The sequence below is a fragment of the Lysobacter sp. F6437 genome (assembly GCF_052547215.1).
Genome location: NZ_JBQWRB010000001.1, coordinates 687,709 through 795,277, shown reverse-complemented (window position 1 = coordinate 795,277; position 107,569 = coordinate 687,709). Strand labels below are relative to the sequence as shown.

General features: G+C 67.0%; 124 protein-coding genes (2 of these 124 running past the window's edge). 68 read left to right on the top strand and 56 right to left on the bottom strand.

Translation table 11 applies throughout. The features are described 5' to 3' along the window. From ACT9F5_RS03685 to ACT9F5_RS03665, 5 genes are all read right to left on the bottom strand, one after another. Positions 1–684, bottom strand: the 5' end (the start) of a protein-coding gene (locus ACT9F5_RS03685) for a BCCT family transporter (protein ID WP_445118577.1). 1,290 nt of this gene lie to the left of the window's left edge; only the first 684 of its 1,974 coding nucleotides appear in the window; its start codon is at positions 682–684; its stop codon lies beyond the left edge, outside the window. A 33-nt stretch (positions 685–717) separates the two neighbouring features. Further along, a complete protein-coding gene (locus ACT9F5_RS03680; protein WP_445118576.1) occupies positions 718–2,328 on the bottom strand; it encodes a carboxyl transferase domain-containing protein in 1,611 nt (536 codons plus the stop codon). Positions 2,329–2,481: 153 nt separating this feature from the next. Then, positions 2,482–2,859, bottom strand: coding sequence for a hypothetical protein (locus ACT9F5_RS03675; protein WP_445118575.1), 378 nt, complete (start codon positions 2,857–2,859; stop codon positions 2,482–2,484). Between the two features lie 158 nt (positions 2,860–3,017). Beyond that, positions 3,018–3,395: a hypothetical protein gene (locus ACT9F5_RS03670; protein WP_445099411.1), complete on the bottom strand. Its 378-nt coding sequence runs from the start codon at positions 3,393–3,395 to the stop codon at positions 3,018–3,020. Positions 3,396–3,571: 176 nt separating this feature from the next. After that, a complete protein-coding gene (locus ACT9F5_RS03665; RefSeq protein ID WP_445118574.1) occupies positions 3,572–4,747 on the bottom strand; it encodes an acetyl-CoA C-acyltransferase in 1,176 nt (391 codons plus the stop codon). A gap of 237 nt (positions 4,748–4,984) precedes the next feature. Here ACT9F5_RS03665 and ACT9F5_RS03660 point away from each other — a divergent pair, with 237 nt between their 5' ends. Further along, a complete protein-coding gene (locus ACT9F5_RS03660) occupies positions 4,985–7,783 on the top strand; it encodes a S8 family serine peptidase (RefSeq protein WP_445118573.1) in 2,799 nt (932 codons plus the stop codon). 239 nt (positions 7,784–8,022) lie between these two features. Here ACT9F5_RS03660 and ACT9F5_RS03655 read toward each other — a convergent pair whose 3' ends face one another. From ACT9F5_RS03655 to ACT9F5_RS03645, 3 genes are all read right to left on the bottom strand, one after another. Beyond that, on the bottom strand, positions 8,023–9,180 hold the full coding sequence (locus tag ACT9F5_RS03655; RefSeq protein WP_445118572.1) for an acyl-CoA dehydrogenase family protein: 1,158 nt from the start codon (positions 9,178–9,180) through the stop codon (positions 8,023–8,025). 100 nt (positions 9,181–9,280) lie between these two features. Further along, positions 9,281–10,384, bottom strand: coding sequence for a Glu/Leu/Phe/Val dehydrogenase dimerization domain-containing protein (locus tag ACT9F5_RS03650; protein WP_445118571.1), 1,104 nt, complete (start codon positions 10,382–10,384; stop codon positions 9,281–9,283). A gap of 200 nt (positions 10,385–10,584) precedes the next feature. After that, the gene (locus tag ACT9F5_RS03645; protein ID WP_445118570.1) at positions 10,585–11,856 is read right to left on the bottom strand and encodes a 2OG-Fe(II) oxygenase; all 1,272 of its coding nucleotides are present in this window, start codon (positions 11,854–11,856) and stop codon (positions 10,585–10,587) included. A gap of 100 nt (positions 11,857–11,956) precedes the next feature. On the opposite strand from ACT9F5_RS03645, the gene ACT9F5_RS03640 reads away from it, so the two are divergent. From ACT9F5_RS03640 to ACT9F5_RS03625, 4 genes are all read left to right on the top strand, one after another. Beyond that, complete coding sequence (locus tag ACT9F5_RS03640; RefSeq protein WP_445118569.1) at positions 11,957–15,631, top strand: methylmalonyl-CoA mutase family protein; 3,675 nt, start codon at positions 11,957–11,959, stop codon at positions 15,629–15,631. Positions 15,632–15,911: 280 nt separating this feature from the next. Further along, positions 15,912–16,802, top strand: coding sequence for a hypothetical protein (locus ACT9F5_RS03635; RefSeq protein ID WP_445118568.1), 891 nt, complete (start codon positions 15,912–15,914; stop codon positions 16,800–16,802). Then, positions 16,799–17,122, top strand: coding sequence for an STAS-like domain-containing protein (locus ACT9F5_RS03630; protein ID WP_445118567.1), 324 nt, complete (start codon positions 16,799–16,801; stop codon positions 17,120–17,122). The genes ACT9F5_RS03635 and ACT9F5_RS03630 overlap by 4 nt, the downstream gene beginning before the upstream one ends. Beyond that, positions 17,119–17,553, top strand: coding sequence for a hypothetical protein (locus ACT9F5_RS03625; RefSeq protein ID WP_445118566.1), 435 nt, complete (start codon positions 17,119–17,121; stop codon positions 17,551–17,553). Before ACT9F5_RS03630 ends, ACT9F5_RS03625 begins: the two co-directional genes overlap by 4 nt. Positions 17,554–17,718: 165 nt before the next feature. On the opposite strand, the gene ACT9F5_RS03620 is transcribed toward ACT9F5_RS03625, so the two are convergent. From ACT9F5_RS03620 to ACT9F5_RS03610, 3 genes are read right to left on the bottom strand one after another with little or no spacing between them, the layout of a single operon-like run. Then, positions 17,719–18,498: an HNH endonuclease gene (locus ACT9F5_RS03620; RefSeq protein ID WP_445118565.1), complete on the bottom strand. Its 780-nt coding sequence runs from the start codon at positions 18,496–18,498 to the stop codon at positions 17,719–17,721. A 2-nt stretch (positions 18,499–18,500) separates the two neighbouring features. Further along, positions 18,501–19,403, bottom strand: coding sequence for an NERD domain-containing protein (locus tag ACT9F5_RS03615; RefSeq protein WP_445118564.1), 903 nt, complete (start codon positions 19,401–19,403; stop codon positions 18,501–18,503). A gap of 12 nt (positions 19,404–19,415) precedes the next feature. Continuing rightward, the gene (locus ACT9F5_RS03610) at positions 19,416–20,357 is read right to left on the bottom strand and encodes an HNH endonuclease (protein WP_445118563.1); all 942 of its coding nucleotides are present in this window, start codon (positions 20,355–20,357) and stop codon (positions 19,416–19,418) included. A gap of 122 nt (positions 20,358–20,479) precedes the next feature. Between ACT9F5_RS03610 and ACT9F5_RS03605 the strand changes: the two genes are divergently transcribed. From ACT9F5_RS03605 to ACT9F5_RS03585, 5 genes are all read left to right on the top strand, one after another. Further along, on the top strand, positions 20,480–20,863 hold the full coding sequence (locus ACT9F5_RS03605) for a hypothetical protein (protein WP_445118562.1): 384 nt from the start codon (positions 20,480–20,482) through the stop codon (positions 20,861–20,863). 184 nt (positions 20,864–21,047) lie between these two features. Next, positions 21,048–21,575: a hypothetical protein gene (locus ACT9F5_RS03600; RefSeq protein ID WP_445118561.1), complete on the top strand. Its 528-nt coding sequence runs from the start codon at positions 21,048–21,050 to the stop codon at positions 21,573–21,575. A 314-nt stretch (positions 21,576–21,889) separates the two neighbouring features. Next, entirely contained in the window at positions 21,890–22,504 is a 615-nt protein-coding gene (locus ACT9F5_RS03595; RefSeq protein WP_445118560.1) for a nucleotidyltransferase family protein, read from the top strand. Then, a complete protein-coding gene (locus ACT9F5_RS03590; protein ID WP_445118559.1) occupies positions 22,476–22,667 on the top strand; it encodes a hypothetical protein in 192 nt (63 codons plus the stop codon). Before ACT9F5_RS03595 ends, ACT9F5_RS03590 begins: the two co-directional genes overlap by 29 nt. Positions 22,668–22,714: 47 nt before the next feature. After that, a complete protein-coding gene (locus ACT9F5_RS03585; protein WP_445118558.1) occupies positions 22,715–23,821 on the top strand; it encodes a zinc-binding dehydrogenase in 1,107 nt (368 codons plus the stop codon). 161 nt (positions 23,822–23,982) lie between these two features. On the opposite strand, the gene ACT9F5_RS03580 is transcribed toward ACT9F5_RS03585, so the two are convergent. After that, positions 23,983–24,381 (bottom strand): hypothetical protein, encoded by a 399-nt coding sequence (locus ACT9F5_RS03580; RefSeq protein WP_445118557.1) that lies wholly within the window; start codon positions 24,379–24,381, stop codon positions 23,983–23,985. 267 nt (positions 24,382–24,648) lie between these two features. On the opposite strand from ACT9F5_RS03580, the gene ACT9F5_RS03575 reads away from it, so the two are divergent. The 6 genes from ACT9F5_RS03575 (at position 24,649) to ACT9F5_RS03550 (ending at position 28,754) form a co-directional block, all read left to right on the top strand. Next, positions 24,649–25,209, top strand: coding sequence for a DJ-1/PfpI/YhbO family deglycase/protease (locus ACT9F5_RS03575; protein WP_445118556.1), 561 nt, complete (start codon positions 24,649–24,651; stop codon positions 25,207–25,209). A gap of 31 nt (positions 25,210–25,240) precedes the next feature. Next, positions 25,241–25,726 carry a DUF4126 family protein gene (locus ACT9F5_RS03570; protein WP_445118555.1) on the top strand — a complete coding sequence of 162 codons (486 nt, stop codon included), beginning with the start codon at positions 25,241–25,243 and terminating at the stop codon, positions 25,724–25,726. Between the two features lie 101 nt (positions 25,727–25,827). Further along, positions 25,828–26,652: an alpha/beta fold hydrolase gene (locus ACT9F5_RS03565; protein WP_445118554.1), complete on the top strand. Its 825-nt coding sequence runs from the start codon at positions 25,828–25,830 to the stop codon at positions 26,650–26,652. Then, positions 26,639–27,775, top strand: coding sequence for an ATP-binding protein (locus ACT9F5_RS03560; RefSeq protein ID WP_445118553.1), 1,137 nt, complete (start codon positions 26,639–26,641; stop codon positions 27,773–27,775). The genes ACT9F5_RS03565 and ACT9F5_RS03560 overlap by 14 nt, the downstream gene beginning before the upstream one ends. An 89-nt stretch (positions 27,776–27,864) precedes the next feature. Continuing rightward, a complete protein-coding gene (locus ACT9F5_RS03555) occupies positions 27,865–28,362 on the top strand; it encodes a hypothetical protein (RefSeq protein WP_445118552.1) in 498 nt (165 codons plus the stop codon). Between the two features lie 113 nt (positions 28,363–28,475). Next, on the top strand, positions 28,476–28,754 hold the full coding sequence (locus tag ACT9F5_RS03550; RefSeq protein WP_445118551.1) for a hypothetical protein: 279 nt from the start codon (positions 28,476–28,478) through the stop codon (positions 28,752–28,754). A gap of 36 nt (positions 28,755–28,790) precedes the next feature. Here ACT9F5_RS03550 and ACT9F5_RS03545 read toward each other — a convergent pair whose 3' ends face one another. Together ACT9F5_RS03545 and ACT9F5_RS03540 are read right to left on the bottom strand one after the other, a co-directional pair. After that, positions 28,791–29,285 carry a lipocalin family protein gene (locus ACT9F5_RS03545; RefSeq protein WP_445118550.1) on the bottom strand — a complete coding sequence of 165 codons (495 nt, stop codon included), beginning with the start codon at positions 29,283–29,285 and terminating at the stop codon, positions 28,791–28,793. A gap of 97 nt (positions 29,286–29,382) precedes the next feature. Then, positions 29,383–29,922, bottom strand: a complete 540-nt coding sequence (locus tag ACT9F5_RS03540; RefSeq protein WP_445118549.1) for a hypothetical protein — start codon at positions 29,920–29,922, stop codon at positions 29,383–29,385. A gap of 141 nt (positions 29,923–30,063) precedes the next feature. Here ACT9F5_RS03540 and ACT9F5_RS03535 point away from each other — a divergent pair, with 141 nt between their 5' ends. From ACT9F5_RS03535 to ACT9F5_RS03515, 5 genes are read left to right on the top strand one after another with little or no spacing between them, the layout of a single operon-like run. Beyond that, on the top strand, positions 30,064–30,651 hold the full coding sequence (locus tag ACT9F5_RS03535) for a TetR family transcriptional regulator (protein WP_445118548.1): 588 nt from the start codon (positions 30,064–30,066) through the stop codon (positions 30,649–30,651). Positions 30,652–30,699: 48 nt separating this feature from the next. Beyond that, positions 30,700–31,077, top strand: a complete 378-nt coding sequence (locus ACT9F5_RS03530; protein ID WP_445118547.1) for a hypothetical protein — start codon at positions 30,700–30,702, stop codon at positions 31,075–31,077. A gap of 58 nt (positions 31,078–31,135) precedes the next feature. Next, positions 31,136–31,417 carry a type II toxin-antitoxin system RelE/ParE family toxin gene (locus tag ACT9F5_RS03525; RefSeq protein ID WP_445118546.1) on the top strand — a complete coding sequence of 94 codons (282 nt, stop codon included), beginning with the start codon at positions 31,136–31,138 and terminating at the stop codon, positions 31,415–31,417. A gap of 16 nt (positions 31,418–31,433) precedes the next feature. After that, complete coding sequence (locus ACT9F5_RS03520; protein ID WP_445118545.1) at positions 31,434–31,724, top strand: HigA family addiction module antitoxin; 291 nt, start codon at positions 31,434–31,436, stop codon at positions 31,722–31,724. A 16-nt stretch (positions 31,725–31,740) separates the two neighbouring features. Next, positions 31,741–33,042 (top strand): MFS transporter, encoded by a 1,302-nt coding sequence (locus ACT9F5_RS03515; protein WP_445118544.1) that lies wholly within the window; start codon positions 31,741–31,743, stop codon positions 33,040–33,042. 37 nt (positions 33,043–33,079) lie between these two features. Here the strand turns inward: ACT9F5_RS03515 and ACT9F5_RS03510 are convergent, their stop codons facing one another. After that, positions 33,080–33,553, bottom strand: coding sequence for a hypothetical protein (locus ACT9F5_RS03510; protein WP_445118543.1), 474 nt, complete (start codon positions 33,551–33,553; stop codon positions 33,080–33,082). A 198-nt stretch (positions 33,554–33,751) separates the two neighbouring features. Between ACT9F5_RS03510 and ACT9F5_RS03505 the strand changes: the two genes are divergently transcribed. Together ACT9F5_RS03505 and ACT9F5_RS03500 are read left to right on the top strand one after the other, a co-directional pair. Next, positions 33,752–35,062, top strand: coding sequence for a PQQ-dependent sugar dehydrogenase (locus ACT9F5_RS03505; RefSeq protein WP_445118542.1), 1,311 nt, complete (start codon positions 33,752–33,754; stop codon positions 35,060–35,062). A gap of 178 nt (positions 35,063–35,240) precedes the next feature. Continuing rightward, on the top strand, positions 35,241–36,347 hold the full coding sequence (locus ACT9F5_RS03500) for a peptidoglycan DD-metalloendopeptidase family protein (protein WP_445118541.1): 1,107 nt from the start codon (positions 35,241–35,243) through the stop codon (positions 36,345–36,347). A gap of 24 nt (positions 36,348–36,371) precedes the next feature. Here the strand turns inward: ACT9F5_RS03500 and ACT9F5_RS03495 are convergent, their stop codons facing one another. Continuing rightward, positions 36,372–37,310 carry a pyridoxal-phosphate dependent enzyme gene (locus tag ACT9F5_RS03495; protein ID WP_445118540.1) on the bottom strand — a complete coding sequence of 313 codons (939 nt, stop codon included), beginning with the start codon at positions 37,308–37,310 and terminating at the stop codon, positions 36,372–36,374. A gap of 2 nt (positions 37,311–37,312) precedes the next feature. After that, entirely contained in the window at positions 37,313–37,510 is a 198-nt protein-coding gene (locus ACT9F5_RS03490; RefSeq protein ID WP_445118539.1) for a hypothetical protein, read from the bottom strand. A 143-nt stretch (positions 37,511–37,653) separates the two neighbouring features. On the opposite strand from ACT9F5_RS03490, the gene ACT9F5_RS03485 reads away from it, so the two are divergent. Then, on the top strand, positions 37,654–38,493 hold the full coding sequence (locus ACT9F5_RS03485; RefSeq protein ID WP_445118538.1) for an arylamine N-acetyltransferase: 840 nt from the start codon (positions 37,654–37,656) through the stop codon (positions 38,491–38,493). A gap of 31 nt (positions 38,494–38,524) precedes the next feature. Here ACT9F5_RS03485 and trmY read toward each other — a convergent pair whose 3' ends face one another. The 3 genes from trmY to ACT9F5_RS03470 form a co-directional block, all read right to left on the bottom strand. Continuing rightward, positions 38,525–39,118, bottom strand: coding sequence for a tRNA (pseudouridine(54)-N(1))-methyltransferase TrmY (trmY, locus tag ACT9F5_RS03480; protein WP_445118537.1), 594 nt, complete (start codon positions 39,116–39,118; stop codon positions 38,525–38,527). A gap of 76 nt (positions 39,119–39,194) precedes the next feature. Then, complete coding sequence (locus ACT9F5_RS03475; protein WP_445118536.1) at positions 39,195–39,413, bottom strand: hypothetical protein; 219 nt, start codon at positions 39,411–39,413, stop codon at positions 39,195–39,197. After that, positions 39,410–40,810 (bottom strand): tetratricopeptide repeat protein, encoded by a 1,401-nt coding sequence (locus ACT9F5_RS03470; RefSeq protein ID WP_445118535.1) that lies wholly within the window; start codon positions 40,808–40,810, stop codon positions 39,410–39,412. Before ACT9F5_RS03470 ends, ACT9F5_RS03475 begins: the two co-directional genes overlap by 4 nt. Before the next feature lie 134 nt (positions 40,811–40,944). On the opposite strand from ACT9F5_RS03470, the gene ACT9F5_RS03465 reads away from it, so the two are divergent. Next, a complete protein-coding gene (locus ACT9F5_RS03465) occupies positions 40,945–41,904 on the top strand; it encodes a cupin domain-containing protein (RefSeq protein ID WP_445118534.1) in 960 nt (319 codons plus the stop codon). 4 nt (positions 41,905–41,908) lie between these two features. Here ACT9F5_RS03465 and ACT9F5_RS03460 read toward each other — a convergent pair whose 3' ends face one another. The 4 genes from ACT9F5_RS03460 to rph form a co-directional block, all read right to left on the bottom strand. After that, positions 41,909–42,388: a VOC family protein gene (locus ACT9F5_RS03460; protein WP_445118533.1), complete on the bottom strand. Its 480-nt coding sequence runs from the start codon at positions 42,386–42,388 to the stop codon at positions 41,909–41,911. Between the two features lie 68 nt (positions 42,389–42,456). Further along, positions 42,457–42,924 carry a hypothetical protein gene (locus ACT9F5_RS03455; RefSeq protein WP_445118532.1) on the bottom strand — a complete coding sequence of 156 codons (468 nt, stop codon included), beginning with the start codon at positions 42,922–42,924 and terminating at the stop codon, positions 42,457–42,459. 42 nt (positions 42,925–42,966) lie between these two features. Beyond that, positions 42,967–44,355, bottom strand: coding sequence for a M14 family zinc carboxypeptidase (locus ACT9F5_RS03450; protein WP_445118531.1), 1,389 nt, complete (start codon positions 44,353–44,355; stop codon positions 42,967–42,969). 59 nt (positions 44,356–44,414) lie between these two features. Further along, entirely contained in the window at positions 44,415–47,156 is a 2,742-nt protein-coding gene (rph, locus tag ACT9F5_RS03445) for a rifamycin-inactivating phosphotransferase (RefSeq protein ID WP_445118530.1), read from the bottom strand. On the opposite strand from rph, the gene ACT9F5_RS03440 reads away from it, so the two are divergent. The 3 genes from ACT9F5_RS03440 to ACT9F5_RS03430 all read left to right on the top strand — a co-directional run bounded on the left by ACT9F5_RS03440 (position 47,155) and on the right by ACT9F5_RS03430 (position 49,642). Next, positions 47,155–48,195, top strand: a complete 1,041-nt coding sequence (locus tag ACT9F5_RS03440; RefSeq protein ID WP_445118529.1) for an LD-carboxypeptidase — start codon at positions 47,155–47,157, stop codon at positions 48,193–48,195. The two genes, rph and ACT9F5_RS03440, sit on opposite strands and share 2 nt — an antisense overlap. 79 nt (positions 48,196–48,274) lie before the next feature. After that, the gene (locus ACT9F5_RS03435; protein ID WP_445118528.1) at positions 48,275–48,805 is read left to right on the top strand and encodes a hypothetical protein; all 531 of its coding nucleotides are present in this window, start codon (positions 48,275–48,277) and stop codon (positions 48,803–48,805) included. A 117-nt stretch (positions 48,806–48,922) separates the two neighbouring features. Further along, positions 48,923–49,642: an outer membrane beta-barrel protein gene (locus ACT9F5_RS03430; protein ID WP_445118527.1), complete on the top strand. Its 720-nt coding sequence runs from the start codon at positions 48,923–48,925 to the stop codon at positions 49,640–49,642. Between the two features lie 63 nt (positions 49,643–49,705). On the opposite strand, the gene ACT9F5_RS03425 is transcribed toward ACT9F5_RS03430, so the two are convergent. Next, complete coding sequence (locus tag ACT9F5_RS03425; RefSeq protein WP_445118526.1) at positions 49,706–50,188, bottom strand: pyridoxamine 5'-phosphate oxidase family protein; 483 nt, start codon at positions 50,186–50,188, stop codon at positions 49,706–49,708. A 174-nt stretch (positions 50,189–50,362) separates the two neighbouring features. Here ACT9F5_RS03425 and ACT9F5_RS03420 point away from each other — a divergent pair, with 174 nt between their 5' ends. Then, positions 50,363–51,322, top strand: coding sequence for an amidohydrolase family protein (locus tag ACT9F5_RS03420; protein ID WP_445118525.1), 960 nt, complete (start codon positions 50,363–50,365; stop codon positions 51,320–51,322). On the opposite strand, the gene ACT9F5_RS03415 is transcribed toward ACT9F5_RS03420, so the two are convergent. After that, entirely contained in the window at positions 51,280–51,942 is a 663-nt protein-coding gene (locus ACT9F5_RS03415) for a glutathione S-transferase N-terminal domain-containing protein (protein ID WP_445118524.1), read from the bottom strand. The two genes, ACT9F5_RS03420 and ACT9F5_RS03415, sit on opposite strands and share 43 nt — an antisense overlap. Positions 51,943–52,087: 145 nt before the next feature. On the opposite strand from ACT9F5_RS03415, the gene sigJ reads away from it, so the two are divergent. The 6 genes from sigJ (at position 52,088) to ACT9F5_RS03385 (ending at position 56,509) form a co-directional block, all read left to right on the top strand. Beyond that, positions 52,088–52,981, top strand: coding sequence for an RNA polymerase sigma factor SigJ (gene sigJ, locus ACT9F5_RS03410; protein WP_445118523.1), 894 nt, complete (start codon positions 52,088–52,090; stop codon positions 52,979–52,981). A 38-nt stretch (positions 52,982–53,019) separates the two neighbouring features. Further along, positions 53,020–53,478 carry a carboxymuconolactone decarboxylase family protein gene (locus ACT9F5_RS03405; protein WP_445118522.1) on the top strand — a complete coding sequence of 153 codons (459 nt, stop codon included), beginning with the start codon at positions 53,020–53,022 and terminating at the stop codon, positions 53,476–53,478. Between the two features lie 132 nt (positions 53,479–53,610). Continuing rightward, on the top strand, positions 53,611–54,222 hold the full coding sequence (locus ACT9F5_RS03400) for an N-acetylmuramoyl-L-alanine amidase (RefSeq protein WP_445118521.1): 612 nt from the start codon (positions 53,611–53,613) through the stop codon (positions 54,220–54,222). A gap of 14 nt (positions 54,223–54,236) precedes the next feature. Further along, positions 54,237–54,644, top strand: a complete 408-nt coding sequence (locus ACT9F5_RS03395) for a hypothetical protein (RefSeq protein WP_445118520.1) — start codon at positions 54,237–54,239, stop codon at positions 54,642–54,644. A gap of 74 nt (positions 54,645–54,718) precedes the next feature. Further along, positions 54,719–55,273 carry a DUF3228 family protein gene (locus ACT9F5_RS03390; RefSeq protein WP_445118519.1) on the top strand — a complete coding sequence of 185 codons (555 nt, stop codon included), beginning with the start codon at positions 54,719–54,721 and terminating at the stop codon, positions 55,271–55,273. A gap of 81 nt (positions 55,274–55,354) precedes the next feature. Further along, positions 55,355–56,509 (top strand): beta-eliminating lyase-related protein, encoded by a 1,155-nt coding sequence (locus ACT9F5_RS03385; RefSeq protein WP_445118518.1) that lies wholly within the window; start codon positions 55,355–55,357, stop codon positions 56,507–56,509. A 22-nt stretch (positions 56,510–56,531) separates the two neighbouring features. Here ACT9F5_RS03385 and ACT9F5_RS03380 read toward each other — a convergent pair whose 3' ends face one another. Beyond that, positions 56,532–57,671: a P1 family peptidase gene (locus ACT9F5_RS03380; protein ID WP_445118517.1), complete on the bottom strand. Its 1,140-nt coding sequence runs from the start codon at positions 57,669–57,671 to the stop codon at positions 56,532–56,534. A 121-nt stretch (positions 57,672–57,792) separates the two neighbouring features. On the opposite strand from ACT9F5_RS03380, the gene ACT9F5_RS03375 reads away from it, so the two are divergent. Further along, positions 57,793–58,389, top strand: coding sequence for a DUF6151 family protein (locus ACT9F5_RS03375; RefSeq protein ID WP_445118516.1), 597 nt, complete (start codon positions 57,793–57,795; stop codon positions 58,387–58,389). Positions 58,390–58,450: 61 nt separating this feature from the next. Here ACT9F5_RS03375 and ACT9F5_RS03370 read toward each other — a convergent pair whose 3' ends face one another. The 4 genes from ACT9F5_RS03370 to ACT9F5_RS03355 all read right to left on the bottom strand — a co-directional run bounded on the left by ACT9F5_RS03370 (position 58,451) and on the right by ACT9F5_RS03355 (position 63,342). Continuing rightward, on the bottom strand, positions 58,451–60,358 hold the full coding sequence (locus ACT9F5_RS03370) for a M56 family metallopeptidase (protein ID WP_445118515.1): 1,908 nt from the start codon (positions 60,356–60,358) through the stop codon (positions 58,451–58,453). Next, positions 60,351–60,737: a BlaI/MecI/CopY family transcriptional regulator gene (locus tag ACT9F5_RS03365; RefSeq protein ID WP_445118514.1), complete on the bottom strand. Its 387-nt coding sequence runs from the start codon at positions 60,735–60,737 to the stop codon at positions 60,351–60,353. Before ACT9F5_RS03365 ends, ACT9F5_RS03370 begins: the two co-directional genes overlap by 8 nt. A gap of 188 nt (positions 60,738–60,925) precedes the next feature. Continuing rightward, positions 60,926–62,026 carry an FAD-dependent oxidoreductase gene (locus ACT9F5_RS03360; RefSeq protein ID WP_445118513.1) on the bottom strand — a complete coding sequence of 367 codons (1,101 nt, stop codon included), beginning with the start codon at positions 62,024–62,026 and terminating at the stop codon, positions 60,926–60,928. Between the two features lie 104 nt (positions 62,027–62,130). Beyond that, the gene (locus ACT9F5_RS03355; RefSeq protein WP_445118512.1) at positions 62,131–63,342 is read right to left on the bottom strand and encodes a serine hydrolase; all 1,212 of its coding nucleotides are present in this window, start codon (positions 63,340–63,342) and stop codon (positions 62,131–62,133) included. A 175-nt stretch (positions 63,343–63,517) separates the two neighbouring features. Here ACT9F5_RS03355 and ACT9F5_RS03350 point away from each other — a divergent pair, with 175 nt between their 5' ends. After that, positions 63,518–63,967: an SRPBCC domain-containing protein gene (locus tag ACT9F5_RS03350; RefSeq protein WP_445118511.1), complete on the top strand. Its 450-nt coding sequence runs from the start codon at positions 63,518–63,520 to the stop codon at positions 63,965–63,967. 28 nt (positions 63,968–63,995) lie between these two features. Here ACT9F5_RS03350 and ACT9F5_RS03345 read toward each other — a convergent pair whose 3' ends face one another. From ACT9F5_RS03345 to ACT9F5_RS03335, 3 genes are all read right to left on the bottom strand, one after another. Beyond that, complete coding sequence (locus tag ACT9F5_RS03345; RefSeq protein WP_445118510.1) at positions 63,996–65,510, bottom strand: serine hydrolase; 1,515 nt, start codon at positions 65,508–65,510, stop codon at positions 63,996–63,998. Positions 65,511–65,593: 83 nt separating this feature from the next. Next, positions 65,594–66,691 (bottom strand): DUF5694 domain-containing protein, encoded by a 1,098-nt coding sequence (locus ACT9F5_RS03340; RefSeq protein WP_445118509.1) that lies wholly within the window; start codon positions 66,689–66,691, stop codon positions 65,594–65,596. Between the two features lie 13 nt (positions 66,692–66,704). Next, positions 66,705–67,244: a hypothetical protein gene (locus ACT9F5_RS03335; protein WP_445118508.1), complete on the bottom strand. Its 540-nt coding sequence runs from the start codon at positions 67,242–67,244 to the stop codon at positions 66,705–66,707. A 211-nt stretch (positions 67,245–67,455) separates the two neighbouring features. Between ACT9F5_RS03335 and yedA the strand changes: the two genes are divergently transcribed. From yedA to ACT9F5_RS03320, 3 genes are read left to right on the top strand one after another with little or no spacing between them, the layout of a single operon-like run. Beyond that, positions 67,456–68,376, top strand: a complete 921-nt coding sequence (gene yedA, locus ACT9F5_RS03330; RefSeq protein ID WP_445118507.1) for a drug/metabolite exporter YedA — start codon at positions 67,456–67,458, stop codon at positions 68,374–68,376. Further along, positions 68,373–68,618: a DUF72 domain-containing protein gene (locus tag ACT9F5_RS03325; protein WP_445118506.1), complete on the top strand. Its 246-nt coding sequence runs from the start codon at positions 68,373–68,375 to the stop codon at positions 68,616–68,618. Before yedA ends, ACT9F5_RS03325 begins: the two co-directional genes overlap by 4 nt. A gap of 33 nt (positions 68,619–68,651) precedes the next feature. Continuing rightward, positions 68,652–69,566, top strand: coding sequence for a M14 family zinc carboxypeptidase (locus tag ACT9F5_RS03320; RefSeq protein WP_445118505.1), 915 nt, complete (start codon positions 68,652–68,654; stop codon positions 69,564–69,566). 18 nt (positions 69,567–69,584) lie between these two features. On the opposite strand, the gene ACT9F5_RS03315 is transcribed toward ACT9F5_RS03320, so the two are convergent. Both ACT9F5_RS03315 and ACT9F5_RS03310 read right to left on the bottom strand, forming a co-directional pair. After that, positions 69,585–69,785, bottom strand: coding sequence for a helix-turn-helix domain-containing protein (locus tag ACT9F5_RS03315; protein WP_445099468.1), 201 nt, complete (start codon positions 69,783–69,785; stop codon positions 69,585–69,587). Between the two features lie 4 nt (positions 69,786–69,789). Continuing rightward, positions 69,790–70,218 carry a hypothetical protein gene (locus tag ACT9F5_RS03310; protein WP_445118504.1) on the bottom strand — a complete coding sequence of 143 codons (429 nt, stop codon included), beginning with the start codon at positions 70,216–70,218 and terminating at the stop codon, positions 69,790–69,792. A 188-nt stretch (positions 70,219–70,406) separates the two neighbouring features. Here ACT9F5_RS03310 and ACT9F5_RS03305 point away from each other — a divergent pair, with 188 nt between their 5' ends. Beyond that, positions 70,407–71,375: a glutaminase gene (locus tag ACT9F5_RS03305; protein WP_445118503.1), complete on the top strand. Its 969-nt coding sequence runs from the start codon at positions 70,407–70,409 to the stop codon at positions 71,373–71,375. Positions 71,376–71,389: 14 nt separating this feature from the next. After that, on the top strand, positions 71,390–72,484 hold the full coding sequence (locus tag ACT9F5_RS03300; protein WP_445118502.1) for a DUF1615 family protein: 1,095 nt from the start codon (positions 71,390–71,392) through the stop codon (positions 72,482–72,484). A gap of 21 nt (positions 72,485–72,505) precedes the next feature. Here the strand turns inward: ACT9F5_RS03300 and ACT9F5_RS03295 are convergent, their stop codons facing one another. Together ACT9F5_RS03295 and ACT9F5_RS03290 are read right to left on the bottom strand one after the other, a co-directional pair. After that, on the bottom strand, positions 72,506–73,528 hold the full coding sequence (locus ACT9F5_RS03295) for an alpha/beta hydrolase (protein WP_445118501.1): 1,023 nt from the start codon (positions 73,526–73,528) through the stop codon (positions 72,506–72,508). Positions 73,529–73,638: 110 nt separating this feature from the next. Then, positions 73,639–74,658, bottom strand: coding sequence for a WYL domain-containing protein (locus ACT9F5_RS03290; protein WP_445118500.1), 1,020 nt, complete (start codon positions 74,656–74,658; stop codon positions 73,639–73,641). A 112-nt stretch (positions 74,659–74,770) separates the two neighbouring features. Here ACT9F5_RS03290 and ACT9F5_RS03285 point away from each other — a divergent pair, with 112 nt between their 5' ends. Next, the gene (locus ACT9F5_RS03285) at positions 74,771–75,397 is read left to right on the top strand and encodes a glutathione S-transferase N-terminal domain-containing protein (protein ID WP_445118499.1); all 627 of its coding nucleotides are present in this window, start codon (positions 74,771–74,773) and stop codon (positions 75,395–75,397) included. 74 nt (positions 75,398–75,471) lie between these two features. On the opposite strand, the gene ACT9F5_RS03280 is transcribed toward ACT9F5_RS03285, so the two are convergent. Then, a complete protein-coding gene (locus ACT9F5_RS03280) occupies positions 75,472–76,059 on the bottom strand; it encodes a DUF1579 family protein (RefSeq protein ID WP_445118498.1) in 588 nt (195 codons plus the stop codon). A gap of 143 nt (positions 76,060–76,202) precedes the next feature. On the opposite strand from ACT9F5_RS03280, the gene ACT9F5_RS03275 reads away from it, so the two are divergent. Then, positions 76,203–76,688 (top strand): YciI family protein, encoded by a 486-nt coding sequence (locus ACT9F5_RS03275; RefSeq protein WP_445118497.1) that lies wholly within the window; start codon positions 76,203–76,205, stop codon positions 76,686–76,688. 143 nt (positions 76,689–76,831) lie between these two features. Here the strand turns inward: ACT9F5_RS03275 and ACT9F5_RS03270 are convergent, their stop codons facing one another. Continuing rightward, the gene (locus tag ACT9F5_RS03270; RefSeq protein WP_445118496.1) at positions 76,832–77,881 is read right to left on the bottom strand and encodes an ornithine cyclodeaminase; all 1,050 of its coding nucleotides are present in this window, start codon (positions 77,879–77,881) and stop codon (positions 76,832–76,834) included. A gap of 144 nt (positions 77,882–78,025) precedes the next feature. On the opposite strand from ACT9F5_RS03270, the gene ACT9F5_RS03265 reads away from it, so the two are divergent. After that, positions 78,026–78,445 (top strand): Lrp/AsnC ligand binding domain-containing protein, encoded by a 420-nt coding sequence (locus tag ACT9F5_RS03265; protein ID WP_445118495.1) that lies wholly within the window; start codon positions 78,026–78,028, stop codon positions 78,443–78,445. A 27-nt stretch (positions 78,446–78,472) separates the two neighbouring features. On the opposite strand, the gene ACT9F5_RS03260 is transcribed toward ACT9F5_RS03265, so the two are convergent. Then, on the bottom strand, positions 78,473–79,015 hold the full coding sequence (locus tag ACT9F5_RS03260) for a redoxin domain-containing protein (RefSeq protein WP_445118494.1): 543 nt from the start codon (positions 79,013–79,015) through the stop codon (positions 78,473–78,475). A gap of 135 nt (positions 79,016–79,150) precedes the next feature. Here ACT9F5_RS03260 and ACT9F5_RS03255 point away from each other — a divergent pair, with 135 nt between their 5' ends. From ACT9F5_RS03255 to ACT9F5_RS03245, 3 genes are all read left to right on the top strand, one after another. Next, positions 79,151–79,750: a YdeI/OmpD-associated family protein gene (locus tag ACT9F5_RS03255; RefSeq protein WP_445118493.1), complete on the top strand. Its 600-nt coding sequence runs from the start codon at positions 79,151–79,153 to the stop codon at positions 79,748–79,750. 107 nt (positions 79,751–79,857) lie between these two features. After that, positions 79,858–81,444, top strand: a complete 1,587-nt coding sequence (locus ACT9F5_RS03250) for an amidohydrolase family protein (RefSeq protein ID WP_445118492.1) — start codon at positions 79,858–79,860, stop codon at positions 81,442–81,444. Between the two features lie 149 nt (positions 81,445–81,593). Further along, positions 81,594–81,878 (top strand): hypothetical protein, encoded by a 285-nt coding sequence (locus tag ACT9F5_RS03245; protein WP_445118491.1) that lies wholly within the window; start codon positions 81,594–81,596, stop codon positions 81,876–81,878. A gap of 38 nt (positions 81,879–81,916) precedes the next feature. Here ACT9F5_RS03245 and ACT9F5_RS03240 read toward each other — a convergent pair whose 3' ends face one another. The 3 genes from ACT9F5_RS03240 to ACT9F5_RS03230 form a co-directional block, all read right to left on the bottom strand. Beyond that, the gene (locus ACT9F5_RS03240; protein WP_445118490.1) at positions 81,917–82,786 is read right to left on the bottom strand and encodes a GyrI-like domain-containing protein; all 870 of its coding nucleotides are present in this window, start codon (positions 82,784–82,786) and stop codon (positions 81,917–81,919) included. 80 nt (positions 82,787–82,866) lie between these two features. Continuing rightward, the gene (locus tag ACT9F5_RS03235; protein ID WP_445118489.1) at positions 82,867–83,214 is read right to left on the bottom strand and encodes a hypothetical protein; all 348 of its coding nucleotides are present in this window, start codon (positions 83,212–83,214) and stop codon (positions 82,867–82,869) included. Positions 83,215–83,351: 137 nt separating this feature from the next. Then, positions 83,352–83,636, bottom strand: coding sequence for a DUF2218 domain-containing protein (locus ACT9F5_RS03230; protein ID WP_445118488.1), 285 nt, complete (start codon positions 83,634–83,636; stop codon positions 83,352–83,354). 351 nt (positions 83,637–83,987) lie between these two features. On the opposite strand from ACT9F5_RS03230, the gene ACT9F5_RS03225 reads away from it, so the two are divergent. The 7 genes from ACT9F5_RS03225 to ACT9F5_RS03195 all read left to right on the top strand — a co-directional run bounded on the left by ACT9F5_RS03225 (position 83,988) and on the right by ACT9F5_RS03195 (position 87,261). Continuing rightward, the gene (locus tag ACT9F5_RS03225; RefSeq protein ID WP_445118487.1) at positions 83,988–84,146 is read left to right on the top strand and encodes a DUF6289 family protein; all 159 of its coding nucleotides are present in this window, start codon (positions 83,988–83,990) and stop codon (positions 84,144–84,146) included. A 214-nt stretch (positions 84,147–84,360) separates the two neighbouring features. After that, a complete protein-coding gene (locus tag ACT9F5_RS03220) occupies positions 84,361–84,885 on the top strand; it encodes a hypothetical protein (RefSeq protein ID WP_445118486.1) in 525 nt (174 codons plus the stop codon). Positions 84,886–85,130: 245 nt separating this feature from the next. After that, entirely contained in the window at positions 85,131–85,409 is a 279-nt protein-coding gene (locus ACT9F5_RS03215) for a BrnA antitoxin family protein (RefSeq protein WP_445118485.1), read from the top strand. A gap of 17 nt (positions 85,410–85,426) precedes the next feature. Beyond that, positions 85,427–85,777, top strand: coding sequence for a VOC family protein (locus ACT9F5_RS03210; RefSeq protein ID WP_445118484.1), 351 nt, complete (start codon positions 85,427–85,429; stop codon positions 85,775–85,777). Positions 85,778–85,827: 50 nt separating this feature from the next. Then, positions 85,828–86,247, top strand: a complete 420-nt coding sequence (locus ACT9F5_RS03205) for a DUF1801 domain-containing protein (RefSeq protein ID WP_445118483.1) — start codon at positions 85,828–85,830, stop codon at positions 86,245–86,247. A 28-nt stretch (positions 86,248–86,275) separates the two neighbouring features. Continuing rightward, positions 86,276–86,677, top strand: coding sequence for a VOC family protein (locus ACT9F5_RS03200; protein ID WP_445118482.1), 402 nt, complete (start codon positions 86,276–86,278; stop codon positions 86,675–86,677). Further along, positions 86,674–87,261 carry a phosphoesterase gene (locus tag ACT9F5_RS03195; RefSeq protein ID WP_445118481.1) on the top strand — a complete coding sequence of 196 codons (588 nt, stop codon included), beginning with the start codon at positions 86,674–86,676 and terminating at the stop codon, positions 87,259–87,261. The genes ACT9F5_RS03200 and ACT9F5_RS03195 overlap by 4 nt, the downstream gene beginning before the upstream one ends. A gap of 13 nt (positions 87,262–87,274) precedes the next feature. On the opposite strand, the gene ACT9F5_RS03190 is transcribed toward ACT9F5_RS03195, so the two are convergent. Both ACT9F5_RS03190 and ACT9F5_RS03185 read right to left on the bottom strand, forming a co-directional pair. Continuing rightward, positions 87,275–88,051, bottom strand: coding sequence for a lipoyl protein ligase domain-containing protein (locus ACT9F5_RS03190; protein WP_445118480.1), 777 nt, complete (start codon positions 88,049–88,051; stop codon positions 87,275–87,277). Beyond that, entirely contained in the window at positions 88,048–88,347 is a 300-nt protein-coding gene (locus tag ACT9F5_RS03185) for a biotin--protein ligase (RefSeq protein ID WP_445118479.1), read from the bottom strand. Before ACT9F5_RS03185 ends, ACT9F5_RS03190 begins: the two co-directional genes overlap by 4 nt. 174 nt (positions 88,348–88,521) lie before the next feature. Between ACT9F5_RS03185 and ACT9F5_RS03180 the strand changes: the two genes are divergently transcribed. Together ACT9F5_RS03180 and ACT9F5_RS03175 are read left to right on the top strand one after the other, a co-directional pair. Then, complete coding sequence (locus ACT9F5_RS03180; protein WP_445118478.1) at positions 88,522–90,642, top strand: M13-type metalloendopeptidase; 2,121 nt, start codon at positions 88,522–88,524, stop codon at positions 90,640–90,642. A 110-nt stretch (positions 90,643–90,752) separates the two neighbouring features. Continuing rightward, positions 90,753–90,917, top strand: coding sequence for a hypothetical protein (locus ACT9F5_RS03175; RefSeq protein WP_445118477.1), 165 nt, complete (start codon positions 90,753–90,755; stop codon positions 90,915–90,917). Positions 90,918–90,923: 6 nt separating this feature from the next. Here ACT9F5_RS03175 and ACT9F5_RS03170 read toward each other — a convergent pair whose 3' ends face one another. Then, on the bottom strand, positions 90,924–91,988 hold the full coding sequence (locus ACT9F5_RS03170) for a cation diffusion facilitator family transporter (RefSeq protein ID WP_445118476.1): 1,065 nt from the start codon (positions 91,986–91,988) through the stop codon (positions 90,924–90,926). An 85-nt stretch (positions 91,989–92,073) separates the two neighbouring features. On the opposite strand from ACT9F5_RS03170, the gene ACT9F5_RS03165 reads away from it, so the two are divergent. The 3 genes from ACT9F5_RS03165 to ACT9F5_RS03155 all read left to right on the top strand — a co-directional run bounded on the left by ACT9F5_RS03165 (position 92,074) and on the right by ACT9F5_RS03155 (position 93,683). Then, positions 92,074–92,517: a BON domain-containing protein gene (locus ACT9F5_RS03165; RefSeq protein ID WP_445118475.1), complete on the top strand. Its 444-nt coding sequence runs from the start codon at positions 92,074–92,076 to the stop codon at positions 92,515–92,517. 115 nt (positions 92,518–92,632) lie between these two features. Then, complete coding sequence (locus ACT9F5_RS03160; protein WP_445118474.1) at positions 92,633–93,142, top strand: GFA family protein; 510 nt, start codon at positions 92,633–92,635, stop codon at positions 93,140–93,142. A gap of 70 nt (positions 93,143–93,212) precedes the next feature. Continuing rightward, positions 93,213–93,683, top strand: coding sequence for a DUF1456 family protein (locus tag ACT9F5_RS03155; protein WP_445118473.1), 471 nt, complete (start codon positions 93,213–93,215; stop codon positions 93,681–93,683). On the opposite strand, the gene ACT9F5_RS03150 is transcribed toward ACT9F5_RS03155, so the two are convergent. Together ACT9F5_RS03150 and ACT9F5_RS03145 are read right to left on the bottom strand one after the other, a co-directional pair. Next, the gene (locus tag ACT9F5_RS03150; RefSeq protein ID WP_445118472.1) at positions 93,649–93,972 is read right to left on the bottom strand and encodes a nickel-binding protein; all 324 of its coding nucleotides are present in this window, start codon (positions 93,970–93,972) and stop codon (positions 93,649–93,651) included. The two genes, ACT9F5_RS03155 and ACT9F5_RS03150, sit on opposite strands and share 35 nt — an antisense overlap. A gap of 41 nt (positions 93,973–94,013) precedes the next feature. After that, positions 94,014–94,568, bottom strand: a complete 555-nt coding sequence (locus ACT9F5_RS03145) for a hypothetical protein (protein ID WP_445118471.1) — start codon at positions 94,566–94,568, stop codon at positions 94,014–94,016. Between the two features lie 167 nt (positions 94,569–94,735). Between ACT9F5_RS03145 and ACT9F5_RS03140 the strand changes: the two genes are divergently transcribed. Further along, positions 94,736–95,716, top strand: a complete 981-nt coding sequence (locus tag ACT9F5_RS03140) for a cupin domain-containing protein (protein WP_445118470.1) — start codon at positions 94,736–94,738, stop codon at positions 95,714–95,716. A gap of 9 nt (positions 95,717–95,725) precedes the next feature. Here ACT9F5_RS03140 and ACT9F5_RS03135 read toward each other — a convergent pair whose 3' ends face one another. Together ACT9F5_RS03135 and ACT9F5_RS03130 are read right to left on the bottom strand one after the other, a co-directional pair. Further along, positions 95,726–97,531 (bottom strand): ATP-binding cassette domain-containing protein, encoded by a 1,806-nt coding sequence (locus tag ACT9F5_RS03135; protein ID WP_445118469.1) that lies wholly within the window; start codon positions 97,529–97,531, stop codon positions 95,726–95,728. A 128-nt stretch (positions 97,532–97,659) separates the two neighbouring features. Then, the gene (locus ACT9F5_RS03130; RefSeq protein WP_445118468.1) at positions 97,660–98,115 is read right to left on the bottom strand and encodes a hypothetical protein; all 456 of its coding nucleotides are present in this window, start codon (positions 98,113–98,115) and stop codon (positions 97,660–97,662) included. A gap of 162 nt (positions 98,116–98,277) precedes the next feature. On the opposite strand from ACT9F5_RS03130, the gene ACT9F5_RS03125 reads away from it, so the two are divergent. Continuing rightward, a complete protein-coding gene (locus tag ACT9F5_RS03125) occupies positions 98,278–99,198 on the top strand; it encodes a dienelactone hydrolase family protein (protein WP_445118467.1) in 921 nt (306 codons plus the stop codon). Positions 99,199–99,205: 7 nt separating this feature from the next. On the opposite strand, the gene ACT9F5_RS03120 is transcribed toward ACT9F5_RS03125, so the two are convergent. Then, positions 99,206–100,300 carry a hypothetical protein gene (locus ACT9F5_RS03120; protein WP_445118466.1) on the bottom strand — a complete coding sequence of 365 codons (1,095 nt, stop codon included), beginning with the start codon at positions 100,298–100,300 and terminating at the stop codon, positions 99,206–99,208. A gap of 187 nt (positions 100,301–100,487) precedes the next feature. Here ACT9F5_RS03120 and ACT9F5_RS03115 point away from each other — a divergent pair, with 187 nt between their 5' ends. Further along, complete coding sequence (locus tag ACT9F5_RS03115) at positions 100,488–100,754, top strand: DksA/TraR family C4-type zinc finger protein (RefSeq protein ID WP_445118465.1); 267 nt, start codon at positions 100,488–100,490, stop codon at positions 100,752–100,754. A 6-nt stretch (positions 100,755–100,760) separates the two neighbouring features. Here the strand turns inward: ACT9F5_RS03115 and ACT9F5_RS03110 are convergent, their stop codons facing one another. Further along, positions 100,761–102,314 (bottom strand): phospholipase D-like domain-containing protein, encoded by a 1,554-nt coding sequence (locus ACT9F5_RS03110; protein WP_445118464.1) that lies wholly within the window; start codon positions 102,312–102,314, stop codon positions 100,761–100,763. 79 nt (positions 102,315–102,393) lie between these two features. After that, a complete protein-coding gene (locus ACT9F5_RS03105; RefSeq protein ID WP_445118463.1) occupies positions 102,394–102,996 on the bottom strand; it encodes a DUF4136 domain-containing protein in 603 nt (200 codons plus the stop codon). Between the two features lie 136 nt (positions 102,997–103,132). On the opposite strand from ACT9F5_RS03105, the gene ACT9F5_RS03100 reads away from it, so the two are divergent. After that, on the top strand, positions 103,133–103,474 hold the full coding sequence (locus ACT9F5_RS03100; RefSeq protein WP_445118462.1) for a zinc ribbon domain-containing protein YjdM: 342 nt from the start codon (positions 103,133–103,135) through the stop codon (positions 103,472–103,474). Between the two features lie 4 nt (positions 103,475–103,478). Next, positions 103,479–104,135, top strand: a complete 657-nt coding sequence (gene trhA, locus ACT9F5_RS03095) for a PAQR family membrane homeostasis protein TrhA (protein WP_445118461.1) — start codon at positions 103,479–103,481, stop codon at positions 104,133–104,135. Positions 104,136–104,197: 62 nt separating this feature from the next. Here trhA and ACT9F5_RS03090 read toward each other — a convergent pair whose 3' ends face one another. Then, positions 104,198–104,668, bottom strand: coding sequence for an FKBP-type peptidyl-prolyl cis-trans isomerase (locus ACT9F5_RS03090; RefSeq protein ID WP_445118460.1), 471 nt, complete (start codon positions 104,666–104,668; stop codon positions 104,198–104,200). Between the two features lie 188 nt (positions 104,669–104,856). Here ACT9F5_RS03090 and ACT9F5_RS03085 point away from each other — a divergent pair, with 188 nt between their 5' ends. Beyond that, on the top strand, positions 104,857–105,462 hold the full coding sequence (locus ACT9F5_RS03085; protein WP_445118459.1) for a tetratricopeptide repeat protein: 606 nt from the start codon (positions 104,857–104,859) through the stop codon (positions 105,460–105,462). Positions 105,463–105,471: 9 nt separating this feature from the next. Here ACT9F5_RS03085 and ACT9F5_RS03080 read toward each other — a convergent pair whose 3' ends face one another. Next, a complete protein-coding gene (locus ACT9F5_RS03080; protein ID WP_445118458.1) occupies positions 105,472–105,846 on the bottom strand; it encodes a YkgJ family cysteine cluster protein in 375 nt (124 codons plus the stop codon). A 209-nt stretch (positions 105,847–106,055) separates the two neighbouring features. Between ACT9F5_RS03080 and ACT9F5_RS03075 the strand changes: the two genes are divergently transcribed. Then, positions 106,056–106,883, top strand: a complete 828-nt coding sequence (locus ACT9F5_RS03075) for an N-formylglutamate amidohydrolase (RefSeq protein ID WP_445118457.1) — start codon at positions 106,056–106,058, stop codon at positions 106,881–106,883. Then, positions 106,874–107,569, top strand: the 5' portion of a protein-coding gene (locus tag ACT9F5_RS03070; RefSeq protein ID WP_445118456.1) for a tyrosine/phenylalanine carboxypeptidase domain-containing protein. It continues 525 nt past the right edge of the window; the window shows 696 of its 1,221 coding nt (coding positions 1–696); the start codon lies at positions 106,874–106,876; the stop codon falls past the right edge of the window. Before ACT9F5_RS03075 ends, ACT9F5_RS03070 begins: the two co-directional genes overlap by 10 nt.

Genomic DNA, 107,569 nt, shown 5'->3' with positions numbered 1-107,569 from the left:
GGTCGCCAGGTTCTGCGGCAGGCCGAACAGGTAGTTCATGCTGGCGTTGAGTTGCGACACGCCAAGGCCGAGCGACGTTGCAAGGCCGGCGAGCGTGCCGACCACGGCGAAGATGTCGATCAGGTCGCCGATCCACCCGTGGATGCGCTCGCCGAGGATCGGGTGGAACGCCGAGCGCAGCAGCAGCGGCTGGTTGCGGCGATAGCCGAAGTAGGCCAGCGCCAACCCCACCACCCCGTAGATCGCCCAGGCGTGCACGCCCCAGTGGAAGAAAGTCACTTCCATCGCGTCGCGCGCGGCTTGCGCCGAAAGGGGCGCGGCGTCTGGCGGGAACGAGAAATGGGTGATCGGCTCGGCTACGCCGTAGAACACGATGCCGATGCCCATGCCGGCACTGAACAGCATCGCGATCCAGGTGCCGTAACTGTAGTCGGGCGTCGATTCGTCGGGACCCAGCCTGATCCGGCCCAGCGGGCTCAGCGCCAACGCCAGCAGGAACACCACGAAGATGCCAACCGCGAGGAGGTAGAACCAGCCGGCCTCGGTCACGATCCAGGCATTGGCAGCGGTGAAGGTCGCGGCGGCCGACCGGGGTGACAGGCTCGCATACAGGATCAGGCAGAGGGCGATGATCGCCGAACCGAAGAAGGTGACCGGAGTGACCCGGTCGAGCAGTTTCCTCATGCGCGGTCTCCCGTGTGCGTTGCCCGGGTGCGGCTACATCCGGAACACCCCGAAGCGCGTGCGTTCCTCGATCGGAGCGTTGAGGCTGGCCGACAATCCCAATCCGAGCACACGGCGTGTGTCGGTCGGGTCGATGATGCCGTCGTCCCACAGCCGTGCGGTGGCGTAGTAGGGGTTGCCCTGGCTCTCGTACTGCTCGCGGATGGGTGTCTTGAACGACTCCTCCTCGTCCGGCGTCCACACGCCGCCACGCGCCTCGATACCGTCGCGCTTGACCGTCGCCAGTACGCTGGCCGCCTGCTCGCCGCCCATCACGCTGATCCGCGCATTCGGCCACATCCACAGGAAGCGCGCGCCGTATGCGCGGCCGCACATCGCGTAGTTGCCGGCGCCGAAGCTGCCGCCGATCACCACCGTGAACTTCGGCACGTGCGAGCACGCCACCGCGGTCACCATCTTGGCCCCGTCCTTGGCGATGCCGGCCTGCTCGTACTTCTTGCCGACCATGAAGCCGGTGATGTTCTGCAGGAACACCAGCGGGATGCCGCGCTGGTTGCACAGCTCGATGAAGTGCGCGCCCTTCAGCGCGGACTCGGCGAACAGGATACCGTTGTTGGCGACGATGCCGACCGGGTAGCCGTGCAGGTGGGCGAAGCCGGTGACCAGGGTCTTGCCGTAGCGCGCCTTGAATTCCTGGAACTCGCTGCCGTCGACCACGCGTGCGATGACTTCGCGGATGTCGAACGGACGGCGGGTGTCCCTGGGCACGATGCCGTACAGCTCCTCGGCCGCGAACAGCGGCTCGCGCGCGGGCTGCACCGCGACCGGCAGGGTCTTCTTGCGATTGAGCGTGCCGACGATCCCGCGGGCGATCTGCAATGCGTGGCGGTCGTCCTCGGCGAAGTGGTCGGCGACACCGGAGATCGACGTGTGGACGTCGGCGCCACCGAGGGTCTCGGCGTCGACCACTTCACCGGTCGCGGCCTTCACCAGCGGTGGACCGCCGAGGAAGATCGTGCCCTGTTCCTTGACGATGATGCTCTCGTCGCTCATCGCCGGGACGTAGGCGCCGCCTGCGGTGCACGAACCCATGACGACGGCGATCTGCGGGATGTTCTCGGCCGACATCCGCGCCTGATTGTAGAAGATCCGGCCGAAATGCTCCTTGTCCGGGAACACCTCGTCCTGCAATGGCAGGAAGGCGCCGCCGGAGTCGACCAGGTAGACGCAGGGCAGGTGGTTCTCGCGCGCGACTTCCTGCGCCCGCAGGTGTTTCTTGACCGTCATCGGGAAGTAGGTGCCGCCCTTGACCGTGGCGTCGTTGGCGACCACCACCACCTCCTGGCCCTGCACCCGGCCGATGCCGCAGACCATGCCGGCCGCGGGCGCGGCATCGTCGTACATGCCCTCCGCGGCAAGCGGGGCGATTTCGAGGAACGGCGAGCCCGGGTCGAGCAGGGCGGTGATGCGGTCGCGCACCAGCAGCTTGCCGCGCGCGACGTGCTTGTCGCGGGCCTTGTCGCCGCCGCCGGCGACGGCGCGCGCCAACCGGGCATCGAGTTCTTCGACCAACGCGCGGTGATAGGCGACGTTGTCCTGGAATTCCTGCGAGCGTGGGTCGAGGGCTGAGCTCAGTGCGGGCATGCGGTCACGGCCTTGTGGGGACGACACAGGATACCCGGAGCGGAAAACCATGGCCCGGCAAGAGCATCCGGCAAGCGGGCCCAAAAGATGGGCCAAAAAAAAACGGGGCCCGCATTGCGCGGGCCCCGTCGAACTACCGGATTGATCGGTAGATCAGTCCTGGACCTCGGCAGCGGCTTCAGCCTCGGCCTCGGCCTGCTCGTCGGCCATCGACGCCGACACGTCGTCGGCTGCCTCGCCGATGGCGCCGGCGGCGTTGGCCTTGCCTTCCTCGTACGCTTCCTGGACCGGATCGGCAGCAGCGTCGACGGCGGCAGCGGCCGAACCGGCAGCGGCGGCGGTCGCGGCGGCAGCGGCTTCGGTGCCAGCGGCGGCGGCGTCACCGGCGGATTCCGCGGCGGCGGCAGCCTGGTCGCCGGCGATCTCAGCCTGGGTAGCGGCTTCGCTGGCTTCCTGGTCGGCGGTCGGGGAGTTGCAGGCGGCCAGGGCAAAGACGCTGGCGGCGAGGAGAATCGAAAGCTTGTTGTTCATTGGCTTACTCCTGATGTCGGCAGTGGAACTGCGTTAAAGGCGCCGGTGCTGCCGGCGGCGAAACTATTAACGTCCTGCCCGTAAAGCAATGTGAAGACGCTACAAAAAAGCCGCCGGCAAATGCCGACGGCTTTCCAGATCAATCAACGCTGGCAGTATTACTGGCCGTCGTTGTTGGTCTCTGCGTCCGAACCGGCGGCAGCTTCTTCAGCGGCGTCCTGAGCCTGCTCGGCGGCGTCGGCTGCATTCTCGGCAGCGTCGGCAGCGTCGTCGGCGGCGGTCATGTCGGTTGCACCGGCAGCGGCGTCAGCCGAGGTCGCAGCGGCGTCCGCAGCGGCAGCGGCGGTGTCGGCAGCAGCCTGGGCAGCGTCGGTGGCCATCGCGTCGCCAGTGGCGGCAGCGTTGGCAGCAGCTTCGGAAGCCTCGCCAGCAGCCTCGGAGGCTTCGGCGGCGGCGTCTTCAGCCTGCTGCTGGTTCGAGCAGGCGACCAGGGCAAAGCCCATAGCCAGGGCGAGCAGCGCCTTGTTGAAAGTCATGGTTCATTCCTCGTCGATTAGTTGGACAACGCGCAATTGCGCGCCGATAACATGATGACAAGCCGGTGACGCCTGTCAAGCGGCGATGCGTATTTTTTTGGTTAACGAGGCGTTAACCGCAAAAGGGTATTCAGGCCTGCACATCCTTTTGCAGGAAGCTGTGTTAAAAGCGCCCGTCAAACCAGTTCGACGGCGATCGCAGTGGCTTCGCCACCGCCGATGCAGAGTGATGCAATACCGCGCTTTCCACCGCGTGCGCGCAGGGCGTTGAGCAGTGTTACCACCAGTCGCGCACCGCTGGCACCGATCGGATGACCCAGCGCAACAGCACCGCCATGCACGTTGATCTTCTCGTGAGGAATGCCCAGGTCCTTGATCGGAGCCATCGCGACGCAGGAGAACGCCTCGTTGATCTCGAACAGATCCACGTCATCGATTTTCCAGCCCGCCTTCTCCAGCACGTTTGAAATCGCCTTCACCGGCGCGGTGGTGAACCATTCCGGCGCCTGCGCATGGCTGGCGTGGGCGACGATGCGCGCCAACGGCGCCAGTCCACGCGCCTTCGCGTCATCGGCCGACATCAATACGGCTGCCGCGGCCCCGTCGGAGATCTTCGACGAAGACGCTGCGGTCAGCACGCCTTCCTTGCCGAACGCGGGGCGAAGGTTCGGGATCTTGCTGGTATCGATCTTGCCCGGCTCTTCATCGGTATCGACCACGACTTCGCCCTTGCGGGTCTTGACCGTGACCGGAACGATCTCGTCCTTGAACGAGCCGTCGGCCTGCGCCTTCTGCGCGCGCTTGACGCTCTCTTCGGAGAACGCATCGAGCGCGGCGCGATCGAATGCGTACTTCTCGCACGCCATGTCGCCGAACACGCCCATCGCCTTGCCGTCGTACGGATTGGTCAGGCCGTCGTACGCCATGTGGTCGAGGAACTCGGCGCTGCCATAGCGCACGCCGGTGCGCGACCCGTTGAGCAGGTGCGGCGCGTTGGTCATCGACTCCATGCCGCCGGCGACGACGACCTTGGCCGAGCCGGCCTTGATCAGGTCGTGGCCGAGCATGATCGCCTTCATGCCCGAACCGCAGACCTTGTTGATGGTGGTGCAACCGGTCGATGTCGGCAGCCCCGCGCCGAGCGCGGCCTGGCGCGCAGGAGCCTGGCCGAGGCCTGCGGGCAGCACGCAACCCATGATGACCTCTTCGACCTGGTCGGCGGCGAGCCCGGCGTGCTCGAGTGCACCCGTGATTGCAGCAGTACCCAGCGTCGGCGTGGGGACACCGGTGAACTGGCCGAGGAATGAACCGATGGCGGTGCGCTTGGCACCGACGATGACGACGTCGCTCATGGCGGACTCCTTTGGGGGGACCGGCCGCGGCCGGGATGCCCCGATTATGCGGCGGCTTGTTGCAGTGCCGCAAACCGGGGCAAATCACATCTAGGGTCGAATTGTGCGCCATGCACGACTTGCGATTGTGGTGCCCGTTGCTATGGCTCAGAATCGGATGGGCCAGCGCGACGGGGGTGGTATGCGCGCATTTCGACTGGACGCTTCGAACTGGGGGAAAGCTAGATGGATTTGCAGATGAATGAATTGGCGCGCGCGCTGCGGCTCGGACTGGGCGTTGCCGGTCTGTCGATGCTGGTTGCATGCGGTGGCGGTGGCGGTGGCGGATCGATTTTCGTCCCCGACGAGCCACCTCCGCCGGTCGACTCCGCCCCGGACGATCCGCAGCCGGAGATCGATGACCACCTGACGCTGACCAACACGATCGAGGCGCACGACCTGGGCTTTACCGGGGCCGGCGTGACGATTGGCCTGCTCGACAGCGGAATCCGCAGCGACCATCCCACCCTCCAGGGCAGGGTCAAGTCGCCGCAATTCATCTACGTCGATGACGTGACCAACGATCTCGACAAGGAAGATGTCGTCGGTCATGGCACCACGGTCGCGCAACTTGCCGGCGGCGCCGAATTCGGACTGTGGCCCGGAGGGATCGCGCCGGGCGTCGAGTTCGTTTCCCTCCGCATCATCGGCGACACCCCGCCAGAGGACGACGGCAGTGGCCAGGGCAACGAGGTCACCGACGGCTCCTTCCTGAAGGAGATGCACAAGGATCTGAGCGATTCCGGCGCCGTGATCTCCAACAACTCCTGGGGCGGCCTGTACTGGGAGGGCGACGCGGTCACCAAGACGTTCGTCGATGCGATGACGCCGTTCGTGATCGATTGGGGTGGCCTGGTCGTGTTCGCCACCGGCAATGAAGGCAATGCAAACCCGAGCGACACCGCATCGCTTCCCAGCCAGAGCGCGTACGCCGAAGTGCTCGAGCAGGGCTGGTTGGCGGTCGCGGCACTGGACACGCTCAACCCGACGGCGCTCGCCGAGTATTCCAACGCGTGCGGCATTGCCATGAACTACTGCCTGGTCGCGCCCGGCGACGTGGTGTTCACGGGATTGGATGACACCCCCGGCAATCCGACCTACTGGGTGGGTGGCGGAACCTCCTTTGCGGCGCCGCAGGTGTCCGGGGCGGCCGCACTGGTGTGGGAGGCATTCCCGTACTTCGACAACGACATGGTGCGCCAGACGCTGCTGGGCACCGCGACGGACCTCGGCGCCGAAGGAGTCGACTCCATCTTCGGCTACGGATTGCTCAATGTCGGCAAGGCAGTCAAGGGGCCGTCCAGGTTCGACTGGGGCGATGCCGATGTGACATTGGATATCGACTCCACCTGGAGCAATGACATTGCCGGTGAAGGTGGCTTGATCAAGCGCGGCACCGGCACTTTGACACTGACGGGCGGGCTTGGTTACGGCGGCACTACCCAGGTAATCGACGGCGAACTGATTGCCAGCGACCTTCCGGGCCACCTGTACATCAAGAACAACGCCAGCGCGTCAGGCGTACGAAGCGTGGGCGGCGATCTACGGAACGATGCGGTATTTACCGTTTCAGGAGGCGACGTCAGCGTTACCGGTGACTATGTCAATGCGCCGTTCGATGAATTCCCATCCAGCGCGACCCTCCAGTTGGAGCTCGGCTCGGTCCTGCGGGTCCAGGGCGAAGCATTGCTTGGCGGCGAACTCATCGTCATCGGCAAGCAGGATGGATACGTTGCCAGCGCGCATACCGAAGTGGTGACCGCCGAGGGCGGGCTCACCGGAACATTCGCATCGGTGGGTTCGGCGGCAAACGTCATGCTGGAGGCGACGCCGGGATATGACGCAAACAGTGCGTGGCTCGACGTTACCCGCGTCGAGGTCACCGCGATCGACGGCATGGACTACAGCGCCTCCACCTACAGCGCGGCCCAGCGCGTTGAAGGCGCGTTCGACAACATCGACAACCAGATCTACCGGGGGACCTTGGGCGGAAGCGGACTCGGGACGGATTTCGTCAAGGGTGCCGGAAGCCTGCAGCAGGCGGGTTCGATGAAAGCAGTTGAACGCTCGCTTGCCAGCCTGTCGGGGGAGTTGCACGGCGCCGACACCGCGTTCGCGATGATGGCGATCGAGGGCAGCCGGCACGCGCTGGAGTCGCGACTGGATGACCTCGGCAATGGTTCACTCGCGGGTGCGTGGGCCGACCGGCTGGATGGCCAGCGCTCCATGTGGTCGAACACCCGGCTCGACGCCAACGGCTGGATGCTCGGGCAGGACTATCGTTTCGGCCCGCAGCTGACGGTCGGCGCGGCGTTTGGCCAGACCGACGGTATCGCGGCGCATGACCTGCGTGGCGACCGCGAGCGTAACCGCCAGTTGGAAGCACAGGGCTACGCGGCCTGGAGCAACGGCGGCAACTACCTGATGGGCCGCGTCGCGATGGGCCGGATGGATCGCTGGATGCAGCGCGACATCCTGCTCGGCAGCGAGCGTTTCGGGGTCGACGCGCAATACGACAACCGTTACGCCACGGTCGGCCTGCAGGCCGGGCACCGTTTCAAGATCTCCGATGCCACGTTGACGCCATATGTCGGCACGCAGTCGCTGCAGCTTGATCGCGACGGGTTCTCGGAGCAGGGCGCCGCCGGCTTCGGCCTGAGCACCCACGAGTCCCGGCTCGACGCGACCCAGGCTTTGGCCGGTGCACGACTGGAGCGGCAGTGGTCGGTCGGCGCGACCCGCATAAGCCTGCAGGGCCGGATGGAGTGGCAGCGCACGCTGTCGCAGTCGGGGGATGCGATCGACGCGCGCTTCGCCGGCCTGGACGCGTGGTCGCCGATCACCGGTGCCGGGCTGGGCGAGGAGGCTGCGGTGTTCGGGTTCGGCGTGCATGCGTGGCTGCCGGTGGGCGGAAAGCTGGGCTTCGAACTCGACAGCCGCCGCGAAAACGGCCGCAGCTACACCGGCGCGTTCGCGAACTGGTCGATCGGGTTCTGAGTCGATCGCTATCGCAGCAGCAAGAGCGCCGCGGACTCCCGCGGCGTTCTTTTATGCGGACGCAAGCGTGGTTGCCCGTAGCTGCGCGGGCCCGAGCCGTTGTGCGCGGGCCTGAGCGTTTGTAGGAGCGGCTTCAGCCTCGATCTGAAGTCGGCGCGGGCGAACGATTCCACGATCGCGGCTGAAGCCGCTCCTACAGGGACACGAAAGTCAATCGGACGGTACACCCACCAATCCGGTCAGCTGCGCCCGTCGAACAGCTCCCGTCCGATCAACATCCGTCGGATCTCGTTGGTCCCCGCGCCGATCGCATACAACTTCGCGTCGCGCAGGATCCTCCCGGTCGGGAACTCGTTGATGTAGCCATTACCACCCAGGCTCTGGATCGCCTCCAGCGCGACCTGCACCGCCGCCTCGGACGCATGCAGCAGGCACGACGCCGCATCGACCCGGCTCTTGTGGCCGGCATCGAAGTCGCGGGCCACCTGGTAGGCGAATGCACGCGACGACTGCAGCGCGGTGTACATGTCGGCGATCTTGGCCTGCATGATCCCGAACGTGCCGATCGCCTGGTCGAACTGCTTACGCTCACGCACGTAGGGCAGGGTGATGTCGAGCGCGGCCTGCATCAGCCCCAGCGGCCCGCCGGTCAGCACCAGCCGCTCGGTGTTGAGGCCGGACATCAATACTTTGACGCCGCCGTTGACCTCGCCCAGCACGTTCTCCGCCGGGATCTCGCAGTCCTGGAACACCAGCTCGCAGGTGTTGGAGCCGCGCATGCCGAGCTTGTCGAGCTTCTGCGCGGTGCTGAAGCCCTTCATGCCCTTCTCGACGATGAAGGCGGTCATGCACTTGCTGCCCGCGTCCTTGCCGGCGGTGCGCATGTAGACGACCAGCACGTCGGCCTCGGGGCCGTTGGTGATCCACATCTTGTTGCCGTTGGCGACCCAGACGTCGCCCTTCAACTCGGCGCGGCAGGACATCGAGCCGACCACGTCCGAGCCCGCCCCCGGCTCGCTCATCGCCAGCGCGCCCTTCCACTCGCCGCTGCACAGCTTCGGCAGGTACTTCGCGCGCTGGTCCTCGTTGCCGTTGGCATAGAGGTTGTTGACGCACAGGTTGGAGTGCGCGCCATAGCTCAGCCCGACCGAGCCCGATGCGCGCGAGATCTCCTCCATCGCGACCAGGTGGGCGAGGTAGCCCATCTCGCTGCCGCCGTACTCGCCCGGCACGGTCAGGCCGAGCAGGCCGATCTCGCCGAGCTTCGGCCACAGGTCCTGCGGGAACACGTTGTCCTCGTCGATCGAGGCGGCGCGCGGGGCGATCTCCGCTTCGGCGAACCGGCGCACGGCGTCGCGCAGGGCGTCGAGTTCGTCACCAAGGGGGAAGGGGCGCATGACTACTCCTGGTTCGTCACTGGATGGCCGCCATCCGGGCGGCTCTGCAAACAACGACGGGGCACATAGGCCCCGTCGTCATGGTCACAACAGCACCGGCTTACGCGCCGCCGCGGATACGGCCCTGGAAGCGCGGGGTGGTGCGACCCAGCGGCAGCTTGAGCTTGCCCATCACGTCGATCCGCTCCTCGGCCATGCGGTCGGCAGCCTTGTAGGTCGGGATGCCGTCGCGCTCGGCGATCTCGAAGATGCGGGTCAGGTTGTGGTAGATGGTCCGCATCATGCGCATCGCACGCTCGCGGTTGTAGCCGGTGATCTCCAGCGCGACGTTCATCACGCCGCCGGCGTTCACCGCGTAGTCCGGCGCGTACAGGATGCCGGTCTTCTGCACTTCGTCGCCGATCGCGTTGTTGGCCAGCTGGTTGTTGGCCGAGCCGCAGATGACCTTGCACTTCAGGCGCGGCAGGGTCTGCTCGTTGACGGTGCCGCCCAGCGCGCACGGCGAGTACACGTCGGCGTCGACGTCGTAGATCTCGTCCAGGCCCACCGCCTCGGCGCCGTACTCGGACACGGCCTTGTCGACCAGGCCCTGGTTGATGTCGGTCACGAAGATCTTCGCGCCGCGCTCCTTCAGCAGCTTGACGTACTCCATGCCGACGTGGCCCAGGCCCTGCACGGCGTAGCTGTACTTGCCGACTTCCTCGTCACCGAAGCGCTTGTTGAGCGAGGCCATCAGGCCCTGCAGCGCGCCGTAGGCGGTGAACGGCGACGGGTCGCCCGAGCCGCCGTGGACCTGGTGCACGCCGGTCACGAACTCGGTCTCGCGGTACACGTATTCCATGTCGTTGACGTCGATGCCGACGTCCTCGGCGGTGATGTAGCGGCCGCCCAGCGACTGCACGAACTGGCCGAACGCGCGGAACAGCGCCTCGGACTTGTCGGTCGCCGGGTCGCCGATGATCACGGCCTTGCCGCCGCCGATGTCGAGGCCGGCCACCGCGTTCTTGTAGGTCATGCCGCGGCTCAGGCGGAGCACGTCGTTCAGCGCATCGGCCTCGGTCTTGTACGGCCACATGCGCGTACCGCCCAGGGCCGGGCCCAGCACGGTGTTGTGGATCGCGATAATGGCCTTCAGGCCCGCGTCCTTGTTGTGGCAGAACACGACCTGTTCATGGCCGAAGGTGTCCAGGGTCTCGAAAATCATCGGGTGCTCCGCGTCGGCGTGGGATTGCGCATCGCGCTTTACGCCAACTGTCGTTGATAAGTACTTGAATCTGTTGGATTCGCCTGTGCAGGCCGGGCATCGCGTTGCCTGCAGGGGCGGTAGTCTAATGCAATCGTCCAGTACGGCTAGGTATGGTCAGGGCCGCGTCAGCGTGCGACTCCGGTCTCAAAACGGCCCGGTCAAAACGGACGGTACCGGCGCTCGCGCAGCCACAGGGTCGCCTGCCATTGTTCGCCGCGTTCGACCGCGATGCTGGCGTGCATCGAATACGGGTCCGGGTGGCCGTCCGCCATCAGGTTGTCGACCACCACCGCGCTGCCCGCGATGGCCTGGGTTTCCAGCAGGCCGAACGGGAATTCATGGCCACCGCCAGCGTCCGGCTCGTGCAGGCAGACGCAGAGCGTGCGGCGGCGGTCACCGGCGTCGGGGTGGTCGCGGGCCAGGTCGTCCGGGGCGAGGTAGTCGCGGTGGCGCCAGTCGGGCGAGCCGGGGATCCGCCGCTCCACCTGGATCGCCTCTGCATGCGCCAGCTCGGCCTGCGCCGCCCGCGCCAGCCGCAATTGCAACACCCGCAACGCCAGGTCCTCCTGCGCCGGGTCGATGCGCAGGGTCGGGACCACGGCGCCACGGCTGGGGTCGTTCAATATCGCCATCGCGATCAGCAGCCGGCATTCGTCCGACGACAGCACGCCGTCGACCTGCGCCACCCGCGGCTCGGTGCTGAGCAGGCGCGCGGGTGGCGGATGCAATGCGTCCTCCAGCGCCAGCGGCGCCGGGTCGCGGTGCCCGGGCGGGAACCCCTCGAACCGCGGGGCTGGCGCGACCGTCGGCGGCAGCGGTTCCACCTGCCGGGCGCGCAGCCGTGCCCGCCAGGTCGCCGCCGCCTGCGGCTGGGCCGGGCAGCCCTCGCCACGTTGCAGGCGTTCGGCCAGCAGCAGCGCGGCAACCAGGTCGCCCCGGCTGGCGGCGCGGTCGAGCAGTTGGATGCAGGCCCTCTGGTCGGCCGCGCCCGGCCGCCGCCCGTAGTGCAACGCCGCCGCCCGCAACGCCGGCGGATGGTCGTGGTTCACCGCCACCCGCAGCCGCTGGTTCATGCGCTCGTCGCGCGGCAGCAGCACGCTGCCCATCGCCACCCACGCCAGCCAGTAGCTCGCCACCGGATGGTGCTGGCTCTCGGCCTGGGCCAGCCAGCCCAACGCCAGTTGCGGGTCCGGATCGCAGCCGATCCCGAACAGCAGCATTCGTCCGTATTCGACCTGCGCGCCGTCATGACCGGCCAGCGCCGAGCGCGCGTGCAGCAACAGCGATTCCTCCACCTTGCCTTCGGCCAACAGCGCGCCGGCCAGCTCGAACAACGGGCTGGGCGCGTCGTCGGCCGCCGCGGACCGCAGGGTGGCGATGCGGTCGACGCGCGGGTCGTGGCCGTAGGGGTCGGAATAAACGGGAATCATCCCAACAGGCAAACGTGGTCCCCATGGCAAGCGGGCCAAGGGCGCAAAGTCGCCCCGCGCTACAATCGAGGGATTCCCGTTTTCAGCAGTCGAGTGCGCCATGAGCACCCCCGCCAGCAACGTTTCCGACACCGCCACCGGCCCCGATACCGGTTCCGAACCAGCCAGCGCCCACCCGCTGCGGTTCGTCACCGCCGCCAGCCTGTTCGACGGCCACGACGCCGCGATCAACATCATGCGCCGGCTGATCCAGGGGCAGGGCGTCGAAGTCGTGCACCTGGGCCACAACCGCAGCGTCGAGGACGTGGTGCGCGCCGCGCTGCAGGAAGACGCCGACGGCATCGCGCTGTCGAGCTACCAGGGCGGCCACGTCGAGTACCTCAAGTACATGGTCGACATGCTCAAGGAGCGCGACGCCGGCCACATCAAGGTCTTCGCCGGCGGCGGCGGCACCATCACGCCCGAGGAGATCAAGGAGCTGCAGGCCTATGGCGTGGAGCGCATCTACCACCCCAACGACGGCATGCACATGGGGCTGGTGGCGATGATCGAGGACGTGGTGCGCCGTACCCAAGACGGCCGCGTCGAGGGCGAGGCCGACGAAACCGCCCCCGCGATCACCGACGAGATCGCGATCGGCAAGATGCTCAGCGCGATCGAGGAAGGCGACTTCGACGAGGCGCAGCTGGCCCACCTGCGCAAGGAATGGCAGCTGGCTGGCAGCAAGACCCCGGTCATCGGCATCACCGGCACCGGCGGCGCCGGCAAGTCCAGCGTCACCGACGAGTTGTTGAACCGCTTCCTCGCGCACTTCCCGGAGATGCGCATCGCGGTGATCTCGGTCGACCCGACCCGCCGCCGCACCGGTGGCGCGCTGCTGGGCGACCGCATCCGCATGAACTCGCTGCGCTCCGACCGCGTATACATGCGCTCGATGGCGACCCGCCGCCAGCACGCCGCCACCAACCTCGTGCTCAAGGACAGCATTGGCTTCCTCAAGGGCCGCGGCTACGACCTGGTGATCGTCGAGACCGCCGGCATCGGCCAGAGCGACTCGGAGATCGTCGACCTGGTCGACTTCCCGATGTACGTCATGACCAGCGACTTCGGCGCCCCGAGCCAGCTGGAGAAGATCGACATGCTCGACTTCGCCGAACTGGTGGTGCTCAACAAGTACGACAAGCGCGGCGCCGAGGATGCGTTGCGCGACATCCGCAAACAGTGGAAGCGCAACCGAGTCGCCTTCCAGACCAAGGACGAGGACGTCCCGGTCTACCCGACCATCGCCAGCCAGTTCAACGACCCCGGCATCAGCTGGATGTTCGCCAACCTGTGCCGGTTGATGCGCGAGAAGCTCGAACTGCCGGCCGAGCAATGGTCGCCCGACATCGACACCTCGCTGAAGGAGCCGCGCGCCACCGTGCTGATCCCCGGCAGCCGCATCCGCTACCTCGCCGAGATCGCCGAGCAGGGCAGGGCCATCAACAGCCGCATCGAAAGCCAGGCGGAGATCGCCGACCGCGCGCAGAGCTACTGGCAGAGCCTGCATGACCTCGAAGACCCGCAGTTGCCCAAGCAACTCGACCTCTACCAGGTCGACGACCTCCAGCATCCGTCGGCCTCCAACGGCCGAACCTCGCCCCCTGTAGGAGCGACGTCAGTCGCGAACGCCACACCGTCCAGTACCTCCGAGGAAATCGCGACTCACGTCGCTCCTACAACGGAGGGAACCCGCACACCCGAGACAGAGGGAAGCCGCGGCCCCGCACCCGAAGCCGCCCCCGACCGCACCCTCCTCACCCTCCGCCAGCGCTATAACGACGCCATCCAGTCCCTCGACTCCGAGGCGCTCAAGCTCCTGCGCCACTGGCCAGCGCGCCTCAAGTCGATCACCGACGAGGTCACCGAGTACGAAGTCCGCGGCAAGGCGATCAAGGTCGAGAACTACCGCGAGTCGCTCAGCCACCAGCAGATCCCCAAGATCGCCGCCCCCACCTACAAATCCTGGGGCGAGCTGCTCACCTTCCTGCAGAAGGAAAACCTCCCCGGCGCCTACCCCTACACCGGCGGCGTCTACCCGTACCGCCGCACCGGCGAGGACCCGATCCGCATGTTCGCCGGCGAGGGCACCCCGGAGCGCACCAACCGGCGCTTCCACTACCTCAGCGTCGGCCAGCCCGCCGCGCGCCTGTCGACCGCGTTCGACTCGGTCACCCTGTACGGCGAAGACCCGGCGCCGCGCCCGGACATCTACGGCAAGATCGGCAACTCCGGCGTCAACATCCCCACGCTGGACGACATGAAGAAGCTGTACTCCGGCTTCGACCTGTGCGCCCCGACCACCTCGGTGTCGATGACCATCAACGGCCCCGCGCCGATGATCCTGGCGATGTTCATGAACACCGCCATCGACCAGCAGGTCGAGAAGTACCTGCGCGAGGACCAGGCCCGCTGGGACGCCGCCCACGACAAGATCGAGAAGCTCTTCGAAGGCAAGCAACGTCCGCAATACGGCGGCATGCTGCCCGAGACCAACGACGGCCTCGGCCTCGGCCTGCTCGGCGTCACCGGCGACCAGGTCGTCGACGCCGAGACCTACGAGCGCATCAAGGCCTACACCCTCAAGACCGTGCGCGGCACCGTGCAGGCCGACATCCTCAAGGAGGACCAGGCCCAGAACACCTGCATCTTCAGCACCGAGTTCGCCCTGCGCATGATGGGCGACATCCAGCAGTACTTCGTCGACTTTGGGGTGCGCAACTTCTACTCGGTGTCGATCTCCGGGTACCACATCGCCGAGGCCGGGGCGAACCCGATCAGCCAGCTCGCCTTCACCCTGAGCAACGGCTTCACCATCGTCGAGTACTACCTCGCGCGCGGCATGAAGATCGACGACTTTGCGCCCAACCTGTCGTTCTTCTTCAGCAACGGCATGGACCCCGAGTACACCGTGATCGGCCGCGTCGCCCGCCGCATCTGGGCCCGCGCCATGCGCGAGCGTTACGGCGCCAGCAGCCGCAGCCAGATGATGAAGTACCACATCCAGACCAGCGGCCGCTCCCTGCACGCGCAGGAGATCCAGTTCAACGACATCCGCACCACGCTGCAGGCCCTGTACGCGCTGTTCGACAACTGCAACAGCCTGCACACCAACGCCTACGACGAAGCCATCACCACCCCGACCGAAGAGTCCGTGCGCCGCGCCGTCGCCATCCAGATGATCATCAACAAGGAGTTGGGGCTGAACTTCTGCGAGAACCCCTGGCAGGGCAGCTTCATCGTCGACAAGCTCACCGACATCGTCGAGGAAGCCGTCTACAAGGAGTTCGAAGCCATCAGCGAGCGCGGCGGCGTGCTCGGCGCCATGGACACCATGTACCAGCGCGGCAAGATCCAGGAAGAGAGCCTGTATTACGAGCACAAGAAGCACGACGGCAGCCTGCCGCTGGTCGGCGTCAACACCTTCCTGCCGAAGGAGCACGCCGGCGACATCGTCACCGAGATCGAACTGATCCGCTCGACCGAGGAAGAGAAGGGCCAGCAGATCGACAACGTCCGCAACTACCAGCAGCTCCGCAACGCTGCCGTTCTCCCTCTCCCGCCTGCGGGAGAGGGCCGGGGTGAGGGCAGCGAGCCGCTACGTCACCTCCAAAAAACCGCCCGCGACCGCCAGAACGTCTTCGCCGCGCTGATGGAGGCGGTGAAGACGCATAGCCTGGGGCAGATCAGCCATGCGTTGTATGACGTGGGTGGGGAGTATCGGCGGAATATGTGAGCCCGGCCGGGCCGCGGCGTATGTCTGAACAGCGCTAAGAACTCTTGGGGGGAGGATGAAGAAGAAGCGATGCTCAAAGGAGTTCCGACGACGGCGCAGTGAACGAAAGGGACGGCACAACGCGGGACGGCTGCGGAGACGCAGATTTCTAAAAGGGCTGCATCATGAGAAGCACTTTAGCCCGCAGATCAAAAATCAGCACCATGGCCGTAGAAGACGCTATGCGCGAACGGTGACCTGTCCTGAGGTCATGAATCTTTCACGTAATTACGACGAGACTATGAGCCTTATCTGGTCTCTGCGAGGAATGTCACGGGCAGGCTTGAGGATTCCAACAATCATTGACTTTAAGCCCATCCGGCATATTTCGCCGGCTGCGGCACTTTTACTCGCGGCAGAGTTGGATCGTTGGAATCAGCTGAATAAGCAACGAAAGTTAAAGGCCGTAGATGTTCACAGATGGGATGCGGATGTTCGCAAGTTGCTTAAGCAGATGGGTTTTTTTGAGCTGCTGGGCGTTAGTGAATCTGCTCTCCAGTGTAAGATTCCGGAAGCAACGCCTGATGATCCGCAGTTTTTGCGATTTTATGCTGGAGAAGGTTCCGGGGGTGGGGCGGCGGAGGAGCTTCGTGGCTTGATCGAAGCGCTCGCTGGGAAGATTAGTGCTAGATACGCTCTTTATGATGGGTTGGTCGAAGGTATGACCAATGTGCAACACCACGCGTATCCCAATGATCGTCGTATGCGCAGATGGTGGATTTCTGCCTCAGTAAACCCGGAGAGTGGAAAGCTTACAGTGTTATGTTTAGATCATGGCGTCGGAATTCCGCATACCCTTCCGAAGAAAAACAGTGAAGAGCTTCGTTCCTATGTAAAGCTCGTTGGAGATATTCTGAAGGATGATGCAAAGATGATTAAGGCTGCCGTAGAGCTTAGGCGGACAAGTACGAAAAAGCGCAATCGGGGTTACGGGCTTACGCGAGATATTCGAAGGTTGATTTCTTCAAGCAAGCATGGAGGCAGGCTTCGGATATTTAGCGGTAAGGGCATGTATTGCTACGAGAGAGGTATAGGTGGGGCGGAGGCAGTGCACCTATCTAATCTGTCCCGTCCGATTGGTGGAACGTTTATTGAGTGGGTCATTGATAATTATTCGGCGATCTCCATATGAAGACTATTAAAATAGCTGAGGATTTTTCCTCTGCACCAGCTGGGAGATTTCCTGAGGATGGGCCGTTTAACGGGACCACTTTTAGAGAGGAACTTCTTGTTCCCGCGCTATCCGAGTCGGATATAGTGGTTATTGTGCTGGACGGCGTCAGTGGCTTTGGATCCTCTTTTTTGGAGGAGGCTTTTGGAGGTTTGGTCAGGCTTCACGGCTACGATAGAGATGATTTAAAAAGGCGAATTGAGGTTAAATTTGAGGATCCCGCTTTAGTTTTTTATGCAGATTCTATTGTCGACTTTATAAATGAGGCTGAAGTTGAATGAGTTCCGAGCTTGAAGCTTCAATTCTCGGTGCCGTTCTTGGCGCGTTGCTTGGAGCCTTGGCAGGCGGAGTCGTCTCTCACCTGTCAGAGCGAATGCATGAATCGAGACGTCGGAAGCAGATGTTGCGCGATCAACTTAGCGATCTAGCAATCGAATTTGAGGCGGATGTAACGGCTTACTGGTCTTCTGAGGGGGCTGACGTCCTGATGCAGTCCAAAATTATCGGTAGCTTCAACAAGCTTCGGGTTAAAATAACTCAGTTGGGAATTGATGTTGTGGCTGATCGAGAGGTGCGTTTTTTAATTAAAGAGATATATCAGTTTGCGACCGGGGGTACATTTGCTACCAAGCAACGCGCGCCGGATATGAGGCGCGCTATGAATGTACAAAAGCGGCTTGGTTCGCTTAGTGAGATCCTCTCTAATAGATGACATCATTTCCCTTTTTTTAATAAAAGCTAGAATCTGATTATACGGCCGTGACACTAACGTCGGTCCAGATTCGGCAGAAAGGCACGGAGGGACTGTTGCCGCCCTCGACTTCAATGCGCTGTGGGCGCTATGCCGATCTTCGTGTGTCCGCCTTCCCCCCTGTTTTCACGCCCTTTGAAATTCCTCCCAATGTACTTCGAGCGCACGACGCGAAGGTCGGATGCGCGCTGCATTGATCCGGAGCTTTTGTCCCTCCAACTGCTTATAGCTCGGCTCGTCCCGAAGGCATGCGGAGAGTTTGACCGTCAGCGAATCCGGGTGAACGCCGAACATGAATCGGTCGAACAGATTGTGGAGATCTGCACGCAGCAGTAAGCCGTTTTGGAGGTGGTTCGATCGTTCTCCGCGGTAGGCACTTATGTGGGCCGCCTCGAGCGCTTCTACGACACTGGCCCCTGTGACGCAGCAACGCGCGCCGTAGGCTCGAATAAGTGCTTCACGAAACTGCGGCTGTTGAGGGCGGTGGTACGCCATCCGCAGCTCGCGCTCACGATGGTCGTCGTTGGGTGGATCAAAGTCGTCGAGCTCGCTAGAAACTGTCGAGTCATCCTCAGCTGCCGACTCCGAATTGTCGAAGCGCTTCCACGCGTAGCCGTATTTGGTCAGCCGGCGCTGGGCGATTTCGAGAAGATCTTCGTCGAAGAACTGGCGCCAGGATGTCTCGACAATGATTGCTTCGCAGGTTAGGTCGATACGATTAAATAGGACGAGCTTGTCAAATCCGTCTGATGGCGAACCGCTGGCGACGATATCTTTGACGGTCTGGAACGGACCCTTTGACTTAATCATCCCGACGAAGCGATTCGGGTGGTAGTCGTACTTTTTCGCCTGATCCACTGCTGCCAAAAGTACTTGTTCAAATTGCAGCTGCTGATGGTTGTCCAAATTTATCCTCCCGGTGAGTCCTCAACCTGCGGGTAGCGCAGCGCCACTGCTTGTGCGACTAACGCACGCATTCTGCTGTCCAGAATCTCTTCTCCGCTGCGCAAGAACTCGGCCCCGCGTCCCATCGGCGTGAACACGCGAACGTCGGAGCGGCGGCCGGCTTCGGTTTTGTCTATCCACCAACCCGGCAGAGCAACCGCAGGGATGACCGGAACGTCCTGATCTAGCGATCGTTTCAAGTACTGGGCGAGCCATTGAGCTTGCAGACGCGCTTGGTCGACTGGCCCTTGGCTCTGCCAGCCGGGGAACTTCAACGCTTGACCGTCGTAGGCGACTTTGTAGTGCGTGTCATCCTCGGAACCATGGGGTTTCCGGAATGACTTGGTTTCCACGGCGTAGACGGCGCGGGGGCCAATAACAACGTGGTCGATATTGAAGCCGTCGCAGGGCAGGTCGTGAGCAACGATGCAGTTCGGACCGATCAGTCGGTTGAGTAGTTGGCCGGTCATTTGCTCGGCGACCAGTCCATCGCGTGCGCGGTTCCGCGCATGCCAGTGCCGCACGAAGTCGCGCAGGCCCCATGCGAAGACACCAATGGCGGCGACTACAAATACCCAGTCAGCGGCGCCCACTCGTACTTCGTCCCAGTCCATTCGGCTGATCGCCCATGCAAAGAGCATCATCGGGAACGACAGATACATCACAAGCCCCGAGAGAAGCAGGTTGTCGCCATGCTCGTTGGCGCGGGCGATCAGTTGCTGGCCGGGGAGATTCGCCAGTTTTTTTCCTTGCAGTGGGGATCGTCGGGCATCACGCCGGCGCCAAAGCTTGAGGATCACTACGGCGATGAAAATCAGCAGCACAGACAGCGCGAAAGCGCCGAACATCACTAGGTTACCGATCATGAGTTGAATCTCTCAGGCGATCTTCTGTGCAAAGACAGAGCGGTGATGAGACAAGAAGGGAGACTGTTCTTGGCGAAAAGCTTCCACTCGGCGCTTCGGATCGATTGACCATCGCTCCAGTACATCGTCTGGAAGCGACAGGTGTACATGCATTTGTCCGTTGTCTTCGAAGGTGATCAAGTGGTCGTCGAACAGAGCATCAACGTGCGGGGATAGGAGTATCCCGTTGTGGCCACTAATCCGCTCGGCATTGCTTGAGTCTTTCCACGCCTTGATATGACTCGCGATCAGTACTCGCTTGTCGGTCACGCCGGTCACGCGGCACGCCTCATCTAACAGAATGACGCGTTTCCGGAACAAGCCTTGACCGACGCGAGCCTTGGCTAGTTGGACACGCTGAGTCACAGGAAGCTCTGGGTCGTCCTCGATGCGGTGCAGGTCTTCTAGAATCTCAGCATCCGGCTCAGGCTCCCGGACGAAGCGGCCTGTCGACCGCGGCAGCTCATCGGCTTGGGTCAGCGCCATTAGCAGGTGACCGAGTGCATCGGAGATGCCTGCCAGATAGCAGCCCTGATTGCCATGGCCGTTCTTCTGGATCGGCGAATAGCGGCTAGGGAGTAGAGGAGCGATAAGTTCGGTGTGCTCACTCGGCTTCAGTGCCTTTGGCACCTCGACGAAGTCCACTTCGACTAGCCAACCCTCGTCCGCCCAGTAGTCACCGACGCTCCCGAACTCCAGAGGCTTGGGTGAGGGCGTCGCAGCGGCGGTTACCCGACCGACCGCTCCAATGCGACCGTGAGCGAAGGAGAAGACGAGGTCTCCGACCTGCGCATGCCGCATGTTCTCGTAGGTCTGGTTGAACGCGCCGTTCGCATTTCGGTAGGGCGACCAGATGTAGCCGCCCCGCACCTCATGGTCGCGCGTCTGCTTGTGATTAACCCACCAGAAAGCCATTGGCGTTCCCCTTTCGCCGTCGCGCCAGGTTAGTACATCTGACGCCTTCTGAGCCGGCCCATCTCAAATAGAGCGACCGGGGCGGCCTAGCTTTGCGGGCAACTACTGCAATGGAGCTAGGCATGGCGGATCCGACAGCGAACGAGAGGCATACGGTTTTTGAGTACATCTACCGCGATGCGGGCAACTGGAAGACAGCAGGCGCATTGCTTCTTACCGGCGCGCCCGGCGACTCGGAGGCCACTATTCGAAGCTCGCTTGAGTGGGCGGACCAGTTCGTCGCCGAACAGGTCGGAGTGCCTTCGCTTTGCCCGCAGCATTTCGAAGCCACAGGAGACGGGCCGTCCGACCTCGACCACGCCTATCACGAGTTCGTCGGCCTCCGCGAAGCCACGCCGGACGACCTGCTGCAGTCACCCGCAGGTTCCGTGTCAGAACTTGTGGAACGCATGCGCGCTGCCGCCGGACGATGGGACGTGACGCTATCCTCCAACTGCTTTCTGTAGCCCAGCCATGCCGGCGACGCAGGCGCCGCGCCGCGACTTTGCACCATCGCCCGCGCGCTGCGACACTGCCCCCGCTCCGATCGCCCCGTACCCGCGATCACCACACGCCACACGGACCGCGGCGGAGCAAGGACGCATCCGGCACCCTGCCGGATCACACACATGGATCGACAAGGAGATCACCGTGTCCCAGGACTACATTTCCCTGACCCTTACTCCCGAGCAGGTCACCGGCGCCAGCGACGGGCTGGACCTGATGGCCGCTTCGCTGTCCGGCCTGAAGGCGACGCCGGAGCCGGAGCGCGGCAACCTGCTGTACATGGGCGCCAAGTCGGAGGTGTTCTGCCGCCGTGCGCTGCGCATCCTCGACGCCAATCCGCAGATCGTGCCCCCCAGCCTGGCCGCGGACCTGGCCGGTGCCAACGCCGACCTCGCCGCGCTCGACCAGTTGCGCCCGCTGCAGGAGCGCCTGCAGAAGCTGCTCTCGCTGATCGGCGACAGCATCGACCTGCTCGGCAGCGACGCGATGCACGTCGCGCTGGACGCCTACGCGCAGCTCAAGCTGTCCGGTGGCGACGCCGGCCTCGAGGAGCTGCGCAAGGAGCTGGGTTCGCGCTGGTCGCAGGGCGGCCGGGCGAGGGCGGAGTCCCCCACGCCGGCGCCGACCCCGACGCCCACCCCGGCCCCCACGCCGGTGCTCGATCCGGCCTGACCGCGGGTCGCCCGCAACACCGCAGAAGCCGCCTCCGGGTGGCTTTTGCACGTCTGGAGGGCGGTTCTGGGCCGTTTTGGGGCTTGAAAGACCTCCCGGAGGTCGTCAGCGACCTTGCGGAGGCCGCCGACAGGGTCCGCGAGGTCGTCGGCGATGTCGCGAAGGTCTCCCGCAGACCTCCGCGAGGTCATTCGACGACCTCGGCGAGGTCTCCGACAGACCTGTGGAAGGTCTCCGGGGATGTCCGCGAGGTCGCTGGCAGACCTCCGCGACATCCTCGAAAGACCTCCGGAAGGTCTCCCGACGATGTCGCAATGGTCCTTGGTGGATGTGTGGGAGGTCGCCAGTCCGGCGCGGCTGCCGGGCGCCGGTCCCACTCGTCGCGCTACGATGCGCGGATGGCCAGCCTGCTTGCCCAGATCAGGGAATCCCTCGTCGCCTTCACCCGGTTGCAGACCCCGCCGGCGCTGATCGGCGGGCTCGCGCTTGCCGCCCACAATGTCGTTCGCGCCACCCGTGATGTCGACTTTCTCGTCGACGCCGACGATGCCGACCGGTTGCACGAACTCCTGCTGGAACTGGGGTACCACTGCATCCATCGCAGTGCGGATGCGGCCAACTACCTGCGTGGCGAGGAAGGTCTCGACCTGTTGTACGCGCATCGTCCCATTGCCCGACAGCTGCTGGCGGCCGCCGATGAGCGGGACACGCCGATGGGGCGGTTGCGGGTGATCAGTGCCGAGGGGCTGGTTGCATTCAAGCTGCAGGGGTACGTCAATGACCCAACGCGCACCCGCGACCTGGACGATATCCGGGCCCTGCTGCGCGCGCACCGCGAGACCCTCGACCGGGAGCAGCTGAGGGAGTATTTCCGTCTGTTTGAACGGGAGGATCTGCTTGATGAGCTCATCGACGAAGTCCGCAACTGATCGTGATCGGGTCGTCCTGGTGAGCGAAGGTGGTGTGGAGCGCATGCCGGCGCCGGCCGACCCGATCAAGGCGTGGATCGATCTCATGGAGGTGGTGGAAATGCTGCGCCCCCGGGGTGCCCCGCGTCCTCCGGTGTCGACCGGCGGGGTATTCCTGCTGTAGCCGCGCACAACCCCGATGAGGTAGCAGAGATGGACAGGACGAGTGGATTGGAACTGCGGTCGCTGGCGACGTCCGATGGACAGCTTCGCCTGAGTCTGGAGACGGTCACCCTGGACGAACCCGGCGCGGATGAGCTGGTGGTGCGGGTCGAGGCCACGCCCATCAATCCATCGGACCTCGGGCTCCTGCTCGGTCCTGCCGATGTGTCGACCGTCAGGGCCGAAGGGACGCCGGAACGACCGGTGCTGGTCGCCGACATTCCGCAGCAGCGCCTGGCGGCCATCCGCACCCGGCTGGACCAGTCGCTGCCGGTCGGCAACGAAGGCGCGGGCACCGTCGTCAAGGCGGGCGGCAATGTGCAGCATTTCCTCGGGAAGAAGGTCGGGATGCTGGGCGGCGGGATGTACGCGCAACTGCGCAAGCTGCGGGCGCAGGACTGCATCGTGCTGCCCGATGACGTGGATGTCGCGGACGGGGCGTCGATGTTCGTCAATCCGCTGACCGCGCTTGGCTTCACCGAAACGATGAAGGCCGAGGGGCACCGCGCCATCGTGCATACCGCCGCCGCCTCGAACCTGGGCCAGATGCTCAACAGAATCTGCCTTGCGGACGGCATCGGGCTGGTCAATATCGTGCGCAGCAACGCGCAGGCGGCGATCCTCCTCGATATCGGCGCACGCCACATCGTCGACAGCACGTCGCCGGACTTCCAGGCCGAACTGACCGAAGCGATTGCCGACACCGGTGCAACCATCGGCTTCGACGCCATCGGTGGCGGCAAGCTGGCCGGGCAGATCCTGCAGGCGATGGAAACGGTCGCCAGCCGCGGCGTCACCACGTACAACCGCTACGGCTCGGACGCGTTCAAGCAGGTCTATATCTATGGCAGCCTGGACACGGGGCCGACCGTGATCAATCGGACGTTCGGTTTTGCCTGGAACGTCGGCGGATGGCTGCTCTTCCCCTTTCTGCAGAAGGCGGGCCAGGAAGTCGCGGCGCGGATGCGCCAACGTGTCGTGGACGAGCTCGGGACGACCTTCGCCAGCCACTACACGAAGACCATCAGCCTTGTGGATGCGCTGCAGCCGGAGATCCTGGCTGCGTACGAGCGCAAGTCGACCGGCGAGAAGTATCTGATCGACCCGTCCTTGTAGGCGGGGCTGTTCCTTGTCGATGTCCGGGGACGCCTCGCGACAACAGCCGTCGCACTAAGTCTCAAAAAAAAGGCCCCGCATTGCGGGGCTTTTTTTTGTACTCGAAGTATCGCGTGGCCTTTGGACTCAGTGTGTTATGGCCTGGCGCCGCGGCCGAGGGGTCACGGCTGGTAGCAGGCGCCGCTGGCGTCGTGCTCGATCTGGATCAGTTCTCCGCCGCCCACGCCCCAGGCATTGCCATCGGCAAAGATCAGGCAGCCTGCGCCCTTGTAGAGCACCTGCATGCGGCGCGCGTCATTGCCGAAGTAGAACGGGATCCAGCGCTTGCCGGATTCGTAGCTGTGCTGGCGGTCGGGGACGCGGTCCATGACCTGCTGCACGGCTTGGGTGTCCATGCCGATCGTGAGCTGGGCGAATTTGCTGCCGGGCGCCGGCTGGCCGACGATTGCTTCGGCCTGCACTTCCTGGTCGGCTGCGGTCTGCTCGGTGTTCGCTGCGCTGTTGGTGTTGCCGGTGGTGGCACAGGCGGCGCAGGCGCTGGCGAGGGCCACGATAGCCATATGGCGGAACGTACTCATTACTCATCTCCCTGAGATCGCCGGTGGTCGGGAAGGCCTCATGCCCCCCTGCCGGCGAAGTGCGCAGACTGCCGGCGGAGGCACGTTTCGTCAATCAGATACAGACCTGTCCGAGCTACCGCTTGAACACCTGATCCCGATGCCAGCTCAACTGACTGCCTCCGCGCCACAGTCACATGCTGCCAATGCCTCCGGAGGCATCCTGCGGACTTGCGGCACCTTGCCGCGTCCCGACCCGCAGGAGGTCCCATGAGCAGTGCACTCAAGAACAAGACCGTCGCCATCCTCGCCACCGATGGCTTTGAACAGGTCGAGCTGACCGAGCCGAAGAAGGCGGTGGAGGCGGCTGGCGCGACCACCAGGTTGCTGTCGATCAAGACCGGCGAGATCCAGGGCATGCACCACGACAAGCGTGGCGACACGTTCAAGGTCGATGGGCAGGTAGCGGACGCGAAGGTCGAGGATTTCGACGCGTTGATCCTGCCCGGCGGCGTGGCCAATCCCGATGCATTGCGGATGGATGAGGCGGCGGTGGGTTTCGTGCGCGACTTCTTCCAAAGCGGCAAGCCGATCGGCGTGATCTGCCACGGGCCGTGGCTGATGATCGAGGCCGACGTGGTACGTGGTCGCAAGATGACCGCGTGGCCGAGCGTGCGCACCGACCTGCGCAATGCCGGCGCCGAGGTGGTCGACGAGGAGGTGGTGACCGACAAGGGCATCGTCTCCAGCCGCAAGCCCGATGACCTGCCGGCGTTCTGCAAAAAGATCGTCGAGGAGTTCGCCGAAGGCCGCCACGCGCCGCGCACCTGACATGGCGTGCACCGACACAAGGAGATTGCATATGGCACTGGTCCATTCGGTTCTGATGGCCGCGATCGGCGGGATGCGCGCGGTGACGCCTCTGGCGGCCGTGGCCAACGCCGCGCGCGACGGCCTGCTTCCACGCGACAACGGCGCGCCGCGCTGGTTGTCCAGCCGCGCCGTCTCGGCCGCTACGGGCGCGCTGGCATTGGCGGAGATGGCCGGCGACAAGATGAAGAGCGCGCCGGATCGCATCGCGCTGCCGGGCCTGCTGGCACGTTGCGCGACGGGCGCGATCGCCGGTGTCGCGCTGGCGCCGGCGCGGCAACGCAACGCCGCCGCGTTGCTGGGCGCCGCCGCCGCGATCGGCTCCTCCTACGTCACCTTCCGCATGCGCAAGTACGCGCTGCAACGGTACGGGCAGACGCCGACCGGCGTGGTCGAGGACGGAATCTCCGCGGCCGGTGCGGCCTTGGTGGTCGCGGGCGTGGGAAGGGCGGCCCGGACCGGTGCGCGCTTGACCTGATCCGTCCTCATATCTGGCGGCCACCTTGACCCGGCGCGCCGGGCTGCCAACCACCATCCGCCATGCGATCCTAGGCGAACCTTGTCCCCGGATCCGTGCCCATGAGCCTGCGTGAGCGCCACCACGTCACCGTTGCCGGCGAAGGCCCGGCGAGCATGGTGTTCGCCCACGGCTTCGGCTGCGACCAGAACATGTGGCGGTTGATGGCGCCCGCGTACGAGGACCGCTACCGCACCATCCGCTACGACCTGGTCGGCAGTGGACGCTCGGACCTGTCGGCCTACGACCGCAACCGCTACGACACCCTGCAGGGCCACGCGGACGACCTGGTGGAGGTGGTGCGCGAGTTCGCCGAGGGTCCCGTCGTGTTCGTCGGGCATTCGGTGAGCGCGATGATCGGGCTGCTGGCCGGCATCAAGGCGCCGGAGCTGTTCCGGGCCCACGTGATGCTGGGGCCGTCGCCCTGTTACATCGACGACGGCGACTACGTTGGCGGCTTCAGCCGGGCGGACATCGACTCGTTGCTGGAGACGATGGAAGGCAACTACCTCGGGTGGTCGAGCAGCATGGCGCCGGCGATCATGGGTGCGCCCGATCGGCCCGAGTTGGCGGAGGAACTCACCAACAGCTTCTGCCGTACCGACCCGGAGATCGCCACGCACTTCGCGCGGGTGACCTTCCTGTCCGACAACCGTGCGGACCTGCCGAAGCTGCACGCCCCGGCGCTGGTCCTGCAGTCCAGCGACGACCTCATCGCCCCGCTGGCCGTGGGCGAGTACATGGCGCGCACGCTGCCGGACGCGACCCTGCGGGTGATCCGCAATGTCGGCCATTGCCCGCACCTGAGCGCGCCGTCCGAAAGCATGGCCGCGATGGACGCGTTCCTTGACGCGCTGGCCTCGCGCGGTGGGCGTGGCCACGACTGACCACGGCAGCGACGGCGGCGTGGGCGCGCTCTACGAGCACGCGCCCTGCGGCCTGCTGCTCACCGACGACGACGGCCTGGTGTTGCGGGCCAACGCCACGTTCTGCGGCTGGCTTGGCGTGGAGAGTGGCGCGCTGGTCGGCCGGCGCCGGTTCCAGGACCTGCTCACCATGGGCGGGCGAATCTTCCACCAAGCCCAGTGGATGCCGCTGTTGCGCATGCAGGGCTCGGTGGCCGAGGTCAAGCTCGACATGGCGCGCGAGGGCGCCAAGCCGCTGCCGATGGTGATGAATGCCATCCGCCGCGAGTGCGACGGTGCGATGGTCCACGAGATCGCGCTGTTCATCGCCAAGGACCGGCACGCCTACGAGCGCGAACTGCTGGCCTCGCGCAAGCGGGCCGAGGAGTTGGCGACGCAGCAGCGCGCGGCCCGCGAGTTCGCCGAACAGATGATGGCCATCGTCAGCCACGACCTGCGCACGCCGCTGGGCACCATCCGCACGGCCGGCGAGGTGCTGGGGATGATCGACCTGCCGGAGCGGTACCGGCCGCTGCTGGGCAATATCGACCGCTCCACCGACCGCGCCCTGGCGCTGATCAACGACCTGCTGGACCTGACCCGCTCGCGCCTGGGGCAGGGCATGGCGATCACGCGCCAGCCGATCGACCTGCACGACACGGTTGCCGCGCAGGTGGCGGAACTGTCGCAGGCCTACCCGGAGGCGCGCATCGAGCATCACCGCCGGGGCGACGGCCGCTGCGACGCCGACCCGGCGCGGCTGGGCCAGCTGGTCGGCAACCTGGTGTCCAACGCGGTGGCCTATGGCCGGCCCGGTGCGCCGGTGGTGGTGTGCACCTCGACCGACGGCGACGAATGCGCGGTCTCGATCCGCAACGAAGGCGAGCCGATTCCCGACGCGGTGCGGGGCTCGCTGTTCCAGCCGATGGTGCGCGGTACCGACGAGGGCGGAGCCACCCGCAGCGTGGGGCTGGGCCTGTACATCGTCGCCGAGGTGGCCCGCGCCCATGGCGGCGCCGCCCGCCTCGCGTCGAGTACCGCCGAGGGCACGGAGTTCGTCGCCGGCTTCGCGCGGTGGTCGGCACCGGGGCCTGCCACTGGGTAGGTGGACAGCGCCGAGCTGGGGCATGCCTCGACGGGGCGAGTACGTCGCGCGGCGTAGTCTCTGAACCCCAACCGCCGTGAGAACTGTCGATGACCCGTATCGCCCCCGCGCTTCCGCTCACGTTTGCGCTCGCCGTGGTGCTGGCCGCCGCGTCCTGCACCACCACTCCCACCACGCCTGACGTTGCCGGGCAGGCGGATGGCGGCGACGGCTCCGCGATCACGCTGACGCCGCTCACCGCGGCCGACATCGAGGGCGCTTCGCTCGCGGGTGAGCTTGCCTGCAGCTTTTCCGCCGAGTCGGGGGAGGCGCCGCTGTTGCTGGCGAAGGGCGACGTGGCCTCGGATGCGTCCAGCCGCGGCGTGGTGAAGGTCGGCAGTTATGTCGAACCGGTCGCCGCGCCGGGCGGCTTCGACGGGATGCTGCGTGGGGCGCGTTTCTCGGGCGCCGGCAAGGTGGTAGTGATCGAGCTCACCGGTCCTGCCACGGGCGGCGGCGAGTCGCCACCCAGCCCGGCCACGCTCACGTACCACCGCGCCGATGGCGCCCGGCGCACGTTCGCCGGCCAGTGGCAGTGCGGGCCGTAGGGTCCGGCACCTTCTTTTGACTGAACAGCGCACGGCCACGCGGAACCTCCATGCTCCGCAGCCATGCCAGCCGGGTTAGTCTTCCGCCCTTCCGAAGCAGAGTTTCCGAAGTGATGAATGCCACCGTTGTCGGTCTGGTGACGCCGCATCTGCTGCGCGTCGTGGACCTCGCCAATGAAGCGGAGAAGGGAGTCAACGTGGATTGGCACGTACGCGATGCCGTGGCCAAGACGATGGCCGAGCTGGGTGATCAGTACAACGCGGTGGACCTGGTGACGTCGTTTGTCGACGGGCTGGAGAACGCGGCCGCGCAGGCCCCGAAGGCCCGGATGCTTTATGCCGGCGCGCTGCGGTCCGCGGCCGAGGCGGCGCGCCGTCTCCGCCGCGACTGAGTTCCGGCGCGACCGCTTCCACCGGGCGTCTTCGCCCTACGGCGTGCCCTGCTGCGGGGTGTCGATCAGCCCGTCCAGCTCGTAGCCCAGCGCCTGCGCGGTGGCGAGGTAATCCATCCGTTCGGCCGGATCGATCCGCGGGGTGCGCGCCAGCAGCCACAGGTACTTGCGGTCCGGGCTGCCGACCAGCGCGATGCGATAGTCGGGGTCGATCCGCAGCACCCAGTAGTCGCCCTTGGTGAACGGCACCCAGCGCAGCCCCTCGGGCAGGAAGCTGACTTCGAGCTTGCTGTTGTTGCTGCCTTCCACCGGCGTGGCCTCGCCGACCGACTCCTGTGGCGTACCGTCGCCGTCGCGCGCGCGGTTCTCGACCCGCACCTTGCCGACGTCCTGCAGCGTGTAGGTGGCGGTGATGTCGGTGTAGTCCGGCGGCTCGTGGCGCATCGGCAGCCGCGCGACCTCGTACCAGGTGCCGAGGTAACGCTGCAGGTCGACGGCGGCGACGGTGGCGGGTTCGTCATGGTGGGTCATGTGGGGCTCCTGTGGGGGAGTCGCTGGTGTAGCCGATGCGCGATGAAGCGGGCGCAAACATGCCTTGACGGCGGTGCTGCCGTGCCGGTGTATGCGCTCAGGAGGTGCAGGGCGCCGCCATCGGCTTCCTGAAGGTCAACCACAAGGCCGAAAGCAGGAAGTACAGGCCACCGAACGCCGCGTAGGGCGCCAGTTGGGGAAGGCCCGGCGCCACGCCAAACGCCTGGACGACGAAGAAGCCGCCGGCGAGGGCCGACTGGCCGCCGCTGAGCATCATGAAGAACTGGCCGCCAAGCTTCCGTCGCCGGATGCCGACTGCGAGCTGGAAGAGTCCGGCCAGTAGCGCCCATGCACCGAAGACCAGTACGCCGCCTGCGTTCCCTTGCAAGGCGAACGCGCCGACGATGGCGACGGCGGTGACCACACTGACGACCGCGTTGAACTTCTGGCCGGGATTTGCGTGCAGGCCACCGCTTCGCCGGGCGTCGAAGACGTTGGCGATCGCATCCCACGCCGGGTAGATGAAGAGCAGCGTGGCCGCGAGAAGTATCGATGCGGGAGCGGACAGGACGACGACGGCGACCCAGGCGAAGGCGACGACTGCGCGCAGGAAATAGAAGTTTCGAAGGGAGTTCACGGGGTGCACTCTTGGGAAGGAGGTGCAACCCTACTAGTTGGTAGGTTTTGGTGTCAATGGAGAATCTTGACTGTGGTTACTCCTGCGACTGATCTCCGGGGCCGGCTGGAAGGCTACCTATCAAGTGGTAGAATCCGGCCCATGACCACGCAACAGAAACTCATAGATTCGGCCCGGTACCTCATCCAGACGCGGGGCTACAACGGCTTCAGCTATGCCGATGTCGCTGAGCAGGTGCAGGTGCGCAAGGCGAGCATCCACCACCACTTCCCGGCCAAGTCCGATCTCGCCCGGGCGGTGGTGGAGGAGTCCCGTACGGCGATCGTCACGCAGACGCGGACACTCGATGGCGCGTTCGACCCCGAAGAACAGCTGCGCTTCTATACCGGTTACTGGGAAAAATGCATCGCTGATGCGTCCGCGCCGTTCTGCGTCGCCGGCATGCTCGCCACCGAGCTGCCGACCCTGCCTGCCGACCTGGCCGATCACGTGCGTGCGCATTTCCGCGATCTGTCGAACTGGCTGGAAACGGTGCTGACCAAGGGCGCGCAACTCGGCCTGTTCGAGTTGCATGCGTCCGCGCGCCTGGAGGCGGAGTCGTTCATGTCGATGGTCTACGGCGCCATGCTCACTGCGCGCGCGCAGGGCGAGCCGAAGGTATTTGCGGACATCGTCGAGCACGGGCTGAAGCGACTGCTGCGTCACCCCGTGGCCACGAAGCGCCGGTAAGGCACGCTGGCCGTAATAATCCATTGATCCCGATATCGAGAACTGCCGATGACCCGTATCGCTCCCGCTCTTTCGTTGACCCTTGCGCTCGCCGTGGCACTGGCCACCGCGTCCTGCACTACCACCACCGCGCCTGATGTTGCCGGGCAGACGGATGGCCCGTTGCGCATCGAAGGCACGATCACAGCCATCGATCTGCAGCCGTGGACCTACGACGGCCATGCGGTCGTGCAGGTCGACGCGGAGGGTCGAGGCCCGGTGGAGGTCCAACTCCCGGCGCGCTGGAGCCTGTGCAAGGCGGAGCCGGTGGACGTCGAGAGTTTGGCCGTCGGCATGCACGTGCAGGCGGTAGGCGCCGCATCGGGCGAGGGTGGGCTGGTGGTGTGCGGGGACGCGGCCCACAAGCTGGTGCCGATGGGGAACTGAGCCGGATTTTCGACTATAACGAGTTGCGTTATATAACGGGTTACGTTATGGTTGCTGCGTGATCCGGAACTTTGCCGACAAGGAAGCGGAAAAGATCTGGGACGGCTCGCCGTCTCGACGGCTGCCTGCCAGTATCCAGCAGGTCGCCCGGCGCAAGCTACGCATGCTCAACAGTGCCTTCATCCTGGACGACCTGCGTATTCCGCCGGCCAACCGCCTGGAAGCATTGAAGGGCAGCCGGAGAGGGCAACACAGCATCCGGATCAACGACCAGTGGCGTGTGTGCTTCCGCTGGAAGGACGGTGACGCCCATGACGTGGAAATCGTCGATTACCACTGACGCAACGGAGTCGGCCATGAAGACCCTGCCCAACATCCACCCCGGCGAAGTCCTGCTGGAAGAGTTCCTCATTCCGCTGGGCATCAGCCAGAACGCCTTGGCGCGAGCCGCGGGTGTCCCGCCGCGCCGCATCAACGAGATCGTGCTGGGGAAGCGAGGCGTGAGCGCCGATACCGCAGTCCGTCTCGCAGCCGCACTTGGCACCAGCGAGCGGTTCTGGCTGGGGTTGCAGGCCGACTACGACCTCGAAGAAGCGCATCGCGCGCTGGGCAATGCGGTCGACCGGATCGAGCGTATCGCGGCGTGAGCCCCGACTCATCCGTTTGAGCACCATCTTCCAGTCCCTCCGCAGCTACAACTACCGGCTCTGGGCCGGTGGCGCGCTGGTGTCCAACGTGGGCACGTGGATGCAGCGCATCGGGCAGGACTGGCTGGTGCTGACGGTGCTGACCGACCACAACGCGACGGCGGTGGGCATCGTGATGGCGTTGCAGTTCGGCCCGCCGCTGCTGTTGTTGCCGCTGACCGGCTACGTGGCCGACCACTGGGACCGTCGCAAGCTGTTGCTCGCGACGCAGGCCGTCGCCGGTTTGCTGGCGTTGGGGCTGGGCCTTTTGACGCTCACCGGCATGGTGCAGCTGTGGCACGTGTACGGGTTTGCGTTGTTGCTCGGCTGCGTCACCGCGTTCGATGCGCCGGCACGGCAGGCGTTCGTGTCGGACCTGGTCAGCGATGACGACCTGGCCAACGCGGTGGCGTTGAATTCCGCGTCGTTCAACGCGGCACGCATGCTGGGCCCGGCGGTGGCGGGCGTGCTGATCGCGGCGATTGGCGAGGGCTGGCTGTTCGTGGTCAACGCGGGCTCGTATGCGGCGGTGCTGGTGTCGCTGTGGTTCTTGCGGGTGCACGAGCTGCATACCGAAGCCCGGCCGGAGCGCACGCGCGGCAGCCTGCTGGCGGGGTTCGGTTACGTGTGGCGGCGGCCGGACCTGATGGCGGTGCTGGTGATGCTGTTCCTGCTGGGGACGTTCGGTTTCAACTTCGCGATCTTCATTTCGACCATGTCGGTCACGGTGTTCGATGGCGACGCCAGCCAGTACGGCCTGCTGACCTCGGCGATGGCGGCCGGCACGATGTGCGGGGCGCTGCTGTCGGCGCGTCGGCCGGTGCCGGGCATGGTGCTGATGGCGGTGTCGGCGGCGGGTTTCGGCGTCAGCGTGGCGCTGGCGGCGGTGATGCCGGGGCCGGTGCTGTTCGGGGTGGTGCTGTTCTTCGTCGGGCTGGCGGCGCTGACCTTCATGACCGCGAGCAACTCGATGATGCAGCTGACCACCGAACGCGCGATGCGAGGCCGGGTGCTGGCATTGCGGATCGCGGTGGTCATGGGCGGCACGCCGCTGGGGGCGCCGCTGGTGGGTTGGGTGGTCGATCGGTTCGGCGCGCGCTGGGCGTTGGGGATCGGTGCGCTGTCGGGCGTTGCGGCGACCGCCGTGGCGGTGGGCTATCTGGTCAGGTATCGCGGGCTGCGTGTGTCGCGGGATGGCGGGCGGCTGCGGTTGGCTATCGAGGCGGCACCGACCGACGAGACGGGTGTCCGGGTAGCGGCGGGTGAGCGGGTGACGTAAGTGTGGTGGGCAGGCGCCGCCGATCGACAGTGACGACTCAGGGGTCCAACTGGTTGCTGCGCCACGGTTCCGGCAGTGCCGACTGTGGGCAGTGGCGGGCGGCGTACTGCCAGTCATAGGTGCGGTTGTCGGCGGAGAAGGCCTCGGGGCTCTCGATGGTGTACTCGACTTCGCTCGGTTCCGGGCCACCGCCACCCATGCCTCCGATCACCGTGCAGGTCTCGGCGGTGGCGTAGGTGTTGGGGCCGGTCTTTTCGATCCGGGTGAAGCGGCAGGCTTCACGCGAACTGTTGATGCCTTTGCCGTCGTGCAGCATCACGGTGGCGTTGGACGCGTCGCCGCAGGCCACGTCCGCGGCGACGAAATAGCCGGGCTTGAGCGGCAGGCGGTCGACGCCGGCTGCGGTGGAGGGCGCGGGGTCGGCACCCTGGCCGGCGTCCGCCGCGGCGGGTGACTGGCTGCCGCATGCGGCCAGCAGAATGAGGCAAAACACTGTCGGAGTCGGCTTCATGATGGGATCCCGGCGTGAGCGTCATCTGCTACAACGCAGCCGCGCGCCCGGGTCGGCCGGGCGGGTGCCGGGTACGGATCAAGGTCGCGGCGTGTACTCTCGCCTCCGTTTGACGCAAGGTGCCGCGAAGCGCACCGATTGGGGAGCGATGTCCGGGTGGCGACGGGAAGCGGTTGACGTGAACTCCAAGGGGAATCGATGACGATGCTGCGTGCCCTCGTCGTGGCTGCGACGTGCCTGCTGTCGGTGCTGCCCTGCGCGGCGCGTGAGCGCTATGCCGTGCAGGGCGAGTCCTGCGACGGTTATCCGCGCCTTGCCATCGAGACCATGCGGGGCATGTGTGCGGGGCTGGTGGTGGGCCCGACCGTGCAGGACCCCGCACGCGAACTGCGCCTGCCGCGTTCGCTGCTGCAACTGGACGCCGACACCTGGCTGGTGACCGACCTGGGGCGCTGGGACGGCTCGCGTGGTGCGGTGTGGAAGTTGCACACGCGGCCCGGGGAAAGCGCCACGCTCGAGCGGATCATCGACGGACTGCACCTGCCGCACGCCATCGTCCGTGGGCCCGATGGGCTGGTCTACATCAGCGAGATGAGCCGGATCGTTCGTTTCGACCCCGGCACGGCGACGCCCGCTGAAAGCATCGAGCCGGTCGTCACCGGACTACCCGACAACCGCCTGCATGCGCATCGCCATCCGCTGTCGAGCTTTGTGTTCCTGCCCAATGGCGACTTGCTGGCCAACGTCGGCGCGCCGAGCGACCAGTGCGCCGGCGACGGCACGCGCACCGACGCCGGCCTGTGCGCGGAGAGCGAGGGCGAGTCGGATGCGGCGTCGCTGCGGGTCTATCCGCGAAACGGGGATGGTGACGGTGGCTGGTCGCAGGACTACACGGTCATGGCGCGCGGGCTGCGTAACTCGGTGGCCCTCGCGGTGCATCCCTCGGGCACGGTGCTGCAGGCGGAGAACAGCTACGACTTCGAAAGCCGCTGGGTGCCATTCGAGGAACTCAACGTCATTGAGCCCGGGCTGCATTTCGGTTGGCCGTATTGCACGGCGACTTCAAACACCACGCCCGCATGGCCGGACAAGGCGGAGTGGTGCCGGTCCGACGCGCACGCCACCCCGGCGTTGCTGTTGCCACCGCATGCGGCGCCACTGGACATGCTCTGGTACGACGGCGCGATGTTCCCGGCGTTGCAAGGTCGGATGCTGATGAGCTGGCACGGCTACCGCTCGGTCGGCGGTCGAATCGCCAGCTTCGCGGTGGACGCGCGCGGGGTGCCGGTCCCCGATGCGCATCCACGCTTCCCCGTCTACGGCGCCGGCCACCGCGCCTACGGAGCAGCCCCGGCTGCCACGCCGGTGGTGCTGACGCCGGTTTGGGGCCGAAGTGCGGGATTGCGCCCACAAGGGTCGCCGGTGGGCATGGCCGTTGCCGACGACGGCGCCATCTGGGTCGCCGATGACCGCGCCGGCGTGATCATCCGGCTGGCGACCGACGAATGAACAGTCATCCGCTGGCCGCCTGCGCAGGGCGATCCGACGCCCTGTGCCTTCAGGCACAGGTTCCCGGTTGCCCAGTCGGCCACAATCGCCGTTGCCGTTCGGGCAAGTCCAAGGGTTGTGCGCGATGGGAGTGGCTCCAGTTCGTCCCTGGATGACATTGGCGGTGGGGCTTCTGGCGATGGCGGCCGTACCCGGCGCCCGCGCCGCGGAGGTGCGCAATACCGTCGACCTGCACGTGCCGGCCGCACCCGCGCCGGTCACCGTCGATGGAAGGGCGCAACTGGTCTACGAATTGCAGATCGGCAATGTCAGCGACTTCCCGATCACGCTTGCTGGCGTTGAAGTCCGTGCCGATGGGCAGGCGCTCACCACGTTGGCCCCCGCGCAACTCGATGCGCGGCTGGGCCGCCCCGGTATGGTGGCGGCTGGTGATGCGCCACGTACGCTGGCGCCGGGCATGCGCAGCACGCTGTATCTGGAAGTCGCGGTGCCGCCGCAGGTGCGCCCGCAGGCACTCAGCCACGGCATCGATTATGTGCTGCAGGGCAGCGAAGGCCCGGTCACCGGTACCGTCGAAGGCGGCCGCGTCACGGTCGACCCGACCCCGCCGCCAGTGCTGTCGCCGCCGCTGCGGGGCGGGCCGTGGGCGGCGGTCCACCATCCCGACTGGCCGCGCGGACATCGGCGGATGGTCTATGCGGTCAACGGCCGCGCGACCATCCCCGGCCGCTTCGCCATCGACTTCATCAAGCTCGATGCGCAGGGCCGGCAGGCCGACGGCGACGCCGACCGCATCCCGGCTTGGTTCGGCCACGGCGAAGAGGTGCTGGCCGTGGCCGACGGCGTGGTGGTTGCCGTGCGCGACGACATGCCCGAAAGCGCATCGCTGGCAGCGCATCCGGACAACGCGCTGGGGGATGCCACCGGCAACTACGTCGCCCTGCAGATCGCACCGGACCGCTACGCGTTCTACGAACACCTGCAGCCAGGCAGTGTGCGGGTCGCGGCCGGTCAGCGCGTGCACCGCGGTGAGGTGCTCGGTGCGCTCGGCTTCACCGGCGATTCCACTGGCCCACACCTGCATTTCCATTTGGCCGACGCCAACTCGCCGCTGGATGCCGAGGGCGTGCCGTTCGTGCTGGACCGCTTCCGCGTGCTGGGCGGCTACGAGTCGCTGGATAACCTGGGCAGTGCACCGTGGCAGCCGCTGGCACCCGGTGCCGAGGCCGACCGTACCGCCGAGCGGCCCGCGCCCAACCGCGTGCTGCAGTTCCGGGATCGCTGACGACCGCACGACGCGGCAACACCGCTAGTCGAATGCGCTCCGGACGACATCGCCGCCGGGCTGGGTGAAGTGGTCCTGCAGGTACTTCTCGCCCTCGTCGCAGAACAGCGTCACCACGGTGGCGAGCTCGGGATGCTGCTCACGCACGCGGCGTGCCGCCACCAGGTGGGCGCCTGAACTCGGGCCGCAGAGCAGGCCGTGCCCGCGCGCCAGTCGCCGCATCTCGGCGATGGCGTCCTCGCTGGCGACCGACAACGTCGAGTCCACCAGTTCCGAATGGCGCGCGAAGATGCCGGGTACGAAGCCATCGGAAATGCCCTCGATGTGGTGTGTGCTGACCTCGCCGCAGAGGATGGTCTGCGACTCCGACGGCTCCATCGCGAACAGCCGCACCTTCGGATTGACCGCACGGAATGCCTGGCCGACGCCGATCAGCGTGCCGCCAGTGCCGACGCCCATCACCAGCGCATCGGGCCTGCGTCCCTGCAGTTGCGCCAGGATTTCCGGGCCGAGGATCTCCCGGTTCTCCTCGACGTTGTATTCGGACTCGAACTGGCTCGGTGCGAAATATCCCGGCTGCGCCCCCAGGCGCTTCGCTTCATCGAGCGCACCGTTGACGTGGAAGTGGCCGACGAACTTCACCTCGGCGCCATAGGCGCGCGAGATCGCCACGCGTTCGTTGGACAGTCCCTCCGGCATCACCACCAGCATCCGGTAGCCCTTTACCGCTGCGACCATGGACAGTGCGTTGCCGGTGTTGCCACTGGTGGCTTCCACGATCGTGTCGCCGGGCTTCAGCAGGCCCTGCTGCTCGGCTTTCTCGACCATGTACCAGGCGATGCGCGCCTTGATCGAGCCGGACGGATTCATGAACTCCAGCTTGGCGAACACGCCGTCGATCTCGAGCAGCGGGGTGTCGCCGATGGCGTCGAGGATCGAGTTCGAAATGCCGGTGTGGCGCATGGTCAGTGCGCCCTGGTCGGGCCCAGTGTCCAGCCCGGGGCGTCGCTGGCGGGGAAGCTCTGGTCGCTCTCCATGTCGACCAGTTCGTCATCGTCGAGATGGCCACTGCCGTCGTGGTCATGCTTTTCCAGCAGATCCTCCGACCGCTCCAGGCGGGATAGTAAAGGCGTCGGCTGCGGATTGGTCGGTTTGCTGTTCATGCCACCTCCGGTTCGTGGTCGCGGCACGACCATACATACGCCATGGCGGGTGAAGGCTCCCGCGTCCAGCGAGATCTACTCCTGGGTTGACCTCAACCATGCTTGAGGTCCCAGACTCCCGCATTCCACAGCAGGAGACCCGCATGCACGACGAGATCGCCGACATGGGTACCTATCTGGCGCGACTGGGGTTCGACTCACCGCCGCCGCCGACACTGGAGACCCTGGGCCAGCTCCAGCTCCGCCACACCGCGGCATTCCCTTTCGAGACCATCGCTACGCTGCTGCGTGAACCCGTGCCCGTCGACCTGCCGTCGGTGGAGCGCAAGCTGCTGCGCGAAGGCCGCGGCGGCTATTGCTTCGAGCTCAACCGCGTGTTCCTGGCATTGTTGCACCAGTTGGGTTTCCAGGTGCGCGGGCTCACCGGGCGGGTAGTGATGGGCCAGGCGAACGACGCGATGCCGGCGCGCACCCACCTGCTGGTGCGGGTGGCGATCGATGGCGTGGACTACATCACCGATGTCGGCTTTGGCGGCATGGTGCCCACCGCGCCGCTGCGGCTGGACAGCACCGATGTCCAGCCGACGCCGCATGAGCCATACCGGCTGGCCCGCAGCGGCGGGAGCTACATCCTGCACGCCCAGGTGGCCGGCCAGTGGCGCGCGCTGTACCGGTTCGACCTGCACCCGCAGGAGGAGATCGACCTCGTCGTCGGCAACTGGTACGTCTGTACGCATCCGGACTCGCCGTTCCTCGGCAAGTTGACCGTTGCACGCACCGGCCCGGGCCTGCGTCGGACGTTATCCAACGGTAGCTATGCGATCCACCGTCTCGGCGCATCCAGCGAGCGCCACGAACTGTACTGTCCCGACGCGGTGATGACGCTGCTGCGCGAGGCGTTCGGTATTCGGTTGCCGCAGCGTCCCGGGTTGCGCGATGCCATCGCGGGTGTGCTGGAGGACGCAAGCGTCATAGCCGGGTAGTCGGCACGTTCCTGACGCGCGTCGTGGGGAGTTACCGCTGGTCCAGCTCGTGATGGATCAACACCACGCATTGCGACGCGAACAGCATCGTCCGCCCCAGCGTGATCCGTTTGGCACCGAGGCGATCGAGACTGCCGAAGGTCTTCTTCGGCATCGGGATGTGGTCGGTCAGCAGGAAGCAGGGGTTGCCTTCGAACGCCTGCTCACGGATCGGCGTGCCTTTGCGGTCCATCACGAACAGCTGATGGTCCTCGGCCAGTTGTTGCACCAGCCGCTCGAAACTCAGCGTCTGCACCGTGACACCCGATTCCACCGGTCGCGTCTCCTCCTTGCCCATCCCGCGGGAGGCATCCAGCGCCTTGGCGACCTTGCTCAGCAGTGCCTGCTCGTTGAAGCCGCCGATCTCATGCATGGCGCTGGCCTCGAAGCGGATCGTGCGGGAGAAGTCCTGTGTGCTTTCCAGCACCAGGTAGACCGTCACGTCGGGGCGGTGCGATTGGGCGACGAAGATGGCATTCATCAACGTGTGTGCCAGGATTTCCGCATGGGCTTCGGTGCCCACGGAGGCCAGCAGCTTCTGGCTGTCCGTGGGCGCCGCCCGCGCTCTCAGTACAAAGGTTCGCATGGGTGTCGTCGTGGGTCCGTTCGGAGCGGCACGGGGCGGCCGTCCGGGAATTGTCCACCAATCCGCAGGGTCGGGATCAGCCGTGGACCCGGAACAGGGACAGCCCGGTCCACCCGTGCAGATAGCGGCCGCCCAGTTCCCGCCGGGGTGGCCTGTCGAAGCGGCTGTCGTTCTCGCCCTGTTTCCCTGCGGTTGTCGCGAATTCAACCATTTCGGAAAGGCGAAGCGGCACCGCGTCGGCCAGGTCCTGGGCGGTCCAGTGCAGATCGAAGGGGAATTGAGTGGAGATTTTCATGGTGGGGATCCCGGGATATTGATCAGTGGGGAGAGGGTGGCGGGCCGCCGTCTTCGCACCGCGCATGGCTGCGGCAGGCCTTGCGTCGGGTCCGCCGTGCGGACAAGGAACAACCGGTTGAGCGGGCTTTCCGGCCGCTGCGCTGCACGCTCGGCAGCCAGCGCCGCGGCGAGCGTTCGATACCCTCCGCGAATCGCCGCCTCCAGCAGGGTGAGGTCGAGAAGGTCGCGCTGTGCGTGGCTGCCGCCAAAGCGCTGTGCGTGGCCACGTAGCGGACGCAGCAGCGAAATGGCGTCGGCATGGCGCGCCTCGCCGAACGCCTGCATCGCACGCGCGGCATCCAGGCCGACTTCGCGTGCGAAAGCAGCGGTATCGCCGGTGCCCGTCGCGGCGGCAGTTTCCAGCGATTCCAGTACCGCCCGCTGCGCCTTGCCGCGTCCGCTGCCGACGAAGGCCATCATCGCGTGCAATTCGTTGAACGCGTAGTGCCCGGCGCCCGCCAGTGGCGCCCACCGGTCGGCGACGGTTTCCCATCGCTCACCGACGTCCGCGCCACGCAGGTGGAGCCGCCACAGCAACGAGGTGGCGTCGATCAGGTCCATCGCCAACGCCGAACGCCTGCCGTCGATCGGGCCGTCGAAAAGGTCCAGCGCCTCGTCGATCCGGTCGAGCTCCAGATGGAACAACGCCAGGTGCCACCAGTTGTGCACGGCGAAAGCGCTGTCGCGCGACCAGAGCTCGGCATCCGTACCCAGCCAGGCGATGCCGTCCTCGGTGCGGCCCTGCATTTCCATTACGTGCGCGACCGCATGCCAGCCCCAGCCGTCGCGAGGCTGGCGTTCCACGCTCAGGCGCCCATGGCGTTCGGCCTGCGCGTACTGGCCGCATTCCTCCAGGCCAAAGGCATACATGCCCAGCAGCGCGTGGTGGCCCGGCTGGCTCGCACCCCATGCCGGCAGTGCACGGGCAATACGGTCGCGGAGCATGCGCGCGTCGCCGGTGAAGAAGTCGAGCAGGTGGCCGGCCTGCAGCGCGAGCGCGTCGCGCGGGTAGTCGGCGTTGATGTCCTCCAGCGTGCGTGCCGCAGCGCGCCAGCGGCCCTCGAGCAGCAGGCCGATGGCCCGAAGGTGGCCGCGCTCACGCTCGTTGGCCGGCAGGGCCTCGGCGACGCGCAGGCAATCACGTGCGATGGGCAGGCCGGCGGGCTCGGTCCCGAGCAGGTGCAGCCAGGCCTTGAGCACGTGCGCCATCGTCATCGCCGGGCTGGCGGCGAGCGCATGCTCCACGCTGGCCACCGGATCGTCGATGTAGCAGCGCAACTCGTGGCTGGCCTGCTCGAACGCGGCAAGGCTGTCGGCGGTTGCGCCGGTCGTGGCGAGGTCAGCATAATCACGCATGGTCATGAGTCATCCTCCCGAAGGCTGCCGGACCGTCCGGCATGGACAGCACTCTCGCGCCGTCGCGGGAGCCGCGGAATGGCCGTGCCGCCTGATCGCTGTGCCCTGCCGCCGCCAGTTGTCGGCTCGCCGCCATGGATGCCCTGTCTGACCTGCTGAGAGTGCTTCGCTTCACCGGCGGGGTGTTCCTCGACGCCACCTTCCGCACGCCGTGGTGCGTCTACTCGCAAGTCACCCGGGAAGACTGCACGCCCGACACGCCGAGCGCGAGCCTGGTGGCGTTCCACTACGTGCTCGACGGCCATGTTGAAATCAGCATCGGCGATTCACCGCCACGTGCCTGCAGCGCCGGCGATCTGATCGTGGTCGTACGCAACGACGTGCACCTTTTCGGCAGCGATCTCACCTTGTCGCCGATGCACGCCGAGTCGCTGATTCGAGAAACCAGCCATGACGAATTGCCGCACATCGACTCCGGCAGCGGCGATACCGTGGTCAGTCGCTTCGTCTGTGGCTATCTCGGCACATCCGTGGCAACCCATCCCTTGCTCGATGCGCTGCCCGACCTGTTGGTCGCCAACGTACGTGGACGCCCCTGTGCGGAATGGGTGGAAAGTTCGTTCCGCTTTGCAGCACGCACGCATGTCTCGCACCAGCCCGGGGCGCAGGATGTGCTGGCGCGGCTGTCGGAACTGTTGTTCGTCGAGGCGGTACGCGAATACATCGAACACCTGCCACCCGGGGCCACCGACTGGCTGTCGGCGCTTCGCGACCCGCCGTTGGCCCGTGCGCTGTCGGCGCTGCATGGCCGAGTCGCGCACCCATGGACCACCGAGCAGCTCGCCGACGAGGCGCTGTTGTCGCGCTCGGCATTCGCCGAACGTTTCGCGCGCACGCTCGGCGTGCCGCCGATGACCTACCTGACCCGCTGGCGGATGCTGATCGCCGCGCAACGGCTACGCGAGTCGCGCGCCTCCATCGGCCAGATCGCGGCGGGCGTGGGCTACGAGTCCGAATCCACCTTCACCCGCGCCTACACCCGCGAGATGGGCGTTACCCCGGGAGCGTACCGGCGCGGTCAGTCTGCTTCCTGATGTTTCACTTTCGCCACGCGGCTTCGATGGTGGCGATGTCGATCTTGCGCATCGTCATCATCGCGTCGAAGGCGCGCTTGGCCGCGGCGCGGTCGGGGTCGGTCCACGCGTCGATCAGCACGCGCGGGGTGATCTGCCATGACAGGCCCCATTTGTCCTTGCACCAGCCGCACTCGCTTTCCTGGCCACCATTGCCGACGATCGCATTCCACAGGCGGTCGGTTTCCTGTTGGTCGTCGGTGGCGACCTGGAACGAGAACGCTTCGCTGTGCTTGAACGTCGGGCCGCCATTCAGACCCATGCACGGGATGCCCATCACGGTGAAATCCACGGTCAGTACGTCGCCCTGCTGGCCGTCGGGATAGTCGCCGGGCGCGTGGTGGATGGCGTCTACCGAGCTGTCGGGGAAGGTTTCGGCATAGAACGTCGCGGCGTCGAGCGCGTCGCCGTCGTACCACAGACAGATCGTGTTCTTGGGGATCATCGGATATCTCCTCGGTTGCGTGTCTGTATCGACGAGCGACGGGCCGCGGAATCGACAGCGCGTGCGTCTCAGTTGCCGGGGATGATCTGCGCCGAGTCGCCCGAGCCGAGCACGCGCACCTGATCGCCGACGCTCAACCGGCTGGCATCGGCGGTCTGGATGGCCGACTCGCTGCTGTCGTCGAAACGGATCATCACCATGTAGGCGGCGCTGGTTTGCGTCCCCGGTGCCGCGACACGGGCGGTATCGGTCGCGTCACGGGTGGCGCTGCTGGCGACGTCGTAGGCTTCGGAGGAATAACCCCCGGTGGCGTTTGCGGCCGTGCGCCCCGCCAGGCGTGCCAGCGACCGGGTAAGCGCGTTGCCCGTGGCGGACGGGCGCTGGGGCTCGGCGGCCTGCGTCTGGACTTGGACCGGCGCGATCCCGGTGACCACACCTTTACGGATCGCGACTTCCTGCGCCGCTGCGGAAATGGATACGGCAAGCAGTGCGGCGGCGATCAGGACGTTGAACACGGGGGTCTTCATCATCTTCATGGTGGCTTCCTTGAGGGGTGGGGGATGGTGATGCAGGGAGTTCTACCACCCGGTGGTGGCGTCCGGGCGGTTGCGGGTGGGTCCCGGTTGCTCCGGATCGACGTCGCCGGCCAGGGTCCACACCACATCACGGCCCTCGGGATCACGGCCGAGGTGGAAGTAGGCCGGCATGTCGGTCGCGAATGTCAGGGGTGCGCCGCCTGCGGGAGCGCCCGGCGGGGCGAACGGCACGATGTACAGCCCGGACGCGTCGATGGTGCGTCGCGCATGTGCCTCGCCGAGGTCGCCGATATCGGCGATCGAGCCGCCGCGCTCGAGTAGCGAACGTTCGAAGTCGACCAGCAGGTCCACCCTGGCCTGCGGTTGCCCGGGTATCGCCAAGGTGCCGCCGGTGATCAGCAGGTCCGACCAGACATCGCCGTTCTCCGGCAGTTCCTCGTAGCGCTGTCTCGGCAGGCCGGCGTGCGTGCCGGTGGCGATGGCATCGAGTGCGCCGACCAGGGCGAGGAAGTTGAGCTTGCGCAGGCGCTGCTTCTGCAGGTCGCCCTCGATGCCGCCCGACTCGATCAGGATCGTCGACACGCCGGCCGCGGCGGTGAGGTCGCCGAACGCGCGCGGGTTGAAGGTGTCGTCCCATTTGGCGATGTGGCCGCCGATCATGGGCTCGAGCACGGCGCGGATCGCCACGGCCACTTCGATGGCGCGGGCGCGGGTGGGGTCGACGTCGCGGGCCTCGTTGAACGCCGGCGCGAGCAGGGCGATGGCGGTGCCGCGGTCGGAGTCGCCGGCGCGATAGCCCACTTGCTGGTCGTGCAGGTTGAAACCGAAAGCGGGCTGCACGCGTTCGCGCAGGTCGTGCAGGGCGCGCGCTTCCGGAGAAACGAGCGCGCGCGCGTCGCGGTTGATGTCGATGCCCTGGGCGTTGCGGCGCTGGAAGCGTGCCGCGCCGTCGGGGTTCATGACCGGCAGGAAGTGCAGGGTGGTGCCCTGTTGCAGGCGCTGCACGATCGGGTGGTCGGGATGCGCGCCAAGGAACTGGAACAGGTCGGCGATCGCCATCGATGCGGTGCTCTCGTCGCCGTGCATCTGCGACCACAGCAGCACGCGCGTGTCGCCATCACCCCATGACACGTGGCGCAGCGGGCGGCCTTCCACGCTGCGGCCGATCTCTTCGGTGTGGAAGCCGCGTGCCTCGGTGGCCAGTGGTCCGGCGACGTCCCACCAGTGCTCCGGCGAGAACGCGCGGTCTTTCAGGTCCGCCACCCGGATGTTGGTGTCGTACAGCGCATCCAGTTCTTCCAGCCAGGCCGGGGGCGGCGGCATCGGGGTGTTGGCGGGTGTGCCGGGATCCGTGTCGGCGTCTTTGGCCCGGGACGCGTTCGGCAACAGGAGTGGCAACAACAACAGGGACAGTGCGAGGAGGCGACGCATGGCGGTGCTCCATGAAAGGCACGCCCGATGCTCCGAGGCTCGCGCGGTGCTGTCAAACGCTACGCCAGGATTTCGACGTAACCCTCCGTGCCGTGCACGCGGATCCGCTGCCCGTCACGGATCAGGCGGGTGGCGTGTTCCACGCCCACCACGGCTGGCAATCCGTACTCTCGCGCGATGACCGCGCCGTGCGTCATCAGGCCGCCCACTTCGGTGACCAGGCCTGCGATCGAGACGAACAGCGGGGTCCAGCTCGGGTCGGTGAAGGGCGTGACCAGGATGTTGCCCGGTTGCAGGTCGGCTTGCGTCATGTCGAACACGACGCGGGCGCGTCCCTCGACGGTCCCGGCCGACACCGCAAGCCCGACCAGCGCACCGTCCGGGAGGTCTTCGCGTCGATACATTCCGCTGACGCATTCGCCCTCCGAGGTGAGTATGCGGGGTGGGGTGAGTGCGCGGTAGGACGCGAATTCCTGCTTGCGCCGGGTGATGAGTTGTCCGTCTGCCTGCTGCGTGCGCGCCACCTCGTGCAGCTCCTGGAAGGTGAGATAGAAGATGTCCTCCCGCTCGCGCAGTACGCCGGCCTGCACCAGCCGCGCGGCTTCGTCCAGCAACGCCTGCTTGTAGACGAAGTAGCGGCATATCAGGCCGTACTTCGGATACTCGCGGTAGCCGGTGAACGTGCGGACCCGGTCGATCATCTGCTTGGTCTGCGCGGCCTTCTGCTCACCGTCGGGCAGGGCACGCAGGCGCTGCAGGAGGTCCTGTTCTTTCTCGCGGGCCTCCTGTGCGCCCTGTTCGAAGCGCTTCGTGGCGGCGCCAGGCTCGAAGTTCCTGATGTTGCCCAGCAGCAGCGGCACGAGCATCGACGGGCGTTCACTCCAGCGCGTCGCGGTGATGTCGATCTCGCCGGCGCAACGCATGCCGTAGCTGTCGAGCCAGCGCTGGATGGCGTCGCGTGCCTCGCGTCCTCCCGGAAGGGCGGGCAGCGCGTCGAGGACATCGTCGTTGGCGTCCTGCTGCAGGAACGCCAGCACCTGTGGATGCGGACGGATGGCATCGGCGACGTCCATCAGCGCCAGCCCCATTTCGGACGTGATGTTGCCGGGAGCGGAGCGGGTGAGCGTGTCGGCCGCGTTCTTCTCGCCCAGCCACTCGTACAGGTGGTCATTGAGCCACCCGGTAGCCTCCATGCCCGCCATGATCGCGCGGTGGCTTTGCGGGTCGAACAGGAGTTCGCGCATCTCCCTGGTGTCGTCGAGGAGGAACTCGAACAGCGCGGGCCCAGTCCGGGTCCGGATGTCGCGCTTCAGCGTGGCGATGGATGCCTGGCTTTTTGCGATCAGCGCGTCGACGACGGCCGGATCGGTTTCGATTGCAGGCGGCGCGGGGGCGCCCGACGCGGAGGCCGGCGCTGTGTCGGGCTGCAAGGGAATGAAGCCGCGCTCGATCAGGGTCCGCAGCGCGTCGCCGATCAGTGGGTCGGATTTGCCCAGCATCTCCAGCAGCCCGGCGCGGCCTGCCGGCGTCGACAGCCGGGGGGCGGCGTCCATGAACATGCGGCCTCCGGCCTCGCGCATGGCGGCGTTGGTGAGCTGCCAAACGGAGACCCCCAGCGGCCGCAAGGGGTCGGTCATCATCTGCTGGTGGCCGACGGATATGTAGACGTGCGGCGCGCTGTCATCGGCTGCGGGAATGGGGAACAAGGTGGTGATGGGCCGGCTCTGGACGATGTGGAAGCCGTCGTCGTCCAGGCACCATTCGATGTCCTGCGGGCTGCCGAAGTGCGCCTCGATCCGCCGACCCAGTTGCACGAGTTGCACCACCTGGGCATCACTCAACGGCGGGGCGGGTGCTTCGCTGGCTGTCGCTTTCTCGACGATCCGGTCGTCGCGCACCTTCCATGCATCGGCGTTCACCGTGCCGGAGACCAGCGCGTCGCCCAGCCCGAAGCAGGCCTCCACCGACGCGACCTTGCGGTTGCCGTTGACGGGATCGGCGGTGAACAGCACGCCCGACGCCTCGGGGCAGACCATCCGTTGCACGACCACGGCCATGTGGACCTTGCGGTGGTCGAAGCCGTTGCGCAGGCGATAGGCGATGGCCCGCTCGGTGAACAGCGACGCCCAGCACCGGCTGACATGCTGGAGGATCTGCGCGGCGCCCACGACGTTGAGGTAGCTGTCCTGCTGGCCGGCGAAGGAGGCGTTGGGCAGGTCCTCGGCCGTCGCGCTGGAGCGGACGGCGCAGGCGGTCCCGTCGCCGAGCGGGGTGAGCGCGTCGATGATCGCGGTCGCGATGTCGCCGGGAATCGCGACGGCTTCGATGGCTGCGCGGATTTCGGTGCCGAGTGCGTGGATCGCCTCACGGTCGTCCGGGGCCAGTTGTGACAACTGGTCGAGCAGGGCGGTGATGGAGGGTGTCGCCGCCAGGACACGCTTGAAGGCTGCGGTCGTCACGCAGAAACCCGGCGGCACGCGAACGCCCTTGGTCCGCGACAGTGCGCCAAGGTGCGCGCCTTTGCCGCCGACGATCGCGACCTGCGTCCGATCGACCTCCTGGAGATCCAGCACGTACCCATGCTTCGACGACGTGGTGCTCATTCGACGGCTCCCGCAACGCAGCCTTGCTGCCAAGGTCGGCGATTGGACCCCACGGCAGGGGGCTTGCCGCAAGCCCCGGGGCTGATAGGATATTGAAACGGGAAAGCGCGAAATGCGCCTTCCCTTTTTTGTGCCCGTCGATTTGTTGCGCGCGGGCGCGTTAATGTGGCCTGTCGCGAACCCAAAGGGCGAAGGCATGCATAGACGAGATTTCATCGGCAGCGCCGCACTGGCGGCTCTTCTCCCGCTGGTGGGTGGTAGCGGCAACGCGATTGCGGCGCCGCGCGGGCGATTGCTGCCGGTGCCCTTGAACCCGGGGGACACCGTCGCGCTGGTCAGCCCGTCCTCGGCCACGGACGAGCGGCTCAGCCTGCAGCTCACGCAGGAAGCGATGCAGGCGCTCGGCTTCAAGGTCAAGACCGGCGCGCATTACGCGGCGCGCCGCGGCAGCCTGGCGGGCACCGACGCCGAGCGTGCCGGCGACCTCAACACGATGTTCGCCGACGACGAGGTAAGGGCCATCGTCTGTGTCCGCGGCGGGTCCGGCGCGGCGCGGCTGCTGCCGCTGCTGGATTACGACGCGATCCGCGCCAATCCCAAGGTGCTGCTCGGGTATTCCGACATCACCGCGCTGCACAACGCCATCCTGTCGCAGGCGGGGCTGGTCACCTTCCACGGGCCGATCGGCGCGGGCAGTTGGAACGCCTTCAACGTCGACCAGTTCCGGCGGCTGTTCTTCGAACGCGAGCTGATGCGCTACGAGAACGTGGTCGATGCCGGCGATGAGCTGGTGCCACGCAAGCACCGCACGCTCACCATCACCGGCGGCAAGGCGCGCGGCGAGCTGGTCGGCGGCAACCTGTCGGTGCTGGTGGGGCTGGCCGGGTCGCGCTACCTGCCGGACTTCGACGGCAGGATCCTGTTCCTGGAGGACGTGGAGGAGGCGCCGTACCGCATCGACCGCATGCTCACCACGTTGAAGCTGATGGGGGCGCTGGACCGGATCGCCGGTTTCATCTTCGGCGACTGCACCGATTGCGACCCCGGCGAAGGCTTCGGCTCGCTGACGCTGGACCAGATCTTCGACGACCACATCAAGCCGCTCGGCATTCCCGCGTATCGCGGCGCGATGATCGGACATTTGCGCGAGCAGTTCATCGTGCCGCACGGCGGGCAGGTGGAGATGGATGCCGATGCGGGGACGTTCCGGATGCTGGAGCCTGTGTTCCAGGGGTGACGGGGACGGCCGGTTGCACTCACACGACCCGCACCGCCGCACTGCGACGCTCTCCACCATCCCATCCGTGGAGACCGTCATGTCCGAAACCCTCATCACCGACGAGCTGAGCAACAGCAAGGTCGCGGCGGTGTTCGCCAACGCCGACGCGGCGCGCGATGCCGCCCGCGACGTGGCGGCGGCGCTGTCGCTGGACGCGGCGCAGGTCAAGGTCATCAGCCCGACCGAGCCGAATCCCGGGCGCAAGCTGGAGCCGGAAAGCGGTGGCATCTGGCGCACCATCGTCACCGCGCACGTCAAGCTCGGCATCCTGGGTGCGGTGGCCGGGCTGGTGGTGTTCGCGGTGATGTACGGCATGGGTATCCGCTACATCACCAGTTCGCCGGTGGCGGCGGCTCTGGTGCTGCTGTTCTTCGGCGCCGTCGGCGGGCTGTTCCTCGGCGGACTGGTGTCGCTGCGCCCCGACCACGACCCCTACGTGCTGGCCGCGCGCGAAGCGATGGACAGCGGCCGGACCACGGTGGTGGTGCACGCTTTCACCGCCGCCCAGGCCGACGAGGCCGCGGAATATCTGCGCGGACAGGGCGGTGAGGTGACTTCGACGTTGTAGCCGTGACTGTGCGGTTTTGTTGACACCCGCGGCCGCCGTCCCCACCCTGTGCGCTGCGTCACACAACAGGTCGGCGCGCAGCAGCGTGACCGATCGCGTCCACCACAGGGGAACCACATGAAGAAGACCAGCCTGATGGCGGCCATGGCCGCCGTCGTCGGCGGTGCCGTCCTGGCATCCGCCACCGCGCACGCCCAGACCACGCCGACGGAAGCCTGGCAGCCGCCGCAGGGCGAGATGGATCCGGCCAAGCGCGTGCCGCAGGCGTCGCAGCCGGCGGCTGACGCGACCTTGCAGTCGCACACCGGATCACAACCGTATTACGCAGATTCGGCCGCGCCGGCGAGCCACGAACAGGGCCGCGGTGGATTCTTCCTCGGCGCGCAGGCCGGCAAGGGCTGGGTGTACGACGACATCGACCAGTCCGCGTTGATGGTCAACGCCGGCTACCGCTGGCAGGCCGGCCCGGTGACGCTGGTCGGTATCGAAGTGGCGGGGGGCCGGGTGGACGACACCGTGGAGGATGGTTGGCGCTACGGCAAGGTCGAGGTCTTCAGCGTCGGCGCCAATGCACGCTTCAACTTCGGCAGCGGCAACCCTGTCTATGGCCTGGTGCGCAGTGGCTATTGGGTGACTGGCGACAACGAGATCGGCGACCGGCTCGATGGCGGCTATGTCGGCGCCGGCCTTGGCGTCGACTTCAACCGCAACTTCAACATGAGCCTGGTGTACACCACCCACGTGTACTTCGAGAATCTCGAGTGGACCAATGACGGCGTCTACTACGACGCCAGTCGTGCCGACACGCTGATGCTCGGCGCCGAAGTCCGGTTCTGACCGGCAGGGTTGCTGCCATGCAGTTTGGAAGGCCGCCTCCGGGCGGCCTTTTCCATGGCAGTGTCAGCCCAGGTTTACGTCGCCGACCTTGTCGTCGTAGCTCTTCTTCGGGTCCACGCCAAGCAGAAGCTTCACGCCCGCCAGCAGGCTGTTCTCGTTGAGCCACACGTGGGCGTCGGCGGCATCCATGCGCAGCAGGCGCAGCTTGGGGTCGTCCTTGCCGTTCTCGAACCAGGCGGCGATGAACGGGTTCCAGAGGCGTTCGATCACCGCGCGGTCGTTGTCGATGACCACGTGCCCGCTGATGGTGGCGAACAGATCATGGTCCTTGGCGGCAAACGTGGCGGTGGCGGCGTGGCCGCCGCTGCCCTCCAGCGACTGCGCGAGCTCGGTGTCGCTCGCGGTGAAGAACCACAGTGGAGTGCGGTCGTCCTCGGCCAGCGCGGTCATTGGCCGCGGCTCGACGCCGGTGGCGCCAAGCATCACGGTGCGGTCGTCGCCGAGTGCTTTCCAGAGCTTGGCTTCGAGTTCACGGGTATCGGTCATCGCGGTCTCCTGGGTAACGAAGGTGGGGTGCGAGGGCCTGCAGGTGTAACGTCCCGGGCGTGATGGGGTCGCCAAAAGGGCGATGTTTCAGGCACCGCGGTTCCGCCTCGGCTGTCCGGTCGTGGCCGGCCCGGGCGTTCCTTCGGGAACTCCCGTAGTCCGACGAGCCACTGCATGCGCCTGTTCACCTGCCTGCTCCTGCTGGCCTTCGCACCGGCCTTCGCCCAGACCAACGGGACTGCCTACGACGGCCCCATCATCGACGTGCATCTCCACGTCGGCCCGGCGGCGCCGGGCGCGCCGAACCCCGCCACCGGCGAACCCACCACCGCCAATACCGACGCCGAGCGCGAGGCGATGACCCTGGAGCGCATGCGCCGGCACGGCATCGTGCTCGGGCTGGTGAGCGGGCCCGACGCCGCCATGGCGAGCATGCGGCGCGCCGGCGGCGACGCCATCTGGGCCGGCGCCTTCCTCGATGACGGCCACACACCGTTGCCGCCGCCCGAAGTGCTGCGCGAGGCCTTCGAGCGCGGCGAGTTGCGGGTGATGGGAGAGATCGCCGCGCAGTACCGCGGCCTGGACCCCAGCGACGCGTGGTTCGAGCCTTACCTGGCGCTGGCCGAGGAGTTCGACGTCCCCATCGGCATCCACACCGGCTTGGCCCCGCCGGGCACGGCCTACGGCTGCTGCCCGGATTTCCGCATCGACCTGGGCAATCCGCTGCGGCTGGAGCCCATGCTCAAGCGCCACCCCGAACTGCGTGTATGGCTGGCGCATGCTGGCTGGCCGTTCCTGCAGGAGACCAAGGCGCTGCTCTACATGTACCCGCAGGTGTATGCCGACGTGTCGGTGATCAACTGGATCATTCCGCGCGCCGAATTCCACGCCTACCTGCAGGCACTGGTGCAGGCCGGCCTGGCCGACCGGCTGATGTTCGGCTCCGACCAGATGATGTGGCCCGAGGCGATCACGCTGGCGGTGGAGGGCGTGGACAGCGCGCCGTTTCTCACGCCGGAAGACAAGCGCGCGATCTTCTACGACAACGCGGCGCGGTTCCTGCGGGTGGATCGCAGTCCGCCCGGGGCCGGTCAATCCCGGTCCGGCGCACCCAGCGGGAAGTACGAGCGGTAGGGCCGTGCTTCGTCCACGGCGCGCTTGAACGACGGGCGGGCGAGCAGTCGTTGGCGATAGGCGCGGACGTGGGTGAAACCGGCGTCGATCGGGTGGGTCCAGTCGGCGTAGAACAGGAATGGTGCGGCACCGCAGTCGGCCAACGAGAACGCCTCGCCGGCGGCCCATTCGCGCGTCGCCATGCGCTGGTCCAGCCATGCGTAGGCGGTGTCGAGCATCGCGCGGGCGTCATCCACCCCGCGCGGGTCGCGTTCGGCTTCGGGCCGCAGCCGGTCGAAGACGACCTTCTGCTGCGGGGTGGAAATGTAGTTGTCGAAGAAGCGGTCGAGCATCCGCACCTGCAACGCGGTGTCGGGGTCGGCGGGGACCAGCTTCACCGGCCCCGGATGGTGCAGGGCGAGGTACTCGATGATGCAGGTGGCCTCGAGCACCGTGCGGTCGCCATCGACCAGCACCGGGAAGCGGCGCATCGGCCACAACGCCGCAAGCTCCTCGTTGGCCCTGGGGTCCTCCAGGTTGCGGTAGTCGAATGGGGTCTGGTTCTCGTACAGCGCGACCAGCGCCTTCTGGCTATAGGAGGAGAACGGATGGGCGTACAGGCGGGGCAGGGTGGCGGGCATGCGGGACTCCGGGTGGGTTTGCCTGTGCGACGAACGGGAATGGTGCGGTTCGACACGATGGATTTCGGTGGACAGGACCAGACTGGCTGTCACGGATCCACCCGCCCGTGCGTCCTGGCCATGTGTTGACCGAGAATCCCGACCAATGGACCCTGCCACCTCCCTGTTCGAACACCATCGCTCCCGCCTCTTCGGCCTGGCCTATCGCATGCTCGGCACGCCCGCCGATGCCGAGGACGTGCTGCACGACGCCTGGTTGCGGCTGCATGCGCACGACCTGGCCACGCTGGACGATCCCGAAGCCTGGCTGGTCACCGTGACCACGCGGCTGGCGCTGGACCGCCTGCGCCGTGCGAAGGCCGAGCGCGCGCACTACACCGGCCCATGGTTGCCCGAACCACTGGCGCCGGAAACCGAGCATCCGGACACCACGCTGGAGCGCAGCGAATCACTGACGCTGTCGTTCCTGTTGCTGCTCGAGCGGCTGAGCCCGGACGAGCGGGCGGCATTCCTGTTGAACGATGTATTCGACTACAGCCACGCCGAGGCCGCGGCGATCCTGGAGATCAGCGAAGACGCCTGCCGCCAGCGCGTGCACCGCGCCAGGACGCGCCTGCGTGAAGGGCGCCCGCGCTTCAACGTCGATGAGTCCGCACAGCGACGGTTGCTGCGGCGCTTCGTCGTCGCGATGGAGGAACCCACGCTCGATTCGCTGCGCGCGCTGTTTGCCGAGGATGCCGTCCACGTCAGTGACGGCGGTGGTGTCGCGCGCGCAACGCTGCGTCCGCTGCACGGCGCCGACCGGCTTGCGCGGCTTTACCTGCAGCTCGGGCGCAACCTCGGCGGAGCGCGCTACGAGCTGGCCACGCTCAACGGCGCACCCGCGTTGTTCATGCGCCAGGGCGATACCCTGTTGTCGGCGATCTGGATCGAGTGCGGTGACGAGCGCATCACCGCGATCCACGCGTTGCGCCACCCGGGCAAGCTGGCCCGGCTGCTGGCTGTCACGAAACCGGGGGCCTCTACGTCCTTGCATTGAAACGGCCAATTCCGGCCGCCCACTGCAGGAGTGTTTCCATGTCCCGTTTTTCCATGCAACGCCACTACGCCTCCCTGCAGCCGCTGATCGCGCTCAACGAAAGCATCCACTCCGCCGGCCGGCTGGAGCCCGCGCTGATCGAACTGGTGCTGATGCGCGTGTCGCAGATCAACGGTTGCGCCTACTGCCTCGACATGCACAGCAAGGATGCCCGCGCCGCCGGCGAGACCGAGCAACGCCTGTACATGCTGCCCGCCTGGCGCGAGACGAAGGTGTACAGCGAGCGCGAACAGATCGCGCTGGCCTGGGCCGAGGAGCTGACCGAACTCGCCTCGCACGAGGCGGTGTCCGACGCGCTGTACGAGCGGGCCCGCCAGCATTTCGAGGAGGTCGAACTGGTCGACCTGACGATGCTGGTGGTCGCGATCAACGGCTTCAACCGCATCAACATCGCGGCGCGGATGATCGGGGGCGGTTACAAGCCGAGTGCGCGTTGATCGGGCCAAACCCCGAAGCAGGCGTCGCTCTCGATCCCGGCGATCGTTGTCGCCAATGGGTGACACCACTGTCCTGATCGGCTAGCGTGCAGGGCCTGCAGGAGCAGGGCCAAACACATCAAGGAGGATGGAATGTTGCGTATCGATCAGGACGGCATGGTGCTCGACCCACGCGTGCGGTTGCGCCGCTTTGGCACGCTGGAGCGCGGGGCGATGGAGGTGGTTAACGGGATCATCGTGCACCAGACCGGTGGCACTACCGCGCAGTCGACGTTCAACAGCTATCAGAAGAGCCTCTTCGGCGCGCATTTCCTTGTCGACAAGGACGGCACCGTCCATCAGACGGCTTCGCTCTACAAGCGCACCAATCACGTCGGCCTGTTGCGGTCGCGCTGCCTTGCAAGGCATGCCTGCGAACCTGCGGAGCTGAAGATGCTGCGGACAGCTGCGCCGCGCACCGAGAACCGCATCGAACAGCGCAAGTCCTTTCCGGATCGTTTTCCGGCCAATCGCGACAGCATCGGCATCGAACTGGTTGGCGAGTACAAGCCTAATCCGGACTTCGGCAATGTGCGTGGCGCAGACGAGTTCGTGTATGTGCCGGTGACCGTGGGACAGAATTCCGCGCTGCGCTGGTTGGTGTCCGAGCTGCGCACGACGTTGAAGATCGCTGCCGAAGAGGTCTACCGCCACCCGGCGGTATCGTTCAAGACCTCCAGTGAAGCGGTGAATGCGTCGTGGTGAGGTTGGCGATTGTCGTGGCGTTGGTGCTGGGCGGCTGCACGCCAGCCGGGTTGATCGAGGATGAGGTCGCGACCTCGGACGTACCTCGGCGGGACCTTCCGGCGATCCAACGGCTCACCATCACCGAAAACGGTGTGGGGTCGCCCAATGACGCCAATCCACCGCGCGGCTGTTCGGGCTTCATGCTCGATGAGGGACACGTACGTCGGTTCATGGATGGGGCCGGCGAGGTGGGACAGCGCGACTACATGCACAACCTGGACTGGTCGCCCTGCCATGCACGCGGCCGGCTCGAGTTTGCCGACGGGCGCAGCGGTGTCTGGACGGTCCGGCAATTCCGGACCGGATCGATCATGTTCGACGACGGCGGCGAGGTATTCCTGTTCTGTCCGTCGTGTACGTGGGAGCCGTTTGCCTGGTAGCGGCGGTCCGGTGAGTCGGCGCAACGCACCATCCACGCGGGATAATGCGGAGCTTCCCGCCCCGAGTCCCGCGCATGTCCATCGTCCTCACCGACTTCGCCCGTACCCGCCTGTTCCGCGAGCAGCGCCGCAACACGATTCAGGACTGCACGCCCGACCAGTTCGAGCGGCATCTCGGCGAGGTGCCACCGCTGGAGGTACTCGATGGTTATGCGCCGTTCTGCAAGCTGCACGTGCATCGCAACTGGACCTCGACGCGCTGCCTGGCGGTGCCGGTCACCGATGACAACCGGCACCTGCTGCGGTCCGATTACGAGGCGCGCACCCGCGACGAGCTGCCAGTGCTGGTGCGCTGGTTCGAGGGCCTGGAGCCGCCGGTCGCCGACTACCTGGTCGTCATCCTCTACAGCCGCGAGCAACTGGCGAAGGAAGGCACGGAGATCACCGCCGACTGGGGCGTGGTCGGCTGCATGTACACCGCCGAGCCCGAGGAAATCCCGATGGCGCCGATCACGATGTTGCGCAACGCGCTCGGCGTGGCAGAGGGCGGCTCCGGCGTGCCATTGGACCGCGATGCCTACAGCCGCAGCGTGGAGTTCTGGCGGACGCATGCCAACTGGCGGGGGTAGGCTGCTGGCGGCAAAAATGGCCGGCGCGACGTATCCAATATCTCTGCATAATCGATACGGACACGCTTCCGGAGGATCGCCATGGATCGCCGCACCTTCCTGCAGGGCTCGCTTGGGGCCACTGTCGCCGCGGTGACATCTCGCGCTGCCGCGCAGTCCGACGCATTGCCATCACCCGCGTCGCCGCCCGTTCCGTCTACCGGCACACGCGAGGTCTGGCTCAACCGCGACACCGCGCCAACCGACGCCGCCGCGATGGCGAATCATCTGGCCACGCTGACGAAAGGACACGGCGACGACGCGCTCGACCGCTACCTGGTGGAGGGCGAGGTTGGCGCGCTGGAACGCGCGTTCGCCGAACTGCTCGGCAAGGAGGACTGCACGTTCCTCGCCACCGGGACGCTGGCCAACAACGTTGCGGTGCGGGTGTTGTGCGGGGAGCACAAGCGCGCGCTGGTGCAGCGTGAGAGCCATCTCTACCGCGACGAGGTCGATGCGGCGCAGCGACTGTCGGGGATCAACCTGTTGCCATTGGCGCCGGACCGCGCGGTTCCGACGCTGGAGGAAGTGGGGGCGGCGATCGGGGCTTCGGAGAACGGCCCGTATCCGATGAAGATCGGCGCGATCTCGCTGGAATCGCCAGTGCGGCGTGCCAACGGCGAGATGGTGCCACTGGCGCGGGTGCGCGGAATCGCGGAACTGGCCCGTGCGCACGGCACGCGCCTGCACCTGGATGGCGCGCGGCTGCTGTTGGCGCCGCCGTCGTTCGACCTCGACGCGTACGTGGCCGAGTTCGATACCGTCTATGTGTCGCTCTACAAGTACCTCGGCGCGCCGTTTGGCGCGGTGCTTGCGGGCTCGAAGACCGATATTGCCGAGGCCCGCGAACTGCGCCGGCTGTACGGAGGCAGCCTATGGCAGGGCTGGATGCCGGCGATGCTGGCGCGCGACACGTTGCCCGGCTTCCGCGACACCATCATCAAAGCGCACGAACACGCCGCGCAGCTCATCGCCGCACTGGTCGCCAGCGGCCGGGTGCGCGACCGCACCTCGCCGGACGCGTCCAACATCCATTTGCTGGAAATGCCGGAGGCGCTGGCGAACGCCGCCCATGAGCGCGGCCGCAATGCCGGCGTGCGGATGCGGCGATGGCAGCAGGGCGTCGTGCCGCTGTTCGTCAACACCACCATCCTGCAACGGCCGGTGGAGGAGTACGTCGCGCTGTTCCAAGGTTGAACGCGAAGAGGCGGGACGCGCCTCAACGCGAAACCGGATACCCGCGCTGCTCCATGATCCGCAGCACCTCGTCGACCGGCAGCGCGCCGACCTCGTGCCCGTCGCGGCCCACCATCGCCTTGGCATGGAACAGCGAATTGAGGATGGCTTCCTCGGTCGCTTCGATGGCGGCCATGAACAACGGTGACATAGCATCGTTGCGCAGGATGGCGACCTCGCGAATCGGGGTGCCGGACTCGTACGGCACGCGCACCGATTCGTTGGCCGAGAACGCGATCACGTAGTCGCCGCTGCCATTGGAGGCGATGCCGCCGGTCCGGGCCAGGCCCAGCATGGCGCGCTTCGCGAGCCGCTCCAGGTTGCGCGCATCCAGCGGCGCGTCGGTGGCGACCACGATCATGCAGGAGCCGTCGGGCGAATCGTTGAGTTCGTCGCTCAGGTAGTACTTGCCAAGCGCCTTGCCGATCGGCACGCCGTCGACGCTCAGCACGCCGCCGAAATTGGTCTGGGCCAGCACCCCGACGGTGTGGCCGCCGAGGTTTACGGGGAGCTTTCGCGACGAGGTGCCGATGCCACCCTTGAATCCGAATGCGACCGTCCCCGTGCCGGCGCCGACATTGCCCTGCGCGACCGGGCCACCGGTCGCCGACGCGACAGCCTCCAGCACGTCGCGCTTTGTGACGTGGCGTCCGCGGATGTCGTTGAGGTAGCCGTCGTTGGTTTCCCCGACCACCGGGTTGACCGAGCGCACGTCGTCGTTGTCGGCGAATGAGAAGGTGTAATCGATCAGTGCATCCGCAGCGACCGGCACGCCGAGTGTGTTGGTCAGGATGATCGGCGTCTCGAGGGTGCCGAGCTCCTCGACCTGCGTCGTCCCGGCGAGCTTGCCGAATCCGTTGCCGACATACACCGCCGCCGGGACCTTGTCCTGGAAGATGTTGCCGCCGTGCGGCAGCACCGCAGTGACGCCGGTGCGGATGTCGTCGCCGCGCACCAGTGTCTTGTGGCCGACCTCGACGCCCGGCACGTCGGTGATCGCATTCCATTGACCGGGCTGCAGCACGCCGATGGTGATGCCGTGGTCGCGCAGGATCTTCTGCTGGGCGCTTGCGGGCGCCCAAGCGGTCAGCAGCAAGGCAGCGACAAGCAGGCGAAAACACATGGTTGATTCCCTCGAGGCGTGAGTCCGGCAACGATAGCCGAGTCGCGGCGCTGTCGCGTGGCAGCTTGTGGCCCGCGGCCTCCGGGTCGAGAATCGGGTGACTTTCCCGCGGAGGCTCTGCATGGCCATCCCGTTCCGTTGTCGTTGCGGCAAGCTCCAGGGCGAGGTCGAGCCCGCTGCCGCCTATCTTCGCGCCGTCTGCCATTGCCGCGATTGCCAGGCATTCGCCCGTGCCTTGGGACGCGGGCAGGACGTGCTCGATCCGAAAGGCGGCACCGACATCGTCGCCCTGCGCCCCTCCGGAGTGCGCTTCACCACGGGCCACGATCAGGTGGCCTGCCTGTCGCTGAGTCCCAAGGGTTTGCTGCGCTGGCATTCGGCCTGCTGCCAGACGCCGTTCGCCAACACGCCGCGGAACCCGAAGTTGCCGTATGTCGGGGTGCTGGCCAGTTGCATGGCGGCGGAGCCCGGCACGCTGGACGCCGCATTCGGGCCGCGGCGCATCGCGTTGGGTACCGACTCCGCGCTGGGCGAAGTTGCCGCCACGCCGGTGCGCACGACGCTGGGCGTCGTGCGGGTCATGTGGGGCGTGCTGTGGGCCAAGCTGAGCGGACGCCAACGCGCGAACCCGTTCTTCGACACGGCGACCTCGCAACCGATCGTCGAGCCACGGGTGCTGACACGCCAGGAGCGTGCCGAGGCCGAATCCGTCCAGTAGCTAAGCCGGTTGAAGAACGTTTGCGCGACCTCGTCCGGCTGCGCCCCCGGCGCGGGATCGATTACTGCTGCAGCGGGGCTGGCCGGGCCTGCCCGTTGCGGTAGGCCTGGTCGATGAGCCGGCGTACTTCGCCGTCCGCGGCCGTCGCTTCGCGTTCCATGTGCGTGCCCAGTGCCTCCATTTCCTTGCCGATGCCCTTCATCGGTTCGCTCGCAGCTTCCATCTCGCGGCCCAGGGCGTGCATCGGCGCCGTCCGGGCCTCCATGCGGGCGCTGAGCGCCTGGAGCGTGGTGCTGTGTTGCCGCATCTCGCGCTGCAGGGCGTCCCGCTCGCGCTCGAGTTGATCGCCTTGCTGTTCCATGCGCGCGCGGTCGGCGTCGTTGGCTTCGCGCATGCGCATGGCGAGCGCCACCTGCCGTTCGGCCAGCGGCGCCATTCTTTCGCCCAGGGCCTCCATCCGTACGATTGCAGCGCGGCCCTCGGGCGATTCGAAGGCGTTGTCGACGCTGAGCGCCGCCATGCGCTCGCCCAGTGCCTGCATCCGTCTTGAATGCGGCTCCATCCGTGCTTCCAGCGCCTGCATCCGCTCGCCCAGTTCGTCGGTCCGGGCCCAGGCGGCGCGGGCACGGGCGATGGTCCCGGCATCGCGTACCACCCAGGCCTTGCCATCGCGGCGGAACCAGAGGAAGTCGCCGTCCACGGCGCGACGCGCGGCGTCGATCCCGTCCCGGTCGTCCATGTCGCCGGACATCGTGTAGCCATCGCGGCCTTCGAGCACCAGTGCGTAGCCGGGACGGTCGTTGTCGTCGGCCGGCGTTGCGGTCGCGACGCGCGCGCGCGGGGCCGCGGCGGAATCGGCTGCGGGCAACACCTGCACGCCGGGCCTTGCCTTGGGCGCGGGCAGGGCGTGGATGGTGGCCGGTGGCGCGGTCGTGGCCTGCGCAGGGTCGACAGGCGATGGCGCGAGGTGTGCATGCGCGTAGAACGCGGCGCCGGCCACGGCGAGCCCGATCAACGGCAGCATCGCGATACCGGCAACGGCGCGGCGTTGGGGACGGATGAGTTGCTGGATGCGGGACATGAGGTGACCTCCGTGTGCGGCCGGCGCGTAGTGGGGATGCGGGGTGGGCGATCGCGCACCGGCGTGGCGATCGAGTTCCGACAGGGCCAGTGCGAGCCGCCGGGGTTCGCCGAGGACAGCGACCGCAAGGTCGTCGGCGACGAGTTCGCGTTCGACCCGGATGCGGCGCGACAGCAGCCACACCACCGGGTGGTAGAACAGCAGCGCCTCGGCCGCCCCCTGCAACAGGTTGACCAGGTAGTCGTGGCGGCGGATGTGCGCCAGTTCGTGGGCAATCAGCGCTTCGACCAGGTCCGCGGGCAAGCGCGCGGCGACCGCCACCGGCAGCAGCACCACCGGTCGCCACCAACCGGCGGCCAGCGGGCTGTCGCCCTCGTCGACCAGGCGCAACGCGACCTTGCGGACGATGCCGAGCCGCGGTGCCGCGCGATCGACGCACGACTGCCAACGTCCATCCAGGTCGACTTGCGCCTCGTGGCACAGGCGGCGCACCCACAGCCAACCACAGGCCATGCGCAGCCCCAGCGTGGCGACGCCGGCGGCCCACAAGGCGACGAGCCAGGGCAGGGCGTCCATTGATGGCGCGGGCAACATTCCCAACGCGTTGCCGGAATCGACAGGCGTGGCGGAGACGCCGCCTGTGGCCAGAGCGAGGGACGTGGCTGGTGCCGCGTCCGCCGCCGACAACGCCTGCAGCAGGCTCCATGCCGGCAACGACACGCAGGCCAGCAGGGCGAGGCAGGCCACGGCGTAGCGGGCTTGCGGGCGCGCGTTGCGCAACAGGGCCAGCGCCAGCCACGCCAGCAGGCCGACCAGTGTGCCCTGCCAGAGGAAATGCAGCAGGGCGAACCCGAGCGCGGGCACCAGCAACGCCAGGATCTCATTCATCGCGGGTCTCCTCGAGGAAGCGCTGGATCTCTTCGCGCTCGGCATCGCTCACGCGGTCGCCGCGCAGCGCGGCCAGCACCAGGTCCTTGCCGGAGCCGGCGAAAGCCTTGTGGATCAGTTCGTCGAGTAGCCGCTTCTGCAACGAACCCTGTGGCTGCGCGGCGGCGTAGACATGCGAGCGCCGGCTTTCGTCGCGCCTGAGCAGGCCCTTGCCGTGCATGACCTGCATCAACCGCAGCACGCTGGCATGGGCCAGGTCGGGGCGTTCGCGCTGCTGCGCTTCGTGGACCTGCCGGACCGATGACGGCCCCAGTTGCCACAGTGTGCGCAGCAGGCCGAGTTCGGCGGGGGTGGGCTTGGGTGTCTGCGGCTTTGCCATGGATGCGTGCGAGCAATGACGACGGGGCCACGCTACGCCGCCTAGACCGAATTGTCTAGATCTTTTTGTCTATATCGACGGGCTTGCTGTCGGCTTGGTTGTTCCGCAAGGGGGCGCGGCAGCGGGCAGTGGTGGGCCGGACCGGCTGATGGGGCCCGTGCGAGGTGCACGGTCCCCCGGGCTTCGCATCAACAGCTGCGTTTGTGGAAGTACACCTGTTCGGCCGCCCAGCGCAGCGGCGGCGAGTGGAGCAGCAGGTCGAACGGCCAGTCGAACTGCAGGCGGTCGTAGGCCCAGCGCAGGGCGCGCTTGGCACGGAAGCGCGGGGCGGACTCGATGGCGACCTGTTCCGGCGCGCGGTCGCCGTCGCGCAGGTGCGCGGCGATGGCGCGGCCCACAGTCCAGCCGTGTTCCCATGCGGAATGGATGCCACCGGCGGTCACCGGCGAGACGATGCCGGCAGCGTCGCCGACGAGGATGGCACGGTCGCGGGCCATGTCGAATACCGGCCCGCTGCACGGGATCAGCCCGGCGCGGGTGGATCCCGGCTTGAGGTGGCGCGGCAATCCGCCCGCCACGCCGACGCGCAACAGGAAGCCGTCGATGTCCGGCACGCGCGCATTGGCAGGATCGTGGCGCAACGCGAGCCCGGCCTGCACCCCGGTCGGGCTCTGTGCGATCCAGCCGATATAGCCCGGCGCGTAGCGCTTGCTGATGAAACAATGCAGCGCGCCGGGGTGGGCGAGGGTGGCCCCGGGAAACTCGTACTCGATGCCGTAGAGGAACTGCCGTACCTCACCCAGGCCACAGTGCCGGGCGACCCGCGAACGTGCACCATCGGCACCGACCAGGTAGCGCGTGGCGCCCACGCCGTCCACCTGCCAGCCGGCTTCGGTACGCACGGCCGCGGTGAAGGCGTTGCCGAGCCGCAGGTCCACGCCGTTGGCGCGCATCTGCCCGGCGAGCCAGCGCATGACCGCGGGCGTGTCGGTGGTGAGGAAGTAGTAGCCCGGGGCGCCGAGGGCGACCTGCTCGAGGCTCGGCGCGTACAGGCGCACTTCTTCGATGCGTCGCGTCATGGCCGCGGGAAGCTGGTTGAGCAGGGTGTGCTCAGCGGCTTCCTTGACGATGATCCCGGTGGTGCGCAGTTTCCCGCCGGGATCGTGCTTGCGCTCCAGCACGCACACGCGCAAACCACGTTGCGCCGCGGCGATGGCGCAGGCTGCGCCGGCAAAGCTGGCACCCACGATGACGATGTCGAAGGTGGGGGAGGGCGTCTCGTCGTGCATGGCGTTCCGGATCGGTGGGATGCGGGGAACCATGCGGCCGGGACATGAGGCTGCGAAGGCGGGAATGTGAAGCGACGTTGAAGTCGCCGGGCATGTCCTATCGCTTAGCGCGCCAACACTTCCTCGACTGCGCTGAATGCCGAACGCCCGCCGAGCCGCTCGCCAGGCATGCCGGTGGCGAACCACACCACGCCGGTGCCGCCCGCGCGGTCGACCCACAGGCCGGCCTGCAGCCCATAGGCCGACCCGGAGTGGCCGACCCGCTCCACGCCATCGCCGAAGGGATCGTCGCGGCAACCGTCCACCGGGGTGGCCAGTGTCTGCACCGCCATGCCGTAGCGGCAGAAGAAGCCGTCCCCGAGGTCGCCGGTGTCCTGCTCGTAGGTCAGTCCCTGCCCCGGCGCGTACTGCCAGCGCGGAGTGACCAGCTCGCGCACGGACCCGGGTGTCAGCAGGCGCACGCCATCGAGTTGGCCATTGCCGAGCAGCAGCCGGCCGATGCGGGCCAGCCCATTCGCCGAGATCCGCAGTCCACCCTGCGGAGAGAACAGCGCACCGTTCCCGCCTGCCCGCCATTGCGCGAGGTCACACGTACCGTCTTCGGAGGCAATCACCGGGCAATCGGGCCTGCTGCCGTGCAGGTCGTCCTTGTTGGGCTCGCCGTTGCCGTCATAGATCACCACGGCACGGGCGACGGCGGCGTCGTTGCAACCGGCCCAGTTGAAGCAGCCTTCGATACCGAGTGGCTGCAGCACCAGGCGGTCCATCAACCGGTCGAAGCGTTCACCGGTGGCGCGTTCCATGGCCTGCGCGATCAGCGGGAAGTTGAGGTTGGCGTAACGGAAGTAGTGGCCGGGCGCATGCGCGTCATCCCACGCGCGCGGGTCGTCGAGGATGCCGCCCAGTTTTTCGCCCAGGGGCGTCTGCCAGTAGCCGGCCGCGTCGGTGAGGCTGGAGCGGTGCGACAGCAGCAGGCGCAGGGTGATCGGCGTGTCCGGGAACGCCGGGTTGCGCAGCGGGAAGCCGAGCAGTTCGCCGGCATCGGCATCCAGGTCCAGTTTGCCGGCCTCAACCAGCCGCATTACCCCGATGGCGGTGACCAGCTTGGAGATCGACGCGATCCGCACCGGGTCACCCGCGGTGACCTCGCGCCCGGTTGCCTTGTCCGCCAGCCCATCGGTCCGGACGTCGGTGATGCCATCGCGATCGAAGGCGACGCGTACGGTCGCGACGGGTCCGCCCTCTTGCGCGGGCGCGGCCTGGATTGAAACGGCGACTAGCAGCAACGACGCGAGAAGCGTGAGTGGTCCGGGCATGGCGTGCAGGCTCCGCGGGCGGGTGACGATGGAGGGGCCATCGTCGACCGCCGCACACTACCATCCGCGTCGCGCACTTGATGGATGCAACCGGCCCGCGATCGGCATGTGTCGATTCCCGACGCGCCCGTTCGTCCTGTCAGGTGAGGGCTCCTCCTCGACAACGGGAACCGCCATGAGCGCCGAGAACACCGTCCGCCTCCACCGCGTTCTGAACGCCCCGCCGGAACGCGTCTATCGCGCCTTCATCGATGCCGATGCCCTTGCCAAGTGGCTGCCGCCAAACGGCTTCACCTGCAAGGTCCACCAGCTCGACGCGCGGGTGGGCGGTACCTATCGCATGTCGTTCACCAACTTCTCCACCGGCAACGAGCAGGGCTTCGGCGGTACCTACCAGGAACTCGTGACCGGCGAGCGCATCCGCTACACCGACCGCTTCGACGACCCCAACCTGCCCGGGGAGATGACCACCACCATCACCTTCAAGGCGGTGTCGTGCGGCACCGAGCTGCAGGTGGTGCAGGAAAACCTGCCCGACGTGATCCCGGTCGAGGCGTGCTACCTCGGCTGGCAGGAATCGCTGGTGCTGCTGGGCAAGCTGGTCGAGGCCGAGATCCCGGATTGACGTTGCCCCGCGATGCCGACATCGCGGTCTATTCGACGACCCGATGCAGGTCGGTCCGGAACGGCAGGATGGTCATCTTGTTCGACGTCTTGCGCCAGGCGATGACCTCGCCATCGAGCCGGTCGCCGCGCAATTTCAGGTTCAACGCCAGCGTGTCGAGGGACTCGCGCCGGGTATCGGGGCTGTCGATGTCGCCGCTGACCTCGCCATTGACCAGGCCGTCGATCAGGCCGAGGTCGGAGATCGGCTGTGGACTGCGGTTGCGCAAGGTGAAGGTGCCGGTGCCGCGCGGGGTGATCACCAGCGTTGCGGGAATGCGCTGGCCCTGGGCCTGCACGACACCGCGCCAGGTCCCGGCGTAGGCGGACGCCGGTTGCAGCGGCTGGAGTGGCGACTGGGGCGACCCGGGCATGCCCTGCCAGCCAGGCACCACGGTGCGCAGCAGGCGGTCGCGCAGGGTGTCCAGGAACTGGTGGCTACCGCCGTGGTTGCTCAACACCACGACAGCGGCATCGGCTTCCGGCACCAGCGCGAATTCCGTGACCACGCCCGACTGGCCGCCGGCGTGGGACAGCACCGTGGGTCCGCCGTGCTGCCGCAGCACCTCCCATCCGAGTCCGTAATCGTGTCCGGGCGCAATCTCGGTATGCGGCCGGTGCAGTTCATCCAGTTGCCCGTCGTCGAGGATCGACGCCTGCGCGCCGAGGTCGTCTTCCAGATGCAACATCGCGAAGCGCGCCATGTCGTGGGCACTTGAGAAAACTTCGCCGGAGCCCGGCGTCGCGGTGACGTAGAACGGCATTGGCTCGCCTTCCTTGTTGTAGCGCGTTGCCGTTTCCGCGCGCCGTCCGGAGTCGGTGCCAATGAAGCTGTCATGCATGCCCAGCGGGGCGAACACGTGCTCCTGCAGGTAATCGCCGAACGGCTGTCGCGATGTACGGGCGACGATCTCCCCGAGGATCGCGAACGCCAGGTTCGAGTACTCGTAGCGCTCGCCCGCCGGCGCGACGAGGCGACCGTAGTCGCGGATCAACTCCGCGACGTCCGGCTGCCGGCCGGGGCCGCCCTCGGGGTACATCTCGAAGAACGTCGGCAGTCCCGACGAATGGCTGGCAAGGCGGCGCAGGGTGACGGCCTGCGCGGGGCCGTGCGCATCCATGATCAGGTCGTCGCCCAGGTAATCGTTTGCCGGACGGTCGAGGTCCAGTTTCCCGGCCCGCACCAGCGTCATCACGGCGGTCGTGGTGATCGGCTTGGTGGCGGACGCCAGCGAGAAGGGCGTGCGTGGCGTCGCACGGCGACCGGAGGCGCGGTCGGCCCAGCCGAAGCCCGCCTCGTGGACGATCCGGCCGTCCTTCACCACCGCGATCGCCACGCCGGTCAGCTTGCCTTCGGTGATGCCTGTTGCGATGTCGGCGTGGATCGAGGCGTACGCCGGGTCACGGGTGGATGGGATGGCCGCCTTGCCCGTGCCGGTCGCGACGAGTGCGAGCACGAGGGAGGCGACCAGGGCGATCGGTGGCAGGCGTGGTTGGCGGATCACGGGCAATGCTTCCTCCAGCCGACAGGGTCACGACCCGGTGTGATGATCGGCCGTGGCGAAAGGTTGAAACCGGATGCCATCGCTCAGTCGATCTGCCGGGCGGGCGAAGCTCCCAGTACTTCCCCGGCATCGACGATATCCACCCCCTGCATCTGCCCCAGCAGGCTGTCGAACCACGGCTTGTGCGAGGCGCCGACGATCGACAGCACGCGGGCACCCGGGTGGTCACGGAACGCGGCGCGGATGTTGGCCACCATGCGCAGGTTGCGGGTTTCCCAGCCGGCGACGTAGCGCTGGCCGTAATGCCGTGGCGAGGGGTCGCGCATCGCCGCGCCGTGGTCGCCGTCGGCCTGGATGGCGCGGATGTCGGGGCGGTTGATGTAGCGGTACAACTCCAGCATGTCGCCGCGGCCGGTGAGTTCCTTTTCACGCGCGCGCAGCGGCTGCTTCTGCGCAGCGGCGGAATCCCAGGCCTGCCGGATCGCCTTGGCAAAAGCCGGTAGCTCCGCGTCGGACACATCGATGCCGTCGCCGGTGTGGTCGTCGATCGGGAACAGGCGTTGCAACCCGAGCCGCGCGGCCAGGCGCGCCGCGATCCGGTATTCCTCGTTGGAGTCCGTCACCAGCTGGTCGAGCAGCGCCACCAGCGCATCGTCCAGCCCATCGCCGGCGTGGCGCTCGACGTGCTCCAGTTGCAGCCATTGGGTCAACGCGGAGGCGTTGTCGTCGGCCGCCATGAACAGCGCGGCGAGGTGTCGCCGCTGCGCCGGGGTGGGCTGCGCCGGCCATTCCGCGAGGGTCCGGTGGACTTCGGCAATGGCGGACGGTACGTCCAGGCCGGTGGCGGCTTCGGCCGCTTCGGGCTTGCTGCAGAAGCGCGAGAGCGATTCCGGGTCGTAGATCGTGGGATGGCGCGCCATCAGGTCGCAGCCTTCGCCCGAAATCGTCTCGATCGTGATGATGTCCGGCTTGAAGGCGGCCAGGCGGTCGATTACCGGCTCCAGCGTTGCCGGGTCGAATCCGTCGGGAATCTCCGACAGGTGCACGGTGCCCAGCACCAACACCTGCGCCCGGGGGCCGGCCATCCGGTCGTCCAGCGTGGTCAGGTCGACCTGCGCCTGTGCAATTCCCGTGATGGCCAGGCCAAGTGACAGCGCCACGGTGGTGAGTGTCTTTCGCATTTTCGGGGTGCTCCTAGATATTGAGGTCGTAGGCGCGGCCGGCGGCACAATCGTCGACGTCCTGCTCGCTGATGTCGGCGTAGGGCTGCAGTTGCGCCACCGAGCGCACCATCCGGTCCTGCTGCCGGCGCACGTCGTCGAGCAGTCCGCAGAACTCCGGCGTGTGGGCGATTTCCCCGGCCTGGTTTTCGATGTGCCGTTCGGCCTGGTCGCCCAACCCGGTCATGACGCCGAGCAGGGCGGTGACCATCGCGCGATTGGTCAGCGATCTGGTGTCGTCGAGGGTCAGGTCGATGAGGTCGAGCACGGCATCGCGATAACCGGCCGTGTCGGCACGCTGGGCATCGGTCAGCGACAGGGCCTCCTCGCCGATGGTCACCGCACCCGACGGGGCGATGCTGGCGACGGGACGACCCTTTGCGTCCAGTTCCAGCGGCTCGGCGTGGAGGACAGTGCGTTCGGCTTCGATTTCCTTGCTCGCGATTCCGGCGCAGCCCGTCACGAGGGCGGCGGCGAGGGCGGCAAGGGTGATGGCGCGAGTGGCGGGGTTCATGTCAGGCATTGGTGCTCCGAAGTTCAGTGCCGGCGAGGGACGACCGGACGGCGCTAGGTGTAGTAGATACCTATAACAGTAATGCGCCGTGCCTCGAGCCTCAACCCTGACTATCGGCACGGCTGTCCCCGGGATGGTTTGGCCCACGTGTCGTACTCGCTCCCCCTTTGCTGCTCGCGGATAATGCGGAGTCCACGCACGGCCATCCCCCATGCCCGATATTTCCCATTCCGCCGTCACGTCGTTGCCGGTCTCATGGGCCGAACGCCTCGGTCCACGCGTGCTGATCCCGCTGTCGCTGCTCACGCTCTACCTGGTCTGGGGGTCGACTTACCTCGGTATCCGCATCGCACTGGAGAGCTACCCGCCGTTCCTGCTGGCCGGGGTGCGGTTCATCGCCGCCGGTGTCGCGCTGTACGCCTTCCTGCGCTGGCGTGGGCACACGCCGCCGACGCGGTTGCAATGGCGCAACGCAGCGATCACCGGCGTGCTGCTGCTCGGCTTCGGCAACGGCCTGGTGTGTTTTGCCGAGGAGCGGGTGAGTTCGGGTATTGCGGCGGTCGCGGTGTCGAGCATGCCGCTGTTCGCCGCGACGTTCGGCGGCCTGTACGGGCATTGGCCGACGCGTCGGGAGGGAATCGGCCTGCTGGTCGGTTTCGTCGGTGTGGTCGTGCTCAACCTGGGCAGTGGCCTTTCGGGCGAGGTCATCGGCGCGATCGCGCTGCTGACCGCGGCGGCCTGCTGGGCGTTCGGTTCGGTGTGGAGTCGTCGCCAGGACATGCCATCGGGACCGATGAACACCGCCGCGCAGATGCTGTGCGCCAGTGTCGCGCTGCTGGGCGTGGGCTTCGCGACCGGTGAAACGCTGCCGTCCGAACCGACCACGCGCGCGACGCTGGCACTGGCCTACCTCGCGGCGTTCGGCTCCATCGTCGCCTTCAGCGCTTACCTTTACGTGCTCAAGCATGCCCGGCCCGCGGTCGCCACCAGCTATGCGTACGTCAACCCGCCGGTGGCGGTGTTGTTGGGTGTATTGATGCTGGGCGAGACCGTCGGCCCGTTCGATCTTGCCGGGATGGCGATCATCCTCGGCGGCGTGGCGGTGATCACTTTGGCCGGGAAGAAGCGGTGACGCCGGGGGCGCCCGCCGTGTCGCGGACGCCGCTCGCCCGGAATCGCCCCCATCAACTACGGACATTCGAACGCTGGGCTGCGAGCGTGCCAGCGACGTTCCGGTTCTCGGCCAAGTTGCCCAGGGCGATCACCCACGAGGCGTTTCCGGCCATGCGCGTGTGCTCCTGTGGGGTAGCCGGAGCATGGAGGGCGCTGTGTAAAGGTTGGGTGTGTACAGGACCGCCGTCGAACAGCAACTAGAATCAGCAACTGGAACCAAATGAAGAGAGCGCCATGATGACCCTTTCCTCCTATCCGATTGGCACGCCCGGCACTCCTTGGGGCGTTATGGAAAAAGCCACTTGGCTCTCCCGCCAGAACCGCAAGCGCAGCTACGAGGCCGACGTGGTCAACGTCATCGACCGCCTGCGCGGGCGTTTCGACGTGTCGCAGTACGGCCAGCTGGATTACGCCGGCGAGGAATATCCGCTTTACGCCATCAGGAGCCGAGACTGGCGCGATGACCTGCCGGTGATGCTGGTCACCGGTGGCGTGCACGGTTACGAAACCAGTGGCGCCCATGGCGCGCTGCAGTTCGTGGACCAGCATGCCGCCGATTACGCCGGTCGCGCCAACCTGCTGGTCGCGCCATGCGTGAGCCCGTGGGGCTATGAGCGCATCCACCGCTGGAACCCGCAGGCGATCGACCCGAACCGCTCGTTCCACGCCGACAGCCCGGCGCAGGAATCGGCCGCGTTGATGGCGCTGGTTGCGCCGCTCAAGGACCGCGTGCTGATGCACATCGACCTGCACGAGACCACCGACAGCGATGAGTCCGAGTTCCGCCCGGCGCTGGCCGCGCGCGACGGCAAGTCATCCGAACCGGGCGAGATCCCCGATGGCTTCTACCTGGTCGACGACAGCGAGAACCCGCAGCCGGAATTCCAGCAGGCGATCATCGAGGCGGTGGCCAGGGTCACCCACATCGCCCCGGCCGACGCCAACGGCGAGATCATCGGCTCGAAAGTGGTGGCCCCGGGCGTCATCGAGTACCCGCTCAAGAAGCTGCACCTGTGCGCCGGCATCACCAATGCGCGCTACACCAGCACCACCGAGGTCTATCCGGACAGCCCGCGCGCCACGCCGCAGCAGTGCAATGACGCGCAGGTGGCAGCGGTGCGCGCGGCGATCGATTTCGCGCTGGCCTGAGCCGTCATCGGCCGGCCGTCAGGCCGGCTTCCAGTGGAACACCTCGTCGACCCGCTTGCCGAACACGTGGGCGATGCGGAAGGCGTGGTCCAGCGACGGGGCATAGCGGCCCTGTTCGATCGCGGCGATGGTCTGGCGGGTCAGCCCGACGCGCTCGCCGAGCTCGGCCTGGGTCATCTCCTGGGCGAGGAAACGCAGCAGCCGCACGTCGTTGGTCATTGGGTCAGTGGGCAAAACGCGGCCCCCGGCGGTAGGCGCGCACGATCATCACGTTGCACATCGTCTCGGTCAGCACGATCGAGAACAGCGCGGCGTTGGTGATCGCCCACCCGACTGTATAGAACGGCATCAACACGCCCACCAGGATCATCGCCGTCAGCATGACGAAGTAGGCGACCCGGGTCGCGCGGGCTTCGATGGCGCGGTCGCGATCGTCCGCGAACACCCCTTCGCCGCGCTCGGCATGGCGGAACACCAGCCAGCCGCCGAGGTAGACCAGCGCATGTACCGTGCCGACCACGGCCAGGCAGATGATGCGGTCCATGAATGTCGTCAACAGCTGGGGGAATGCGATCTGGATTGCGAAATAGACCAGGTAGGGCGGGCATACGCTGCAGATGTTCAACCAGGCGCGCTTTTCGAGGGGTGACATGGTCAGATCCAGTGGTTGGTTGTGGCGTACATCATGTTAATCATATCTAACATGATGTCAACAAGTATTTGCAAGAAGATGCCGGGCGTGCGCCTCGCGCTACGCCGGCCACCCAGGTTCGACCCGTAGCGCTGTCAATCACGGTTCCAACTGATAGCGTGGACCGCCTTCTCCCACCGATCTGCCACATGCGCGAACGCCTCCAGAACAAACCCGTTCAAAACCAGTTCGACATCAGCGGACTCGACCTGCCCGCCATCCTCGCCACCATCGAGCAGGAAGTCCGCGCGCGTTTCGGCGAGGGCGAGGTGGCCGACTACATCGACGCGCTGGCCAAGGTGCCGCTGGACCGTTTCGGCATGGCGCTGGTCTTGCGCGACGGCACCATCCACGAGATCGGCGATTCCCGCGATCCGTTCTCGATCCAGAGCATCTCCAAGGTCCACACCCTGACGATGGCGCTGGACGCGGTCGGCGAGGCGCTGTGGGAGCGGGTCGACCGCGAACCCTCCGGCGACCCGTTCAACTCGTTGCTCCAGCTCGAATACGAGAAGGGCATCCCGCGCAATCCCTTCATGAATGCCGGCGCGCTGGTGGTCGCCGACGTGATCCTCTCCAATTACGCCAAGCCTGAGGAGGCGTTGCTGGAATTCATGCGTGCCCGCTCCGGCAGCGCCGATGTCGGCGGCGACGATGTGGTGGCCAAGTCCGAACGCGAGAGCGGCTTCCGCAACATTGCCACGGCCAACTTCATCCGCAGCTACGGCAACATCGTCAACGACGTCGACGCCGTGCTCGATTTCTACTTCCTGCAGTGCTCGCTGGGCATGAACTGCGTGGACCTGGCGCGCAGCGTGCAGTTCCTCTCGCACAGCGGCTTCTGCGACGTCTCGGGCAAGCGCGTGGTCAGCTGGGAGCTGGCGACGCGGATCAACTCGCTGATGATGACCGCCGGCACCTACGACGCCGCCGGCGACTTCGCGTTCTATGTCGGCCTGCCGGCCAAGAGCGGCGTCGGCGGCGGCATCGTCGCAGTGGTGCCGCACGTCATGAGCCTGTGCGTCTGGTACCCCGGGCTGGACGAAAAGGGCAACTCCATGCTCGGGCGTTATGCGCTGCACCGGTTTGCGCAGCTGACAGGGTTGTCGGTGTTTTGAGTGCCATGCCTGCGATGTCGACCCGAGCCGGCCTGCGTTGGGCCGCTTCCGTATTGCTGCTACTGGTGCTGGCCGGCTGCGCCACCGCGCCGCGGCCCTCGGGTCCGGCGCCCGGGGCGGTGCGTGGCGATATCGCCCGCCGGATACCCGCCACGGTGGAGGACCGTGGCGGCTGGGCGGCGGATATCGAGGCCGCGTTGGCGGCGCAGGATATCGAGCCGTTCGAGGAGAATATCTGCGCGGTGCTGGCGGTTATCGCGCAGGAATCCGGCTACAAGGCCGACCCGCCGGTCGCGAACCTCCCGACGATCGCGCGAGCCGAGATCGAGCGGCGTGCGGCGGAGGTGCACGTGCCGAAGTTCATGGTCGGCGCCGCGCTGAAGCTGCGTTCGACCGACGGCCGCAGTTACGAGGAGCGGTTACGCATGGTGCGTACCGAGCGCGAACTGAGCGGTCTGTATGAGGATCTGGTCGGTCGCGTGCCGCTGGGTGACCGGTTGTTCGGCAACTACAACCCGGTGCAGACCGGCGGCCCGATGCAGGTGTCGATCCCGTTCGCCGAGGCGCAGGCCGGCGACTACCCCTACCGGTTTGACGGCAGCATCCGCGACGAGGTGTTCACCCGCCGCGGCGGCCTGTACTTCGGCATCGCCCACTTGCTGGGCTACGCCACGCCGTACACGCGCAAGGTGCATCGCTTCGCCGACTTCAATGCCGGCTGGTACGCCAGTCGCAATGCTGCTTTCCAGAACGCGGTGGCGTTGGCCACTGGGCGCACGCTGGCGCTGGACGGCGACCTGCTGGCGCCCGGTGCGCCGCTGGAGCGGCCCGGCGAGACCGAACGTGCGGTGCGTGAACTCGCGGGCGACCTGGGCATGGACGTGGCCGCCATCCGCCGCGAGCTGGAGCGGGGTGATCGGCTGGACTTCAACGACAGCCCATTGTTCCAGCGGGTGTTCGCACTCGCCGAGTCGCGTTCGGGCAAGCCATTGCCACGCGCGATGATCCCCGGCATCACCCTGGAGAGTCCCAAGATCACCCGCGAGTTGACCACCGCCTGGTTCGCGACCCGGGTCGACGACCGCTACCGGCGCTGCATGGCGTACTGAAACGACGGCCCGCGGAATGCGTCAACGGCTGGCGGGTACCTCGCCACCCAGGGTGTCGCGGAAGAACTGCAGGGCGTCAGCGTTGACCTGGCGATGCACTTGCGCGCGGTCAACGCCCGGTGGATCGCGACAGATGTCACCGGCCGCCTCGGCCAGTTCGACCGAGCACGGGGCAAGAAAGACCCAGTGATCGGCCTCCGGGATGGTCCGGGTTGCCGCCAGCGTCGGGATCAATGGGGCGATGCGTGCGGCGTTTTCCTGCGGTAGCAGCACCCGGTCGTGTCCGCCGTAGTACAGGAACACTGGAACATCGATCGGCGCCAGGCCTTCGGCATCGAAGACGATGGACTGTGGTGCCATGACGAACGCCGCGCGCACCCGGTCGTCCCCCGTGTCGCCCCAGCGGCCAAAGTCCTGCTGCAGTTCGTCCAGCACACCGGGCGCTTCGCCGCCGAGTTGCCGCAACAGTCCGCAGACCTCGCGATCTTCAGGCTGTCGTTCGCAGTAACCGGTGAAACGCCCGAACCGCGGCATTGCGCCTGCGAGCAGCAGGCTGGTATAGCCGCCGGCCGAGAAACCCGCGGCGCCAATGCGTTCGGCATCGATCAGTGCCTTCCACCGAGGGTCGGCCAGCAGCGCGTCGATCAATGCCGATACCTGCAGCGGGCGGCCCGCCATCACCTCCGGCGTGCCGTTGCCGCTGGCGTCGCGATGGTTGTCGCGTGGGTGTTCCAGCGTCGCAACGAGAAAGCCATGGGCGGCGAGGGAAGTCGCCAGGTCGTGGTGTCCCAGGCTTGAGCCGCCGTGCCCGTGGGACACCACCACCAGCGGGTGTGTCCCGGTCTGCGCCGGAACGCCAAATTTCGCAGCGACCTCATAAGGGCCGACATCCGTGGTCGCCGATGTCGCCGCGGTGGCGGGATAGAACACAAAGCCGGGCATCGGGGTCCCGCCGACGGGATCGGTTGCCTCGACAGCCGCGATGCCGACGCCCGGCGCACCGCTGGCCGTTGCAGCGATGGGCAACAGGAGCAGCAGTGCCAACGAAAAGGCTTGCCGCATTCGGGCGGCCCGGGGGCGTGGACAAGGCAGGATCGGGTTGAATGGCATTTCCGTACTCGCTGATTTTCAGGTCGGGTGTTGCTGGCGCTTCGCTACGCGCTTCCCGATGATAGAGGTGACTGTACTTCCACCAGGGTTGGCTGTTGACATGGCGACCCGATGCCAACGCCGAGCGCCTCCGCCATCCGCGCATGGGCCGCCCGCAGCGTTGCAAGTTCGGCTTCGCCCTCGACGATCTCGAATGGTCGGCCCAGCATGCACAGTGTCGCCAGCAACGCATCCCCCGAGTCGGCGCCGACGTGGAGCAGGGCACTCCCATCGGTTTCCGCGACGATCACGCCGCACCACGCGGGCACCGCTTCGGCCAGTTCGTCGGCACGACCCTGCAGCCGCACGGTGATGCGGTGTTCGTAGGGTGACCAGGAGATCGCGCGGCGGACGTGTTCGAGGAAGTCGAAACCCGCCTCGCGCGGGGCGAACGCATCACCGGTTCCTACCGGCGCCTGGATGCGGTCCGCACGGTAGGTGCGCCAGTCGCTGCGGTCGGTGTCCCAGCCGACCAGGTACCAGCGACGGCCGTAGTTGATCAAGCGACCGGGCTCGACGCTGCGGACGCTCTCGTCACCGGCGTGGTTGCGGTAGTGGAAGTGCAACCGGCGGGTATCGCGGCAGGCGGCGGCAATGGTGGTGAGCACCGCGGCATCGGCCAACACCGTCGGGGTTCCCAGCGACAGGGTAACGCTGTGCAGCGCGGTGGCGCGACGACGCAGCCGTGCCGGCAGCCACTGGTCGAGCTTGGCCAGCAGCTCCTGTGCCGGGGCCTCGATGCCGGCGACCGTGGCGGTGGCGGCACGCAAAGCCACCGCGAGCGTGACCGCCTCGGTGTCGTCGAGCACGAGCGGTGGCAGCGTCGCGCCGCTTCCCAGCGAATATCCACCACCGCGACCCGATGAAGCCTGCACCGGGTAGCCGAGCGTGCGCAGGCGGTCGATATCCCGGCGCAGGGTGCGGGCGTCGATCTCCAGCCGCTCGGCGAGTTCCCCACCGGGCCAGTGGCGACGGGCCTGCAGCAGAGCCGCAAGGCGAAGGAGGCGGGCGGAGGTTGAGAGCACGACGCGATTCCGGGTTGGAAGCGCCGAGACTATCGAGGACAACAGTTGACCGCAAAGGTGGCTAGGCTGGACCCATCGACTTCCAACCTGTCCAACGCAAGGAGCATCACCCATGGCCAACACCCCCGCGCTCACCCTCTACCACCATCCGCACTCGCGCTCCGCCGGCGCCCGCGTGATGCTGGAGGAACTCGGCGTCGACTACCGGATCGAGCTGGTCAACCTGCAGGCTGGCGAGCAGCGCCGCCCGGAGTTCCTCGCACTCAACCCGCTCGGCAAGCTGCCGACGCTGGTCGACGGCGACACCGTGGTGACCGAGCAGGTCGCGGTCTACCTGCACCTGGCCGACCGTTTCCCCGAGGCGGGCCTGGCACCGGCGATCGGTGACCCCGCGCGTGGCGAGTACCTGCGCTGGATGGTCTATTACGCATCGTGTTTCGAACCGGCCGTGGTCGACCGTTCGATGAAGCGCGACGCGGCGGAGCCGATGATTTCACCGTACCGCGATTTCGACAGCATGCTGGCCGCGCTCGAAGCGCAGATCGCCAAGGGCCCGTGGGTGCTCGGCGAGCGTTTCAGCGCCGCCGACGTGCTGTGGGGAGCCGCGCTGAACTGGACCACGCAGTTCGGGCTGGTGCCCAGGAGTGATGTCATCGGGCAGTACATCGAAAGGACGCAGGCGCGCCCGGCGTTCCAGCGCGCGGCCGAAAAGGACGCGGCGTTGCTGGCGACCGCGTAGCCCGGCCCCCGGAGACGATCCGGCCCGCGACGCATCACTGCGCGCGGGCCGGGTCGTTCAAGCGCTTCGATGCCTTACCGCCGGGTGTAGGTCATCTCCATCATCTTGTATTCCTTGCCGTCCGGTCCCGGCCCGTACATCTCGAACACCTCGACCGTCGGGCTGGTCCACTTCGTGGTCATGCGCGCACTTACCTCCTGCTTGCTGACCGGGTCGTTCCAGCTTCCGGTGAAGGTGCACGCGCCGGCGTCGTCGCATGTGCCCTCGCTGACCATCAGCCCGGTCGACATGCTGTCGTTCCAGGTCGACCAGTACTTGCCGGTGACGTTGTCGTAGCCGGTCATGCCGTGGCCGGTGAACGGCTGGCCGTGCATCGTCGCCTCGACCTTCTCGGTCATCACCCGGTCGCCAAGGATCATCGAACGGGTGGCGGTGCCGGTTTCGCTGGTCGGCGGCGCGTTCGGGTCCATCCAGCTCTTGATCGCCAAGTCGTAGGTGCCGGCGGTCTTCGCCATTTCGGCGTGCTGCGGACCGGGCGTGCCGGCCTGCTGGTAGGCCTGCATCATCGCCGCCTCTTCGGGCGACATCTCCGGCGGGGCGTCCTGGGCGAGGACGGGGAGGGCGGCGCCGAGCGCCAGTGCGACTGCGAGCGTGCGGATCATCGGTTTCTCCTCTGGGTCGAAAAGCCGGATGGAACCTGTAGCGCAACGCAGTATGCGCGTCGGGTCGGCCATGGGTCGGCCACTTGTCGGTCGGGACGCCGTATCGGGTCTATGCTCCCGTCATCCGCCCACGGGGACCTGCCATGAAGCTCCACACCGCGATTTCACTCTGCGCCGTCCTGGCGCTGTCCCCCGTTTCGCACGCCCGGGCCGACCAAACAGCCGAGCAGGCGCCACCCGCTGCCTACGACGCCGCGCTGGCCGAACACACCGGCGCCGACGACTACGGCATGCGCAGCTACGTGCTGGTGGTGCTGAAGACCGGCCCGACCCCGGTGACCGACGCCGAGGCGCGCAAGGCGATGTTCGCCGGCCACTTCGCCAACATGGAACGGTTGAGCGAGTCCGGCAAGCTGGTCGTGGCCGGGCCGTTCTCGAAGGACCCGGACGGCTGGCGCGGCCTGTTCGTGTTCGCGGTGGACAGCGTCGAGGAGGCCCGCGCCCTGACCGCGACCGACCCGGTGATCGTCAGCGGCGAAATGGTCGCCGAATACCACCCCTGGTACAGCTCCGCCGCGCTGATGCTGATCCCCGGACAGCACGAAAAGCTCGCCCGCAAGAACCCGTAGCCCGGGCTGCTGTCCGACTGGACTTCCCGCGTCGTAGGAGCGGCTTCAGCCGCGATCAGATCTCCGCCACCCCACGCTCTCCAAACAAGAACGCCCGCCGAAATCCCGCGGCGGGCGTTCCTGCATCACGTCGGTCGGGGCGCTTACGCCGCCTGCTGCCGCGCCTTCGTCCCCATCAACTCGCCGAACAGGTCCTTCGGGTCGGCCATCACCGGCACCAGGTCGGTCTTGCTGCCCAGCTTGAGTTCGTTGGCCAGGTCACGCACCAGCCGCAGCGCCGAGTAGTCCTCCAGCGCGAAGCCGACCGAGTCGAAGATCGTGACTTCGTTGTCGGAAGTGCGACCCTCGGCCTCACCCGCAACGACGAGCCAGAACTCGGTGACCTTGAAGTCCGCGGCCATGTGCTGCAGCTCGCCCTCGATCCGGCTCTGCGGCTCGAACTCCACAAAGGTCTTCGTGTTCGCGGCGGTCAGGATCGCCGGGTCCAACTCGGTCTTGCCCGGGCAGTCGCCGCCGACGGCGTTGATGTGCATGCCCGGCTCGATCATGTCGGCGCTGAGGATGGTCGCGTTCTTCTTGTCGGCGGTGACGGTGGTGACGATGTCGGCGCCGCGCACGGCCTCGCGGGTGTCGGCGGCGCGGACCACGCGCAGCTTCGGCGCGGCGCTGGCGAGGTTGGCGGCGAGCTTGTCAGTGGCGGCCGGGTCGACGTCGAACAGGCGCACCTCCTCGATGCCGAGCATGTGGTGGAAGGCCAGCGCCTGGAACTCGCTCTGCGCGCCGTTGCCGATCAGCGCCATCACCTTCGAGTCCTTCCGCGCGAGCTTCTTCGCGGCCATGATCGAGGTCGCGGCGGTGCGGATCGCGGTGGTCATGGTCAGCTCGCTGAGCACGGTCGGCATGCCCGTCTCGACATCGGCCAGCGCGCCGAACGCCATCACCGTCGACAACCCGTGCTTGTAGTTTTCCGGATGGCCGTTGACGAACTTGAAGCTGAATTCCCTGTCGTCGGCGACCGGCATCAACTCGATCACGCCAACGTCGGAATGCGCGGCGGTGCGAGCGGTCTTGTCGAAATCGTTCCAGCGGCCGAAGTCGGCCTCCAGGTAATCCACCAGGCGCGAGAACATCTGCGGCAGGCCGTGGGTGGCGACGATCTTGGCGACATCGTGGGTGGTCAGCAGAGTGGTCATGTGGACTCCTTCCAATGGGGCGACGCGGGCGGCGTCGGCATGGATTCCATTTTCCGGATCAGCGCGTCAGGGCGAAACGGCAGGAATGCGGCGTTTTCACCAGATTCGTGGCAAATTGACAGGCATGGCTGACGGAATGCGCAAATGGACGACCTCGACCACCGCCTGATCGCCAAACTCCGGCACGACGCCCGCGCCCCGGTCGCGAGCCTCGCGCAGGCGCTGGGCGTGTCGCGCGGCACCATCACCAACCGCATGGCCAGGCTCGAACGCGACGGCGTGATCGTCGGCTACACCGTGCGGCTGCGGCCCGATGCAACGCCGGACGAGATCCGCGCCTGGACCAGCCTTGCGGTCAAGGGCAACCAGCATTCGGTTATCCGCGCACTGCTCGGCGAGCCGGGCGTGGCCGAGTTGCACGACACCAACGGCCGCTGGGACCTCGTCGCAGAACTGCGCGTCGGCGACCTGGCCGAGCTGTCGAAAGTGCTCGAACGCATCCGCAAGATCCCCGGCATCAGCAACAGCGAGACCAGCGTCCACCTGCAGACGTTCCGCGGCTAGACGCGATGCCGCGGACGAGCGACGCCGCTATTTCTCCAGCGCCTCGACGGCGGCCAGCATCTCGCGCACGTGGCGGTTGGGGTTGAGGTCCGAGTAGGCCGCGGCGATCGTGCCATCGGGCGCCACCACATAAGAGGTCCGGTCCGCCCACCCGGGCTTTTTGTCCAGCACCGCGTCGTACTCGGCGGCGATCTTCGCACCGGTGTCGGCCGCGACCGGGAACTTGCCGCCGCAGGTTTCGGTGTTGCTGGAGAACTCGGCCAACTGGTCGACATTGCCGGCGGTGACGCCGATCACCGACGCGCCGTGCGCCTTGAACTTGTCGACCGCCTGCGAAAACAGCGCCGCCTCCACGTTGCAACCCGGCGTGTTGGCCGCCGGGAAGAAATAGACCACCACCGGCCCCTTCTCCAGCGCATCGGCCAGCTCGAAGGTGAACGCCTCGCCCGCCAGGTAGGCCGGCGCGGTGAACGCCGGCGCCTTGTCGCCCGGCTTGAGTTCGGCGAAGGCGGGGTTGGCGAATGCCGCGGCGCAGATGGCGCCGAGCACGGCAAGCTTGAGGTGTTTCATGGCAACGCTCCTGATTGGTGGGGGCAGGCGCCGCGGAGCGGCGGGGTCCATGCTACGCCCCGCGCGGGGTTAACCTCGCACCCACGCGCCGCTGCATCCCGCCACGCGTCGCCGACCTGACTGCCCGGAGGAGCCATGCCCACGACCGACCCGCGCATCGACGCCTACATCGCACGCCAGGCGGACTTCGCAAAACCCATCCTCGAAGAACTGCGACGCCGCGTGCACGCCGCCTGCCCGACGGCCGAGGAAGCGATCAAGTGGGGCGCGCCGGCGTTCACCTACAACGGCAAGCTGCTCGGCATCATGGCCGGCTTCAAGCAGCACGCTGCCTTCAACCTGTGGCACGGCAAGCAGGTGGTCGACGCGGACAGCGCGGCGCAGGACGGCATGGGCCAGTACGGCCGCATCGCCGCATTGAAGGACCTGCCCGGCAAGCGCGAGACCACAGCCCACATCCGCGCCGCGATGGCGTTGATCGACGCCGGCACCACCGCTCGCACCGCCAGCAAGCCCAAACCGCCGCCGGAAGTGCCGGACGACCTCGCCAGGGCGATGGCCGGCAACAAGGCCGCCCGGGCCACCTGGGACGCTTTTACCCCCGGCAAACGCCGCGACTACGCCGACTGGATCACCGGGGCCAAGCGCGACGAGACCCGCGTCCGTCGCGTCGCCCAGTCGGTCGAGTGGCTGGCGGAAGGCAAGGTCCGGCACTGGAAGTACCAGGACTGCTGAACGATGCACGTCCGGTCCGATGACCGACTTTGGACACTGCGTCACGGTGACCCGTCCGCAGCGGTCGGCTAACGTGGCCGACAGGCATTCCGAGGGAGGCAACGACGATGCGGGAACCGGGCTGGTCCAGGCGCGAGGTGCTCGGTGCGATGGCGGCGGGAACCGCGTGTGCGCTGGCACCGAAGATGCTCCATGCACGGCCGGCGTCGGTAGCGAACACAGGCCTGCTGCTGCGCGACGTGTTGCTGGTCGACGGCAGCGGCAAGCCGGGACGGCGCACCGATGTGCTCGTCCGCGGCGATCGCATTGAACACACCGGTGCCGTGTCCGACGGCGAGGCACGCGGACTGCGCATCATCGACGGTGGCGGCCGCGTGCTGGCGCCGGGTTTCATCGACCTGCACACGCACGGCAATCCGCTCGAGGAGGCGTTCACGCCGTTCCTCGCGATGGGCGTGACCACGGTGGTGCTGGGCCAGGATGGCGGCAGCCCGGCGCTGCCGGACACGCATCGCAAGCCCGACAGCCTGTCGTCATGGATGGATGCCGTGGGTCGCGCCACCCCGGACATCAACGTCGCCACGCTGTCCGGCCACGGCGCGTTGCGCCGCCGCGCCGGCATCGACGACGGCATGCGCCGGCCATCGGATGCACAACTGGCGCGGATGCAGTCGATCCTCGAACACGACCTGCGCGCCGGCGCATTCGGCATGTCGAGCGGACTGGAGTACGTGCCGGGGCGCTATGCCGAGCCGCGCGAACTCGCCAGCCTCGGCTCGGTGATCGCGCGCTTCGAGGGCGTGGCGATGAGCCATATGCGCTCGGAGGATGCTGGCGACGTGCGCGATTCCATCCGCGAACTGGTCGCGGCCAGCGGCCCGGCACGCGCCCACGTCTCGCACTTGAAGATGGTCTACGGCAATGGCGAAGTCGCGGCGGAAAAGTTGCTGGCCTTCCTGCAGACGTTGCGCGGGCCAGGCCAGCCACTGACCGCCGACGCCTATCCCTACGAAGCCAGTTACACCGGCGTGTCGATCCTGTTCCCCGAGTGGGCGTTGCCGCCGACCGACTACCCCGGCGTTCTGCAATCACGCCGCGACGAACTGCGCGCCTACCTGCAGCAACGGATGGAAAAGCGCGGCGGTCCCGGCGCGCTGCTGTTCGGTACCGGACCCCATGCCGGCCGGACGCTGGCGCAGGTGGCGGGGCAACGCGACCTGCCGTTCGCCGAGTTGCTGATGGAGATCGGCCCCGACGGCGGAAAGGCCGCGCATTTCGTGATGGACCGAGTGCTGCAGGATCGGCTGCTGCTCGACCCACGCGTGGCGGTCGCCTCCGACGGGTCGCCGGGCGGCAGCCACCCGCGATCGGCCGGCACGTTCGCCAAGTGGATCGAAGAGTTCGTGGTCAACGATCCGCGGGTTTCAGTGGAGGAGGCGGTACGCAAGGCGACCAGCCTGCCGGCCTCGATCCTCGGCCTGGACGACCGCGGCACGATCCGCCCCGGCGCGAAGGCCGACCTGGTGCTGTTCGACCCGGCGAGCGTGCGGGCGCGTGCCGACTACGTGAACCCGACCGCCCACGCCGAAGGCTTCGACCTGGTGGTGGTGAACGGCCAGCCGGCTTACGAGGCCGGCGAGCCGGTCGGGCGTTCGGGGCAGCTACTGCGGCGCGGTGGCGAGGTCTTCCTGTAGGAGCGACCTGTAGGAGCGACGTGAGTCGCGATCGCACGGCGATCCCGGGTGGCGAGGCGATCGCGACTCACGTCGCTCCTACAGGGGCGGAGGGAAGATGACCCTCCGCTCATTGCATTGGCGCCTGCGCCAAAGCCACGGAGGATCCCATGACCCCATCCGTCCCCCCGGTGCATGACCCGCGCGACATCCCCGGCCAGGTTCCCAACCCCGTCCGCGATCCGCCACCCGACCGTCCCGTCGATCCCACTCCGGACCGCCCCGTGGACCCCGTGCCCGGTCGCCCCGGGAAGCCGATCATCGACCCCACGCCGGGCCAGCCCGGACAACCCGAAAAGCCCATCGTTGACCCGACGCCAGGCAACCCTTCGGACCCCGACGCGCCGCCACCCCTGCGCGGCACCGGCGGGCCGGGACCGCGGCCGGAGCACTGACGGTTGCTTCAGTTACGCCGGCCGCGTTTTTACCGCACCTATCGCAGCGGCAGGCACACCGCCGTGCGCCACTCCGACGGCGGCAGCCGGCGCCAGTCATTGAGGTACTCCTCCACCATCGGGCCGTCGCCGGCCTCCTCACCGCTGCCCGGCAGCCACTCGCCGAACAGCCAGCGGTACGGGTTGGGCAGTTCGGCATAGGGCCCGGTGTGGACCAGCACGGCGTAGCGGCCGCCGGGGATGCGCGCATGCCGCACCGCGCCTTCCAGCGCCACGTCCGGCCCGATCTGGATGCAGGCATCCGAGCGCCGGTCCGCCTCGTCGGTGGTGTCCGGGTCGTCGTGGTACACGCCGAACGAGCGCGTTTCCGCGATGCCATGCCCGGCAGCCCAGGCGCCGAGTTTGTCGAAAGTGGTGCCGATCTGCTCGTAATCGCCGTGGTGCGCCATGGCGGCGACGTCGATGTCGGGGCGGGTCTCGATGGTGACCTGGTATGCGTGGGTGTCCATGTGTCTGTCCTCTTGCTGCCGTGGGTTGGGGACAGGCGGGGCAGACGCGCCCAGCCCGCCGCGGCGGCGGTACTCACCCGGAGGCATGCCATGCGCCAGCACGAATGCGCGGTTGAACGGCGCCGTGGCCGAATACCCGCAGCGCCGCGCGATCGTTGCCAGCGTGGCCGTGCCGTGCAGCAACTCCGACGCGGCGCGGTGCAGGCGCATGCGTCGCAGCGTCTCCGCGACCGTCTCGCCCATCAGCCCGCGATAGACACGGTGGAAATGCCAGGGCGAGAAATGCCCGACCGCCGCCAGTTGCTCCAACGTCGGTGGCTGGTCGAGCCGCCCGGCCATGTGCGCCACCACCCGTTCGAGTCGTGCCGCATGGCCAAGCCGAGTACGGGATTGTTGCATCGCGTGAGTCCTCCTGTTTGCCGCGGGACTATCGTCGCGAGTGCGGATTGACATGGGTTGCGCAGTTGCGTCCCTGGCACTTATTCGAAGATAGCGGCGGCGAGTGCGATGGCGAGCATCACCAAAGCAGGCAGTCCTATGGCGAACAGTTCCAGTCGTCGCGATAGCGAACGCGGCGACGCCAATCGCGAATAACTCACGGCCCCGATCACCACCGCGATCATCGACAACACAAAGCAAACCACCAGCGAGAGGAGCAGTGCGCCAAGCAGGGGCATCCCGCAGAACTCGGCACCCCGTGATGGGTCAGGCTGCAGGAATTCAGCACGCATATATGCGAAGAAGCTGGCCGGGATGAGGACGGACATCGCGCCCAGGATGAGCGACGCGATGCGCCATTTCTGGTGTGTTGGGAAATCAGTGGCCATGTGTGTGACTGGCATCGCCCAACACCACCCGCGTCCTTGCCATGCTTTCTCCTTGTCCGGAACTGGACATCGCGGAGTTTAGCTCCGCCTCGGAGGGCACGCCGCATTTGCGGTGCACTATCGTCTTTACCGCGCAATCAATGCTGCCAGCTGATCTCCAGTGGTTCCTTCGCCATCCGGACGAGGTGATCGGCGACGACGTTTTCCAGCTTGGCCAGCACCTCGGGGTCGTCGGCCTCGACCGTCGCCTGCAACAGCGGGCGGTCAACGCGCAGCACGCAACGTCCGGCCGGGAAGGGGATGACGGCCTGCGCCTCACCCAGCTCGACCTCGAACTTGTGCGCCCAGTGCTTGGCCAGGCGGCTCATCAATTTGGCGGGGCCGAGGACCTCGGCGGTGATGGTGGCTTGGGCGCTCGGCATGAAAGCTCCTTGGAACTGCGTTGTTGAGAACAGTTCGCATTGTCTCCTGCGCCAGCGAGAACAAAATGGCGAGCCGCCACAACACAGGGTTGTGCCAGTGGAACGGCGTGCAATTCAACGGCAGTAACTGTGACGCCCGCCCGGATCAAACGCACGCGTAACGATCCGACGACGGGCGGGTAAGCAGCTGCATCGGACGCTCGGCCGCGCAGGGGATCACAAGCGTCGCCTCGTTGTCGGCCAGCAGGTCGACCGGGTGACGCCATTCATGGAGAACAATCGATGAAGCAGTCGATGCGCTGCGCGCGGTGGTTGGCCTTGGGATGCTTCCTGGTTCTGAGCGGGATGGCGATGAGCACCAGCGCAGGGGTCAGTGCGATCCCGTCGGCCTCGGTGGTGTATTACGACGACGCAGGCAACGTGGTGGGCGTGCGGATGTGGGGCTGCGGCGATCCGGGCTGGGGCGAGGTCACCCTGCGGTCGAAGTACTACCCGGGCTGCATCATGTAGTTGCGACCCGACCTGTTGACGGCGCACGGCCCGGCAAACGCCGGGCCGTGTTGCACGCGACCTCCTGACGTATCCTGCGGACTGCGCCACGCAACCGCAGGGCAGGGGGCCCGAACGTGGCAGACGCAGACTCCGCACCGGGCACCGACACGGCCGCCAACACCGGCATAGGGCGCTTCCTTACCGCCACCTGGTTCAGTTGAAAGGAGAGGTAATGGAAAGCCAACCACCGCCAGGCGGGCGTGACTGGGACAACATCCGGTTCGGCTCGCGCAGCAATCGGCCGGCCGAGGAGTCGGCGGAGGACCGCGCGCAGTCACGGTTCGTGATCGGGATTGCGATATTCCTGACTGTCGCCCTCGCGTATCCCTGGTACTCGTACTGGGTCAGTGCCCGCATCACCGCCTACGGCTTGCAGGTGATGGCCGAGCAACTCGGGCAGGAGTTGAAGCAATCCGAAAGCGAGGCCCGCCGCCAGCGAGTGGCGAGCACTCAGGCACAGGCCGCCGCGGAAAACCGACGTCAGGTTGCGGCAGTTCGGGTGGTCGGCGCGACCCGCACCCGCAACGGCCCGGTGGTGATCGTCCGGCTGGGCGATGCCACTACCGGCGAGGCGCGGGGTCGCATCTGCGTGCAAGCCGAGGCGCTGTTGAAAGAATCACTCGACGGAGAGTCAGTGAGGGTGCAGATGCACCGGGGCAACCAACCGGCGCTGGACGCGGGGCGGATCCGCTGCTGAGTTGCAGATCAGGCGACCTGGTTCGATGTCGCCAAGGCACGCGGCAAAGCCATCTGACACGATCCCCCACGCTCCGGCCGTCCCACGGCACCGGAACACGCCACACGGACGCGGCGGAGCACTTTCGCGCCCGGCACTGGGCCGGGTGCATCAATGACAAGGAAAGTCATGAGCCACATCCCTTCGTCCTTTTCGCTACACGCCACGCGGCGCAGTCCACCACATCTTCAGCATGAGAAAAGCCAATGAACGCGAGCAAGCCCGCATCGGCCCGTACCTTGAAATCTGATCTCAAGCGGGTGGATGCATACAGGCCAAAGGCCGACGATTACACGGAACTCCCCGAGTTGACGGATGCCATGTTGAAGCGGGGCACCATCAAGCGGGCCGGCCGGCCGGTGGCAACCAATCCACGACGGCAGGTCACGATCCGCCTGCCGGAGTCCGTCCTCGCCGCATGGAAGGCTACCGGTCCAGGTTGGCAAACCCGGATGGCGGACCTGATCGGAAAGCAGGCACCGTAAAAGGTCAGGAGAGCACCATGCAAGTCCAGCGAATCGTCGCCAACATCACCACCACCGATGTCGCCAGGGCCGATGCGTTCTACCGCGACCTCCTGGGCCTTGACCTGGTCATGGACCACGGCTGGCTACGCACGTATGCCTCGTCGGCACGGATGACGGTGCAGGTGGGTGTCGCCAGCCAGGGCGGCTCCGACACGCCGGTGCCGGATCTGTCGATCGAAGTGGACGACCTGGCGGAGGCATTGCGCCGGGTGGAGGTCGCTGGTATCCCGATCGAATATGGTCCGGTCGAGGAGCCTTGGGGTGTGCGGCGGTTCTATGTCCGCGATCCCTTCGGCAAGCTGGTCAATATCCTGATGCACCAGTAGCCGGACGCGTGTTCTGACCCCCTCACTTTTCGACCCGCACCGAGTCGCCCATGGCTGAAAACAAGACCCAAGCCACTTCCGCGTCCGTCGAGGACTTCCTCGCCCAGGTGCCCGACGCGGCGCGCCGTGCTGATTGCCAGGCGGTCGCCGCGATGATGCAGGCCGCGACCGGCGAGGCCCCGGTGATGTGGGGCGGCAGCATCGTCGGCTTCGCGCGTTATCGCTACCAGTACGCCAGTGGGCGCAGCGGCGACTGGCCGATCGTCGGGTTCTCGCCGCGCAAGAACGACCTGACGCTGTACCTGATGCCGGGGTTCGACGGGCGCGAGGCATTGCTGGCAAGGCTTGGCAAGCACAAGACAGGCAAGGCCTGCCTGTACGTGAAGCGCCTGTCCGACGTGGACGCGTCGGTGCTGCGCCAACTCATCGATGCGTCGGTGGAGGCGATGGCGGCGGATCGGGTGGCGTAGTGTATCCACGACGAATCAGGAGCAAACCATGGCAAAAGTGACCGGCATCGGCGGCGTGTTCCTCAGGTGCAAGGGCGACAGCAAGGCGCTGGCCGCGTGGTACGAGCAGCACTTGGGCATCCCGCTGGAGAGCTGGGGTGGGGCGGTGCTCAAGTGGCCCGAAGACACCGCCAGCGACGGCGGCCTGACCGTGTGGAACCTGGCCGAGCACGACAGCACGTGGTTCGCGCCGAGCGAGTCGGCCTTCATGATCAATTACCGGGTCGACGACCTCGACGGGTTGCTCGCGCAGTTGCAGGCCGCCGGCATCGCGGTGGTCGATGGCCCGCAGTCGCACGAGAACGGCAAGTTTGCGTGGGTCATGGACCCGGACGGCAACAAGGTCGAGCTGTGGGAGCCGATGGCCTGGGACGAGAAGAACAAGAGGTGAAGCAACACGCCGCTCGCTTCGCCTCGGTGCTGATCCATCCCGCCGTGGTGATGTCGGCTGCGGCGGCCATCGCCGCAGGGGCCACCCAGCGGGGCGGCGATGTGGTGTGGCAAGCGCCGGCGGTCGCGGTGGCGGCCGCCGTGGTGGTGATGCTTTACAGCGCGTGGCAGGCGCGGTCCGGCCGCTGGTCGCACATCGACGCTTCGCAAGGGCACGAGCGGTCCCAGCTCAACCGGTTCGCGTCGTGGGTGTTGCTGGCGCTGGCGGCGCTGCTTGCGGCAACCGGGGCACATCCCGGCATCGTCATCGCGATTGCGCTGTCGGGGTTGATCGTACTGATCGCCCATCTGTTGCGCGGTCGGCTGAAAAGCTCGCTGCACGTGGCGTTTGCCGCTTTCGCGACCTGCCTTGTCTGGCCGCATCCGTGGGCGTTCGCCGCATTGCTGTTGGCCACGGGGGTGGTGGCGTGGTCGCGGCTCGTGCTGCGCCGGCACGGCGTGTCCGAGTTGATCGTCGGTGCGGTGATCGGCCTGGCCTGCGGCGGGCTGAATGGTCTGCTTGTCGCGGCCTTCGCGTCCGCCTAGCTGCGAAAGGCGTTCAGGGCACCAGCCCGGTCCACGCCGGCGTCGTGAACTTGCCGGCGGCGAGCGCCTCGGCGCGTTCCAGTTCCGCCGGGCGCAATGCATCGCGGGTGCCGCCGTGGCGTTGCGTGAACACCTGCAGCATCCGCTCGATCACCGCCTCGCGCGGCAGGCCGGTCTGGCTGCGCAGCGGGTCGACGCGCTTGTTGGCACTGGTGGTGCCCTTGTCGGACAGCTTCTCGCGGCCGATGCGCAGCACGTCGAGCATCTTGGAGGCGTCGATGTCGTAGGCCATGGTGACGTGGTGCAGCACCGCCTTGCCGCGGCGCGCCTGGGCGGCACCGGCGATCTTGCCGGCGGCGGAGGTGATGTCGTTGAGCGGCTGGTACCAGGCATCGATGCCGAGTTCGGCGAGCGCGGCCAGCACCCATTCGTCCATGAAGGTGTAGGCCTGCTCGAAGCTCATGCCTTCGACCATCGAGAGTGGTGCGAAAATCGAGTAGGTGATGGTGTTGCCGGGCTCGATGAACATCGCGCCGCCGCCGCTGATGCGCCGGACTACTTCGATGCCGTGGCGCGCGGCGGCCCCGGCGTCGACCTCGTTGCGCAGCGACTGGAAGCGGCCGATCACCACCGCCGGGCTGGCCCATTCCCAGATGCGCAGGGTCGGCGGACGCCGGCCGGAGGAGACCTCGTCGGTCAGCACGTCGTCCAGCGCCATGTGCAGCGCGGGCGGTTGCGGCGCGGTGTGGATGACCTGCCAGTCGTGGTCGGCCCAGCTGCTGCGGGTCATGGCGCGTGCTCCGTCGAGGCGGAATCCAATGCCCGGCGCACCGCGATCGCGACACCTTCCGGGGTGATGCCGTAGAGGCTGACCTCCGGGCCGAGCGCATTTTCCACCGCCTCGGCAAAGTGGCGCTCGTCGCGGTCGGCAGGCAGGCCGAGCAGGGCGGCGTTGATGGTGTCCAGCGCACTGTCCGGTTCGAGGAAGAAATCGCCGCTCACCTGGACCACCGCCAGCCGGCCGCCGACCACCTCCAGATCGACCACCACCAGCTTTCCTCCCGGAACCTTGTACTCACCGTGCATGCGCGCCTCCTGTTGGTGGCCATGCTACCGGGGCGGCGCTTTCGGCACGATGGCGACGCGGCAGTCCCCGTGCCGCACGTCGAACGGCCAACTTTGGACACTGCCACCGCGGCCCTGGACGGGGTAAAACAGAGGGTCGAATCAATCCACGCACCGTTCCCCGGGGGAACCACCTTGAACAAGACCCTGCTCAGCCTGGCGACCGTCGTCGCCCTCGGACTGGCTGCCGCGCCGGCCGCCCACGCCCACGACCGCTGCGTCGACAACGCCTGCAGCACCGTCTCGTTGCTCGACGGCGCCACCGACGACGCCGGTGGCGGCAGCACCACCGCAGCCACCCGTTTCGGCACCTGGGGTGTCGACACCGACGGCATGGACACCAGCGTCGATCCGGGCGCGGACTTCTTTGGCTACGTCAGCGGTACCTGGGCGGAAAACACCGAGATCCCGGCCGACCGCTCCAGTTGGGGCGCGTTCTACGCCTTGCGCAACCTGTCGGAATCGCGCGTGCGCCAGCTCGTCGAGGGCTACCCGCAGGGCGACCCGGCCAGCGGTGGCGACGCGGCCAAGGTCGCCGCGCTGTACCACGGCTTCCTGGACCAGGCGGCGATCGAGGCGCTCGGCGCCGTGCCGCTGCAGCCGCACCTGGACGCGATCCGCGCCGCCTCCGACAAGGACGCGATCGCCGCGTTGATGGGCCAGCGCAACGCCGGTTTCGGCGGCAGCTTCTTCGGCGTCTACGTCTCCGACGACCAGAAGAGCCCCGACACTTACGCGCTGTACCTGAGCCAGTCCGGCCTCGGGCTGGGCGACCGCCAGATGTACCTCGACGAAAAGTTCGCCCCGCAGCGCGAGCGATACGTCGAGTACATCGCGCAGATGCTCGAACTCGCCGGCTGGGATGCACCGCAGGCCAACGCCGAAGCCATCATGGCGATGGAGACGAAGATCGCCGAGGCCCACTGGACCCGCGCCGAGAGCCGCAACCGCGACAAGACCTACAACCCGGTGATGCTGGCCGATATCGACGCCGCCGCGCCAGGCTTCCCGTGGGCGACGTTCTTCAAGGCCGCTGGCGTCGACTACGCCGACCGCGCGGTGATCCGCCAGGACAGCGCGTTCCCGAAGATCGCAAAAGTCTTCGCCGACACCGACCTGGCCACGCTCAAGGCCTGGCAGGCGTTCCAGACCACCGACAACGCCGCGCCGCTGCTGTCGAAGGAATTCGTCGACGCCGAGTTCGGGTTCCGCAGCAAGTTCATGTCCGGCCAGCCCGAGCAGCGCGAGCGCTGGAAACGCGCCGTCGCCTTCGCCGAGTCGGCGATGGGCGAGGCGATTGGCCGTGACTATGTCGAGCTGTATTTCCCGGCCGACGCCAAGGCCAAGATGGACGACCTGGTCGCCAACGTGAAGGCGGCGATGGGCGCGCGGCTGGAGCAACTGGAGTGGATGAGCCCGGCGACCAAGGCCGAGGCGGCGAAGAAGCTCGCCAACTTCGGTCTGAAGATCGGCCACCCCGACAGCTGGCGCGACTACACCGCGTTGACCGTCAAGAGCGGCGACGTGTTCGGCAATGCCGAGCGCTCCGCCGCCTTCGAGTGGGAGCACGACCGCGTCCGCATCGGCAAGCCGGTCGACGAGGCGGAGTGGGGCATGACCCCGCAGACCGTCAACGCCTACTACTCGTCGGTCAAGAACGAGATCGTGTTCCCGGCCGCCATCCTGCAGCCGCCGTTCTTCGACCCCGACGCCGACCCGGCGGTCAACTACGGCGGCATCGGTGCGGTGATCGGCCACGAGATCATCCACGGCTTCGACGACCAGGGCCGCAAGTCCGACGGCAACGGCCTGCTGCGCGACTGGTGGACAGCGGAAGACGCCACCCAGTTCGAAGCCCAGGCCGAGCGTCTCGGCGCCCAGTACGAGGCCTACGAGTTCCCGACGTTGCCGGGCCTGCACATCAACGGTCGCGCCTCGATGGGCGAGAACATCGGCGACCTCGGCGGCCTGACCATTGCGCTGGAGGCCTACCGCCGCTCGCTCGATGGCAAGGACGCGCCGGTGATCGACGGCTTCAGCGGCGAGCAGCGGCTGTTCATGGGCTGGGCGCAGGTCTGGCGCACCCAGTACCGCGATGACGCCCTGCGCCAGCAACTGGTCGGTGATTCGCACTCGCCGGGTCAGATCCGCGCGTTCGCCCCGCTGCGCAACATCGACGCCTGGTACGACGCGTTCGATGTCACCGAAGCCGATCCGTTGTGGATAGCGCCGGACGATCGCGTGCGGATCTGGTAAGCCGCACCACAATCGAGTGACCTGGAAACCCCCGGCAACCCCGGGGGTTTTTTTGCCCGAATCCCGCCGGTAATTGCGTTGTTTCCCGAGGGCTACTGCGGAGCAAGGCAATGACTGGTTCCACCGACAACAAGGCGCTCGCATTCGGCGCCGCCATCGGGCTGGCGCTCGGTGCCGGCGTAGGGGTGGTGTTCGACAATATCGCGCTGGGCGCGGGTGTCGGGCTGGTGATCGGGGTGGTGTTTGGCCTGATGCGGTCGCGTCGAAAGCGCTGAGGACCGCTACGACTCCGCGGCCAGTGCGTCGTAGTGCGCTTGCCATGCCTGAGGCGTCTGTGGCTTCACGAACAGGGCCACCACCTCCGGGTGCTCGGCGCGCACGGTGGTTTCCAGTCGGTTGATGCAACTTTCGACCTGCGGCGTGGCAAGCGCGTCCTCGAACTCGATGCTCAAGGCGGCGACGACGCTGTTGGGCCCCATCTGCGTGGTCAGCACCCCATTGGCGCAACGCACTTCGGGGTCGTCGTCGGCGATCTGCATGATCGCGGCGCGCAATTTGGGATGCGCCGATTCGCCGAGCAACAATGCCTTGGTTTCGCGTGCGAGCAATGTGGCGGTGGCCACGAGCAACAGCCCGATGCCGATGGATGCGTAGCCATCGAAACTCGGATCGTCCAGCACCAGTGCCAAGGTGATGCCGGCCACGCCGAGCAGCAATCCGATCAGCGCCGCGCTGTCTTCCAGCAGCACGGTCAGGGTGCTGGCGTCCTTGCTGGACTTGAACGCCTCGAACCAACCCTGGTCGCCCTTGGTTGCCCGGAACGCCTTCACCGCCACCCACCATGTGTAGCCCTCGAACACCAGCGAGGCGCCGAACACCGCGTAGTTGACCAGCGGCCGGTCCATTGGCTCGGGATGTTGCAGGTGGTGGATGCCCTGGTAGATCGAAACGCTGCCGCCCAGCGCGAACACCAGCAGCGCGACGATGAAACTCCAGAAGTACAGCTCGCGCCCGTAGCCGTATGGATGCGACGGATCAGCGGGCTTCGACGCGCGCTTGAGGCCGTACAGCAGCAACAGCTCGTTGCAGGTGTCGACCAGCGAATGCACGCCTTCGCTCAGCATTGCGGAGCTGCCGGTGATCGCGGCGGCGATGAACTTGGTGACGGCGATCGCGCCATTGCCGAACAGGGCCGCAAGGACGACCTTCCTGCTGCTGCCGGATGTCTTGGCCATGGAGTGGACCCTCGGATGATGGCTTCGCGCAAAACGGGTGGCCGCGCAGGGCGTAATGGTGGTGGTCGGGGGATGAAGAGCTTGTTCGCGGGGAGCCGGCCGGAAGAGCATGCCAACGCCGCTTTGCCGCCATCTTCGCGTCCGCTTATCGGCCCGGTCCGCACCATGGTCCGCACATGTTTCCCAGGAGTGCCCCATGAGAACCGTTGCCCGATTCGCTGCCGTATTCGCCGCCGGAGTCGCGCTGATGTACTACCTGGATCCGGTGACCGGCCGCCGGCGGCGTGCGCTGGCACGCGATCGTGGGGTCTCTGCCGGCCACGAGGCGGAACACCTGGTGCGCTCCAAGTCCAGGCACGCCATCGATCGCGCACAGGGCATGATGGCGCGTGCCCGTGCCGGCCTCTCGCATTCGCCGGTGGACGATGGCCAGCTTTACGGGCGTATCCGCACCCGGCTGGGGCGCATGGTCGCGCATCCCGGAGAGGTGAGCGTCGAGGTGGACGGAGGCCATGTGGTGTTGCGCGGCCACGCAACGGATGCGGAGATCGACGATCTGATGGCCGCGCTGGTGGCGATGCGCGAGGTTGCCGGCATCGACAACCGGATCTCGGCGGATGTGTCGGGACCGCCACATTGAGGACGCTTGGGGTTGCCTGTCCCACCTGCAACGCACCATGGCATCCCGAAGTCCGCGGTGATATGCCGGCGCGCATGAGCCTGGCTTTCCATGTGCGACCCGGGGAGAAGCAACCGTGAAACTCGAAGGTTCCTGCCATTGCGGCCAGGTGCGTTTCCGCTGCGAAGCCTACGCGCCGGTACCGTTCCTGCATTGCTACTGCTCGATCTGCCGCAAGACCGCCGGCGGCAGCGGCAGCGCGGTCAACCTGGGCGCGCGCGCCGACACGCTGGAAGTTGAGGGCCGGGAGCATCTGGGCGTCTACCAGGCGCGCATCGACGACGGCGATCAATGCCGCATCAGTTCAGGCCAGCGACATTTCTGCACCGGCTGCGGCAGCGCGTTGTGGCTGTTCGACCCGCAATGGCCGGAACTGGTGCATCCGCATGCTTCGGCCATCGACACGCCGCTGCCATCGCCGCCCGAGCGGGTGCACATGCTGCTGGATTCGAAAGCCAACTGGGTGCAGGTGCCGCACGGCCGGCACGACCGTCATTTCGACGCGTTCCCGGAAGAGTCGCTGGAGGACTGGCATCGGCGACAGGGTTTGCTGGATGAGGCGGATGGGACGACCAGGGCGGGTTGACCCATGCGCCGCAACCGCGGATCGTTGGGTCTGCACCGGCGCCCGCCGGACGCGCTGAACCGGACCGGAAATGATCAACAACGACGTACTGCGCAGCATCCGCTACATGCTCGACCTCAGCGATGGAAAGGTGGTGGAGATCAGTCACCTGACCGATCCGGATTTCCCGATCGAGAAGGCGGATGTCGAGGCGTTCCTGAAGAAGGACAACGAAGATGGCTACGTCGAATGCAGTAACGCGGTGCTGGCGCATTTCCTCGACGGGCTGGTGATCCATCGGCGTGGCCGCAACCCGGATTTGCCGCCGCGGCCGGTGGAGAAGCGGGTCAACAACAACGTGGTGCTGAAGAAGTTGCGCGTCGCGTTCGAGTTGAAGGACCTCGACATGCACGAGGTCTTCGAGGCCGCTGGGTTCCCGATCTCCAAGCCGGAACTGTCCGCGCTGTTCCGCCAGCCGGGGCACAAGAACTTCCGGCTGTGCGGCGACCAGTTGCTGCGCAACTTCCTCAAGGGCCTGACGTTGCGGGTTCGCGGCGCCTGAGTTGCCCTGGCGCGGCTCCGTCCGCGTAGTCCGGGTCGATGATGGCCGACACCGGCGTGATCCGGGTGGCGGGGAATCCGGAGCGCTCGGCATGCTCGCGGATCAGGCCTTCGCTGGCGGCGTCGTAGATGCAATAGATGCGGTCGCCGGCCACGTAGCTGTGACGCCACTGGATATCGCCGTCCATGGCTGCGAGGACGGCGTTGGACTGTCGGGTCGCTCCGGCGAGTTGCTCCGGCGTCATCGCGCCGGAGCCGGGAATATCGCGCTCGATCAGGAATCGGGGCATGTCGTTCTCCTCGCGGCCGTGTTGGGTGCGTTGGGCGATGGTCAGGTGAGCGGCGGGTCGTAGGACTCGCACGACACCCGCGGGTTCCAGCTCGAGTACATGCCGCTGGGGTTGTGCTTCCAGGCCCAGACGTGCAGGCCGTAGAACGCCGGCAGGCCATACCGGTTGGGGCTGCCCTGGTAGTGGAACAGTTGGCCCTGCAGTACCGGCGGCGATGCATTGGCCGCATCCCAGGCCTCGGCGATCACCAGGTACTCGACCGCGACCAGTTGCATCCGGCCGTTGCGCCGCGGTTCGTACACCAGCACTTCCGGGCGGTTGGCGTCGAGTGTCCCGTCGCTGACGAGGACGCCGTTGGCATAGTGCAGGCCCATGGCGCCGTGCTGGTGCCCGCTGGTGCAGCCAAGGAAGGCGCCGTAGCCGTCGGCTTCGGCCCGGCTGAGGTGCAGGTAGCGGTGCGTGGCTTCGCGGACCGTCTGGACCAGTCCGGTGGCGTTGCCGTGTCCACCACCGTGGTGCGCGTCCGCCGCGATGGCGGGAGTCCACGCGCAGATGACAAGGAGGGCGGGCAGTGAATGTTCGAGTCGAATTTTCATGGGTGCTCCAGTGGTGGAAGGGGTGCAGTGATCCGCTCCTTGGATGAAGCGATCGTGGGCGCCTCGCATCCCACGCGCCATGACTGATCCGTCGCGATCGTTGTCCGTTCGTGCAAACGGTTGCCCTGCCATCCGCCGGTATTGACCGATCGTCCGTGGAGGCTGTTTTGGATGTCCTGTCCGATGTGTTGCGTGCGGTACGCCTGACCGGCGCGGTCTTCTTCGACATCCACGCGCATGCGCCGTGGGTGGCAGAGTCGCCGGCGGTGGCGAGCATCTGCGCCAGCGTCATGCCGGATTTCGAGCACGTGATCTGCTTCCACATCCTGATGGAGGGTTCGTGCTGGGCGCAGCTGGCCGACGAGTCGCTGCCGGCGATCCGGCTGGAGGTGGGTGATGCGGTGATCTTCGCCGGCGGGGACGGGCATTACATGGGCACCGAGCGCGGCAAGCGGTCGGTGCCGAACATGGAGATCTACTACCGTCCGGTCGACACGGCGCTGCCGTTCGTGTTCAACGAGTTCGGCGGCCATGGGGTCGAGACGCGTTTTGTCTGCGGCTACCTGGGATGCGATTCGCGGCCGTTCAACCCGATCCTCGGCGCGCTGCCGCGGGTGCTGCACGTGCGTGGTGGTGGGGGTGGCGGACACCTCACCCACGAACTGATCCAGGTCGCGCTGGAGGAAACCCGTGCGCCGCGGGCCGGCGGCGAGACGATCCTGTCCAAGCTCAGCGAGCTGATGTTCCTGCACGCGGTACGCCAGCACATCGACGGCCTGCCGGAGGCATCCACCGGCTGGCTGGCCGGACTGCGCGACCGCCATGTCGGCGCGGCGTTGCGGTTGATGCACGGACGGCCGGCGCAGGCGTGGACGCTGGACACGCTCGCCCGAGAGGTCGGCTTGTCGCGGTCCGCATTCGCCGAGCGGTTCAGCCGGATCATGGGCACGCCGGCGATGCACTACCTCGGCCAGTGGCGGCTGCAACTGGCGGCCAACGCACTTGGGCGGGGACTGAGCATCGCCCAAGCCGCGTCCGAGGTTGGCTATGAATCCGAAGCCGCGTTCAACCGCGCGTTCAAGCGCCAGGTCGGCATGCCGCCCGGCGCGTGGCGGCGGAGCGCGTTGGCGCCGGCCGCGGCCTCTTGACGCCGACCGTCAGCGATAGCCCTGCGCCTGCAGCGAGAACAGGTGCGCATAGTGGCCGTCGGCCGCGATCAGCTGCTCGTGGCTGCCGCGCTCGATGATGCGGCCGTCCTGGATGACGATGATCTGGTCGGCCATGCGCACGGTCGAGAAGCGGTGCGAGATCAGGATCGCGATGCGGTTGTCGGTCAGCTTGCGGAAGTGCTCGAAGATGGTCGCCTCGGCGGCCGCGTCCATCGCCGCGGTCGGCTCGTCGAGCACCAGGATGTCGGCGCGCGAGCGCATGAAGGCGCGGGCCAAGGCGATCTTCTGCCATTGGCCACCGGACAGCTCGCGGCCCTCGCGGAACCACTTGCCGAGCTGGGTATCGAAACCGGCCGGCAGGGTCTCGATGAACGGCGTGGCCATGCCCATGTCGGCGGCTTCCTGCCAGCGCTCGCGGTTCTCGAAGTGCTCGACGTCGCCGGCGCCGACATTCTCGCCGACCCGCATCTGGTAGCGCGCGAAGTCCTGGAAGATCACGCCGATGCGCTGCAGCAGCGTGGCCTCGTCCCACTCCTGCAGGTCGCGGCCGTCGAGCAGGATGCGGCCGGTGTCGGGCGAGTACAGTCGGGTCAGCAGCTTGATCAGGGTGGTCTTGCCGGAACCGTTCTGGCCGACCAGCGCCAGCGACTCGCCGGGGCGGATGTGCAGGTTGATGTCCTGCAGTGCCGGGGTGTCGGAGCCGGGGTAGGTGAAGCCGACGTTCTCGAAGCGGATGCCGTCGCTGGGGTCGGGACCCTTCTCGGCGGTGCCGCGCGCCGCCGGTACCGGGGTTTCCAGGTACTCGTACAGCGTCGACAGGTACAGGTTGTCCTCGTACATGCCGCCGATTGCCGACAGGCTGGCCGACACCGCCGCCTGGCCCTGGCGGAACAGCATCAGGTACATCGTCATCTGGCCGAGCGTGATGCGCCCGACGACGGTGGTCATGGCGATCCAGCCGTACGCGACATACAACGTCACGGTGCCGATCAGGCCGAGCACGAAGCCCCAGCCGTCGCGGCGGATCGCCAGCTCGCGGTCGGCGCTGTACAGCGTGTGGAAGATGCCGCGGTAGCGGTCCAGCAGCAGCGGGCCGAGGCCGTAGAGCTTGACCTCCTTGGCGTGGTCCTCGCGCGCCAGTACGGTCTCCAGGTACATCTGCATCCGGGTTTCCGGCGAGCGCCAGCGGAACAGCCGGAAGGCGTCGCCGGAGAAGCGCGTCTCGGCCACGAACGACGGCAGCCCGGCCAGCAGCAGCACGCCGACCGCCCACGGCGAGAACTGCGCCAGCAACACGCCGTAGCTGACCAGCGAGATGCCGTTCTGGACCAGTCCGAAGGTGCGGTTGACCAGCGACAGCGGCCTTGAGGAGGCCTCGCGCCGCGCCCGGGTCAGCTTGTCGTAGAACTCCGAGTCTTCGAAGTGCGCGAGCTGCAACGTCAGCGCCTTCTCTAGGATCATCACGTTGACCCGCTGGCCCAGCTGGGCGCGCAGCAGCGACTGGCACAACGAGATGCCGCGCTGGGCTCCGGCCAGGGCCATCACCAGCCCGGCCTCGACCGCGATCACGGTGAACACCGGCCTCAGCAGCAGCGGCTCGCCGGCCGCCACCGCACGGCTGGCCTCGACCACCGCATCGATGATCAGCGCGCCGACCCAGGCGACGCCGGCCGGCAGCAGGCCGGCGATCAGGGTCAACAGTCCGAGCGCGACGGTCAGCGGCCGGCTGGTGCTCCAGACCAGCTCCAGGGCGCGACCGCTGAAGCGGAACACGCCGAGGAAGCTGCTGGTCAACTCATTGGAGCCGGTGTCGGGGGATGAATGCGGAGAAGGAGGCAAGGAGTCGTGTTCCGGACAGGTGCGGAATCTGCGATATGGGGCCGGTTACCCGCATCCGCAAACCGGCTGGCCCGCATGGCCGCTCACTCGCAACGGTGGCGCACCATCCCGATGCCCGAGCTGGTATCGGTCAACGTGTTGCCGTCGTCCGACAACTCGAACGCGTGCGTCGACTCGAACACCTCGCCCTCGCCGGTCATGTCGGCGACCAGGGTGATGTCCGATTCGTCGCTGACGGTTACCGAGGTGATCGTGCCGCTGCTTTCGTGGAAGCGGATGTCGTCGGCGCCGATCCGCAGTCGGGACGGATTGTTGGCGGTGCCGCAATCGGCGGGCGTGCTGTTCCACTCTCCCTGGAAGCGTTCCGGCACAGTGCTGGCTTCGGCGGGAGCGGGGGTACGTGGCTCGGTCGGCGGGCCGGGCTCTGCCGTGACGGCGGGGGGCGCACCGGGTGTCGTAGTCGTGGGGGGCTGCGGCTCGCCGGTCGGGGTGCAGCCGACGATGAGGGCGAGGGCGATTGCAAGAATGGTTGGCTTCACGATGGACTCCGATTGCCTGCGATGCAGGTGGGGACTTTGATGCAGGTGAGGACTCTAGGGCGCAGAATGCGAAACGCGGGTGAGCATGGGGACGGTTTTCCCATTCGATAACAATTCCCCGGATATGCTTCGACCCGCGAGCCACTCGTCCCGGAGAAAGCCATGTCGAACCGACCCCGTGCAAAGGCCAGCGACTTCGATCCGGAAGTGCTGAGATTGTTCGACCAGTACGTGCATGGCGCTATCGACCGCCGCGGCTTCCTCGCCGGCGCGGCGCGTTTCGCGGTCGGTGCGGCCACGGCCACCGGGCTGCTCGCGGCGCTGGCGCCACGCTTCGCCGAAGCGCAACAGGTCAAGCCCGATGATCCGCGGCTGTCGGCGGATTTCGTCGAGTTCGACTCGCCAAAGGGCTACGGCACCGGTCGCGGCTATCTGGTGAAACCCGCCGCGACTGACGGCCCATTGCCTCTGGTGCTGGTGGTGCACGAGAACCGCGGCCTCAATCCGCATATCGAAGACGTCACGCGACGGATGGCGCTGGAGGGCTTCATCGCGTTCGCCCCCGACGCGCTGTTTCCGCTGGGCGGTTACCCCGGTGACGAGGACGCAGCGCGCGAGCTGTTCGGCAAGCTCGACCAGGACAAAACCCACGGGGACTTCCTCGCCGCGGCTTCAATGCTCGGCAAGGTCGAGGGCGGCAACGGGCGGATGGGCGTGGTCGGCTTCTGCTACGGCGGCGCCATGGCCAATTTTCTTGCAACACGTTTGCCTGACCTGGCCGCGGCGGCTCCGTTCTACGGCACCGCGCCACCGGTGGACGACGTGGACGCCATCAAGGCCGAATTGCTGGTGGTGCTCGCCGCCAACGACGACCGCGTCAACGCGACATGGCCGGCTTATGAAGCCGCGCTCAAGGCGGCTGGCGTGACCCATGCCCTGTACCAGCCGGCGGGCACCCAGCACGGCTTCAACAACGACACCACGCCGCGCTACGACGAGGACGCCGCGGCCGAAGCCTGGCGCCGCACGATCGCGTTGTTCGACCGCGCCCTGCGCGACGGACCGGTGCCGTCGGCAGGGTAGGTTTTCCTCAGTCCAGCAACTGCAGGCCGACCACGGCGGTCAGGACCGCTGCGAGGATGGCGAAGTTGCCATTCCCGTCGCGTCCGCCGTAACGGTAGCGGCTGGAGTAGCTGTCGTCGTAGCCGCGCCGGAAGCCTTCGCGGAAATAATGGTTGTAGGTGGCCTGGTCGATGTAATAGCCCTGGTAGCCGTAGTTGGCGTCCTGGTAGGCGTAGCTGTTGCGGTAGTCGCTGCGCCACCTGTCCTCGCGATCGGCGCGGCCGGCGCGCAGGCCCTCCTCGTAGCCGTAGCGGACCGCTTGGCGGATCAGGTCGGCGCCGTATCGATTGGTCTGGTGCCAGCGATCGCCGTAGGAGTACCGGTAGCTGGCGGGCGTCGAGTAATAGCGGTCGCTGTAATAGTTGTGGTTGCGCGCGTCGAACCGTGACTGATGCTGGCGCAGGCGCGCGTAGTAGGCCTGCTGGTAGCGGTACTGGTTGATGCGGCGCTGCTGCTGCAGGACACGGGCGCGTTGCGCCGCCTGGCGCTGCCGCAGGTCACGGTCGTGGCGGAAGCGGTCCGCGCGCTGCCGGTCGCGGCGAATACGCTGCTCGCGATCATTCTGTGCGCGCGCCATTTCCCGGCGCTGTTCGCGTACACGCGCATCCTCGCGTACACGCCGGTCATTGCTGCGCGTCTGCCGTTCACGCTCGGCCTGTTGGCGTACCACGCGCTGCCGGTCGTTGCGGGCCTCTACCTGCCGTTGCTGCTCGGTGCGCCGCTGCTGCGCTTGCCGGCGTTGCGACTGCTGCGCCGCCTGCGCGCGCTGGACCTGGTGACGGACATCGGCCTGCTGTCGCCGCTGGACATACGCGGGCTTTTCGCTCCCGCGGTTGTCGCGCCTGCGGTTGTCGACTCTGTCGCGGGCCTCCGCGCGCGCCTGTTCGGCGTTCCTGCGTGCCTTGGCCTGTGGTTGGTCGGCATGCTTGCCCTTGTCGGACTGCTCGCGCCGTTCGCGTTCGTCGTGCTGCTTCTGGCGCGCGTCGGCCGGTGCTGAGAGACCGAGTGCCATCACCGCGCCGAGTACCAGCGCAAATACGGTCTGTTGGGAGGAAAGTGTCATGTCGGCCCCCTGTAGGCTCCGCGCCAACGAACGGTTGGCCGGGACCTACTTGGCGGCAGCCACCGTGAATGACATCTGACCCCCGGCCAGTGTCGTTCAGCTTGAATGCCGATGACGGACGGTCGACGTCCGGTTCATGGCCGCGGCGCTATCCTGCCGGCCTGGCTTGCTTTTCCGGAGACTTCCCATGGCGACTGGCTGGGCCGGTGACGGCGCCGTACAGGACCAGATCGATGCCACCGTCAAGGACGGCATCAAGCGCGCGCGCAGCCAGCTGAAGCGCGGCCCGGGCCTGGCCCATTGCGAAGAATGCGATGCACCTATCCCCGAGGCGCGCCGCGAGGCCGTTCCCGGCGTGCGCCTGTGCATCGCCTGCCAGGAAGCGGAAGATCGCGAACAGGGCATCGCCGGGGGTTACAACCGGCGCGGCAGCAAGGACAGCCAACTGCGTTGACGGTTGCTACAGCTGCGACTCGATCGGCAGCCAGCCCAGTACGGTGACGAGGCCACGCTGCCACGCGCTGGTGTCGGGTTCTTCCCTCAGCGCCACGGGAGGATGCTGCGCGCGGTCGAGCCAGCGCACCTCGCCGTCGGCGTCGAGGTAGACCCAGTAGCTCAGTGCGGGATCGGTCAGGCGCAAATACTCGTTGCGCAGGTCGATGGCGATCGCGCGATCCTCGAACAGGACGCCCATCTCGGTATTGAGGTCGATCGAACGCGGGTCGAGGTTGAACGATCCGACGAAGCCGCGCACATCGTCGACCACGAAGGCCTTGGTATGCAGGCTGGCGCCGCTGCTGCCGAATACACCGGCCGATTCGGTGTGGCCGCGTGCCTTCATTTCGTACAGGTGCACGCCTTGCCCGAGCAGGTCCTCGCGATAGCCCGCGTAGCCACTGTGCACCGCCGGCGCGTCGTTGGCGGCGAGCGAGTTGGTGGCGATGCCGACCTCGGCGCCACGGCGGGCGAGGGCTGCGAATCCGTCCACGCCGTCGTCGCCGGGAACGAAATAGGGCGAGATCAGAAGTGCCTTCTGGCGGGTGGTCGCGAGCATGTCGGTCAAGTGCCCGACGAGCCAGTCCTCGCGGTTGCCGCCGCGCTTGATCGGTGGATCGGAGACCACCTCCACGTTGGCGGTCCAGTGCGGTTCCAGCGAGCGCTGCTGGTAGGCGCGTACGGCCTGGGACTCGGCGACGCGCTGCAGGTAGGGCTGTGCCTCGGCCTGGTGCGCTTCGAGGTCGACACTGGCCAGCATCGCCTGCAGTTCTTCCGGGCGCTTGCGGTTGAGCGCTGCGATCGGCACCGCGGCGGCGCTGTTCCAGTACTGGTCGAAGATCGTGCTGGCCTGGGCCACTGCCGGGCCGAACAGCAGGAGGTCGAGGTCGCGAAAGTTGACCTCGGCATCGGCGTTGAAATATTCCTCGCCGATATTGCGCCCGCCGATCACCGCCACCCGGCCGTCGGCGATCCAGGCCTTGTTGTGCATCCGGTGGTTGATGCTGAAGACGCGCTGGATCATTTCGAGCACGCGCTCGAAGCCTTCCCGGTTGCGGAACGGGTTGTACAGGCGCAGCTCGATGTTGGGGTGGGCGTCCAGCGTCATCAGCTGCGGGTCGAGGCCCTCGGCGTTCATGTCGTCGAGCAGCATGCGCACGCGGACCCCGCGCTCGGCCGCCTCGTGGACCTCGCGTGCGAGCAGGTGGCCGGTCAGGTCGTCGTGCCAGATGTAGTACTGCAGGTCGAGGCTGCGGCCGGCCTTGCGGGTGGCGATCGCACGCGCGGCAAAGGCATCCAGGCCATTGGCCAGCAGCAGCACGCCGGTCTTGCCGGGGTTGGCGGCCAGCATCGGCACCAGTTCGCGGTCGATGGCGGTCTGGTCGGGCCGGGGTGCCAGTGCGTGGCTTGGGGCACCGGTGGCCGGCGGGGTCAGGTGGTCGGCCAGCAGCAGGCCGCTGCCGATGATGAAGGCCAGCGCAACTATCGCGAAGGCGATCGCGCGGAGTATTCGTCGCATCCCGAGTCCAGTGAGTCCCCTCCGACCGGAGTATGGCGGGGGGCGGCGATACTTTCACGCTGGTGGCGGTCTCGCGCCGTTACTGCGCCTGCCGCGGCTGCGCCGAACCTGCGGTGTACGGGTATTGCATGAAAATCGCCGCGATCGCCGCGTCCGCGGCCTGCACGCGCTCCTGCGGGGTCCGTTGGGTAACCCGGCCGATCGCGTCGCCGGTCCAGACCAGGTGGTTGCGCTCAGCGTCGACCAGATCGACCGTGAGGGTGCCTTCGGTGTAGTCGTTCACCCGCGTCTCGTCGTACCAGACCGGTACGGCGAAGTAGCGCCGGGCGCGGTAGCTGTAGAAGTACTGGGTGTCCGAACGCGGCACGCTGTAGACGTCGGTGCGCTCGCGGATGATGCCCTGGAAGTTCACCCGCAGGTCGGGATCGTCCGGGTCGAAGCGGTAACCGCGGGCTTCCATTTCACGGCGCACACTGGTCTTGATCCGGTCGGACAGGTAGGTGGTGTAGCCGGACTGCTCCATCGCCAGCGGCTCGTAGAACGCGTACGTCACGTACTTCGAGAAGTCGGCGGCGGGATCGGCATCGGTGCGTACGCGCGGACCGGTGGCACAGGATGCCAGCAGGACCACGATGGCCAGTCCAGCCAGCAAAGGACCGGGGAAGTGGCGTGGGGGTCGCATGGCATGCCTCCGCAGGCGTGGGTGGCTGGGACGCTAGCAACCCGGCCCCGTGCGTCGCGTGAAAAGTGCCGTGGCGTCCCGGGTCGCTGCACGGGTGGCGCCTATAATCCGGGGCTGCCACCGAACTGGACGGATCATGCCCGATATCCCCGCCTGCCCCCGATGCGGCATGGAGAACACCTATCCCGACGGCGACAACTGCGTCTGCCCCGATTGCGCCCACGAATGGCCGGTGGCCGGCAATACGGAAGTCGACGATGACGCGGTGGTCCGCGACTGCAACGGCAACCTGCTGTCCGCGGGCGACTCGGTGGTGGTGGTCAAGGACCTCAAGGTCAAGGGTTCATCGATCAACCTGAAGCAGGGCACGGTGATCAAGGGCATCCGCCTGGTCGACGGCGACCCGGAGCACATCGAAGGCAATTCCGACAGGATCAAGGGACTGGTGCTCAAGACCTGCTTCCTCAGGAAGGGATGAGTCCATGCACGGCAGCGAACCCGGCGCACAACCGGCCGACGGCGGCCCCGGCGAGGAATTCGCCAACGCGTTGACCCACGGGCTGGGCGCGGTCGCGGCGTTGGCGGGCGGAGCGTTGCTGATCACCCTGGCCGCGCTCCACGGCGATGCCTGGCAACTGGCCGGGGCGATCGTGTTCGGGGTGTCGTTGTTGCTGCTGTACGTCGCCTCGACGCTCTACCACTCGATCATGCATCCGCAGGCCAAGGCGCGGCTGAAGGTATTCGACCACTGCGCGATCTACGTGCTGATCGCCGGGACGTACACGCCATTCACGCTGGTGGGCCTGCGCGGACCCTGGGGCTGGGGGCTGTTCGCGGCGATCTGGCTGCTGGCGGTGGCCGGGGTCGTGTTCAAACTTTATTTCACCGGCCGCTTCAAGCGGTTGTCGACGCTGATCTACATCGCGATGGGCTGGCTGGTGCTGGTCGCGTTCAAGCCGTTGCTGGAGGCGCTGGACGACTGGACGCTCGGCTGGCTGCTCGGCGGCGGCGCCTGCTACACCCTGGGCACGGTGTTCTACCACCGGCCCTCATTGCGGTATTCGCACGCGATCTGGCACCTGTTCGTGGTTGCCGGCAGCGTCTGCCATTACGTCGCGGTGATGGCGCAGGTGGTCTGAGCTTGCGGGTGGGGCGACCAGGGAACCCGCGTCGGAAGCGGGTTCCCGGTCGGATGGCGCATTCAGGCGGCGGGGGCCACGCGGCCGTCGTTCAGTTCGGTTTCCGACGCTTCGCGTACATCGGCGACTTCCACCGCGAAGTGCAGGTTCTGGCCGGCCAGCGGATGGTTGCCGTCGACGATGACCTGCTCCGGCTCGACCTTGGTCACCGTCACCAGCAGCGGACCCTGCGGGGTGCGGGCTTCGAACTGCATGCCCGGCTGCACCGATTCCACGCCTTCGAAGGCGCTGCGCGGCACGGTCTGGATCAGCCCGTCGTGGCGCGGGCCGTAGCCTTCCTCGGGCGCTACGTCGGCGTTGAGGCTGTCGCCGGCCTTCTTGCCGACCAGCGCCTTCTCCAGCCCGGGGATGATGTTGCCAGCGCCGTGCAGGTAGGTCAGCGGTGCGTCGGTCGGCGACTTGTCGATCACTTCGCCGGCATCGTTGGTCAGGGTGTAATGGATTGCGGCGACACGCCGCTCGGCGATCTCCATGGGAAGCCTCTCGATAATGGGATTGGGGAGGGTGGATACGCCGGTGGATTCACGGCGATGCTGAAATGGTGCGTTGCCCAGCCTAGGAAAGTTGCCCGGCGAGTGCAAGCTTGGGCCACAATGATGGCGGTCAGCCGCGTTGACCGGTCGCATCGATCATTTCCGCGGGAGCGCACGGAGGTTTGGACATGAACTTCAAGGATCCGGCTCGATTTGCACGGCTTGCCGGCGCCGCCGGGCTGCTGTTCGTGCTCGGTGCATGCGCGAGCCTGGCCGGTCGTCCGGCGCCGCCGGATTACGCCGGTTCGATGGCGGTTGCGCAGACCTATGCGGAAGCGGGTCAGATGGACGCGGCAGTCGCGGCGTTGGAGCAGGCGGCGGCGCTGGAGCCGGCACGCAAGGAGCCGTGGCTGCTGATCGCGCAATTGCGCGCTGGACAAGGTCGCCACGTCGATGCGCTGGCGGCGGCGGAACAGGTGTTGCGCCGGGACCCGGCCGATCGCGCTGCGTATGACATCACCATCGCCAGTGGCCTGCAGGTGGCGCAACGGACGCTGGAGCGCCTGCGCGGGTCCGCACAGGCGCCGGACGACGCCCGTCGCGGCCAGGCGCAGTTGATCGCCGCACTGATGGCGGAGGTGTTCGGGCCGGAGTTGCTGGTGTCCGAAGAGTTCAAGACGCAACTGGCACGCGACGCGATCAATCGCTACCGGGCCGCGCGGGTCAAGCGCCTGCCGGATGCGCGCAAGCCCGAGCCCAAGGGCGACCCGCTGGACCTGCTCGGCGGCGACTGACCGGCGCGCTCAGCGCAACAACAACGGGATCTCGCGATCGAAGCGATGGCGATACTGCTCGCGCTCGTCGCGGCAGTAGGCGCTGCCCATCGCGAACTTGCGGCAGATCGCCGGCCGCTGTTCGTAGATGCCGCAGCACATGCGGGTGTGGTCGACCGCGACGCACCAACCATCTTCGCCGCGCGCCATCACTTCCAGCCCGAGTTCCCCGTGTTCCACCATGTGCCGTGGAACCCGGTCCTCCGGCATGACCACCACCGTGAGGCGGCAGCAGACCGCATCGCAGCTGTCGCAGGAAATGCCCGCATCGACCCCACGGTCGTCGTCGTCCCCGGGGTGGGGGGCGAGAGGGATGATGTGCGCGTGGCTGCCAGGGGCCGGCATTGGAAACTCCCGTAAGGGCGCCACTCCCGGAGGAGCGGTAACGCGTGAGGGGGAGCGAGGCGGGCGACTGGAGAGCTGTCGGACGGGACGCGTGAAGTGCCGTGTGGGCGTGACTCATCGTACAGGTCGGGTGTCGGGTGGCTGCGAAATCTTGAATCGCCGTTCAGTTGCTCACGGATGACTCATGCCGCGTTTGGGAGCATCGGCGCATGCAGAATCCCGACATTCCGTTGCGCCGCTCCGACGCTTGGGCCTGCGAGGACTGGGACTTGGTCCTCGGCAATGGACCGGTCATCGCGACCGCGATCCACGATGGCCATGAGGTCCGTCCGTCCCTGCAGCCATGGCTTGCAATCAGCGAGGACGATCGCCGTCGCGAGGAGGATCCGCTCACCGGCCTGCTGACCGTGGTCGGTGACGTGCGGTTCCAGGCCTACGCGTCGCGGTTCCAGGTGGACCTCAACCGTCCGCGGGACAAGTCGTTCTCGACCGATCCTGCCGATACCTGGGGCTTGCGGATCTGGCGTGACGAACTGCCCGACACCGAACGCGAGCGTTCGCTGGGCGAGCACGACCGCTTCTACGCAATGGTGCGCGAGCTGATCGATGGATTGCTCGATCGCTGGGGCACGGTGCTGCTGATCGACATCCACAGTTACAACCACCGGCGCGATGGCGCCGATGCCGAACCCGCCCCACCGCGCGGAAACCCGGACATCGAGCTGGGCGTGACCACGCTCGATCCGCGCCGCTGGGGCAGGGTAGCGACCCGCTTTGCCGATACCTTGCGCGCAAATCCCATCGGTGGGCGCACGCCGGATGTCCGCGAGAACGTGCGCTTCCCGACCGGCGGCTATTTCCCGGAATGGGTATATGCAACCTGGGGCGAGCGCGTCTGCACCATCTCGCCCGAATACAAGAAGACCTTCATGGACGAGTGGACCGCGCAGGCCGATATCGCGGCCATCGAGGACATGCGTCGCAGCCTGCGCAAAGCGGTGGACGCGGTTCGCGGGGAGTTCGGCACATGTCGCTAGATACAAGCGCGTCGAGCCTGCATCCGCCGATGTCCGCATGCCGGCCGTTGCCGCCGGTCGCGGCGCGCGTCGACGCCGAACTGGCGCGCATGGATGGCGAGGTCGACTGGCTGCTGGCGCTATCGCCGATCGGCAACGATGCGCTGTGGGACAGCTTCGAGGCCAGCGGTCACACCGAAACCCGGCCTTTGCAGTACATCGACCTCGATGTCGACCTGCACGCCGCGCGTGAACGCCTGCGCGCGCTGCCGGTGGAGGACATCGAATCGCCGTTGCTGTCCGGCCTGCTGTCGGAAAAACAGCGCGAACTCGAACGCCAGATCGAGCTGGTCCGCCTGCGCGGAACAGCCGGTTTCATTACCGCCAGCCTCGACCTGTTCGGCGGCGTAGAGCCTTCGCTGCTGAAGCTGGCCAACGCGATCCTCGAACAGGTCGGCTCGGGCGCGCCGCAGGATGCCGATGCCGGCATCGACGAGGTGATGGTCGCGGTCGAGGAAGAGATGGCGTGGTACCGCGAGCAGTCGCCGGATTTCAACGCCGAGGTGGTGGTGGACACCGACCTCAACTCGCTGATGATGGTCTCGCACGGTACGTTCTACATCGACGGCGACCTTCGGGTGCCGAGGGCTCGCGTGCAGCCGCTGATCCAGCACGAGATCGGCACCCACGTGGTGACCCGGCACAAC

Coding starts and splice junctions, on each gene's coding strand:
- ACT9F5_RS03680 (WP_445118576.1), bottom strand. CDS start 2,328: ATGCCCGCACTGAGCTCAGCCCTCGACCCACGCTCGCAGGAATTCCAG.
- ACT9F5_RS03675 (WP_445118575.1), bottom strand. CDS start 2,859: ATGAACAACAAGCTTTCGATTCTCCTCGCCGCCAGCGTCTTTGCCCTG.
- ACT9F5_RS03670 (WP_445099411.1), bottom strand. CDS start 3,395: ATGACTTTCAACAAGGCGCTGCTCGCCCTGGCTATGGGCTTTGCCCTG.
- ACT9F5_RS03665 (WP_445118574.1), bottom strand. CDS start 4,747: ATGAGCGACGTCGTCATCGTCGGTGCCAAGCGCACCGCCATCGGTTCA.
- ACT9F5_RS03660 (WP_445118573.1), top strand. CDS start 4,985: ATGAATGAATTGGCGCGCGCGCTGCGGCTCGGACTGGGCGTTGCCGGT.
- ACT9F5_RS03655 (WP_445118572.1), bottom strand. CDS start 9,180: ATGCGCCCCTTCCCCCTTGGTGACGAACTCGACGCCCTGCGCGACGCC.
- ACT9F5_RS03650 (WP_445118571.1), bottom strand. CDS start 10,384: ATGATTTTCGAGACCCTGGACACCTTCGGCCATGAACAGGTCGTGTTC.
- ACT9F5_RS03645 (WP_445118570.1), bottom strand. CDS start 11,856: ATGATTCCCGTTTATTCCGACCCCTACGGCCACGACCCGCGCGTCGAC.
- ACT9F5_RS03640 (WP_445118569.1), top strand. CDS start 11,957: ATGAGCACCCCCGCCAGCAACGTTTCCGACACCGCCACCGGCCCCGAT.
- ACT9F5_RS03635 (WP_445118568.1), top strand. CDS start 15,912: ATGAGCCTTATCTGGTCTCTGCGAGGAATGTCACGGGCAGGCTTGAGG.
- ACT9F5_RS03630 (WP_445118567.1), top strand. CDS start 16,799: ATGAAGACTATTAAAATAGCTGAGGATTTTTCCTCTGCACCAGCTGGG.
- ACT9F5_RS03625 (WP_445118566.1), top strand. CDS start 17,119: ATGAGTTCCGAGCTTGAAGCTTCAATTCTCGGTGCCGTTCTTGGCGCG.
- ACT9F5_RS03615 (WP_445118564.1), bottom strand. CDS start 19,403: ATGATCGGTAACCTAGTGATGTTCGGCGCTTTCGCGCTGTCTGTGCTG.
- ACT9F5_RS03610 (WP_445118563.1), bottom strand. CDS start 20,357: ATGGCTTTCTGGTGGGTTAATCACAAGCAGACGCGCGACCATGAGGTG.
- ACT9F5_RS03605 (WP_445118562.1), top strand. CDS start 20,480: ATGGCGGATCCGACAGCGAACGAGAGGCATACGGTTTTTGAGTACATC.
- ACT9F5_RS03595 (WP_445118560.1), top strand. CDS start 21,890: ATGGTCCTTGGTGGATGTGTGGGAGGTCGCCAGTCCGGCGCGGCTGCC.
- ACT9F5_RS03590 (WP_445118559.1), top strand. CDS start 22,476: ATGAGCTCATCGACGAAGTCCGCAACTGATCGTGATCGGGTCGTCCTG.
- ACT9F5_RS03580 (WP_445118557.1), bottom strand. CDS start 24,381: ATGGCTATCGTGGCCCTCGCCAGCGCCTGCGCCGCCTGTGCCACCACC.
- ACT9F5_RS03575 (WP_445118556.1), top strand. CDS start 24,649: ATGAGCAGTGCACTCAAGAACAAGACCGTCGCCATCCTCGCCACCGAT.
- ACT9F5_RS03570 (WP_445118555.1), top strand. CDS start 25,241: ATGGCACTGGTCCATTCGGTTCTGATGGCCGCGATCGGCGGGATGCGC.
- ACT9F5_RS03565 (WP_445118554.1), top strand. CDS start 25,828: ATGAGCCTGCGTGAGCGCCACCACGTCACCGTTGCCGGCGAAGGCCCG.
- ACT9F5_RS03555 (WP_445118552.1), top strand. CDS start 27,865: ATGACCCGTATCGCCCCCGCGCTTCCGCTCACGTTTGCGCTCGCCGTG.
- ACT9F5_RS03550 (WP_445118551.1), top strand. CDS start 28,476: ATGAATGCCACCGTTGTCGGTCTGGTGACGCCGCATCTGCTGCGCGTC.
- ACT9F5_RS03545 (WP_445118550.1), bottom strand. CDS start 29,285: ATGACCCACCATGACGAACCCGCCACCGTCGCCGCCGTCGACCTGCAG.
- ACT9F5_RS03535 (WP_445118548.1), top strand. CDS start 30,064: ATGACCACGCAACAGAAACTCATAGATTCGGCCCGGTACCTCATCCAG.
- ACT9F5_RS03530 (WP_445118547.1), top strand. CDS start 30,700: ATGACCCGTATCGCTCCCGCTCTTTCGTTGACCCTTGCGCTCGCCGTG.
- ACT9F5_RS03520 (WP_445118545.1), top strand. CDS start 31,434: ATGAAGACCCTGCCCAACATCCACCCCGGCGAAGTCCTGCTGGAAGAG.
- ACT9F5_RS03510 (WP_445118543.1), bottom strand. CDS start 33,553: ATGAAGCCGACTCCGACAGTGTTTTGCCTCATTCTGCTGGCCGCATGC.
- ACT9F5_RS03505 (WP_445118542.1), top strand. CDS start 33,752: ATGACGATGCTGCGTGCCCTCGTCGTGGCTGCGACGTGCCTGCTGTCG.
- ACT9F5_RS03500 (WP_445118541.1), top strand. CDS start 35,241: ATGGCGGCCGTACCCGGCGCCCGCGCCGCGGAGGTGCGCAATACCGTC.
- ACT9F5_RS03495 (WP_445118540.1), bottom strand. CDS start 37,310: ATGCGCCACACCGGCATTTCGAACTCGATCCTCGACGCCATCGGCGAC.
- ACT9F5_RS03490 (WP_445118539.1), bottom strand. CDS start 37,510: ATGAACAGCAAACCGACCAATCCGCAGCCGACGCCTTTACTATCCCGC.
- ACT9F5_RS03485 (WP_445118538.1), top strand. CDS start 37,654: ATGCACGACGAGATCGCCGACATGGGTACCTATCTGGCGCGACTGGGG.
- trmY (WP_445118537.1), bottom strand. CDS start 39,118: ATGCGAACCTTTGTACTGAGAGCGCGGGCGGCGCCCACGGACAGCCAG.
- ACT9F5_RS03475 (WP_445118536.1), bottom strand. CDS start 39,413: ATGAAAATCTCCACTCAATTCCCCTTCGATCTGCACTGGACCGCCCAG.
- ACT9F5_RS03470 (WP_445118535.1), bottom strand. CDS start 40,810: ATGCGTGATTATGCTGACCTCGCCACGACCGGCGCAACCGCCGACAGC.
- ACT9F5_RS03465 (WP_445118534.1), top strand. CDS start 40,945: ATGGATGCCCTGTCTGACCTGCTGAGAGTGCTTCGCTTCACCGGCGGG.
- ACT9F5_RS03460 (WP_445118533.1), bottom strand. CDS start 42,388: ATGATCCCCAAGAACACGATCTGTCTGTGGTACGACGGCGACGCGCTC.
- ACT9F5_RS03455 (WP_445118532.1), bottom strand. CDS start 42,924: ATGAAGATGATGAAGACCCCCGTGTTCAACGTCCTGATCGCCGCCGCA.
- ACT9F5_RS03450 (WP_445118531.1), bottom strand. CDS start 44,355: ATGCGTCGCCTCCTCGCACTGTCCCTGTTGTTGTTGCCACTCCTGTTG.
- ACT9F5_RS03440 (WP_445118529.1), top strand. CDS start 47,155: ATGCATAGACGAGATTTCATCGGCAGCGCCGCACTGGCGGCTCTTCTC.
- rph (WP_445118530.1), bottom strand. CDS start 47,156: ATGCCTTCGCCCTTTGGGTTCGCGACAGGCCACATTAACGCGCCCGCG.
- ACT9F5_RS03435 (WP_445118528.1), top strand. CDS start 48,275: ATGTCCGAAACCCTCATCACCGACGAGCTGAGCAACAGCAAGGTCGCG.
- ACT9F5_RS03430 (WP_445118527.1), top strand. CDS start 48,923: ATGAAGAAGACCAGCCTGATGGCGGCCATGGCCGCCGTCGTCGGCGGT.
- ACT9F5_RS03425 (WP_445118526.1), bottom strand. CDS start 50,188: ATGACCGATACCCGTGAACTCGAAGCCAAGCTCTGGAAAGCACTCGGC.
- ACT9F5_RS03420 (WP_445118525.1), top strand. CDS start 50,363: ATGCGCCTGTTCACCTGCCTGCTCCTGCTGGCCTTCGCACCGGCCTTC.
- ACT9F5_RS03415 (WP_445118524.1), bottom strand. CDS start 51,942: ATGCCCGCCACCCTGCCCCGCCTGTACGCCCATCCGTTCTCCTCCTAT.
- sigJ (WP_445118523.1), top strand. CDS start 52,088: ATGGACCCTGCCACCTCCCTGTTCGAACACCATCGCTCCCGCCTCTTC.
- ACT9F5_RS03405 (WP_445118522.1), top strand. CDS start 53,020: ATGTCCCGTTTTTCCATGCAACGCCACTACGCCTCCCTGCAGCCGCTG.
- ACT9F5_RS03400 (WP_445118521.1), top strand. CDS start 53,611: ATGTTGCGTATCGATCAGGACGGCATGGTGCTCGACCCACGCGTGCGG.
- ACT9F5_RS03390 (WP_445118519.1), top strand. CDS start 54,719: ATGTCCATCGTCCTCACCGACTTCGCCCGTACCCGCCTGTTCCGCGAG.
- ACT9F5_RS03385 (WP_445118518.1), top strand. CDS start 55,355: ATGGATCGCCGCACCTTCCTGCAGGGCTCGCTTGGGGCCACTGTCGCC.
- ACT9F5_RS03380 (WP_445118517.1), bottom strand. CDS start 57,671: ATGTGTTTTCGCCTGCTTGTCGCTGCCTTGCTGCTGACCGCTTGGGCG.
- ACT9F5_RS03375 (WP_445118516.1), top strand. CDS start 57,793: ATGGCCATCCCGTTCCGTTGTCGTTGCGGCAAGCTCCAGGGCGAGGTC.
- ACT9F5_RS03370 (WP_445118515.1), bottom strand. CDS start 60,358: ATGAATGAGATCCTGGCGTTGCTGGTGCCCGCGCTCGGGTTCGCCCTG.
- ACT9F5_RS03365 (WP_445118514.1), bottom strand. CDS start 60,737: ATGGCAAAGCCGCAGACACCCAAGCCCACCCCCGCCGAACTCGGCCTG.
- ACT9F5_RS03360 (WP_445118513.1), bottom strand. CDS start 62,026: ATGCACGACGAGACGCCCTCCCCCACCTTCGACATCGTCATCGTGGGT.
- ACT9F5_RS03355 (WP_445118512.1), bottom strand. CDS start 63,342: ATGCCCGGACCACTCACGCTTCTCGCGTCGTTGCTGCTAGTCGCCGTT.
- ACT9F5_RS03350 (WP_445118511.1), top strand. CDS start 63,518: ATGAGCGCCGAGAACACCGTCCGCCTCCACCGCGTTCTGAACGCCCCG.
- ACT9F5_RS03340 (WP_445118509.1), bottom strand. CDS start 66,691: ATGCGAAAGACACTCACCACCGTGGCGCTGTCACTTGGCCTGGCCATC.
- ACT9F5_RS03335 (WP_445118508.1), bottom strand. CDS start 67,244: ATGAACCCCGCCACTCGCGCCATCACCCTTGCCGCCCTCGCCGCCGCC.
- yedA (WP_445118507.1), top strand. CDS start 67,456: ATGCCCGATATTTCCCATTCCGCCGTCACGTCGTTGCCGGTCTCATGG.
- ACT9F5_RS03320 (WP_445118505.1), top strand. CDS start 68,652: ATGATGACCCTTTCCTCCTATCCGATTGGCACGCCCGGCACTCCTTGG.
- ACT9F5_RS03315 (WP_445099468.1), bottom strand. CDS start 69,785: ATGACCAACGACGTGCGGCTGCTGCGTTTCCTCGCCCAGGAGATGACC.
- ACT9F5_RS03310 (WP_445118504.1), bottom strand. CDS start 70,218: ATGTCACCCCTCGAAAAGCGCGCCTGGTTGAACATCTGCAGCGTATGC.
- ACT9F5_RS03305 (WP_445118503.1), top strand. CDS start 70,407: ATGCGCGAACGCCTCCAGAACAAACCCGTTCAAAACCAGTTCGACATC.
- ACT9F5_RS03300 (WP_445118502.1), top strand. CDS start 71,390: ATGTCGACCCGAGCCGGCCTGCGTTGGGCCGCTTCCGTATTGCTGCTA.
- ACT9F5_RS03285 (WP_445118499.1), top strand. CDS start 74,771: ATGGCCAACACCCCCGCGCTCACCCTCTACCACCATCCGCACTCGCGC.
- ACT9F5_RS03280 (WP_445118498.1), bottom strand. CDS start 76,059: ATGATCCGCACGCTCGCAGTCGCACTGGCGCTCGGCGCCGCCCTCCCC.
- ACT9F5_RS03275 (WP_445118497.1), top strand. CDS start 76,203: ATGAAGCTCCACACCGCGATTTCACTCTGCGCCGTCCTGGCGCTGTCC.
- ACT9F5_RS03270 (WP_445118496.1), bottom strand. CDS start 77,881: ATGACCACTCTGCTGACCACCCACGATGTCGCCAAGATCGTCGCCACC.
- ACT9F5_RS03265 (WP_445118495.1), top strand. CDS start 78,026: ATGGACGACCTCGACCACCGCCTGATCGCCAAACTCCGGCACGACGCC.
- ACT9F5_RS03260 (WP_445118494.1), bottom strand. CDS start 79,015: ATGAAACACCTCAAGCTTGCCGTGCTCGGCGCCATCTGCGCCGCGGCA.
- ACT9F5_RS03255 (WP_445118493.1), top strand. CDS start 79,151: ATGCCCACGACCGACCCGCGCATCGACGCCTACATCGCACGCCAGGCG.
- ACT9F5_RS03250 (WP_445118492.1), top strand. CDS start 79,858: ATGCGGGAACCGGGCTGGTCCAGGCGCGAGGTGCTCGGTGCGATGGCG.
- ACT9F5_RS03245 (WP_445118491.1), top strand. CDS start 81,594: ATGACCCCATCCGTCCCCCCGGTGCATGACCCGCGCGACATCCCCGGC.
- ACT9F5_RS03240 (WP_445118490.1), bottom strand. CDS start 82,786: ATGCAACAATCCCGTACTCGGCTTGGCCATGCGGCACGACTCGAACGG.
- ACT9F5_RS03235 (WP_445118489.1), bottom strand. CDS start 83,214: ATGGCCACTGATTTCCCAACACACCAGAAATGGCGCATCGCGTCGCTC.
- ACT9F5_RS03230 (WP_445118488.1), bottom strand. CDS start 83,636: ATGCCGAGCGCCCAAGCCACCATCACCGCCGAGGTCCTCGGCCCCGCC.
- ACT9F5_RS03225 (WP_445118487.1), top strand. CDS start 83,988: ATGAGCACCAGCGCAGGGGTCAGTGCGATCCCGTCGGCCTCGGTGGTG.
- ACT9F5_RS03220 (WP_445118486.1), top strand. CDS start 84,361: ATGGAAAGCCAACCACCGCCAGGCGGGCGTGACTGGGACAACATCCGG.
- ACT9F5_RS03215 (WP_445118485.1), top strand. CDS start 85,131: ATGAACGCGAGCAAGCCCGCATCGGCCCGTACCTTGAAATCTGATCTC.
- ACT9F5_RS03210 (WP_445118484.1), top strand. CDS start 85,427: ATGCAAGTCCAGCGAATCGTCGCCAACATCACCACCACCGATGTCGCC.
- ACT9F5_RS03205 (WP_445118483.1), top strand. CDS start 85,828: ATGGCTGAAAACAAGACCCAAGCCACTTCCGCGTCCGTCGAGGACTTC.
- ACT9F5_RS03200 (WP_445118482.1), top strand. CDS start 86,276: ATGGCAAAAGTGACCGGCATCGGCGGCGTGTTCCTCAGGTGCAAGGGC.
- ACT9F5_RS03190 (WP_445118480.1), bottom strand. CDS start 88,051: ATGACCCGCAGCAGCTGGGCCGACCACGACTGGCAGGTCATCCACACC.
- ACT9F5_RS03185 (WP_445118479.1), bottom strand. CDS start 88,347: ATGCACGGTGAGTACAAGGTTCCGGGAGGAAAGCTGGTGGTGGTCGAT.
- ACT9F5_RS03175 (WP_445118477.1), top strand. CDS start 90,753: ATGACTGGTTCCACCGACAACAAGGCGCTCGCATTCGGCGCCGCCATC.
- ACT9F5_RS03170 (WP_445118476.1), bottom strand. CDS start 91,988: ATGCTCTTCCGGCCGGCTCCCCGCGAACAAGCTCTTCATCCCCCGACC.
- ACT9F5_RS03165 (WP_445118475.1), top strand. CDS start 92,074: ATGAGAACCGTTGCCCGATTCGCTGCCGTATTCGCCGCCGGAGTCGCG.
- ACT9F5_RS03155 (WP_445118473.1), top strand. CDS start 93,213: ATGATCAACAACGACGTACTGCGCAGCATCCGCTACATGCTCGACCTC.
- ACT9F5_RS03150 (WP_445118472.1), bottom strand. CDS start 93,972: ATGCCCCGATTCCTGATCGAGCGCGATATTCCCGGCTCCGGCGCGATG.
- ACT9F5_RS03145 (WP_445118471.1), bottom strand. CDS start 94,568: ATGAAAATTCGACTCGAACATTCACTGCCCGCCCTCCTTGTCATCTGC.
- ACT9F5_RS03125 (WP_445118467.1), top strand. CDS start 98,278: ATGTCGAACCGACCCCGTGCAAAGGCCAGCGACTTCGATCCGGAAGTG.
- ACT9F5_RS03120 (WP_445118466.1), bottom strand. CDS start 100,300: ATGACACTTTCCTCCCAACAGACCGTATTTGCGCTGGTACTCGGCGCG.
- ACT9F5_RS03115 (WP_445118465.1), top strand. CDS start 100,488: ATGGCGACTGGCTGGGCCGGTGACGGCGCCGTACAGGACCAGATCGAT.
- ACT9F5_RS03110 (WP_445118464.1), bottom strand. CDS start 102,314: ATGCGACGAATACTCCGCGCGATCGCCTTCGCGATAGTTGCGCTGGCC.
- ACT9F5_RS03105 (WP_445118463.1), bottom strand. CDS start 102,996: ATGCGACCCCCACGCCACTTCCCCGGTCCTTTGCTGGCTGGACTGGCC.
- ACT9F5_RS03100 (WP_445118462.1), top strand. CDS start 103,133: ATGCCCGATATCCCCGCCTGCCCCCGATGCGGCATGGAGAACACCTAT.
- trhA (WP_445118461.1), top strand. CDS start 103,479: ATGCACGGCAGCGAACCCGGCGCACAACCGGCCGACGGCGGCCCCGGC.
- ACT9F5_RS03090 (WP_445118460.1), bottom strand. CDS start 104,668: ATGGAGATCGCCGAGCGGCGTGTCGCCGCAATCCATTACACCCTGACC.
- ACT9F5_RS03085 (WP_445118459.1), top strand. CDS start 104,857: ATGAACTTCAAGGATCCGGCTCGATTTGCACGGCTTGCCGGCGCCGCC.
- ACT9F5_RS03080 (WP_445118458.1), bottom strand. CDS start 105,846: ATGCCGGCCCCTGGCAGCCACGCGCACATCATCCCTCTCGCCCCCCAC.
- ACT9F5_RS03075 (WP_445118457.1), top strand. CDS start 106,056: ATGCAGAATCCCGACATTCCGTTGCGCCGCTCCGACGCTTGGGCCTGC.